This is a genomic window from Shewanella sp. 10N.261.52.F9, assembly GCF_041471165.1.
GTDB lineage: Bacteria > Pseudomonadota > Gammaproteobacteria > Enterobacterales > Shewanellaceae > Shewanella > Shewanella marinintestina.
On record NZ_JBFRNX010000001.1, the window covers coordinates 302,202 to 417,544 of the forward strand.

General features: G+C 43.1%; 97 protein-coding genes (1 of these 97 only partly in view). 50 read left to right on the plus strand and 47 right to left on the minus strand.

Features of this window, described 5'->3' with window-relative positions:
- Positions 1-1,363: the 3' portion of an alpha/beta hydrolase family protein gene (locus AB4298_RS01290; protein WP_371985481.1), read on the plus strand. Its footprint begins 551 nt before the window's first position; only the last 1,363 of its 1,914 coding nucleotides appear in the window; the start codon falls outside the window, past its left edge; its stop codon occupies positions 1,361-1,363.
- Positions 1,364-1,440: 77 nt separating this feature from the next.
- Here the strand turns inward: AB4298_RS01290 and AB4298_RS01295 are convergent, their stop codons facing one another.
- Together AB4298_RS01295 and AB4298_RS01300 are read right to left on the minus strand one after the other, a co-directional pair.
- Entirely contained in the window at positions 1,441-2,739 is a 1,299-nt protein-coding gene (locus tag AB4298_RS01295; protein ID WP_371985482.1) for a hypothetical protein, read from the minus strand.
- Positions 2,740-3,146: 407 nt separating this feature from the next.
- Entirely contained in the window at positions 3,147-4,043 is an 897-nt protein-coding gene (locus AB4298_RS01300) for a LysR family transcriptional regulator (RefSeq protein ID WP_371985483.1), read from the minus strand.
- Positions 4,044-4,461: 418 nt separating this feature from the next.
- On the opposite strand from AB4298_RS01300, the gene AB4298_RS01305 reads away from it, so the two are divergent.
- The 7 genes from AB4298_RS01305 (at position 4,462) to AB4298_RS01335 (ending at position 14,983) form a co-directional block, all read left to right on the plus strand.
- A complete protein-coding gene (locus AB4298_RS01305; protein ID WP_371985484.1) occupies positions 4,462-5,682 on the plus strand; it encodes an adenosylhomocysteinase in 1,221 nt (406 codons plus the stop codon).
- A 393-nt stretch (positions 5,683-6,075) separates the two neighbouring features.
- Positions 6,076-8,679, plus strand: a complete 2,604-nt coding sequence (locus AB4298_RS01310; protein WP_371985485.1) for an acylase — start codon at positions 6,076-6,078, stop codon at positions 8,677-8,679.
- Between the two features lie 260 nt (positions 8,680-8,939).
- Positions 8,940-9,494: a hypothetical protein gene (locus AB4298_RS01315; RefSeq protein WP_371985486.1), complete on the plus strand. Its 555-nt coding sequence runs from the start codon at positions 8,940-8,942 to the stop codon at positions 9,492-9,494.
- A gap of 338 nt (positions 9,495-9,832) precedes the next feature.
- Positions 9,833-10,408, plus strand: a complete 576-nt coding sequence (locus AB4298_RS01320) for an NAD(P)H-dependent oxidoreductase (RefSeq protein ID WP_248998878.1) — start codon at positions 9,833-9,835, stop codon at positions 10,406-10,408.
- A 31-nt stretch (positions 10,409-10,439) separates the two neighbouring features.
- Entirely contained in the window at positions 10,440-11,687 is a 1,248-nt protein-coding gene (locus tag AB4298_RS01325; protein ID WP_371985487.1) for a NupC/NupG family nucleoside CNT transporter, read from the plus strand.
- A 320-nt stretch (positions 11,688-12,007) separates the two neighbouring features.
- Positions 12,008-12,664 carry a DUF2076 domain-containing protein gene (locus AB4298_RS01330; protein ID WP_371985488.1) on the plus strand — a complete coding sequence of 219 codons (657 nt, stop codon included), beginning with the start codon at positions 12,008-12,010 and terminating at the stop codon, positions 12,662-12,664.
- A gap of 276 nt (positions 12,665-12,940) precedes the next feature.
- Complete coding sequence (locus AB4298_RS01335) at positions 12,941-14,983, plus strand: S9 family peptidase (protein WP_371985489.1); 2,043 nt, start codon at positions 12,941-12,943, stop codon at positions 14,981-14,983.
- A gap of 83 nt (positions 14,984-15,066) precedes the next feature.
- On the opposite strand, the gene AB4298_RS01340 is transcribed toward AB4298_RS01335, so the two are convergent.
- Both AB4298_RS01340 and AB4298_RS01345 read right to left on the minus strand, forming a co-directional pair.
- Positions 15,067-16,908, minus strand: coding sequence for a carboxypeptidase-like regulatory domain-containing protein (locus AB4298_RS01340; RefSeq protein WP_371985490.1), 1,842 nt, complete (start codon positions 16,906-16,908; stop codon positions 15,067-15,069).
- 495 nt (positions 16,909-17,403) lie between these two features.
- Complete coding sequence (locus AB4298_RS01345; protein WP_248998873.1) at positions 17,404-17,769, minus strand: DUF805 domain-containing protein; 366 nt, start codon at positions 17,767-17,769, stop codon at positions 17,404-17,406.
- Positions 17,770-18,265: 496 nt separating this feature from the next.
- Between AB4298_RS01345 and AB4298_RS01350 the strand changes: the two genes are divergently transcribed.
- From AB4298_RS01350 to AB4298_RS01360, 3 genes are all read left to right on the plus strand, one after another.
- Positions 18,266-19,171, plus strand: a complete 906-nt coding sequence (locus AB4298_RS01350) for a C-GCAxxG-C-C family (seleno)protein (protein WP_371985491.1) — start codon at positions 18,266-18,268, stop codon at positions 19,169-19,171.
- Positions 19,172-19,180: 9 nt separating this feature from the next.
- Positions 19,181-19,651, plus strand: a complete 471-nt coding sequence (locus AB4298_RS01355; RefSeq protein ID WP_371985492.1) for a hypothetical protein — start codon at positions 19,181-19,183, stop codon at positions 19,649-19,651.
- Positions 19,652-19,950: 299 nt separating this feature from the next.
- Positions 19,951-23,532 (plus strand): hypothetical protein, encoded by a 3,582-nt coding sequence (locus AB4298_RS01360; RefSeq protein ID WP_371985493.1) that lies wholly within the window; start codon positions 19,951-19,953, stop codon positions 23,530-23,532.
- A gap of 45 nt (positions 23,533-23,577) precedes the next feature.
- On the opposite strand, the gene bsh is transcribed toward AB4298_RS01360, so the two are convergent.
- Positions 23,578-24,654 (minus strand): bile salt hydrolase, encoded by a 1,077-nt coding sequence (gene bsh, locus AB4298_RS01365; RefSeq protein ID WP_371985494.1) that lies wholly within the window; start codon positions 24,652-24,654, stop codon positions 23,578-23,580.
- 39 nt (positions 24,655-24,693) lie between these two features.
- Here bsh and AB4298_RS01370 point away from each other — a divergent pair, with 39 nt between their 5' ends.
- Positions 24,694-25,803, plus strand: a complete 1,110-nt coding sequence (locus AB4298_RS01370; protein ID WP_371985495.1) for a GGDEF domain-containing protein — start codon at positions 24,694-24,696, stop codon at positions 25,801-25,803.
- A 413-nt stretch (positions 25,804-26,216) separates the two neighbouring features.
- Here the strand turns inward: AB4298_RS01370 and AB4298_RS01375 are convergent, their stop codons facing one another.
- A complete protein-coding gene (locus AB4298_RS01375; RefSeq protein ID WP_371985496.1) occupies positions 26,217-28,046 on the minus strand; it encodes a leukocidin family pore-forming toxin in 1,830 nt (609 codons plus the stop codon).
- A gap of 610 nt (positions 28,047-28,656) precedes the next feature.
- Here AB4298_RS01375 and AB4298_RS01380 point away from each other — a divergent pair.
- Positions 28,657-28,953 carry a DNA polymerase III subunit epsilon gene (locus AB4298_RS01380; RefSeq protein ID WP_248469702.1) on the plus strand — a complete coding sequence of 99 codons (297 nt, stop codon included), beginning with the start codon at positions 28,657-28,659 and terminating at the stop codon, positions 28,951-28,953.
- 99 nt (positions 28,954-29,052) lie between these two features.
- Here the strand turns inward: AB4298_RS01380 and AB4298_RS01385 are convergent, their stop codons facing one another.
- Positions 29,053-30,354 carry an NAD(P)/FAD-dependent oxidoreductase gene (locus AB4298_RS01385; RefSeq protein ID WP_248998866.1) on the minus strand — a complete coding sequence of 434 codons (1,302 nt, stop codon included), beginning with the start codon at positions 30,352-30,354 and terminating at the stop codon, positions 29,053-29,055.
- Positions 30,355-30,769: 415 nt separating this feature from the next.
- On the opposite strand from AB4298_RS01385, the gene AB4298_RS01390 reads away from it, so the two are divergent.
- Both AB4298_RS01390 and AB4298_RS01395 read left to right on the plus strand, forming a co-directional pair.
- A complete protein-coding gene (locus AB4298_RS01390) occupies positions 30,770-31,156 on the plus strand; it encodes a DUF2541 family protein (RefSeq protein WP_248998865.1) in 387 nt (128 codons plus the stop codon).
- Between the two features lie 165 nt (positions 31,157-31,321).
- A complete protein-coding gene (locus tag AB4298_RS01395) occupies positions 31,322-31,846 on the plus strand; it encodes a hypothetical protein (protein WP_371985497.1) in 525 nt (174 codons plus the stop codon).
- An 83-nt stretch (positions 31,847-31,929) separates the two neighbouring features.
- Here AB4298_RS01395 and AB4298_RS01400 read toward each other — a convergent pair whose 3' ends face one another.
- Complete coding sequence (locus AB4298_RS01400; protein WP_371985498.1) at positions 31,930-32,445, minus strand: hypothetical protein; 516 nt, start codon at positions 32,443-32,445, stop codon at positions 31,930-31,932.
- Between the two features lie 170 nt (positions 32,446-32,615).
- Between AB4298_RS01400 and AB4298_RS01405 the strand changes: the two genes are divergently transcribed.
- On the plus strand, positions 32,616-32,903 hold the full coding sequence (locus AB4298_RS01405; protein ID WP_248998862.1) for a DUF6482 family protein: 288 nt from the start codon (positions 32,616-32,618) through the stop codon (positions 32,901-32,903).
- A gap of 25 nt (positions 32,904-32,928) precedes the next feature.
- On the opposite strand, the gene AB4298_RS01410 is transcribed toward AB4298_RS01405, so the two are convergent.
- Positions 32,929-33,714 (minus strand): AraC family transcriptional regulator, encoded by a 786-nt coding sequence (locus AB4298_RS01410; RefSeq protein WP_371985499.1) that lies wholly within the window; start codon positions 33,712-33,714, stop codon positions 32,929-32,931.
- Positions 33,715-33,816: 102 nt separating this feature from the next.
- Here AB4298_RS01410 and AB4298_RS01415 point away from each other — a divergent pair, with 102 nt between their 5' ends.
- The 3 genes from AB4298_RS01415 to AB4298_RS01425 all read left to right on the plus strand — a co-directional run bounded on the left by AB4298_RS01415 (position 33,817) and on the right by AB4298_RS01425 (position 36,433).
- Complete coding sequence (locus tag AB4298_RS01415; RefSeq protein WP_371985500.1) at positions 33,817-35,067, plus strand: MFS transporter; 1,251 nt, start codon at positions 33,817-33,819, stop codon at positions 35,065-35,067.
- A gap of 83 nt (positions 35,068-35,150) precedes the next feature.
- Positions 35,151-35,777 carry a Crp/Fnr family transcriptional regulator gene (locus AB4298_RS01420; protein ID WP_248998859.1) on the plus strand — a complete coding sequence of 209 codons (627 nt, stop codon included), beginning with the start codon at positions 35,151-35,153 and terminating at the stop codon, positions 35,775-35,777.
- A gap of 128 nt (positions 35,778-35,905) precedes the next feature.
- The gene (locus tag AB4298_RS01425) at positions 35,906-36,433 is read left to right on the plus strand and encodes a YgjV family protein (protein ID WP_371985501.1); all 528 of its coding nucleotides are present in this window, start codon (positions 35,906-35,908) and stop codon (positions 36,431-36,433) included.
- A 43-nt stretch (positions 36,434-36,476) separates the two neighbouring features.
- Here the strand turns inward: AB4298_RS01425 and AB4298_RS01430 are convergent, their stop codons facing one another.
- Entirely contained in the window at positions 36,477-38,540 is a 2,064-nt protein-coding gene (locus tag AB4298_RS01430) for a TonB-dependent receptor (RefSeq protein WP_248998857.1), read from the minus strand.
- A 141-nt stretch (positions 38,541-38,681) separates the two neighbouring features.
- Between AB4298_RS01430 and AB4298_RS01435 the strand changes: the two genes are divergently transcribed.
- The 3 genes from AB4298_RS01435 to AB4298_RS01445 are packed head-to-tail and all read left to right on the plus strand — an operon-like array spanning position 38,682 to position 40,848.
- Positions 38,682-38,948 carry a hypothetical protein gene (locus AB4298_RS01435; protein WP_220780271.1) on the plus strand — a complete coding sequence of 89 codons (267 nt, stop codon included), beginning with the start codon at positions 38,682-38,684 and terminating at the stop codon, positions 38,946-38,948.
- Complete coding sequence (locus AB4298_RS01440; RefSeq protein ID WP_248998856.1) at positions 38,948-39,244, plus strand: hypothetical protein; 297 nt, start codon at positions 38,948-38,950, stop codon at positions 39,242-39,244. The genes AB4298_RS01435 and AB4298_RS01440 overlap by 1 nt, the downstream gene beginning before the upstream one ends.
- A complete protein-coding gene (locus tag AB4298_RS01445; protein WP_371985502.1) occupies positions 39,241-40,848 on the plus strand; it encodes a PepSY-associated TM helix domain-containing protein in 1,608 nt (535 codons plus the stop codon). The genes AB4298_RS01440 and AB4298_RS01445 overlap by 4 nt, the downstream gene beginning before the upstream one ends.
- Positions 40,849-40,869: 21 nt before the next feature.
- On the opposite strand, the gene AB4298_RS01450 is transcribed toward AB4298_RS01445, so the two are convergent.
- Together AB4298_RS01450 and AB4298_RS01455 are read right to left on the minus strand one after the other, a co-directional pair.
- Positions 40,870-41,937, minus strand: a complete 1,068-nt coding sequence (locus tag AB4298_RS01450) for a DUF2955 domain-containing protein (protein WP_371985503.1) — start codon at positions 41,935-41,937, stop codon at positions 40,870-40,872.
- A gap of 47 nt (positions 41,938-41,984) precedes the next feature.
- Entirely contained in the window at positions 41,985-43,052 is a 1,068-nt protein-coding gene (locus AB4298_RS01455) for an HlyD family secretion protein (RefSeq protein WP_371985504.1), read from the minus strand.
- A gap of 100 nt (positions 43,053-43,152) precedes the next feature.
- Between AB4298_RS01455 and AB4298_RS01460 the strand changes: the two genes are divergently transcribed.
- Positions 43,153-44,028, plus strand: a complete 876-nt coding sequence (locus tag AB4298_RS01460) for a LysR family transcriptional regulator (RefSeq protein WP_371985505.1) — start codon at positions 43,153-43,155, stop codon at positions 44,026-44,028.
- Between the two features lie 30 nt (positions 44,029-44,058).
- On the opposite strand, the gene AB4298_RS01465 is transcribed toward AB4298_RS01460, so the two are convergent.
- The 3 genes from AB4298_RS01465 to AB4298_RS01475 all read right to left on the minus strand — a co-directional run bounded on the left by AB4298_RS01465 (position 44,059) and on the right by AB4298_RS01475 (position 47,308).
- On the minus strand, positions 44,059-44,520 hold the full coding sequence (locus AB4298_RS01465; protein WP_371985506.1) for a GNAT family N-acetyltransferase: 462 nt from the start codon (positions 44,518-44,520) through the stop codon (positions 44,059-44,061).
- A gap of 112 nt (positions 44,521-44,632) precedes the next feature.
- On the minus strand, positions 44,633-46,015 hold the full coding sequence (locus tag AB4298_RS01470) for a Na+/H+ antiporter NhaC family protein (RefSeq protein WP_248998851.1): 1,383 nt from the start codon (positions 46,013-46,015) through the stop codon (positions 44,633-44,635).
- Between the two features lie 363 nt (positions 46,016-46,378).
- Positions 46,379-47,308: a hypothetical protein gene (locus AB4298_RS01475; protein ID WP_371985507.1), complete on the minus strand. Its 930-nt coding sequence runs from the start codon at positions 47,306-47,308 to the stop codon at positions 46,379-46,381.
- A 263-nt stretch (positions 47,309-47,571) separates the two neighbouring features.
- On the opposite strand from AB4298_RS01475, the gene AB4298_RS01480 reads away from it, so the two are divergent.
- Entirely contained in the window at positions 47,572-48,666 is a 1,095-nt protein-coding gene (locus AB4298_RS01480; RefSeq protein WP_371985508.1) for a permease, read from the plus strand.
- A gap of 439 nt (positions 48,667-49,105) precedes the next feature.
- Positions 49,106-49,315 carry a ribosome alternative rescue factor ArfA gene (arfA, locus tag AB4298_RS01485; RefSeq protein WP_248998848.1) on the plus strand — a complete coding sequence of 70 codons (210 nt, stop codon included), beginning with the start codon at positions 49,106-49,108 and terminating at the stop codon, positions 49,313-49,315.
- 58 nt (positions 49,316-49,373) lie between these two features.
- On the opposite strand, the gene AB4298_RS01490 is transcribed toward arfA, so the two are convergent.
- The 5 genes from AB4298_RS01490 to AB4298_RS01510 all read right to left on the minus strand — a co-directional run bounded on the left by AB4298_RS01490 (position 49,374) and on the right by AB4298_RS01510 (position 54,167).
- Entirely contained in the window at positions 49,374-50,120 is a 747-nt protein-coding gene (locus AB4298_RS01490) for a DUF3465 domain-containing protein (RefSeq protein WP_346347781.1), read from the minus strand.
- Positions 50,117-51,016 (minus strand): 3'-5' exonuclease, encoded by a 900-nt coding sequence (locus AB4298_RS01495; protein WP_371985509.1) that lies wholly within the window; start codon positions 51,014-51,016, stop codon positions 50,117-50,119. Before AB4298_RS01495 ends, AB4298_RS01490 begins: the two co-directional genes overlap by 4 nt.
- Positions 51,017-51,046: 30 nt before the next feature.
- Positions 51,047-51,634: a hypothetical protein gene (locus tag AB4298_RS01500; RefSeq protein ID WP_248998846.1), complete on the minus strand. Its 588-nt coding sequence runs from the start codon at positions 51,632-51,634 to the stop codon at positions 51,047-51,049.
- Positions 51,635-51,801: 167 nt separating this feature from the next.
- The gene (locus tag AB4298_RS01505; protein ID WP_371985579.1) at positions 51,802-52,701 is read right to left on the minus strand and encodes a pirin family protein; all 900 of its coding nucleotides are present in this window, start codon (positions 52,699-52,701) and stop codon (positions 51,802-51,804) included.
- Between the two features lie 137 nt (positions 52,702-52,838).
- Complete coding sequence (locus AB4298_RS01510) at positions 52,839-54,167, minus strand: BamA/TamA family outer membrane protein (RefSeq protein WP_371985510.1); 1,329 nt, start codon at positions 54,165-54,167, stop codon at positions 52,839-52,841.
- A 146-nt stretch (positions 54,168-54,313) separates the two neighbouring features.
- On the opposite strand from AB4298_RS01510, the gene AB4298_RS01515 reads away from it, so the two are divergent.
- Positions 54,314-54,727 (plus strand): hypothetical protein, encoded by a 414-nt coding sequence (locus AB4298_RS01515; RefSeq protein WP_371985511.1) that lies wholly within the window; start codon positions 54,314-54,316, stop codon positions 54,725-54,727.
- A 176-nt stretch (positions 54,728-54,903) separates the two neighbouring features.
- Positions 54,904-56,181, plus strand: coding sequence for a lipopolysaccharide biosynthesis protein (locus tag AB4298_RS01520; RefSeq protein ID WP_371985512.1), 1,278 nt, complete (start codon positions 54,904-54,906; stop codon positions 56,179-56,181).
- Between the two features lie 141 nt (positions 56,182-56,322).
- Here the strand turns inward: AB4298_RS01520 and AB4298_RS01525 are convergent, their stop codons facing one another.
- Both AB4298_RS01525 and AB4298_RS01530 read right to left on the minus strand, forming a co-directional pair.
- Complete coding sequence (locus AB4298_RS01525) at positions 56,323-56,853, minus strand: hypothetical protein (RefSeq protein ID WP_371985513.1); 531 nt, start codon at positions 56,851-56,853, stop codon at positions 56,323-56,325.
- A gap of 10 nt (positions 56,854-56,863) precedes the next feature.
- On the minus strand, positions 56,864-57,685 hold the full coding sequence (locus AB4298_RS01530) for a cytochrome c3 family protein (protein WP_371985514.1): 822 nt from the start codon (positions 57,683-57,685) through the stop codon (positions 56,864-56,866).
- A gap of 455 nt (positions 57,686-58,140) precedes the next feature.
- Between AB4298_RS01530 and AB4298_RS01535 the strand changes: the two genes are divergently transcribed.
- The 4 genes from AB4298_RS01535 to AB4298_RS01550 all read left to right on the plus strand — a co-directional run bounded on the left by AB4298_RS01535 (position 58,141) and on the right by AB4298_RS01550 (position 62,120).
- Positions 58,141-58,893, plus strand: a complete 753-nt coding sequence (locus AB4298_RS01535) for a winged helix-turn-helix domain-containing protein (protein WP_371985515.1) — start codon at positions 58,141-58,143, stop codon at positions 58,891-58,893.
- 40 nt (positions 58,894-58,933) lie between these two features.
- On the plus strand, positions 58,934-59,452 hold the full coding sequence (locus tag AB4298_RS01540; protein ID WP_248998839.1) for a hypothetical protein: 519 nt from the start codon (positions 58,934-58,936) through the stop codon (positions 59,450-59,452).
- Positions 59,453-59,620: 168 nt separating this feature from the next.
- Positions 59,621-61,003 (plus strand): DUF4397 domain-containing protein, encoded by a 1,383-nt coding sequence (locus AB4298_RS01545; RefSeq protein WP_371985516.1) that lies wholly within the window; start codon positions 59,621-59,623, stop codon positions 61,001-61,003.
- A gap of 460 nt (positions 61,004-61,463) precedes the next feature.
- Positions 61,464-62,120: a thiol:disulfide interchange protein DsbA/DsbL gene (locus tag AB4298_RS01550; protein ID WP_371985517.1), complete on the plus strand. Its 657-nt coding sequence runs from the start codon at positions 61,464-61,466 to the stop codon at positions 62,118-62,120.
- 90 nt (positions 62,121-62,210) lie between these two features.
- Here AB4298_RS01550 and AB4298_RS01555 read toward each other — a convergent pair whose 3' ends face one another.
- From AB4298_RS01555 to AB4298_RS01580, 6 genes are all read right to left on the minus strand, one after another.
- Positions 62,211-63,215 carry a glycosyltransferase gene (locus tag AB4298_RS01555; RefSeq protein ID WP_371985518.1) on the minus strand — a complete coding sequence of 335 codons (1,005 nt, stop codon included), beginning with the start codon at positions 63,213-63,215 and terminating at the stop codon, positions 62,211-62,213.
- Positions 63,216-63,340: 125 nt separating this feature from the next.
- Positions 63,341-63,871, minus strand: a complete 531-nt coding sequence (locus AB4298_RS01560) for a cytochrome b/b6 domain-containing protein (RefSeq protein ID WP_371985519.1) — start codon at positions 63,869-63,871, stop codon at positions 63,341-63,343.
- 20 nt (positions 63,872-63,891) lie between these two features.
- On the minus strand, positions 63,892-64,419 hold the full coding sequence (gene hemG / locus AB4298_RS01565) for a menaquinone-dependent protoporphyrinogen IX dehydrogenase (protein WP_248998834.1): 528 nt from the start codon (positions 64,417-64,419) through the stop codon (positions 63,892-63,894).
- A 219-nt stretch (positions 64,420-64,638) separates the two neighbouring features.
- Positions 64,639-66,225, minus strand: coding sequence for a di-heme oxidoredictase family protein (locus tag AB4298_RS01570; protein WP_248998979.1), 1,587 nt, complete (start codon positions 66,223-66,225; stop codon positions 64,639-64,641).
- Between the two features lie 219 nt (positions 66,226-66,444).
- Positions 66,445-67,593, minus strand: coding sequence for an imelysin family protein (locus AB4298_RS01575; RefSeq protein ID WP_248998833.1), 1,149 nt, complete (start codon positions 67,591-67,593; stop codon positions 66,445-66,447).
- Between the two features lie 32 nt (positions 67,594-67,625).
- Positions 67,626-69,032, minus strand: coding sequence for a putative porin (locus tag AB4298_RS01580; protein WP_371985520.1), 1,407 nt, complete (start codon positions 69,030-69,032; stop codon positions 67,626-67,628).
- A gap of 457 nt (positions 69,033-69,489) precedes the next feature.
- On the opposite strand from AB4298_RS01580, the gene AB4298_RS01585 reads away from it, so the two are divergent.
- Together AB4298_RS01585 and AB4298_RS01590 are read left to right on the plus strand one after the other, a co-directional pair.
- Positions 69,490-70,677, plus strand: coding sequence for an MFS transporter (locus tag AB4298_RS01585; protein WP_371985521.1), 1,188 nt, complete (start codon positions 69,490-69,492; stop codon positions 70,675-70,677).
- A 173-nt stretch (positions 70,678-70,850) separates the two neighbouring features.
- Complete coding sequence (locus AB4298_RS01590) at positions 70,851-71,708, plus strand: TIGR03899 family protein (RefSeq protein WP_371985522.1); 858 nt, start codon at positions 70,851-70,853, stop codon at positions 71,706-71,708.
- A gap of 108 nt (positions 71,709-71,816) precedes the next feature.
- Here AB4298_RS01590 and cysC read toward each other — a convergent pair whose 3' ends face one another.
- The 5 genes from cysC to cobA all read right to left on the minus strand — a co-directional run bounded on the left by cysC (position 71,817) and on the right by cobA (position 77,490).
- Positions 71,817-72,434 carry an adenylyl-sulfate kinase gene (gene cysC / locus AB4298_RS01595; protein ID WP_248998829.1) on the minus strand — a complete coding sequence of 206 codons (618 nt, stop codon included), beginning with the start codon at positions 72,432-72,434 and terminating at the stop codon, positions 71,817-71,819.
- Between the two features lie 92 nt (positions 72,435-72,526).
- Complete coding sequence (locus AB4298_RS01600; protein WP_371985523.1) at positions 72,527-74,251, minus strand: SLC13 family permease; 1,725 nt, start codon at positions 74,249-74,251, stop codon at positions 72,527-72,529.
- Positions 74,252-74,253: 2 nt separating this feature from the next.
- Positions 74,254-75,693, minus strand: coding sequence for a sulfate adenylyltransferase subunit CysN (cysN, locus tag AB4298_RS01605; RefSeq protein WP_371985524.1), 1,440 nt, complete (start codon positions 75,691-75,693; stop codon positions 74,254-74,256).
- Between the two features lie 46 nt (positions 75,694-75,739).
- Positions 75,740-76,648, minus strand: coding sequence for a sulfate adenylyltransferase subunit CysD (gene cysD / locus AB4298_RS01610; protein ID WP_248998826.1), 909 nt, complete (start codon positions 76,646-76,648; stop codon positions 75,740-75,742).
- Positions 76,649-76,674: 26 nt separating this feature from the next.
- Positions 76,675-77,490, minus strand: coding sequence for a uroporphyrinogen-III C-methyltransferase (cobA, locus tag AB4298_RS01615; protein WP_248998825.1), 816 nt, complete (start codon positions 77,488-77,490; stop codon positions 76,675-76,677).
- A 548-nt stretch (positions 77,491-78,038) separates the two neighbouring features.
- Here cobA and AB4298_RS01620 point away from each other — a divergent pair.
- From AB4298_RS01620 to AB4298_RS01630, 3 genes are all read left to right on the plus strand, one after another.
- Complete coding sequence (locus AB4298_RS01620; RefSeq protein ID WP_371985525.1) at positions 78,039-78,971, plus strand: phospholipase A; 933 nt, start codon at positions 78,039-78,041, stop codon at positions 78,969-78,971.
- Between the two features lie 120 nt (positions 78,972-79,091).
- On the plus strand, positions 79,092-80,585 hold the full coding sequence (locus tag AB4298_RS01625) for a S41 family peptidase (RefSeq protein ID WP_371985526.1): 1,494 nt from the start codon (positions 79,092-79,094) through the stop codon (positions 80,583-80,585).
- A gap of 95 nt (positions 80,586-80,680) precedes the next feature.
- On the plus strand, positions 80,681-81,541 hold the full coding sequence (locus tag AB4298_RS01630; RefSeq protein WP_371985527.1) for a PA4780 family RIO1-like protein kinase: 861 nt from the start codon (positions 80,681-80,683) through the stop codon (positions 81,539-81,541).
- A gap of 89 nt (positions 81,542-81,630) precedes the next feature.
- On the opposite strand, the gene AB4298_RS01635 is transcribed toward AB4298_RS01630, so the two are convergent.
- The 6 genes from AB4298_RS01635 to AB4298_RS01660 all read right to left on the minus strand — a co-directional run bounded on the left by AB4298_RS01635 (position 81,631) and on the right by AB4298_RS01660 (position 89,739).
- The gene (locus AB4298_RS01635; RefSeq protein ID WP_248998821.1) at positions 81,631-82,203 is read right to left on the minus strand and encodes a peroxiredoxin family protein; all 573 of its coding nucleotides are present in this window, start codon (positions 82,201-82,203) and stop codon (positions 81,631-81,633) included.
- Positions 82,204-82,373: 170 nt separating this feature from the next.
- Positions 82,374-82,799, minus strand: a complete 426-nt coding sequence (locus tag AB4298_RS01640; protein ID WP_371985528.1) for a DUF3010 family protein — start codon at positions 82,797-82,799, stop codon at positions 82,374-82,376.
- Positions 82,800-82,933: 134 nt separating this feature from the next.
- Positions 82,934-84,658, minus strand: coding sequence for a hypothetical protein (locus AB4298_RS01645; RefSeq protein WP_371985529.1), 1,725 nt, complete (start codon positions 84,656-84,658; stop codon positions 82,934-82,936).
- 748 nt (positions 84,659-85,406) lie between these two features.
- Positions 85,407-86,174: a phosphoadenylyl-sulfate reductase gene (locus AB4298_RS01650; protein WP_248998818.1), complete on the minus strand. Its 768-nt coding sequence runs from the start codon at positions 86,172-86,174 to the stop codon at positions 85,407-85,409.
- Positions 86,167-87,864 (minus strand): assimilatory sulfite reductase (NADPH) hemoprotein subunit, encoded by a 1,698-nt coding sequence (cysI, locus tag AB4298_RS01655; RefSeq protein ID WP_248998817.1) that lies wholly within the window; start codon positions 87,862-87,864, stop codon positions 86,167-86,169. Before cysI ends, AB4298_RS01650 begins: the two co-directional genes overlap by 8 nt.
- Positions 87,865-87,942: 78 nt before the next feature.
- Positions 87,943-89,739 (minus strand): assimilatory sulfite reductase (NADPH) flavoprotein subunit, encoded by a 1,797-nt coding sequence (locus AB4298_RS01660; protein ID WP_371985530.1) that lies wholly within the window; start codon positions 89,737-89,739, stop codon positions 87,943-87,945.
- A gap of 345 nt (positions 89,740-90,084) precedes the next feature.
- Here AB4298_RS01660 and AB4298_RS01665 point away from each other — a divergent pair, with 345 nt between their 5' ends.
- The 4 genes from AB4298_RS01665 (at position 90,085) to AB4298_RS01680 (ending at position 94,474) form a co-directional block, all read left to right on the plus strand.
- The gene (locus tag AB4298_RS01665) at positions 90,085-91,299 is read left to right on the plus strand and encodes a Re/Si-specific NAD(P)(+) transhydrogenase subunit alpha (RefSeq protein ID WP_371985531.1); all 1,215 of its coding nucleotides are present in this window, start codon (positions 90,085-90,087) and stop codon (positions 91,297-91,299) included.
- Positions 91,299-91,574 carry an NAD(P) transhydrogenase subunit alpha part 2 gene (locus AB4298_RS01670; RefSeq protein WP_012153916.1) on the plus strand — a complete coding sequence of 92 codons (276 nt, stop codon included), beginning with the start codon at positions 91,299-91,301 and terminating at the stop codon, positions 91,572-91,574. Before AB4298_RS01665 ends, AB4298_RS01670 begins: the two co-directional genes overlap by 1 nt.
- Before the next feature lie 6 nt (positions 91,575-91,580).
- On the plus strand, positions 91,581-92,963 hold the full coding sequence (locus AB4298_RS01675) for an NAD(P)(+) transhydrogenase (Re/Si-specific) subunit beta (protein ID WP_371985532.1): 1,383 nt from the start codon (positions 91,581-91,583) through the stop codon (positions 92,961-92,963).
- Between the two features lie 149 nt (positions 92,964-93,112).
- Positions 93,113-94,474: a MipA/OmpV family protein gene (locus AB4298_RS01680; protein WP_371985533.1), complete on the plus strand. Its 1,362-nt coding sequence runs from the start codon at positions 93,113-93,115 to the stop codon at positions 94,472-94,474.
- Between the two features lie 78 nt (positions 94,475-94,552).
- Here AB4298_RS01680 and AB4298_RS01685 read toward each other — a convergent pair whose 3' ends face one another.
- The 5 genes from AB4298_RS01685 to hldE all read right to left on the minus strand — a co-directional run bounded on the left by AB4298_RS01685 (position 94,553) and on the right by hldE (position 99,526).
- On the minus strand, positions 94,553-95,638 hold the full coding sequence (locus AB4298_RS01685) for a rhomboid family intramembrane serine protease (RefSeq protein WP_371985534.1): 1,086 nt from the start codon (positions 95,636-95,638) through the stop codon (positions 94,553-94,555).
- A gap of 6 nt (positions 95,639-95,644) precedes the next feature.
- On the minus strand, positions 95,645-96,238 hold the full coding sequence (locus AB4298_RS01690) for a hypothetical protein (protein WP_371985535.1): 594 nt from the start codon (positions 96,236-96,238) through the stop codon (positions 95,645-95,647).
- Positions 96,239-96,499: 261 nt separating this feature from the next.
- The gene (locus AB4298_RS01695) at positions 96,500-96,991 is read right to left on the minus strand and encodes a TetR family transcriptional regulator (RefSeq protein ID WP_248998810.1); all 492 of its coding nucleotides are present in this window, start codon (positions 96,989-96,991) and stop codon (positions 96,500-96,502) included.
- Between the two features lie 173 nt (positions 96,992-97,164).
- A complete protein-coding gene (locus tag AB4298_RS01700; protein WP_371985536.1) occupies positions 97,165-98,082 on the minus strand; it encodes a hypothetical protein in 918 nt (305 codons plus the stop codon).
- A 13-nt stretch (positions 98,083-98,095) separates the two neighbouring features.
- On the minus strand, positions 98,096-99,526 hold the full coding sequence (gene hldE / locus AB4298_RS01705) for a bifunctional D-glycero-beta-D-manno-heptose-7-phosphate kinase/D-glycero-beta-D-manno-heptose 1-phosphate adenylyltransferase HldE (protein ID WP_248998808.1): 1,431 nt from the start codon (positions 99,524-99,526) through the stop codon (positions 98,096-98,098).
- Positions 99,527-99,625: 99 nt separating this feature from the next.
- On the opposite strand from hldE, the gene AB4298_RS01710 reads away from it, so the two are divergent.
- From AB4298_RS01710 to AB4298_RS01735, 6 genes are all read left to right on the plus strand, one after another.
- Positions 99,626-100,552: an LpxL/LpxP family Kdo(2)-lipid IV(A) lauroyl/palmitoleoyl acyltransferase gene (locus tag AB4298_RS01710; RefSeq protein WP_371985537.1), complete on the plus strand. Its 927-nt coding sequence runs from the start codon at positions 99,626-99,628 to the stop codon at positions 100,550-100,552.
- 411 nt (positions 100,553-100,963) lie between these two features.
- On the plus strand, positions 100,964-102,517 hold the full coding sequence (norR, locus tag AB4298_RS01715) for a nitric oxide reductase transcriptional regulator NorR (RefSeq protein ID WP_371985538.1): 1,554 nt from the start codon (positions 100,964-100,966) through the stop codon (positions 102,515-102,517).
- Positions 102,518-102,687: 170 nt separating this feature from the next.
- The gene (locus tag AB4298_RS01720; RefSeq protein ID WP_371985580.1) at positions 102,688-104,088 is read left to right on the plus strand and encodes a M16 family metallopeptidase; all 1,401 of its coding nucleotides are present in this window, start codon (positions 102,688-102,690) and stop codon (positions 104,086-104,088) included.
- Positions 104,088-105,623 (plus strand): insulinase family protein, encoded by a 1,536-nt coding sequence (locus tag AB4298_RS01725; RefSeq protein WP_371985581.1) that lies wholly within the window; start codon positions 104,088-104,090, stop codon positions 105,621-105,623. Before AB4298_RS01720 ends, AB4298_RS01725 begins: the two co-directional genes overlap by 1 nt.
- Positions 105,624-105,765: 142 nt before the next feature.
- Complete coding sequence (gene parM / locus AB4298_RS01730; protein ID WP_248998804.1) at positions 105,766-106,779, plus strand: plasmid segregation protein ParM domain-containing protein; 1,014 nt, start codon at positions 105,766-105,768, stop codon at positions 106,777-106,779.
- 9 nt (positions 106,780-106,788) lie between these two features.
- On the plus strand, positions 106,789-107,544 hold the full coding sequence (locus AB4298_RS01735) for a hypothetical protein (protein WP_371985539.1): 756 nt from the start codon (positions 106,789-106,791) through the stop codon (positions 107,542-107,544).
- Between the two features lie 115 nt (positions 107,545-107,659).
- On the opposite strand, the gene dsdA is transcribed toward AB4298_RS01735, so the two are convergent.
- Positions 107,660-108,985 carry a D-serine ammonia-lyase gene (dsdA, locus tag AB4298_RS01740; protein ID WP_371985540.1) on the minus strand — a complete coding sequence of 442 codons (1,326 nt, stop codon included), beginning with the start codon at positions 108,983-108,985 and terminating at the stop codon, positions 107,660-107,662.
- A 19-nt stretch (positions 108,986-109,004) separates the two neighbouring features.
- Positions 109,005-110,342: a D-serine transporter DsdX gene (dsdX, locus tag AB4298_RS01745; protein WP_371985541.1), complete on the minus strand. Its 1,338-nt coding sequence runs from the start codon at positions 110,340-110,342 to the stop codon at positions 109,005-109,007.
- 220 nt (positions 110,343-110,562) lie between these two features.
- Between dsdX and dsdC the strand changes: the two genes are divergently transcribed.
- From dsdC to AB4298_RS01765, 4 genes are all read left to right on the plus strand, one after another.
- Positions 110,563-111,537: a DNA-binding transcriptional regulator DsdC gene (dsdC, locus tag AB4298_RS01750; protein WP_371985542.1), complete on the plus strand. Its 975-nt coding sequence runs from the start codon at positions 110,563-110,565 to the stop codon at positions 111,535-111,537.
- 98 nt (positions 111,538-111,635) lie between these two features.
- Positions 111,636-112,958 (plus strand): cell division protein ZapE, encoded by a 1,323-nt coding sequence (gene zapE, locus AB4298_RS01755; RefSeq protein ID WP_371985543.1) that lies wholly within the window; start codon positions 111,636-111,638, stop codon positions 112,956-112,958.
- A gap of 312 nt (positions 112,959-113,270) precedes the next feature.
- Entirely contained in the window at positions 113,271-113,540 is a 270-nt protein-coding gene (locus tag AB4298_RS01760) for a hypothetical protein (RefSeq protein ID WP_012156666.1), read from the plus strand.
- 202 nt (positions 113,541-113,742) lie between these two features.
- A complete protein-coding gene (locus AB4298_RS01765) occupies positions 113,743-114,498 on the plus strand; it encodes a leucine-rich repeat domain-containing protein (RefSeq protein ID WP_371985544.1) in 756 nt (251 codons plus the stop codon).
- Between the two features lie 100 nt (positions 114,499-114,598).
- Here AB4298_RS01765 and AB4298_RS01770 read toward each other — a convergent pair whose 3' ends face one another.
- Positions 114,599-115,309: a hypothetical protein gene (locus AB4298_RS01770; protein WP_371985545.1), complete on the minus strand. Its 711-nt coding sequence runs from the start codon at positions 115,307-115,309 to the stop codon at positions 114,599-114,601.
- Positions 115,310-115,343 lie beyond the last annotated feature (34 nt).

A 115,343-nucleotide genomic window follows, 5' to 3' on the forward strand; every position in this document is an offset into this window, starting at 1 on the left:
TAGCGTTAATGTAAATTATGACACTGAAGATGGACAAACCGAAGTTTATGTCAAGTACCCTGACTCAAAAAAGTGGCGACAAGTCTGGGAAAACAGTGATGAAATCGAATTTAAACCTGTCATGTTTATACCAGAAAAGCATGAGTTATTGGTTTTATCACAAAAGGATGAGGGTTACTTAAAACTATATAGCTACAATACTCAAGTTAATGAGTTTACTAATATTGTTTACCAAGTAAACGGTAGAGATATCGCAAACGTTTTAATTAATCCTTTCAAACCTGAACTGATTGGATACAGCTATATTCAAGGCGGCGTTGCTCATCACATCTATAATCAAACGCTATCAGAATTAGTCGATAAACATACTAAAACAACCGATATCCCAAACGGCTATGTTATAAACTTTAGTCAAGATTATAAAAAAGTAATCTATATTAATAGCTCTATTGATAAACCAAGTAAATACTATCTTTATAATCAATCAATTAATGAAAGCATGCTTCTCGGCGAAGAGCGCCCTTGGCTGAATAAATACGAGCTAGGTACCAGTGAAGTGATCACGTCAAAATCTAGCGATGGGGTAGAAATTGAATCTTACCTTACTCTTCCTGCAAGAACTGATAATAAGCAAGTCCCACTGCTAGTTATGCCACATGGAGGCCCATTGGGAGTGAGTGATACACGCCACTTTCCAATTGATGTACATTACTTTGTTCAGCAAGGATACGCAGTTTTAACCCCAAACTATCGTGGTTCATCAGGCTTTGGCGAAAAGTTCTTAAATGCAGGTAAAAAGCAATGGGGGCGTTTAATTGAGGATGACATTGAATCAGCAGTAGCAAAAGTGCTGGATAAAGGTGTTATCGAATCATCTAAAATCTGTATTTTTGGCATAAGCTATGGCGGATATTCTGCTTTAATTAGCGCTATACGCCGTCCAGATTTATATCGCTGTGCAATCTCTTACGCTGGTGTTACCGATATTCCGCTATTATTTTCTGGCGGTGTACAAACCGATAATGAGCGCCATCAAGCACTAAAGGATATTCTTGGTGATCCTGATGAATCTTGGGATACCTTAGTAGAGTTTTCACCAATTTATCGTGCAAATGAACTAAAAATCCCTATCTTCATTGCTCAAGGTGGTAGAGATCGAATAGTTGAAGATGAGCATTACTTTAGAATGAAATATGTTCTCGAAAAATTAGATAAAGATTTCGAACATTTTTATATGGAAAATGAAATTCACGGTTTTAAATTAGTAGGTTCACAAATAGAACTCTACATTAAAATAAATGAATTTATTCAAAATAGCTTCGTTAACCAAGAAACTATAAAAGCGAATACCGCCGACGAATAGCGCTGAGCATTTATTACTTCAAAGCAAAAAGAGCAGGATAACCTGCTCTTTTGATTTCTATAAGCTTAAAAATACCGCTAAAAGTCGAAACTCAATCGCATATAATTCGTTTCAGAATCGAGGGCACTTGTACCTCTTTCACCCAAACGGCTTCTTTCTACTAATAGCTTGCGCCATTCGCTTAGTGGCTTTTCCGAACCGTAGCCTCTTACGCCAATCTGCAATCTAGCGGAATAAAGAGAATCAAACTTTGCGTCTAAAGCTGTTGGCAATTTAAGATCCGGCATACTGCCTGATGCGCCGCCCCAAATAACCCATTCGGCGTCACCATTATCGAGGTCGCCAAATAAAGACATGTGAGTCAGCGCCACATTGCTAACACCGGTAAAGTCATACTGATAAGGTGCTTTACCCGTCGCGATTTCATTAAATAAAGCATATACCGCATCAGAATAACCGTTAGCGGGATCCCACATCATAATCGGCGAAGTTGTTCCATCAGATGCGACTCGGTGCCGTGCTGAACTATAGCTGTCAGCTGTTACATTACCTACGTGCTCTTGACCCATTCTTGCAGGCCAAACATAACTGCTATTAGTTAATGTTGGATAAACAAAAACTAAATCATCTTGGCTATAATTAGTCCAGCCTTCAAATGAGCGGGCATATAAGATCCGTGCGTCATATGGATTAACATAATCAACTGCTACGCCTTCATGAGTGAAGTCAGTCAGGCTCAATGCATATTCGGTTTTATTGGTTAAATCAATACTGCCACCGAGACTACTCTGCCCATCAGCAGCCACTAACTGCACATCTATTGGGCCCGCGCCATCACACCACTCAACTGTAGGTGAACTGCTAAATGGTGTTAACTCATAGCTGCTTCCTCCTAGATAAAGCTTGCTGTCAGGCGCATCAGCAATAAGTGACTGCACTGGAAACTCAACATTCTTACAATCACAACCAGTTCGATCATTATCATCCCAAAAGTGCTTAACCCCCTGATCGCCGGCTTCAACGTCAACATGAGAGATAACAGTAAGAGTGGGCTGGTCTTTATAATAAGATTGATTATTTGCTGTTAGCGTGAGGTGTTTAGCGTTACTCGGCCAATCAGCAGTGAGCGCTCCGTTACTATCAGTAATATACTCAGCAATAAGCTCACCTGCATTATTATGCACAAACACATCAACGCCGGCTTTTGGCGTTTCAATTCCACACCAATTGCTAGTAACAGTATTTAAAGTGATTTGCGGAATATTGCCACCTGCTGAACCACCATTACCTGCTGATCCAGATGAATCGTCACCTCCGCCACAAGCAGTTAAAAGCAATGCGGATAATACGGTTAGGGTCCATTTTGTTGTTGTCATATCTTCTTCCTGAATATCTATGAATAAGCCAAGTAATCATTACCTCGCTTTTTACAGCTAAAAACTGTTTATAACCCCCAGAAACAACCAAACTAATAAAAATTAATTAGCAAATTAATGTTAATTTATTGTAACGACGATTATTCGGGCTACGGTACCGTTTTACGCCTTAGCTGTCTATTATTTAGCTGACAATTTTTTTCAACTAATTAATTAAGTAAACAATGATTTAACCAGTAGAAACGAGCTTTATGAGGTAAAACGAAAATGCTTCAATCAAAGTGATACTAAGATGCTAGTAACACGTATGACAGTATTTGAAAGTGTCATTATTTGGCTAAAGTTAAAGATTAAAGATTAAAGATTAAACATGAGAAATGTTTGTCAGAGATGCTTTAACTGAAAACTTAAATCCTAACGTCTGCGGGCAATATCACTTGAATAAAGGTGCGCGTCTTTAATGGCACCACTGCTGCGTATGGGAAAACTAAAAACAGCTCAGTTTTCCAAGTGAAAGCTTTAAGCAAGCTCACCAATTGCCCAGATGCGATTTGTTTACCGGTAACAAAATCTAACGTGGTAGTAATCCCTAAACCTTTGCATGCATATTGTGCGAGCATGGATTCACTCATTGACGATAATGCCGGCGTTATTGGCACATTGAACTGCGCGCCGTCTTGTTTAAACGACCAGTTCAGCCCGGTAAGACAATGACTATAGTGCAGGCATTTGTGCTGAGTTAGCTCATTAGGATGAATGGGGGTTCCAGCCACTTTTAAATACTCAGGCGATGCCACTACATAGGTGTCAATATCACGGATTTTACGGCACAAATAACTGCTATCTTCGAGCTTACCAATACGAAATGCGATATCAACGCCCTCTTTCACCAAATCCCCAAGATTGTCGTCAAATACAATATCCAGCATTAAATCAGGATAAGTTAAATGCATAAATTCGAGGCTTGTTGCTATACCATCATCGTGCTTTAAGATGCTTGGCATTTTGATGACTAGACGCCCACTGACCACTTGCTTCTTTTCATCAATAAAATCTGTTATTTGAGTCACTTCATTAAAAATAGACTGGCACTTGAGATACAGGAAATCCCCTTCTTCGGTTAAATCCAGTGCCCGAGTAGTGCGGATAATCAACTGACTTTGTAAACTCGATTCAAGCTGCTTTATGTGCTTACTGATTACCGAGTGAGTTAAGCACAGCTCATCGGCCGCCGCCGCAAATGAACCATGGCGAGCCACGGCGTAAAAGCTAGTCAACAAGTTAAGGTTAAAGCTAGGTTTCACCTGATTATCCTATGTATGAGTGTGGATTTAGCCATTCTAACTCAACGACTTAAGTATTATACCAATCAGTATAAGAATTTGATCAACTCAGAGCGATTTTTGGCAAACTAATTCAAGGCGAATAGCTGCAATAATGGTTACTCCCTTTTAAAGCTGTTCAACGCAGAAGTAGGCAGACAAAAACGCTCCAGAATGGCGAGTTTTAGCGGTTCTGATGCTGTTTAACGAGCTTGACCGTAGAACAACTATGCTCTTCTCTCGTTGCCTTGCCTCAGAACAGCTAAACTCTCGCTGAGTGACTAAGTATTTATACTGATTGGTATTAGTTCTTTGTTGGAAAGAGTATTGTTCAATATGTGAAATTGTTAAAACAACGGCCCTAGTCAATGATGAATAAACAATAACAAGGATATTCATCATGACAACAGATACCACTACACCCCATATTGATTGCGAAATCGCCGATATTAACTTAGCACCACTTGGCAGAAAACGGATTGATTGGGCCCGTGCCCATATGCCAATTATGCGCAATATTATCGAGCGCTTTGAAAAAGAGCAGCCATTTAAAGGCTTAACAATTGGTATTTGTTTACACGTAGAAGCAAAAACGGGTGTTTGGCTTGAAGCTTTAACCAAAGGCGGCGCAACCGTGGCGATCACCGGCTCACCAGGGACGACTCAAGATGAAACCGTAGCGGCTATTGTTGCTGATTACGGTGTGCATGTTTATAGCCAGCGCAGCGAGAGCTTTGCTGACCACTTACGTTATTGCCAAAAAGTACTCGACCATCAGCCAGATATTATTTCCGACAATGGCGCCGACCTGCATGAGCTGCTATTTACCTTGCCACAAAACCAACATCTCATCGCCAGTTTGCTTGGCGCAACTGAAGAAACGACCACAGGTGCTAATCGCCTGCGTGAAGACTTTAAATCAGATAAATTTGCTACCTTAATCATTAACGACACTCAGGCAAAACGCATTATTGAAAATCGTTATGGCGTAGGTTCATCGGTTGTCGATGGCATTATGCGCGCCACCAACGTGATGCTCCATGGTAAAAAAGTACTGGTCATAGGTTATGGATATTGCGGCAGCGGCACAGCACAAAGACTTAGAGGTATGGGCGCCCATGTCACTGTGGTTGAACCTAACCCTCTAACAAGATTAGAAGCGCATATGGAAGGCTTCTATACCGCATCCCTTGAAGAAGCCCTACCGAATGCCGACATGGTGATCACTATCACTGGTCGTGACAAGGTGCTCGATAAGCAACATTTTGAGCTAATGGCCGACAACGTGATTATTGCCAATGCAGGCCATTTTCAACGTGAAATCAACCTGCCAGCACTAACTCAACTTGCAGAAAAAGTTGAACAAATTCGCCCGCATGTAAAAGGCTATCACTTTAACGATAAAACCCTGTTTGTGTTATCTGACGCAAACCTCGTCAACCTTGCCGCCGGTGATGGCAATCCGATTGAAATTATGGATCTGGGGCTTGCTCTGCAATCATTAAGCCTTGAGCGCATTGCACTTAATGCTAAATCGTTAACGCCAATGCCGCAGCCAGTACCTCACGATATTGAACTGGATGTCGCCGCACTTGCCTGCCAATACTGGATTAATCATTAACGGGCTTTAAAACCATCTAATCACTCTACAACTCATCAAGGCGGCTATGACTCTATAGCTGTCTTCTCCGTCAACAATTAGCAATTTTGCCAACCAATCTCACCACAATCCCCCTAATCCTAGCCATTTATACCACTAACTAACTCTTTGGCAGCCGCGTGATTGCTTACTAAGTATTAAGTATTAGCAAATGTTACCCACATGTAGACAAACGTTTAAATGACTGGTTAACTAACACGTATGCCCTTGCTGTATTTGATAAAAACATTTTGGGTACTTATTCGTGCATCAGTTCAATAAGTATATGTTTTTCAGTCAAAATTAGGACATCCGACATAATAAAAGTATCCATCAACATTGATTGGTGGAACAACAAATAAAAAGGATCTTTTAATGCGCTTAAATAAGTTAGTGATCGCTTTAGGGATAGCTTCAACATTTACATTAGTAGGTTGTGGCTATGATGAAACAGACAAAAGTGATTCGCTATTTGTGCCAGAACCGACTCCAGAAGTTATTCCGCCACTACAAGCTTTTGCACCTGACGGTAAGCTTGCAGCCCAAATTCGTCGTACCGCTTATGGCGTGCCTCACATTAAAGCCGATAACCTTGAAAGCTTAGGCTTTGGTAGCGGTTATGCTCAAGCTCAAGACAACCTTTGTGTGCTAGCCGATGGCTTTATTAAAGCTAACTCTGAACGCTCTATGTACTTTGGTCCGCACGCCTCGCTAGATTTCACAACAGGTTTACCTACCACTGAAGATAACGGTAACTTAATTTCTGACTTTGCTTACAAAGCCCTTAAAATCCGCGAAAAAGCTGAAACACAATACCCAAGCTTTAGTTATAACTCGCGAGCATTAATGGAGGGATTTAGTGCCGGTTACAACCAGTTCTTAGCCGATGTCGAAGCTGGCACACAAACCGCGGAACCCTTTTGTGCTGGCCAGCCTTGGGTGAAGCCCATTGATGGTGTTGATGTTGCCAACTATTTATTCTCTATTGCACTGCTTCCTGGCGCAGCTAACTTCCTTGATCTGATTTTTTACGCCAATCCAGGCGATGGTCAAGAGTATCTACCACGCATTATTGGTCCTGCTCCGACTAAAGCTCCGAGCCAAGCACAAACCGCGTTTATTGAAGATGTGAATAGCAAATTTGTTGCATTCCAAAACGCGATTACCACGCCAGAAACCAATCCGCGAGATCTAGGTTCAAATGGTTGGGGTCTTGGTAAAGACAAAACCGAAAACGGTAAAGGTATGGTATTGGGGAATCCACACTTCCCACATACGGGTAACCTACGCTTTTGGCAGTCACACTTGACCATTCCGGGGCATATTGATGTGATGGGCGGCTCATTAGTCGGCATGCCAGCAGCCATTAATATTGGCTTTAACAAAGATGTGGCTTGGACACATACTTTCTCTACTGCAGAGCACTTTGTACTTTACAACCTAGAGCTAGTTAGTGGCGATCGCATGCAATACCTGTTTGACGGTGAAGCTATGCCTATCACTAAAGAAACGGTACAGATTTTAGTTAACGGTGGCCCTGCGGGCATGTTAGTCGCAGAAAAAGACATTTACACCACACCAAAAGGTCCAATCGCTGAGGCACCAGCGACCCAAGCACCATTTGGTTGGGATGACGGTCAAGCCTATATGCTACAAGATGCCAATATGGCTAATAAAGATCCTATCGATCACTGGTTAGCCATGAACCGTGCAACCAATAAAGATGAATTCCAGCAAGCCTTTAAAGACTTTGATGGGGTGATTTTCAATAACACCATGTACGCAGACAAAGAAGGTAACGCATTTTATATTGATGACTCGACGGTTCCAGGCCTATCAGGTATCGCCATTAGCTTGTTAAAGTCTAATCCCGATATTATTGCCGCCCGTCAGCAAGCAGGCTTTACCATTTTGCCGGGTAATACCTCTATGTTTGCTTACGACGCACCACTGGCCTACGAATACGCGCCAAAGCTTGAACGTACTGACTTTGTACAAAACTCAAATAACTCATTTTGGTCAACTAACCTTGAAGCGCCGCTTGAGGGCTACTCTGCCATGTATGGGCCAGAGCGTGGTCAGCAATCACTACGTACCCGTATGGCGCTTAAGTTGATGGCAGAAGCTGCTGGTGAAGACGGTAAGTTCAATATCGATGAATTGGAAGCTGCGGCACTGGGTAATGATATCTATCTTAATAGCTTAGTGTTTAGCGATTTAATCGCTCAATGCGAAGCTCAAGGTAATACGCCAGTGATTGTCAGCGCGAGCCAATCAAAAGATATCAGCGCTGCCTGCGCCGCTTTAAAGCAGTGGAATGGCAAGCAAGATAACGACAGCATTGGCGGCGCGCTGGTACGTGAGTTCGCCCACCAGTTTGATCAAGCAAGCATGCTAAGCGTGGCATTTGATTTTGAAAATGCAGCAACAACGCCTAACACCCTAGCGACGGACGGTAGTGCATTAGTTGCCTTAGCAAAAGCAGCGCTAAATGTTGAAGCCGCTGGCTTTGATGTTGATGCGGCTATGGGCACAGTGCAATTTGTTGAAAAATCACTGCCAGACGGCATGCCATCAGGCAATAAACTACCTTGGCCGGGCACTCATAACGCAGAAGGTGGCTTTAACGTGTTCTCAACTAGCTTAAGTGGTGATGACACGCTAGTGCCGCAACATAGTTATGCCGCAGTAATGGACGCAGTAACCGGCAAGCCACTCGCATCAGGATTATCTGAGCAAGGTTACGCTATCCGTTACGGTTCAAGTTGGATGATGGCAGTGAGCTTTACCAATGACGGTCCTGTTGCCAAAGGTATTTTAACTTATTCGCAATCAAGCAATATGATGAGCGCAAACTTCAATGACCAAAGTGAACTTTACTCAAACAGCAAGCAGTTCCGTCCTTTCTTGTTTAATGAAAGTGACATTGCCGCAGCAGTAGAGTCGACCATTGAGCTAAGCGCACAAAAAGTGCAGTAATCTCTTTAAGGTTAATCAAGCGCCATAACAGCGCTGTGGGTTAATCAACATGACGCAAAAAGCAGCCATTTAGGCTGCTTTTTTATTGTCTCGCAATTATCTACTAAAATAACATTCGTAAAAGCTTAAAGTTTAATTGCTTATTTTTCAAAACCTTAATTACTTAACCAAACTTGCTCCAGTTCACATTCCAGTGCATGATTTAATTAAAGTGCCCATAGAGCATCAAGATAATCAAACGAGATGACAAGGAAGGCTACATGCGTATTCTACTTTGGTTCGCCGCTGTGTTTGTTGCGATAAGTTTGCTGCTGTTATCACTAAAAACCCAAGCGACGGTAAAGAGGCTTACGCAAACAGCTGTAGCGACACCAGCAACGAATTCAGCTAACGCAACTTATTCAAATAAGCCAGATAATGAAACCGTAATGGCCACAATTACGCTCAACAAGTACTTAGGTGGCACAGAAGGCAAACTCAATAATAAGTCAGCACTCAATTTTAAGTTCACCGATACCAATGGCAGTGCAACCAATAGCTGCAGCATTATCACCACCGACAATTATCTGCGGCACTCTAAAAACCGCTTAGAGAACATTAACCTTAGTGAGAAAAACTTCTACTTTGACTGCACTTGGAATGGTCGCTATTACTTTTTATCCAATCGGGTAAGAACCTATGCTGAGGTGATCATTAAGCAACCCGATAGCCAGTTTCCGATGTCGATGCATATTGAGGCCAAGCTAGTCAGCTTAACTGGCGAACAAGTCGAAATTATTAGCGGCGATATTTCACTAAGGCGTAATCAAAGATAGAAGTGGGCCAAAAGGCTCCCTACTAAATAAGCAGTAAAACAGCATTAGAGAATTGAGCTGATAATAGTTTAGCGTTAGCAATATTATTACTACTGGCTAAATACGCCGCAAACCGTCTAATAATCACCCGGCAACCAAAGGGGAAGTGTGACTCGCCCACCAATATCCTATCAAGTTAATCCACATTAATAGGCGTCTGTGCAATATTAGCGCGCCGCAGATCTAGACCTGATAAAAGGTCAACTTTATAAAACTAATATTAACCTCAAAAACAATGGTTTTGAGGACGACTGCGCGCACTTATTTATGATTTTTAGACGACTTTAAGTGTACACAAAATGAATGACACCAACAGCAATGTGCTATTGATCTCGGGCCATCCCGACCTCAAACGCTCCGTTGCAAATACCGAAATACTTAAACTGCTAGCAAATACTAGCCAGATTAAGATCCATCAACTTGATGAGGCCTGCCAAGGCTTTCGAATTGATGTTGCCGCTGAACAAGCCTTACTGACTCAAGCCGATACGATTGTTTTCCAGTTTCCACTTTACTGGTCAACCTATCCGGCATTGATGAAGCTGTGGTTTGATGAAGTGTTTACCTACAACTTTGCCTTCGGTCCTAACGGCGACAAGCTAAAAGGCAAAAAAGTGATCTTATCGATTACCTGTGGTGCAACTGAAAACTCCTATCAACCAGGTGAGTTTAACTTCTTGCCTATTGAGCAGTATTTACAAGCCGCTATGCATCCCGTTAAGGCTGCACAAATGGAAATTGTCGATACGGTTATCACCTTCGAGATGAATTCAACACCTGATGAAGGCGGCGATCAAAACACCGTTATGCAATTAGCTCAACAACACGTAGAGCGCTTAATCCATTTACTCAACCAACTGAGTCAATCAGCTTAATTAATCAAATAAACAATAGGTTATAACTATTATGTTTCAATCCATATTAGGTATCGTAGCGTTACTTGTCGTGGGCTACCTTTTTTGTAATGCTAAAAAACAAGTTAACTGGCGTACCGTCGGTGGCGCGCTAATCATCCAATTGACCATTGCAGGCTTTGTGTTGGCCACCAGCTTTGGCGAAAGCGTATTGCTGTCTTTATCTAACGGCGTTGCTAACGTTTTAGGCTTCGCGTCTAAAGGTATTAGCTTTGTATTCGGTAACCTAGTGACTTTCCAAGTTGAAAACCTAGGTTTTATCTTTGCTTTCCAAGTACTACCAGCGATTATCTTTACTGCGTCACTGGTGAGCTTACTGCACTACATGGGCATAATGGGCTTTGTGGTTAAAGTGCTAGGTGGTGGTTTACAAAAGCTTATTGGTTCATCTAAAGCGGAATCAATGAACGCCATTGCCAACACAGTATGCGGTCAAACTGAAGCGCCACTCTTTGTTAAGCCTTGGCACCAACACCTAACTAAGTCTGAAATTTTTGCCATTATGGTTGGCGGTCTAGCCTCTATCGCAGGCTCTGTATTAGCAGGCCTTGCTGGCATGGGCGTTGAAGTTCGCTACTTGGTTATGGCGTGTTTTATGAGTGCCCCAGCCGGTCTACTATTTGCGAAGTTAATGATCCCAGAAACTGAGCAACCTGTTAACGACACGCCAGCACTTCCTGATGATGAAAAGCCATCAAACTTTATCGACGCTATTGCTAAAGGTGCTATCGCCGGTATGCAAATTGCTGCGGTAGTGGGTGCAATTCTTATCGCCTGTATTGGTTTAATGGCGATGCTAAACAGCCTGATTGGCTGGGCTGGCGGCTTGTTTGGTTTTGAGGGTGTGACCCTTGAACTACTAATGGGCATCGCCTTCTCGCCTATCGCTTGGTTAATTGGCGTGCCTTGGGCTGAAGCTAACGTTGCGGGTAACTTTATTGCACAAAAGCTAGTACTTAATGAGTTTGTAGCTTACGCAGGTTTTGCACCTTACATTTCAGGTGAAACCGTTGTTGCTGCTACGGGTGAAGTGATGTCACCAAAATCAGTGGCTATCATCACTGTAGCGTTATGTGGCTTTGCTAACATCGGCTCAGTATCTATGGTGGTTGCAGCGTTAAGTACCATGATCCCTAACAAGTCTAGCTACATCGCATCTGTTGGTATGAAAGTACTGTTAGCAGCGACTTTAGCTAACTTACTATCAGCTACGGTTGTCGGTCTATTTATGTCTTTCTAAGACCATAACCGACCAACTGAAAATGCTTACCCTGTTTTGGGGTAAGCATTTTTTTACCACTTAGCATATCTTAACTTTTCCTAGCTTCCTCGGTTCCTTATTTCCCCTCTCTATACTGATTAAATCCTAAACAATTTTAGATAAAACTCTCTTAATCTTTGTAAGTTTTTAAAGCTGCTTGTTTGTTAATTGTTGTTAACTGATAGTTATTTAAGCTTTTGATTAGCTAATCAATTATTAGTTATACGCACGATGTGAACCTTAGGCTAGGATGCGCGTCAAATACGTAAAGACGTATCCTTACATTTAGGAATTTGACAATGACTCCGCAAGAACAAGAACTAATCCAAAACGTAGCTAACAAACTAAAAGCTAGCCCAAATAAGCCAAAAGATGCTGAAGCAGAAAGTCTAATTGGCCAAGAGATCGCATCTCAAGAAGACATCGTTTATAAGCTAACTCAAGCGGTAATCGTACAAGAGATGGCATTAAAAGATATGAAGTCTAAAAATGACTTCCTAGAGTCTCAAGTTGAGCACTTTAGAAAAGAATCTGAGCGTGGCACATTAAGCCGTATGATGGGCGGTACTAACCCTGCACCAGTGCAACCACAACCAGTTCGCCAACCAAGTGCTTTTGGTAGCTTTATGCAAACTGCTGCAGGTGTTGCCGCAGGTATGGTTGCCGGCAACCTTATCAGTAACGCACTATTTGGTGACGAAACTCCAGCAACAGCAGAAGCCGCACCAGAAGTTGCTCCAGAAGCGCCAGCAGAAGCACCAACTGAGACTGCAGCGGCGGATACCGCAGCACCTGAAGACACAGGTTCAAGCTTCTTAGATGACAACTCTGGTTTTGCTTCTGAGTATGCAAGCGAAGACACTTTTGCTAACACAGGCTTTGGCGGTGATGAAAGCTTCGGCGGCTTTGATGACGGCGGTTTCGGTGATTTCGGTGGCGACGACGAAGATTTTTAATCTCGCTTAATCGCAACGAGTATCATAGCTAAAACCACACAAGCTAATGGCGGCTGAACTCAAGGTTCAGCCGCCATTTTTATTTCAATCTAACTCTCTTCTACTTTTATTCTCAGCAATTAATCTTTATTTAAAGCAGTTGTGTAACCATCTGCAACAGCCTCTTGATATTGATATCCTTTTTGTAATATTCGCGGCTATACTAGCTTCGCCAGTAACAAGCTGGTTAAAACACTAATAAAAAACTCAACAAATTGCTCCTAAGGAGAACCACTCGTGAAGAAAGCCGGGATCCTGTTACTGTCTATGCTAATGCCTATGGCAAGTGCGTATGCAGAATCAACTAAACCCCTTTCGGTTGATGTGCTGTGGCAACTAAACCGTATAGGCAGTCCAATTATTTCACCGGACGGCGACAAAGTCGTTGCGCCTGTAACCCAATATGATGTGCCTAAAGACAAAGGCTCAACCCAGCTTTGGTTGTTTGATAAAGATGGTGATAGCCAGCAAGCACTTACAGCTAAAGGCATGCGTGCAAGCGAAGCCACCTTTTCACCTGATGGGAAAACACTAGCGTTTATCAGTAAGCGTGATGACGATAAAGCCGGCCAAGTATACCTGCTGCCAATGACGGGACCAGGTGAAGCGCAAAAGCTAACAGACGTGCCAGGCGGCGTATATGGCATGAAATGGGTAGGTAAACACATCTACTTTATCAGCCGTATTTTCCCGGGGAAGAACTGGGATGAGATGACAGAACAGCTAAAAGCCGATAAAGACACTAAGGTTTCAGCACACCAATGGACCGAGCTGCCTTATTCAAGCTTTGACCATTGGATTGATGAGGACCGTCAGGCCCACGTGTTCCGTATCCCTGCGACTGGCGGTGAGATTGAAGCCATTACTCAACCACTGAGTCAGCAGTTACCACGCTCATCGCAAAGCGCATCAAGCTATGATATCGCGCCAAACGAGCAGTGGATTGCCTTTACCGCCAACGGCTGGGATCAAGCTAAGCAGACCCGCGAAGTTGATCCTAAGATTGATATTTTCTTAGCGAAAATCGGTAGCGACAAAGCTGAAAACTTAACCCCAGACAACGAAGCGCCAAATAGTAATCCGCAGTTTAGCCCTAACGGCAAAACGTTAGCCTTTACTCAGCAGTTAATTCACGGTTTCTACGCAGATACCTCGCGCCTAGTATTAATGGACATGAAAAAACGTCAACCAAAGGTGATTAACGACACTTGGGATCGCTCAGTATCACGCTTTGGCTGGACCAAAGACAGCAAAGGTTTTTACGCCGCAATTGATGATGCTGGCACTAGCCGCATTTATCATATCAATGCTAAAAACGGCAAAGTAAAAGCGATCACCAAAGACACCAACTTTGGTAAGCCGGTGATGGCTGAAGACGGTACTATCGTTGCAACTAACGACAGCTTCTTGTATCCAGCACGTCTTGTGACCATTAACCCACGTAACGGCAAGACCACACGCCTAGATAGCTTTAATGATGACATTCTTGCTGACGTTGATATGGGCACTTATGAGTCGGTAACCTACAAAGGCTATAACGACCAAGACATACAGATGTGGGTACACTACCCACCAGGGTTTGATCGCAGTAAAAAGTATCCATTAATGATGCTAATTCACGGCGGTCCACACAGCGCAATTACTGATGGTTTCCACTACCGCTGGAACGCGCAAACCTTTGCCTCTTGGGGTTATGTTACCGCATGGCCTAACTTCCACGGTTCAAGTGGCTTCGGCCAAGAGTTTGCTGACAGCATCAACCCAGACTGGAAGAACAAGTCACTAGACGATGTGCTAAAAGCAGCTGACTGGTTTGAACAAAAAGATTGGATCGATAGCGAACGTATGGTTGCTGGTGGTGCGAGCTACGGCGGCTATTTAACCTCGATTATCTTGGGTCAAGAGCATCCGTTTAATGCGTTAATGATCCATGCGGCTGTGTACAACATGTACTCTCAAATGGCAGCTGACTTCTCGGTTCACAGTACTCGCTTCGGCAGCTACTGGGAAAAGCCTGAGATCTACAAGTCTATTTCTCCGCACTACTTTGCAGAGAACTTTAACACGCCGACATTAGTGATCCACGGTCAGCTTGATTACCGTGTACCAGTTGGCCAAGGTTTTGAGTTATTCCGTACGCTACAAACCCGTGGAGTTGAGTCAAAGATGATCTACTTCCCTGATGAGAACCACTGGATCATGAAGCCTAATAACTCTATCTATTGGTACAACCAAGTAGAAGATTGGATGACTCGCTTTGCCGAGCCTGGTGGACGCTAACCTCGTTCAATAAAAGCAGTTGCTTATCTGTTTTATAAAAGCAAAGGCTGCCTATTGGCAGCCTTTTATCTTGTCTAAATCACTTATTTAGTCACGCTAACCTTATACCACTTAAGATCATCGTAACTTTCCCAGACCACGATGCCATCACTATTGCGTACATAGGCATTGAGATTAAACTGAGCGACCGCATCTTCCTCTTTAAAGGTGTATTCCACCTGACAAGAGCCCCAATCGCTAATAATATAATCACCATTACCGCCGACATTATGATTTCCCGCTTTTTCAAAACGGCACTGCACGACATCATCTTGCGGGTCGGTATAGAGCGCCTTTAACTGATAGGTGTGACCCACTCGGACCATCACATCAGTCGCTGTAACGCCATCAATCAGTAAATCATCAACTATTGTAGGCTTTAACTGGGTGTCGAGTGGAATTTTAATCACCACCTCTTCACGCTCAGCAAGAAAATCTGAGTAGGTAAAATATTGAATTTCATAGTTGTAATGAGGATAAGCGATATCGGCTTCAAATAGAAAGTTGTCACCCTTTGGTAGCTCGGTAGTGCTGTCTTTTCTACCAACTACGTGAAATTCGGTAATACGCTCATCAGGGCCTGTCACCTCGATATCAATCTGAACACTGCCATCGATGGCAATTGGCTGCTTTACTTCAACCAGCATATAAGTTGAGTCTGGCGGGTTATCAAATCGCTCATCACCTACAGTGACAGTTTCAACTTCAAACTCTTCAGGTTCAACATAATCTGCCATCATAAACTGCATCGAAGCACGAGCGTCAGTCGTACCATCTAAACCAAAGAAACCGTCATCATTACTTAGTTCTGCAAAAATCGATATCATGTACTCAAAGGTATCAGCTTTGGTAATTGTGTGTTGGTACTGATATACACCGTTCCCAATAACAACCTTTTCAGTCTCTGGGCGGTAATTAACGCTAAATTTAGCCGTTATCGGGCGATTGTTAGGATCTTCAGCTTTCAGCTCGACCCATACGCTATCACCTACTGCATACTCAGTATTAATATCGCTAGAGTACCAATGAAAATCTTGCCAAAAACCTTGATGCTTGGCTTCATGGTTGAGATTCACCTCAGTGATAATCGGGTCTTGGTGCATTCTAAACGCGCCAATCGAGTCATCAAACTCTTCAATCTCAACCAGAGTACGAGTCCAGATATTAGAACCATCAAGGGCAATATCATCGGCCTTTAGCGTATAAGTCCCCGTTGGAATACGATCAAATGAGAATTTACCATTATCATCAGTAACCGTTTCAAACTCACCATACTTACCTTGTAATTGTACTTTCACACCCGCAAGCGATACTCCATCGCTATCGGTATAAGAAAAGTCTGGCTCGCCATCACCATCAATATCGATTAAACGATCTGCAACCATGTCGCCATCAACATCGATGTTAAGATCGCTAATACCATCAAAATCTTTATCGATATTTATATCTGCTTTAGCGTCACAGCTCATATCAACGTTAAGATAAATACCTTCTCTGGCAGTGACGATATTCAACTCACCTAACTTGTCGCCATTAAGGTCGATGTTGTAATAAAGGTTACCCGCATCATCCGTCAGGTTAGTCTCTGCCATACCATCTTGATCGTAATCTTGGTTATATAAACTTGGCTCGATTAAACTGTTATAAACATCGCCACATACATGCCAAGTATCTAACTCAGCTTCACCTTGCTCGCCGTTTTCAGCACTATAACTTGTGCCACGTCGAGAGTTAACTTGAGCTAGTGCTTCATCATCAAAAAGATAGGCGTCTGCAACCACAGAGCCTTGAACTTTGATACCTTGATCTTTATTACTGTCGCTACCACCGCCACAAGCTGAAAGCGTAGACAAAGCAAAAGAAATGAAAAGAAATTTTTTAATCATGATTCTTCTTAAAATAGTCGATAAACGACTGCTTATCCCCAGAGGGTTGGATTAAGCAGTGCCACAATAGATTATTACGGCGAGAGATTATATACAGCTAACAAGGGTTATGGCAGATAATTAAGTAGCAAAATATTGATTAGATATTTATCGTATTTTGAGTCAGCACTAATGAAAAATAGATTAGATGTCATAACCATTAAGTTAGCCTACAAGAACGGAAAAACTAATCATTCAACTACATGCCCAAAGCGGCAGCTTGCTCGTACTTTGGCAGCTAAAGAGTAATCTTAATGTCTTAAATGTTACCTATGAGTATAACTAAGTAGAAGATCGGATTATTCACTTTACTGAACCGGGCAGACGTTAATCTGGCTTGATAATTTAACAAAATAAAAAGCCTGTCAGTTAACACTGACAGGCTTTTTTATCTTCGTTGCTCGCAGCTCTAGACAGTCATACAAGATCAGGTTCGAGGTCAAGCCTGTTTAAGATTCAAGCGAATTTAGGGCTATTTCCCCATTTATTCTCTTCTGTTTTGCTATCAAGCACACAGAAGATCAATACAGTAATCACACCAATAATAGGGATCAATAAAAGCAGTAACCACCAACCACTTTTATCAATGTCATGCAGGCGGCGAACCGATAGTGCGAGTCCTGGAATAAATACCGCTAACGAATATAGACCACTAAGTAGACCCAAGCCGGTTTCAAGATTAAAAGTACCGAACACAGTATCAAGTACGCTAAGTGTTATACCTACAATCAAATTAAATAGCGCAAACATCCAATACTCTTTGCGTCTAGAGCGCCCACTAAAGTCAAAATATTTTTTAAAGGCTAGAAGATACCAATCCATGTAAAATTCCTTTTCTTTCAACAGTAAAACCTTCCGCAGTCAATCTAAATTAGCTGATACTCAGGTTGCTTCCTGAAACATTTAAACAATAGACAGCAAAAATTTCAAGGCTAGTCGAAGTTTACAAGTGTAAATGTTCAGCACTCAGTCCTTTGTAAACTGCAACCATAAAATAACCTAAACTATAAATTAGATATATCACTGTTGGTTATAAATGAGTAAACCTTTTATTAATACTTAATCTATGTAGCGGCAAGATCACATTTAAAGTCAATTATTGAACATAATCATGTTTATATTTAAACGCTATTACAATTACAAATAATAGAAAACAAAAATAAGCCAAACCACTAAAATAATTAAATAAAATAAGTTTTAAACCTCAAAAAAAAACTCAAAAACTAAATTATCGTCTTCGATCACAAACCATTATTAAATTTAACTCTAAATATATGGCGCGAAATATAAATCGCCATAAATATAATAGGGAAAGAAAATGATGAATAGACGTGATGCTTTAAAAAAATTCGCTACATTCTCAGTTGTTAGCACTGGTAGTATCTTTGCTCCAGCAGTTTTAGCAGCCCCTCAGTGCAGCGGTAATGAGCCCATCGATTTCGGTAGCAATGGTAATGATGCCAAGTTACTCACTTACATAAAACTCGATCCGATAGTTGTCGCTAAGTTGGCTTATGCCGGCTATGACCGCGGAGGATGTATGTACGGTGTATTTGATGCGATCATAAAATCTCTTGCTGATGCAGGTCATGAAGATGCCTGCCGTTTTGCCGCAATCCCAACCAATATGGCAACCTTTGGTAAAGGCGGTGTATTTGGTATGGGGTCTATTTGCGGTTGTGTGAACGCTGCAGCTATGGCGATAAATTTACTTGCGGGTATTAATCCATCCGCTGTAAGTCGCGCACTATTTCGCTTCTATGAAAAGTCAGAGATGCCTAGGGGGGATAGCGCTTTCTTAAGCGCTATTGGGGCACCTACCCGCAAAACAGATGATGGCACACTGTTAGAAGCAAATTTAATAGGTAAATCAATTGCTGGCTCAACACTTTGCCATACTTCGGTCACCTTATGGTCCAAAGCAAGTCAATTTGGTTCTAGTCATCAAGCTAAGTTCGAGCGCTGTGCCCAAGTCACAGCTGAAGTCGCTTACATGTTGGTGACTTACTTAAACCAGTCCTTAGAAGGCACTTTAGACGCAGAGCTTGTTGCACCAGCCAACCAAGAGTGTACAGGCTGCCATAGCTCTACTGCTCGCGAACCTGACACATATTTAGGAACTGATGTTAATTCAACACTTGAGTGTCAGTCATGTCATAGCTCACATGATATGGCAGGCGGAGTACCTGTGCATGCAGAGTTAACTTGTGCAGATTGTCACTAGGAGTTTGTCATGAAAAAACTTTTTTCAATGTTAGCGCTGACACTTGCATTAACAGCTTGTGGTAGTGACGACGATGACACCCCATCAGTCGATATAGATTCAGCAACAGTGTTAAAAGTGACTCAAATTGAGTTCGATAACGCTAGTCATACCTTTACTTTCAGTCTAAACGACGGCGCTGGACTACCAGTCACTGGTGCGGAAAACGCTAAATATAAAATGATGTATCTTGGCCATACTCCAGCAACGGTAACTGCATTTTCAGTACCTTGGCATCACGCTGTTTTATGCAGTGCAGGTTTTGAGGTCGAAGGGAGTTGTATGGGAGAATTGAAAGAAAAAAGTCTAGGTAACTATAGTTTTACCCCTGATACAGTACCTACTGAAACTTGGCAAAATAAACGCTTAGCAATAACAATTGCAGGAGCGCTTAGCCAAAACAAAGCTGAGGTTATAATAATAGACAGCAACGCAAGTTAAGAGTTAGTCCATTTTATAATCCCCTTGGTTGTAAAAATGCAAAGTTATGAAAATTAAAGGCTGCCAAAATAGGCAGCCTTTTTTATATCATGAAGGGGGTCGTCGTTGTGGTAGGAGAATCTTAAGTCATTAGGCCTATCATTATAACTTCACCCAAAGCCCCTGACCAAGACAACAAACCAGCAACAACTTTTACACCTAAGCAACTGTCATTGAAAAACTAATAAGTTATCCTCTGAGCAATTTCAATGGTGAATCCATAGAAAATGGAATTCATTCAGCTTTAACAGGACGTTAGTATGGACACATTTGCCCACCTACAAGTAATCGAGTTTAACCGCCACCATCCTTCGAGCATCGAGCGAGCTTTAAAAACCTATAAAGCCAAACTAGAAGCGCATCAAGCTTTTGATAGAAGCGGTCGATTCAACTTAATGTTTATGGATAATAGCAGCGGCACAGTCGAGCCCCTACAACTGGACATGCTGCAAGATAAACAGCTAGTAATGGCAGCGTTAGCGCTAAACCCAGACGGCGGTCTGCTAAGTAGTTATGTGGTAAGTGATGAACGTCAGCTGTATCTGTCTGAAATCCTGTTATTTGCCCTAGCTCTTGAGCATGGATCGCTAATATCTCAGCTACGAAAAACAGCGCAAGCTATGGTGAATTACGCCCGCTTTGAAAATGATACCAATAAGATGTGGCTTGATCATTCTCGGATATTTGGCGCAGAAGCGCTTTACATTATGGCGGCCAAAGACGCTAACGATGCTGTTTATTTAGCGCAGTTTTTTATCCCCTATTGGGATGATGAACATGCAACAGGCTACGGCGATATGCTGTTAAGCCTGCTAGAGCAACATGGTTGGTGTGAGGCGATGATTAACGCCTTTATCTGGTGTGATAATCCACACTTTAGATTTGCCTTTTACGGCAGTGATTGGGAACAGCCAGCTCCAAGATACGAGCCACTAGGGGATTACTTAAAAGCTAATCCGACACAATATTCACGCTTTATAGAGTTAGTTAAGCAGCGCTTTAATGCCTTACCAGTGTTAGTTTATAGCGCAGATGAGCCGCTTTATAAACAGAACCCCGTTTTGGACATCTATATCACCCTATTAGCGGATTGCTGCGGCCAATATGCTGAAGATAGAAATCAGGAACTCGCTAGGCTCTTTATTAATGATACTCTCGAAAATGAAGCGATAAATCTGCAAAACCAGCTAAAACTAGAACTTAGCAAACCACTATGTTGTTATGCTGCCAGCATTGCCCAGCAACAAAAAGTCCGTGCTCAACGCAGCGATCGTGAAGAAGCACGCGACGAATATCTCGGCGGCCTAGAGATGTTCAACGAATTTATTCGTAGCCTTGATAATAGTGACGCCCTGCTCGCTTATATCTCAACAGGTAAAAATTCTGAGGTACTTGATGAAATTCAACCCTTTAACTTTATTAAGCACTGCCAACAGCATGCATTATCACTATTCGAAACTATCGACGAAACCTGCTGGGAGTTAGGTAACTTTAATTCTGTGCGCAACAGTTTCCACGAGCCTCTACATTACCTCGCTAAAGATCTACAGCAAGATTTAGACGATGAGATGGATGCTGAGGCAATGTATGGCTTTATAATTCGAGTTAGTTCAGGTTCTGATAAAGCCTGCGCTGATGTTGAAGCCATGCAGGCTAACACCCAGCCTGAAAGCCAAGTGCGTAGCGCACAAACTATGCTGCGTTTTGTTGATATTTTCTATCGTTTATTCGGCCAGCAACCTTTTGATGACGAGCTATGCGATATGCTTACAGGAGAGTCGGTATATCAGGCAATTATCAGTGTTGAAGACTATTACGCTCGCTTTATGCCTATCGACGCAACACCAAAACTTGACTCAGGTGTAAGTCGAGCAGAGCAAAAAGCGCTTGAAAGTCTGCTCGATGAATATACTGACATAGAATACACCCCTGTCACTACCGAGATGCTTAAGCAAACCGATAAGCTATTTGCTAATCGCGCCTGCCTAAACTGCCAAGACTGGTCCGAGGATGAACTCGGCATCGATGCACTTTGCGCTTACTTGCTGTTGCAAGATACGCTGAACAATATCAATGATGATTACACCCAAGCGTTACATGTAAGGCTAAATGGCGTATTCGAGCGAGCCGTTAACTTGATGCTAGAAAATACCGATATTTTAGGCGACGGTCCCTTTGATGAAAAAGGCTTAAACGACGGTGAACAGGCACAAGTCAAAGCTTACTTTACCGAGGCAACGCCTGAGCTAAATCAACTGCAGATGATTGAGCTATTAAACCAACATCTTTATGGTCAAGATATCTGCCGCCAAGCATTTTTATATTTCCCTAAAATTAGCCCAATGCAAAAAAGCTATAAGTTTTTAGATGACTATAATGATGACTATCAGCGAGTGGTACTCATTTGCTTATGGCTAAAACAACTCGACATTCCAGAAGCCATTAACGCAGAGCGTATTTGGCAACTGCTGATCACCATGGCTCCTATCAGAGTGGTGCACATTATTGCTAAAGCCTATAGCGAACATAGCCGCAAGTTGAGGTTTGACTCAGCAATAGATGAGCAAAACTTTTTCGACATGCTCAACAGCCACGGCATAGATAAAGCTTTCACCTTGGCCTATCAAGTTGAGCAATTTGCTTCTAACTCATCTCGCACAGATGATTACCTAGACTTGGTCGAGTTAATGGGTGAGTTCGATAATGAGCAGCAAGGTATGATGGCGACTGCAAGACGCAATGATGCTAAGGCGTTACTTCGCGGACTCGATTACAGCTATCAACCAACAAAGCTAGAGTTTCATAAACATGTGGCGATGCGCTTCCCAAACATGCCTTTTGCGCTTGATAACCAGCTAAAACAATGTCTAGCCGACTTTATTAAGCTTAATCAAAACTCATGGGAAGAAGTGATTGCGAGAAAGTTTAGCGACAATGTGATCTTCTCAGATTTTGTCACTGACGCTGCTGAGCTGCCTAAAGCGCTAAAATTACCACTGGCATTGCATCCTGATGCTGAGCTCAGTCAAACGCGCAAGAACGATAAAATGGATTGGATATATACTGAGATCTTGCAGCAGGTTGGCGACGAGTTACTGGTACTTGTGGCTGACAAAGACGCTTTTAAAGACGGTAATTGTTACGTTGGCGGCCAAGTTGTGATCCTCAATGACAAGATAGACGCCCAAATCGTGATTGATACGGTTAAAAACCTACCGACTCCAGAAGAGCGCCAAAACCAAGTTAACCAAAATCTATGGGCGTATCTGCAAGGCGAGCTCGATTATGTTGAATTTGCGCCGCAGTTTAACCAGTATGTTAGCTATGAAACCACACCAAACCTAAAAGAATATCGCAGCCACTCACTGAGCCAATATCTATGGCTACTGGATGATGAACGTTGCGGCCGTTTAGTTAAGTTATTGGCAAGTCACAGTTATCGCGCTTATAAAGTGATTACAGATGGGCTGGTCACAGGTTACATGGACATGCTTGCCCTACAAGGCAAGATGGACATAGCGACTCGCTTAGAATGCGATGAAGATGATTATGAAGAAGCCGCTTATCAAGCGCTACTTGATTGGTTGTTTAGTTATAACGTAAAACCTGAACTCCTGTTGCTATATATGATCAAACACTACCAACCATGCATGGGACAGTACATTATCGCCATGGCGCGCCGCGATGAGATTAAACCACTGATGTCATTTTTACATATTGAAACCAAAGCAGCTTTGGTTGATATTCTTGCCAAGCAAAGCGGTGGTACAGAATTTATGCCTCTGTTCGCCAAGGAGAAATCACGCCAAATCCGTGACAGAGTTGAGGTTGCACTAAGTTAAAACTAGCAATAAGGCTGAGTCATTACTCAGCCTTAAAGTTTATATCTACGCCTTAAATGGGTCTTCACAATCAATTAAGTGGTGATTCACTTCTCCCTCAAGTTCAGGGTGGTTGTTCAGTTCACCACTGACATTGTTTACCGTTATCAATTTTACTCTTGCGCTATGGCTAGCATCAGCATTGAGCTTTAACCAAACAGGCATCATATTCAACGGATTTAAAAAATAATAAAGCCCTGCTTTGTGATCGCCAAGATTCGTCCAGCGTGTGCAAGTAGATTGCTCAGCTCGACTAGGGTTAAACGCAAATGGAATTGCCCCATTTTGCATCAGTGCTCGTGTTTGAGCTAAAACCTCCGCTGGACTTTGTACTTTATCTGAAAGGCTCAAGTAAAACGCTGCTCGCTCAAAACTTTGGGTTGCTGATATGCCACCAGGAACGGTAAGTACTGGCGTTGCGATGGCAGGAATCGTTTGCCCCCATAGGTATTGCCAGTACTTTAAAATATCCAGCTGAGTTGGATAAGCTGGCTCATTGGTGACAATTTGATTCTCGTCACCCGCATAAACATGCAGCTCACCATTTTTAATCTCAATCACAGCGGAGTGACCCTGACTGTCAGAGACTGCAAGATGGATCTTATCCCATTGCAGATCTTTCGCTTTGCCACCTTCCGGGATCTTCTCTTTGATTAACTGCAAAGTGTTGCTCTTAGCATAGTTAACAACTTGGATAACATTGGCAAAACTATCGAGTATATATTGCGGCCAACGCAATATACTGATATTGCCGTTTTCCAAGTAATGCTTAGGCTTTCCATAGGTTGCAGGCGTGTCATATAACACATTAACCACTAAACCTTCAGAGTTCATTCCGTCAGTTGTCGCATAGCCCTGAACATCATTCCCCATCATTGAAACAGCACTTGCGTATTTAGATTTCCAGTGAAATATGACACTTGGGGCGAGATCCTTTTTAACGGCAGTCTTTTCCGATACCCCTTGTCTGCTAAGGCCCTGAGGAAATTGGAATAAATTAGCTTCAATAGGCCTAAACCAATTCATATTTCTTCCCGTTACTGGGTAGTCCGAATTAAGGTTATTTAATACTCTTAAGCACATATCAGTTCCTTTAATATCTCTTATTTTTGCTCGGATTACTTGAAATTAAGGCGAAATACAATAACATATAAGCAACAAAATGGAGCTAGACATATATACGGATATAGCATGGATAGCAAAGAGTTAAATAGCACCTACAATTTAAGAAGGGCTGTATTAATTGGCATGTGTACTCTCTTAGGCTGCCTGAGCTTTCTACTCGGTATAATCAATATAGCTATAGAGGCTAAATGGATAACGCTTGGCTTTATCGAACTCCTCTACGCAATATGCTCATTCACACTAGCAATAATAGCAATCAAAAGAAGACACCAATTTTGGCAAGTTCTTTTATATATTTTTGCCTTAACCGCTATTGTTATTTACGCAGTGTCGCTATCTCAAACCATAAACTCAATGATCTGTTGGGTACTGGTTTTACCCACGGTTTACTATCTTCTTTTAGGTAAAAAATTAGCGAATTTTCCGGTCATAATTCTTTTCACAGCCGTTATTGCCGAGATCATAGTTAAATACGGCTCAACCCTTAACCCACTGCTCATTAACTTCATTTTTAGTTACTTACTGATTTGGGTTGTTTCTCATACTTATGAGAAGAACCGTGCCGATTCAGAATCCAAACTACAAAAACTAGCACTACAAGACCCACTAACATTGAGTTTTAATCGACTAGCACTGACAAAATATTACGAGGATATCGTAGCAAATCAATCTCTGCTGACTCTTGCTGATGAGGTGCACTTACTGATTTTAGATATCGACTTTTTCAAACAGGTAAACGATGAGTATGGTCATGAAGCAGGTGATATTGTGCTACAAGAAAGCGCCAAAATTATCAGCAAAATCGCGGGTAATAAGCAAACATTTAGGATTGGCGGTGAAGAGTTTTGTGTAATGATTGAGAATAAAAAACAAGATGATGCTATAGCACTTGCTCAGCAAATCAGAATGACACTTGCACAACATACTTTTAAACTCAAAGAACAAGCGAATATCAATATTACGGTCAGCATTGGGTTAAGCAGTTACCGCAAAGGCATAGCCTTACCTAATTTGTTGCGCCAAGCAGATCAACGGCTATATAGGGCTAAACACAATGGCCGAAATCAAGTGATTTATCACAACGATCCAATTGCAGTCTCCGCCTAATCAGTTTACTTTTTTGCTTAGATTCGCTTTTAGTCTTCGTCTAAATGTTAAAGCACCTTTTTATGGCTAAGCTAAATAAAGTTGTAGACACCAGCTACACAGTCTCTTGCACATAAGCCATTTTAGTCAAGATCACCACTAAGCTACCTGCTACAAAGGAGCGAAATAGACTAACCAAACTACAGTGCAAATTACAGCGGAGTGATTAATGGCTAAATTGGCTTGGTAGAGTTAATAGTCATGTTTGTATAAAGTACAATTACTTACTTGCTTACCAATGAAAACGTACAAGTCTCTGACAAAACCAAATCAACCTTCAAATACCCAAGTCTACAAAAATCTTTTGAAACAATCGCTAAAACAAACTAACTAAGCTACCAATAACTAGAAGTCTATTCGGTAACTTCGCAAAACTACTTAGGAAAACTACTTGTTAAAAAGTGAACACTTAAATCAGTATTTGCTTGCCCCGTTCTAACAGCCTGAATAAGCGCGTCCTTTTTACTATATGCAACACTTAAATTTTTATATGGATTACTCAGTATTCTCGAAGTCCCTTCGCTTGACCACTTCCAGCGTTGACTTAAGCTTTGGTTACACCTCTTTAAGGTAGGAAAACTAGTCGCATCTAAGCAAAACCTATTATGGTTTACACTAATATATCTGCCAAATCTGTCATAGATAAATGCTTGTCTCATGTCCTTGAAATTACACTTTTTAGTTATTAAGTTATTATTTTTATTAATAGTTATGCACTTATTATTAAAATCACCAAGCTGCAAGTTGACTGGCCAAGCCCCTAAAAATACAGGGTGCTCCCAATCAACAGTAAAACTAGCTGACTTAGACAGATTAACTGATTGATCATCACTGTCTTTTGAGTAATAGGTTCTCACACCAAAAAAACCGGTAATACTCGATCTAAACCTAAAGCCAGTAACTTTAACTGAGGAGTTAATCGTAAAATTTGTCGTCCCCTTGCTACTGGGTGAAGCAATATAATTGACCGCTATAGAAGGGGAGAAACCACTAAATGCTATCGGGTGGATTTTACTTAAATCTCCAGGATACTCTTTTCGTACACTTACCCCTTCTAAACTCGCACTTTTTATAGACTCAGCTGTCGGATATTGCTCTCGTTCCCATTGAAAAGTAACGTTACGCGCGCTTCTAGAGTTTTTAATAATCCGATAGTCATGTACATTAAATGAGAGAGCCAAAGATTCTGACCAGCTGTGATTAGCAGTTAACAGATCTTTAGGATTTAGTGAGCTTAAACCATATTCAGTGCTCGATGTCTTAGTCGCGTTAAAATTAGAATTTACATTTGATTTAGGCATAGTATTAATAATACTAGCTTTATTGTTGGAAGCTCTAAAGTTGAATCGGTAACTCTTTGCTATTGCAGAAGAAGCCCACTCCGCTTCAGCCCCTCCAAAAGGCCATGATATACCGTTAGACATAATGATTTGTGGGTATAACCTATTATTTAAATGTATGCCACTTCCTTCTGACTTTTTATCATCCCTACCTATTGAAATATTTACATATTTTGCATCTGGCGTCGAATCACCGTTTTCATTTTGAAATAAAAGTGACCGCCTCAGACTCACATAATAAATAAGTGAAATATTAGCATCCTTACACAAATACGACCTAGACGTACCATTAGTTGTATTCCAATCGACACCACAGTTTTTATCATTTACATTCTTGTTAACATTTAAATAAAAATCAAAACTTGGTATTTTTTTGTCTTTATCTATCTTATAACCATCATTCAAACCTATAATAACTAAGTCATTTACAGCATCTAAAAGCTTAACATTATCATCATACCGGCCTCGCAACTGGGTATACATAAACTCATAATCAAATCGAGTAAGGATTATTAAATCACCAACAAATGATACGCCAAAAGCATGTAAAAACTTTTCCTTTATATTACTTTTCACTTTAACATCTTTAATTGTACTAAAATCAAAGAAGTATCTATAGTTTTCATCTAATACTTTGCCTTTAACTCCATATACTAGATCGAATATTGTAACGTTACTAACAAAGCAGCTTGCATTGATATAAATAACTTTACTTGCATCATTAAGATCACTAATAATATTTGCAGCAACTCCCAAGGGAACATGAATATCGCTTTCATTAGAGCAAGATAGCTCACCATCATTGCTACATATAGCGTAATACGACATACTCATTAAAAAAAGTGCAATTATAAACTTCAACATAACCTTCCTCCTTAAAGATAAAAATCCGTAAACCTGTAAGATCCAAAACAGATCTAAACATACTAATATACTACTTTGAAGCGTAAACACTTAAAACATTTAACCGCTAATATAAATATACAAAGATATTCTATAAAACCAAAAAAAATATATTAACCCACTATAAAAACCAACCAAGGACAATAACAACTCTATAAAACCAAAGAGAAATCGAACGATATAATATTGCGAAAAACCCCACCACACTATGAATTAGTCACTATTAGCTAACTAAATAAACCATCCTTAATAATTACCAATTATTTTCATTTCTTATTCTTTATTCTTTATTCTTTATTCTTTATTCTTTATTTTAATATGCAATATTAATAATACTTGGTTTAATTCAATCTTTATATTTACAATATTCCCAGTCCCTTTTCTGCTTACTATAAAGATCATCTAGCAGTATTAAGCTAAAACCTCTTCCTCAGCAAAAACGCGATACAATGGGGCACACAGCGGATTTTATGTTAAAATCCGCTATCAGCTTTATAAATGTGTAACCGATCTCATTTGTTTGACTGAAGGCAGTCAATAGCTGCCGTAACAACTAATGAGGATGAGAGATATGAAAAAATTAAATGCCGAACAGCGCAAAGCTCGAGATAACGAACGCTTTGCACAACGGGTAGATGAGCGCAGAACCAAGGGCGAAGATGTTGTTGCTTATGCACTTTCTAATGCAAAAGCCTATAAGTTTCTGACTAAACCAGAGAGATACGAGCTTAAGCAAAGACAAGCAGCTCTGCTCAATGAAGTGAAATTATCAGCAGAAGAAAAGCTTAAACTTAGACAAGAGCAAGAGTTGCAGCAAATTGAAGCGACATTTGATACCGACGAAGACGGCTCAGCATCGAACAACTAAAGCTCTGCAAACTTAGCTTGGTAAAAACCGAGCTAAAACAGTAAATAAAAAAGGGAAGTTAAACTAACTTCCCTTTTTATTACTTTAACTTATAACACATTAATGTAATTTCATTCTTGGGCGCACCACACGCATCACCTTTTCTGCGCACCACAGCGCAATAGTCTTAAAAGTGCCATGAATTGCCTGCTGGTGCATACGGTAAAGTGAGATATACACTAAACGTGCAATCTTGCCTTCAACAAACATGCTGCTTTTAGTTAAGTTCCCCATCAAGCTACCAACAGTACTGTAGCGCGATAAGTTAACCAATGAGCCATGATCGACATAAACATAATCTACCAGTGATTCGCCTTTAAGCTCATTAAGAATGTTCTTCTCAACACACTCGGCCATTTGGTGTGCAGACTGTGCACGTGGCGGCACAAAGCTACCATCAGCTTGTTGGCAAGCGCAGCAATCACCTATTACATAAATATCGTCGCTCACCGTACTTAACAGGTTTGGCTTAACCATAATTTGGTTGGCACGGTTTAGCTCAAATAATCCGATATCTTTAATAAAGTCAGGTGCTTTTACCCCTGCGGCCCAAAGCATGATATTTGCCTCAATCAGCTTACCTTCAGAAGTCACAAAGCCTGCGGCAGTCGCCTCGCTAATACGGGTATTCTCCATCACATTAACGCCAAGCTTACTCAGTTCAACTCTAGCTGAAGTGGCAATACGCTCTGGCAATGCCGGTAAAATACGCTCACCCGCTTCAATCAAGTGAATATTAAGCTTGTCGGCTGTCATCTTACTTAAGCCGTAAACTTTAAGCATGTCAGTCACATGATAAAGCTCTGCCGACAATTCAACACCCGTTGCGCCACCACCAACAATGGCGATATTAAGCTCATTGATACTTTCTGATTGATGTACGCGAGTAAAACTATCTAAAAGTGCATTATGAAAACGGTTAGCTTGCTGGTGCGAGTCTAAGAAGAAGCTGTTCTCTTTAACGCCCGGAGTATTAAAGTCATTACTGACACTGCCGATAGCAATCACTAATTTGTCATACTGAATCTGGCGTTCAGGCAACATAACCTTACCCGCTTCATCAACAATCGGCGCGACTGAAATTGACTGAGTAGCCTCATCTAAACCGCAAAAGGTACCGAGCTGAAATTGATAGCCATGTTTAGCAGCATGCGCTGAATACACCACTCCATCAAGTGCAGAATCTAGCGAACCGGTAGCAACCTCATGCAGTAAAGGCTTCCAAATATGAGTACGATTTCTATCAACTAAGATAATTTGAGCTAGGTTCTTTTTACCCAGTTTATGCCCTAATTGAGTCGCTAGTTCTAAACCACCCGCTCCACCGCCTACGATGACTATTTTAGGGTTTGCCGATCTCATCTTTTGTTTCCTCACATAGGTCTACTACTGACTTATCTATACATCAATAGGACTAGACACTAATTTAACAATCACTTACTTTATCTGTGCTTATGTTGACGTAAAACAAGATCTAAGTCACGTTGAATAAATTTGTTTTTTTGACAAAAATCAGTTGATTTAACCACTGTAAATCGCAAAACCAACACAACTGTCGACATAAGGCAACCAAAAGCAGATCATCAAACAGAACTGATAACATAGCCAAGTTCACACAAATGCTCACTATATAACCACGCCACTATCCGCATAGTGCTCTTTAGTACATTGATTGTCTAAATAATTGCTAGCAAGATCTAAATTTACTCAAGATTTAATAGCTAAAAAGCAAACAAACAACTAATTTAGCCGCCCTTTTACATCACTCAATTAAGATATGAAAATCCAATCTCTAATTGCTAGCCTAGTTGTGGCTGCAAGTCTGTTAGTTACTAGTTCAAGCGTTATTGCTGGTGAACAAATCACCCTTGGCCGTACAATTTTATTAAGCGGCGGTGATCATGGCGCTAAGATCCCACTTTTAGTTTGCCGTAAAACAGATGCAATTCGTGTAAAAGCCGAACGTGATCTGCATCTAGAAAGAGTCAAGGTGACTTTTAACAATGGTCAAACTAAAACCATTAATTTCTATCGTGATTTGAAAGAAGATAAGCACACTGACTGGCGCAGTTTTGGCTACCGTCGCTGCGTTAAAAAGCTTGAAGTATTTGGTAACTCTGACGGTTCAAAAGCTGGCCTAAAAGTATTTGGTCGTAAAAAATAATCGCGTAAAACCAGACGATTGTACTATTGACCACAAAGTTAGCGGTTGCTAATTTAGCCTGCAAACTTAAGTGACTGTAACTATTTCAAACATTAACCTCAGTTTTGTTTGGCTATATTTATAGTCACTTAAAAGGATTTTCGCTTTGACTTAATGGATTAAAATATGAAAAAAGTTGTTCTTTGCGCTTTGGCGCTTAGTCTGTGCGCCTGTAAAAGTAATGACATTAGAAATATTACTAACTCTGTTGCTGATATCGCTAGCATCGGCTCATCGACGACAAACTCATCTAGCAACTCTCCAAATCCTGGTTATAGCCATAACCAACCGCAATATTCGAATAAGTCAGAAGATATCTACGCTCCTCTAACGGGAAAAACCAGCAGAGATTATGGCGTGATCCGCTCTATTGAGCTGGAGAAAAATCCGAAGGGTATGACCATGGTGCGCTTTCTTGCATTTCACCAAGATAGCGGCGCAGCATTAAAAGCTGATCAGTACTTATATACCGTTGATGAAAATGGCTGGATGGCCGACAAGCACACTCCCGCATACAACACTCGCACCACAATGATTAATAGCGGCCAGTATTATATGAAAGCTAAGGCTAAAGATGGCAAGTTCTACACGACAGGGATGTTAAAGTTAACACCGGGCATGACTAACGTAGTTACCATCGACCTTGAATAAGCAAAGTCGCTAAACAAAAATGACCACTCATCGGTGGTCATTTTATTATTCAATCGTCACTGTCACTTGATAAAACAAAGCTGTCACTGACACTCGCTTAATAGCTGCTGGAAATGTGCGCCTAGATCTTGGCTAGCAAATTCTTCGCTAGCCGTGGCCATTTTTTGCAAGTGTTCAAGGCCTTTTTCAATGCCTTGATCGGCAATAATCTGCTTGGCGTACGCAGCGGCATCTGCGCCTTTTTGCATTAAGCTCGACATATTCTCTAAGCTAAAATCTTGCTCCATAAGCCCTTCAAGCTCACTCATTAGCTCAGCGACCTTTGCCGACTCAACTAAAGCGCCTTCTACGTTTACTAGCTCACCTAGCGGATCCATCTCAAGTTTTCCCGCTACACAAGCTGCAACGCTGCCAGCATCTGCACCTTTAGCTACGGCTTCAATGCCTTGGCTACGGATCTGTTCAATAACCTGCTGCAGCTGCTCATCTTTTGCTAACCAAGCTTGCTCTAATTGCTGCTTTTCATCGCCACCAAGATAACCACAACCACTTAAGCCAATCGCTAAAGCTACTGGAACCATAACCGTCTTAAACTGCATTTATATTCTCCAACAAATCAATGGCTAACCTGCCATGATGCTGAGTATACCTAGTTCTTCAAACACTGACTTTTAAACTTTATTAATCTTCACTAGAAAAACAATCTGCTGAATTGTTGAACCATTTAATAATCAGAGGCGTAGTGCACAAAAACGACAAGGAGCAAAGTATGAATAGTCCTCAGGTTACGCAATCTTTAGCATCTTTAAACGCCCAACCTAAAATCATTGGTGTAGCAGATGCCACTCACTATTTAGTTGGTAGTGTAGATGGCAATAACAACTTTATCGAACTCAATGAAGAGTCGAGTATTCAGTGTGTATCGTCACTCGCTCAAGCTAAGCAGTTACTTAGAAGTCATCAGTATCAAACCGCAGAACTTGAATATCAAACGGCCTACGATGAAATGTGCGGTCTGCCTCACTGCGGCAGCTATAAAGAAACCATCAAGCTGTAAAACCTGATAACTCATTGGGCTAAAGTTATGGCTCTTTAATCTTCATATATTGTTTTGGTGATTTACCTAAGGTCTTCTTAAAAAACGTAATGAAAGCGCTTACAGACTCATAACCTAGCTCATCGGCAATGCGCTGCACCGAATCGCCAGTGGAAAGCTTTTGCAGCGCAAGGACGATATGCAGCTGTCCTCGCCAACGGCCAAATGTCAGGCCAATTTCTTTCTTAACCAATCGAGATAGAGTCCGCTCACTCATGGCAAACTCACTTGCCCATTGCCCTCCTGTCCGCCTATCTTCTGGCGCTGATAATAAGCGATTCGCAATCGCTTTTAATCTAGGTTCTGCAGGAAGAGGAAAATCGAAATGCTCGGTTGGCATAGAGCGTAATTGCTCAATCAACACATCAACCAACTTATCGGTCGCACTGTGTTTGAGGTAGTTTTGCTCAACCTCAGTTAAATGGGCAATCAACTCTCTCAGCAGTGGTGTGACAGATAAGGTGCAACTCGATGCGGGCATCCCCTCAATAGCTGGATCGACAAACAACATGCACACATTGGCGTTTTTAGAAACTTGATTACTGTGAGGAACCTGACTTGGGATCCACACGGCACAATTAGGCGGTACTATCCAGATTGCATCTGCAATTTTACACTTTACATAACCATTGAGGGCAAGCACCAACTGACACTTATGATGTTGATGAACTGGTGTTTCTGCATATTCTTGTTCAGCAACAAAGCGAGTAGCAACCACAGCTTGCGGATAATCATCGGAGTCAAAATTGATTGATGATGGGGTATCTAGCATGAAAACTTGACCGTTTTTAGCAATATAGAGTCACTATAGCTCAATACAGTAAGCAGTTAGAAGCGTAAGCTAGCGCACTTTATTATAATCATGAGACCTAATATGACTTCAGCGCATCCTGCTCGCTTTGCTAGCACTGGTTTTTTACTATTCGGCATATTGCTCATCGCTATCAGCTTACGTAGCCCTATTACCGGTGTTGGACCACTACTTGATGCCATAAGAGCTGAACTACACCTCTCGGCAACACAGGCCGGCATGTTAACCACTTTACCACTATTAGCTTTTGCTTTTTTCTCACCTGTGGCGTCAAAGTTAGGCGGCAAATTAGGCCTCGAGCAAGCATTAATGCTGTCATTACTATTTGTCGCAAGTGGACTGTGCGTGCGTTCATTTGGTTCTTCTAGCGCATTGTTTCTTGGTACCGTTATTATTGGTGCCGGTATTGCCTTTGCTAATGTGCTGTTACCTAGCCTAATTAAGCGCGACTTCCCAACCCAAATTACCACCATCACCTCAATATATGTGTTAATGATGGGGGCTGGTTCTGCTATCAGCGCCAGCTTAGCTATTCCACTAACAGGATTTGCTGAACGCTTGTCGATTAATGTGATCCCTAGTTGGGCCCTTGCACTGGCGAGCCTAGTCATATTTCCTATTATTGCGATGCTTGTATGGCTACCACAGTTAAAACGTCATACATCACCAAGCAAAGACACTCAGAAACTGGAAAGCCATAGTTACCTTTGGCGAAACAGCAGCGCATGGCAAATAACCCTCTTTTTAGCTCTGAATTCGTTCCTGATGTATATCTTTATTAGCTGGCTGCCAACGATTTTGGTCGACAAAGGCTATAGTCATCATCAGGCAGGCGTTATCCATGGTGTATTACAGCTATTTACTGCCGTTCCCGCTTTAGTGCTTATTCCGTTTATGGGAAGAATTAAAGATAAGCGCTTGCTTACTTTAGCTCTAACTCTTATGGCGTGTGTCGGCATCATCGGGCTGTTGCTGATACCATCTCAGGCAATGATCTGGGGAATGTTGTTTGGCTTTGGGGCTGGCGGCGGTTTTATTGTTGCACTTGCTTTAATTAGTCTACGTACGTCAAGCGCCTATCAGGCTGCAACATTGTCAGGCATGGCGCAGTTCATAGGCTATCTGGTTGCAGCGACTGGCCCAATGATAATGGGTGAGATTCATGAGCAAACGACTAGCTGGCAATTACCTTTAATGATTTGTGCTCTATGCAGTTTATTTTGGGGTGGTTTTGCCTGGCTCGCGGCAAAAGATGAAATTATTGCGGTAACAAAGCCAACGCTTATCTGCCAGCCACAACTCGATAATAATTAACTAATTTCTGTTTCTCCCTTTTAAGCTAGCCTGATAAATGCGACCCTTAATGGGGAGGAATACGGTATAGCGAAGGTGTAATAATGTCTCCGAGTGACAGCAATATAAGTACGGCCCCTCTTGGCGAAACAGAAGCTCAAGAAGTGTGTCACCTCTCAGCGCTAAGCCTGTTTTTAACAGCACAGGGACTCAATCAAGATGCAATTGACGATGCCTTAAGCCAAGCTAAACTTAAAAGTGTATCAGAGGGGCAGGTATTACTGCATCAAGGTGCAACTCAGTCTGATGCCTTTTTTATTGTGTCGGGAATTATCAAAGCTTGTCATTACAATGACAAAGGCAACGATTTATCAAAAGAGTTTTATTTTGACAATGAACTATGCTTTTTATACGACTGTTGGCTGACACAATCTTTACCCCAATATCAACTCGAAGCCATTACCCCTACCCAACTCATACAACTGCCACTTAGCTTACTTGATAAACCTAACTGGCAAACAGCCAAAATAGCGCTATTAAGCCAACAACTTATCTATAAAGAACAGAAAGAAGCGCTTCTATTGCTCAATACCCCAGAGCAACGTTATCTATTTTTACAACAGCATCGCTCGATGTGGGTTGAGAAATTGAATAATATTCAGCTGGCGAGCTATATTGGGATCAATGCTGTGAGCTTATCGCGCTTAAAAGCCCGTCTAGCAAAAGGATAAGCGAGCAGTAGAGATAAAGAATAAATTACACCAAATTAACTTAGGTTAATTTCGACAAGAAACAAAGCGCTTAACCTTAACAGAATAAAGACCTACAAAGTGTAAGTCTGCTCGGCTAAGGTTTTAATATGTCTGATTTCATTCTGTCGCAATGGCTTATTGTCATCGCTATGATTGCTGATTTAGTTTCATTTCAATTTAAACGAAAAAGCAAGATTGTTAGCTGCCTTTGTTTTTCCGGCGTAATCATTAGCTGTCACTTTGCCTTACTCGAACAGTGTACAGCAGCCTTACTCATGCTGTTGGCAGCGTTCCGTTATTTCGTCACTATTTTCAGTCACTCCAAACGCTTATTAGTGTTTTTCCTATTACTCAACACGTTAGCCATGATGTTTACCTTTAGTGGCGGACTTAGCTTGCTTAGTTTTGCAGGCAGTACAGTCCAAACTATTGCGGCATTTTGCCAGCATGACCGCCAATTAAGGCAACTTATGCTCTTTGGCACTAGCATTTGGTTAATAAATAACATATTAGTCGACTCACCGGCTGCTATTGTTATGGAACTACTTTTTATCGGCAGTAACCTAATTGGCTACTATCGGCACTACAACTTTCCATTAACGAGTACAAGTTTAAAGTCGATGGTATTTAAATAAGGGGCCTTGGCTCCCTTATTTATTAGTAACAACAGATTAGTAATTAAAAACTGTACATCACTGACACACCAATATTGCGAGGGTCAACGACCGCTGCGTAACCATGATCATAGCCACGCCCCGGCGGCTCATTAACTGTCAGTGCTTTTTCGTCAAACAGGTTGTTTACAAAGGCACTTATACGCCATTGTTCTGTTTGGTAATCAATATTTAAGCGGCTTACGATGTAATCACCTGCAACTCGCTCAGGCGTATTGGCAATATCCGCAAAATACTCATCAACATAATTGCCTGATACACCAAAGGTTATTTCATCATTAAACCAATATTTTAGTCCTAAGTTAGCGGTAAAATTGGGCGCTGAATTTAGCTCATTGCCAATAATGTCACCATAGCTTGGATCGGCTTGTTTGATCTCAGACTCTAACCAACCCGCACCAGATACTAACTGCCAGTCACTGCCCAACATCGCAATAAACTCTAGCTCTAAACCATAGGTGACGGCTTTATCAATGTTAGTGATCCGGCGAAGGCTGTTTGAAGCTTGGTAACCGTCATAGTCGTTATAGAACAAGTTAGCATTTAAGCTAACGTTACTATTATCGAAACTACTACGTGAACTGAGCTCATAGGTATCAACCGACTCTTCATCGTAATAGTAGTAATCACCACCACCCGGCGTCAGCGCTAGTGCACCACCACCAGCGTTATAGCCTTGGCGACCACTTAAGGCTAACGTTGTGCTCTCACTCAAACCGTATTGCAGCACAAGCTTAGGTAAAGCAACGGTTTTGGCTTTATCTAAGAGCTCATCAACGGCGCTGCCACGAAACTGCATGGCAAAGTTTCGAGTTTGCTCGTCGCGCATCACCCGACCACCCGCGGTTAACCACCACTTGTCAGCCAATGCATAGGTCAGCTCACCATAAACCGATGATGAAGTGCTGCTGTCGTCACCACCATAACTAAAGCCGCCGACACTGCTAAAATCTTGTTCCCGCTTGTAATAAGCAAGGCCAACAAAACCATTGAAATCTCTATCGTTTAAACCAAAGCTGTACTTACCATCAACCGTGTAGCTTTTATCATTCATTGCCACTGTAGCTTCGTCTGTGGCAATGGGCTCGTAAGAGTCAAAGCCCCAATCGTAATCCATATAAGCGACCAGCAGATCTAATGCTTGGCCCTCGCTAAGCTGGTAATCAAAGTTGACTGAATGAGTACTTGATTTGGTTTTAATATAACGTTGAAAAATTGGCTCATAAGCCCAAGGGTCGTCACCTTTAAAGTAGTTACGCCCAGAGTCGCCACGTTCATCGTTATAAGCAAAACTGTATTGAATACTTAAGTCTTCAAGCCCTGCTGGTTGCCACAACAGCTTGCCGCGCCAGCGATTGGTATCTAATTCATTTTGGTCGAAGGTTTTTGGGTTGGTTGAGTAAACTTCACCTTTATTGTAGGTGTTACCCGTTACATTTTGCCCAGTGATACGAAACGCTAATTGGTCGTCCAGAATCGGGCCCGACAACATTACCGCACTGTCTACAAAGCTATCTTGGTCACGATAGCCTATGCGCGCCGCTCCCTGCCAATCAAAGGTTGGATCGGCGGTTTTAATAAATACCGTGCCACCGATGCTATTGCGACCATTAATGGTTGATTGTGGGCCGCGAAATACTTCAATTTGCTCAATATCCCAAAGACCTGTATCACCAGTAAGGTCAGCAACAAAAGGTTCTGCTACGCCATCAACTAAGGTCGAAACACGAGCTTTAGCACCACCAGTAAAAGAGTTAAAACCTGTCGCGCTACCATTACCCGTTACACCACGAACATCAGGAACCGCACCAGTGGTGACCACTATGTTGGGCACTTCTGACAACGCAGCTGAAACAGACTGATATTGACCACTATCTAAGGTCTCCTTATCAATAACCGCAACTGATGAAGTGGTATCTTTTAGGCTACGCTCAACCTTTTCACCATATACAGTAATCACTTCAATCCCTGCATCAGGCACCATATTGTCAGCATAAGCTGGCGTAAAAATAGGACTACATAAGATAGCAGTGACAACAAGATTTCTTCTAAACACCCTTAATTCCATGGGTTACCTCTAGTTACAGTTAGTATCAATTTGTTGCGGCAACAATTTACAGTAAATGATAATGACTCGCAATTGCGAACAGTTCACATTTACATTACCATTTACACAAATCTGAAATATTGATCACAAGAGAGGAAACAAATGGAAGGGTTTCAACTAGCCGCAGTTATTCTGACAATCATTGGTAGTGGGCTGATTTATGCCACTAGCAAACATCAGCGCTTGCTACGAAAACCTCAACCTAAGGTGCTAGCTTGGTTAGGCGCTTGCCTGCTGTTATTTGCACTATTAAGTTGGTGGCAACTACTGACTCCCACAGCCGCAATCTTTACCTGGCTATTTACAGCCATGACCTTGTTAATCGCTCTGCCGCTTTCCACCTTATTTGATAGCCGAGAAGAGTGCTAATGCCAAGTGTTCAGCAACACAAAATTCAGCCTCATTGGTGGCGCAAGAGCTTTATAGCCCTCTTTTTAGGCTTAAGCTTTGCTTACGGAAGCGTTGCCCTGTTTGCATGGTTCGGCCCAGGTGGTATCGATGCACCGGTCAAGGTGCAGTTCAATATGTGGATGATTAGCTTGATCTGGTTGCCAATTTTGGCTGGCGTATTTCTATTTCGCAGTGCTAAAAGCGCTTTTATAACCTTATTAGGTGCGAATGCACTGGTTTATTCAATTTTTGCTTTTTTGTGGTGGTTACAATGAAAATTCGCTCAGATGTATTGCGAACTTATCAATCGATTCATACTTGGACAGGGATCACCACTGGACTGCTATTATTCATCGCCTTTTTCGCCGGTGCACTCACCATGTTCAAGCCGCAAATTGAACAATGGGCAACCCCACCGCACACTCAGCTAAGACCAATCGCACTGCAAGATTACGATCAATTAATTAGCAAAGCCGTTAATCAATACGACAAGGCCGCCGATGGCTTTAAGGTCAATTTTACTGCAGATTTATCGCCACTCACATGGTTTGAGAAAGGCGGCGGACGCGGTTTTAGACTCGATGATAGTTTACGCCATGCAACATTAGATGATGACGGCAATATTACGACTCAACTAAGTACTACCAATGAGTTAGGCGAGCTTATCGATCAGCTACATCGCACCGCGGCGATCCCCGGCAAGCTTGGTCATGAAGACATTGGCGTGTTGATTTTAGGCCTAGCGGCGCTGCTTTACTTTATTGCTTTAGTATCTGGGGTCATTGTATTACTGCCAACATTAGTCAAAAGCTTATTTGCGTTACGACAACATAAAGGTGCCAACCGCTTTTGGTTAGATAGCCACAACCTCGTTGGTGTGGTTAGCTTGCCATTTCACCTCATCATAGCCTGGACTGTAGTGGTGTTTGCTTTTCATGACCCTTTTTATGGTGGGCTGCAGCAGGTTTATGGCGAGCAAGCTATGTTTGAGCCAAGAGCAAAGTCAGATATAGAGTATTCCGTCACTCAGTTACCTTCAATTAATGAGCATATCGAATGGGTTAATCAGCTTGCAAGTGATTACCAAATCAAGAGCATGGAATACGATAAGTTATCTAGCACCACGCCCTCGCTTGCAGTGGAAGTGGTTGCCAATGACCGAGTGATGCGTGGTGGCTATAGCGATTACATTTATCTAAACCCCTATACCTATAAAATTGAATTTAGCACTGTTCATCAAGCAAAAGACGGTCCATATGGCGATATCGTTAATAGCTTTTTTGCATTGCACTTTGGTAATTATGGCGGCGGATTTACCCGTTGGATTTACTTCAGCCTTGGTTTGCTAGGGGCATTTTTATTTTACAGCGGCAACCTACTTTGGCTTGAAAAGCGACGTCAAAAACAGCCCCAGCAAAAACGCTCAGTACGCTTTATGGCATCACTCACCATTGGCATCTGTTTAGGCTCCATGCTTGGAGTGAGTAGCGCAATGCTTGCAACTAAATGGTTGTATTTGTTCAATGAGCAGATTAACCAACACTATTTAAGCTGTTACTACCTAGTTTTCTTTGCCGCGCTTATCTATAGCTTTACACGAGGGGCTGCTGTTGCGGCAATTCACCTACTCAAACTGCTGGCACTGAGCTGCCTGTTAATCCCAATAAGCTCGCTATTAACCCTATGGGTGCCGGGACTAACTTCTTGGGCGCCAGCCGACTTTAGTGCTGGCTTAATTGAGCTTATGGCATTGTTGTTCGCTGGGCTATTTTACTTAGCAGCAACAAAAGCACAGCGCCGCAGTGCACAGGGAGAGCCCAATAGTATTTGGGCTATTGAGCCTAAAACAAGCAGCAAGCTAGTGATTAATGAGGTCTGATTTATCGTAAACCACTGCCGCTTATCGTGTTACCGAGCAAGCGGCTAATGGCTTATGCCTGATCACCCGTACCAAAAAGTGATGCACTAGCCAGATCATCAAAGAGGTAACAATAACTGCCACTACAATAGAACTAAAGCGATAACAGATAGAGAAAAAGGCATCTTGTTGTTCAGGCACAAAACTGCTGGTTAACGGCACAGTGAGTGCTGACATTGCCGAAAAGCCAATTCCCGCTTTTATGCCACCCATCGCCAGCCAACGACAAAAAATAGCCGCAACAATAGCAAAGCCCAACAAAAACAAAATCATATTATTAGCCAAACTGTACAAGGTTAGCTGTAATATCATCCCAGCTAAACAGCCTAGAAAGGTGCCTAGTATTCTAATTTTGGCCACCGCCATAGAGCCGATAAACGTCATTGGCGCTAACACTATCAATATTGACGCTTGCGCTGATAGCGAGTCATTTAGATCGGCTACCTGAAACAAAATAAATGCCGCCATGGCAACTATCCAACCAAGCGCCGCTTGCCTGACCATGCCTAAATGATCTTTACGTTGATTGTCATTATGGGTTTTCGCTTGATTTTGGTTTGCTAAATGCGACAAAGGCTGAGTGTTGCAAGGTTCTGGAAACAGGTAAAATGCCAGTGCGACAACGGGCCCAGTTAACAACGCCGATGCCACCAGCCCCATCACAAAGTCTTCTAAATCAAAGCCCTGATAACTGCCATAGTTGAGCAGGATTGAGCCCATCAGTAACCCAACATAACCAAACAGATAGCTGCTTTTATGGGTCATAGCGATGCACTTACACAGCAGCATAATTGCTACCACTAGCGTCATTAACAAGGGGTACGGCTGAAAGAATCCTATGATGAAGGTCACTTGGATACAAACCCAAATAACAGCAATTACTAACTGCACTATTAAGCCGCTATTCCACCTATCAATTTGAGTTAACACAAACATAGGTAGCAATGCGGCAAACATGCCATTTGACCAACCAAACACTAAAGTGACAGCGAGTCCAAGCACAGTACCAAACCAGATCCGTTGAGTCTTTAATAAGGTTTCTTGCTGCACAACAATCTCCTTCTTCAACTAAAAAGTCATTGGATTAAGCAATGGATTTAATAGATATAGTGCAGCAGGCTAACAAGGTGAATTTGGGCTTTAGCAAGCAAGCCCCATAGCCAGCTTTCACTTGGGTACAGCACTACCGTTGCGCGCGAACCGACAAATAGTGGCTTAGGTAACGCATGCTCGCTAGCAAGATTAATTCTGACTCGCTGAGCATCACGTACCCAACGATTATTGACCTCTACCTGAGTCAATTGTCCATTTGGGCTTTGCTGCGCCGCCGCTACGCCAAAGTCTCGACTTTGCACATTAAAAGCAAATACCTCCCCCGGAAAAGCATCAAATGCCACTAACCCTTTTGACTGTTGGTTGATCTTAGCCACAGCTTTTTCTCGAAAGTCAGCCGCTACCCACAACGAATCGGTAGGAATGAAAGTCAGTAGAGGCATGTTTGCGTTGGCAGTACTGCCGACTTCAAGCTGCAGGTTAGTCACCACCCCATCACTTGGCGCAAACACTTGTGTATGAGCAAGATCCAGCTTGGCCTGCTTGAGTGCATTTTGCGCCGCACGAACGCCGCTACTCTGTCCCGGTGCACGACCAAGCTGTACCTTAAGTGCCAGTAATTCTTGCTTCGCCGCATCGTGGCTTGAACGTGAGGCATTATTATTGGCTAAGGCGTTATCTAACATAGAAACAGACACCAGCTGCTGCTTAGCTAACTGACTAATACGTAAGTACTCGCTATTAGCATTATCAAACGCCGCTTTACTAATTGCCACATTGGCTTTGGCTGCAGCGACTTTTGCGTACATGGCCTGCTCTTGCTCAAAAGCTTGTTCCAGTGTGAGCTGTGCTTTCTCGACAGCTAGCTGGTATTTTTGTTTATCGATGCTAAAGAGCTTATCGCCCTTACTGACCTGTTGATTATTCTCAACCTGCACGGCAACAACCGTACCTGTGACCTCGGAAGCTAATTGAATTACATAGCCCTGCACTCTGCTTTCAGTGGTTAACGGCGCATAACGATCTGCAATTACGATATAGCCGACCAAAATAACAAAAAGAATAATGAGGCTTTGCATCCAACGACGAAAAGCATGTTCTGCGGTTTGCATGAATCAATCCAAGGTCAATCTGAGGGCTGCGTAGTATAGATATTACTAATTAGATTAAATAGAATGATAAATAGGCCACTTACAACCTACAGGTAGGACAATGAATATTAGTATGGATGACTTACAGCTATTTGTACTGACTGTGCAGCATGGCGGGATCAGCGCAGCAGCTAAACAGCAATCCCTACAACGTTCAAAAGTCAGCAGACGCTTACAAGAGCTAGAAAAGTCATTAGGTTGCCAGCTACTAATTCGCACCACTCGTAAGATAGAGCTCACTGAAAATGGCCGTTTGCTATATCAGCAAATCAACCAGCCTTTAACGGGTGTCGCCCAAGCTGCCAAGTTACTCAGTAATCAACAAAAGTCAGTACAAGGCGTGTTAAGAGTGGCGGTACCTGCCGCACTTATTACCTCAAATATGTTCGCTCTCTTATTAGAAAAGTACCTTGAGCAATTTACAGACGTACAGCTAGAGGTTCTGCATTGCCAAGAGAGCATTGATCTTAAGAGACAAAATGTCGATATTCAGATCTTACCCGATGGGGTAAAAGTGCAGAACGAGGACTATGTGCAACAAACACTGCTGCGTTTTCCCAGCAGTTTAGTTGCCTCACAGCAATACCTGCAAAGTCATCCAAGTATCACAGAGCTTAGCGATCTCGCCAATCACTCACTTATGGTTAGTCGTTATAACCAATCATCTTTGCCCGACAACTTAACACTTAGGTTGTGCTCCGATGATCTTCGTCTTATTCAACATATGGCGAGTACCAGTAACGGCATTGCAATATTGCCGACAATTTTAGTCAGAGACGCACTGCAGTCAGGAGAATTAAAGCTGGTTTTAGCTGAAGAAAAGCTCCCAGAAGTCAAGCTCACCTTGATTTATCCATATAAGGAGTTTTTACCAGAAAAAACGCGAGCCTTGATCCAGCTACTTAGAGAAGCATTCGTTGAAACTGTAGCCAGCTAATGTCTTTCAGCTGAAAAAGTTGCACGATTATCACAACGCTTTAGACATAGGTACGCATGCCAGCTCAAACCCGAGTGGATGCTGCCAACTTGTTGGTGCTTCGGCTAGGTAACCTAAGCTTTGATAAAAACATAAGGCATTAAGTGATGACGACAAAGATAAAGACTTAAGCCCTGCTGCAATGGCTTGCAACTCTAGCTCCCTAGCAATCGCTTTGCCTACGCCGCAACCATGACTTTCGGGCGCAACAAACAATGCCTCTAGACAGCCAATCTCCACGTCGATAAAACCAAAGCCTAATAGTTTTCCATCTTGCACGAACACCAGCGCTTTAAGCTTGAGCAGTATCATATCGAAGCCTTGCGGCATAGGCGAGTGAGCCCACTTGCTGGCGATTTCTGCGGTGTAATCCGTTACACATGAGGTTAAGATTGCCTGCGTTCTAACCTGCCATATCGCCAGTGTATCTTTTGCTGTCGCTAGTCTAATCATTGTACGTCTCCCTGTTTTAAAATAAAGCTACAGAAACGGCACATTTTTAGCAATAAAAAGGGCGACACTTTGACGTGTCGCCCTCTCTGCATGGCTAGGTGCTTTACATGACCTATGCCATTAGCAAGAAGCCGACAAATGTCATACCTGCCGCAAGCAATGCGTATGGTAATTGAGTCACCGCATGGCTAACTAAGTTACAGCCAGAGCCTTGAGCGGCCAGTACCGTAGAGTCGGAGTAGAAACATGCCTGACTACCGAATGATGATGCAGACAATAACGCGCCAATCACCAATGGAATATTGGCGTCAACAGATTGCGCCAATGGCATAACAATCGGAATTGATACTGCAAAAATACCCCAGCTTGAACCTGTTGCGAATGCCAAAATCGACATACTCAAGAACACCACTGCAGGTAATAATTGCGGCGTCATAAACGGACTTAAGCTCTCAATCACGTACTGCGGCAGCATTAATTTATCGCATACATCTTTAAAGATGAACGCGGCAATCACAGTGCCGATTGCAGGTAGCATGTTCTTAAAGCCATCAATCATCTGCTCCATCATCTCTGACAATGGCATCAGTTTTTGCAAACCGTAATAAGGCAAAGTTACCGCTAATGTGGCGATCAACCCTTTTAGTACATCGATGTCGAAGTAAACAGTAAAACCAACTAACAACAAAATAGGCACGAAGAAGTTGTGTAATTTGCCGCCGTCATCGGCATGCTTAAACTCATCTTCAATGGCTTTTAGCGCGTACTCATCTGAAGTTTGTACTTCATCTAAATCCACTTGCTTAATTGCAGGTTCACCTTGAGCGGCAGCCAATTGCGCTTTTTTCATAGGGCCAAATGCAGGCACTATACCTAGAATCACCAGTAATACCATGGCAACAGCAAGCCATGCGTAAAGCATATATGGAATAGCCTGCATATAAACAGCAATACCTTGGCCTTCGGCTGCAATGCCGTTATCAACTAGCAAACCACCAAAAAATACCGCCCATGTCGATAAAGGAACTAGCACACAAACTGGCGCCGCCGTTGAGTCCACCACATAAGCTAACATCTCACGTGAGACCTTAAACTTATCAGTTACTCGCTTCATGGTTGAACCAACCGTTAACGCATTGAGGTAGTCATCAATAAAGATAATGGCGCCTAAAATAAAGGTCATAAACAGCGATGATTTTTGCCCATTGGCAAATTTTAGCGCATAACGACCAAACGCCATTGAACCGCCTGTACGCACAAGCAGAGCAATCAAGGCACCAAAGCCACCACAAACTAGAATCAACCAACCGATGGTTTCATCAGCCATCACTGACAAAGAGGTATCTGCGAAATTAGTTAGCAAATTCTTCGGGTCATACATGACCAAGCCAACTAATGCTCCGATAATCAAAGAGAGAATTGGGCGGCGTAGCACAATTGCTAACACCAATACCACCACTGGTGGTATAAGACTTAAGGCTGTCGGTTCTGACATGCGCTAATGTCCTTATAATAAAGTGCCAAAATGGCAATTAATCACCAAACTTACACAATTATTTGCGAAGTTTAATTGCTGCTCTACCGTTGAGATACCTGCCGATACCTTGAATTTTACGGGCAATATTTAGCGCCCTAGTAAAAACATCGCGCAGAAAATAATCCCCATTTGCCCCTGAGTCAATAATAAATATCCCCAATGAGTGAATTTTTATAGCCCTTGGATGAAATAAAAGCCCAAACACATGAAAACATTAACTTAAATATCATTAAACTCAACATCAAATTGTAGAAGGTTTTGACTAAAAAGCATCAAAATCTCAGCAGGAATTAATCAGCTTGGTTGATTTATGATTAACCGCTACTCGCTATCTTCCGACTTAGAAATAAAAATACGATTCAAGTCTTTACCCCACAACTGAATAATTTTGCGGTTTTTGGCTTTATTCCAAAAGCACTTTCCTAGCAGAATTATCCCAGCGCCTTCAAAATCACGCCTATCATCAAGGCCGAAACGTTGTTGTAAATCAGCTTTTATGCCTTCTATCGGAATACCTACATCTTGGCTATCTGCCGGATTGAGCCAGAGCCCTTCTTTATCGGTATGAGAAATGGTGCCCCAGTACATCCGCGGAGAACCATTATCTGTGGGTGTTGCGTCGGCAAAATTGACGAATAGATTTTTAGCGCGCCAACGATATTTTTCATCGGTATATACCCAAAGTTCTGAACTGGCGAGATCACTGCCGCGCATTAAACTATTAAGTATTTTTTCAAGCCCTTCTTTAGCAATACGCTTTTCTGAACTAGCTTGGGTTTGCTCTTCAACCTGCAACGCCGATGCTGGTTTTAAAGCCTCTTGTTGCTCAGGCTTTAAAGCCTTAGCCTCAACGTGCTTATTTGCAGCTGGCTTATTATCAGTAACCTTAGCAACAGCCGTTTTTTTAGACTTATCCGCTTGAGTATTCTCAATACTTGGCCTATGGCTAAAATCAATAATCATCGCGTCACTATCAACTAATAGCTGATTTACCTCGATTGCATGCTGCTCTTCACGCACTTTTGCGGCTGAAGGCTTAAACTCACGACAATCAGATTGATGGTAGCGAGAGCCAAAACAGGCAGCTTTACCGTCTTTTGAGGCTTTACGATAATAGGCTTTTCCTGCACAAACTGGGCACACCAATGCTTGACGATATTTTTCAATATCGAGCTCATCGAGTTTTTGGAATTTAAAAACTGAATACGTAATAGGGTTCGACTCATCGAACAAGCATATTGCGTCAAGCATGGTAACTCTCTCAATTTCATGTTTTTTTAATCATAGAGAAGATCAAAGATAACAACAAGATTGAGCATCGACTTGCTCATTTACTTATCAAGCCCTTAAACAGCCGAACCACACTTGCCAACTCAACAAAACAACATCTTCAAATTATTTCCATATTATTCGAAATAATAGTTGACAGTTTTTTTAATCGGACTATTATCTACCCAACTTCATTATTTCGGTAATTCCGGTAATAACAAAAAGAAAATTTAGAGGTAACTATTATGACTCCTGAAATCATGGCTATGGCCAAAGATACTGCCGGAATGTTTTTATTTCTGGCGGCTGAATTAACCCTTCTATTTCTAGCGATTAGCTATATTGTAGGCATACTGCAAGAGTATATTCCGCCAGAAAAGATTCAGTCGATACTGAGTTCAAAAAAGGGCAAAGGCTATATCATTGCAGCATTACTGGGCTCCATTACGCCATTTTGTTCTTGCTCGACCATTCCCTTCTTAAAAGGTCTATTAAGAGCAAAAGCAGGTTTTGGTCCTATGATGGTGTTCTTGTTCTCAAGCCCACTATTAAACCCAATTATTATCGGTCTATTTATCGTGACCTTTGGCTTTAAAGTCGCGCTATTTTACTTTGTTGTCGCTATGGCTGTATCTGTAACTGCGGGTTACGTGCTTGAAAAACTTGGTTTTGAGCGTTATGTAAAACCTGAAGCTTATGAAGCTGCAGAACCGTCAAGCTGCAACACAAGCTGCGGTGATACACCAAAAGTAGAAACTAAAGCTGAAACCAGTTGTTGTGCTGCACCTAAACAAGACACCAAGCTAGAAGCTGCACCTGTAGCTGCTGCCACAAGTTGTTGTGCCGCACCTACCGCAGCGACAAGCTGCAACGTACCAAAAGTTGAAGCCACTACAAGTTGCTGTGATTCAAGCCCTGTAGTGAAAGAGGATAGCCGCTGGATGCGGGTATGGAGCTCAACCTGGAAAGACTTTAAACAAGTACTGCCTTACTTAATGATTGGTATTTTACTTGGCTCATTCATCTACGGATTTATTCCTACAGATTTGATTGCGAAGTACGCTGGTGAAGGCACTTGGTATGCCATTCCAATTGCTGCTGTGATTGGTATCCCACTCTACATTCGTGCAGAGGCTGTGATCCCTTTAAGTTCAGCATTAGTGGCTAAAGGTATGGCGTTAGGCTCAGTAATGGCATTGATTATTGGTAGTGCGGGTGCAAGTTTAACTGAAGTTATTTTGCTAAAATCTATCTTTAAGAATCAAATGATAGCGGCATTTTTAGCAGTTATTTTAGGTATGGCAATCGCTGCTGGTTACCTATATACGCTAATATTTTAATCTCATCAAAGCATCAACTACAGCAAGAAAACGCTGAAAAATGATGCAACAAATTGCTAGTCGCCCGATAAAAACGGCGTATAATCGCACTACCTTAATAACGTGATAAGCAACGATTATTAATACCAATCAGTATAAACATTTAGTCACTCAGCGAGAGTTTAGCGGTTTTGAGGCAAGGCAACGAGCGAAGAGCATAGTTGTTCTACGTTCAAGTTCGTTAACACAGCATTAGAATCGCTAAAACTCGCCAGTCTGGAACGTTTTTGGCTGCCTACTTCTGCGTTGAATACCTTTATAAGGGAATAACCATTATTGCAGCTATTCGCCTTGAATTAGTTTGCCAAAAATCGTTCTGAGTTGAGCAAATTCTTATACTGATTGGTATAAGGTGGTGCTTTTTTATTTTAATTGAAGCAATTTACACAAGGAGATATTGATGGCTAAACATCAAACTAATACGGCGATTGAGCATGAAAGTGGTCGCGGCGTAATAAAAGATAACGCTTTAAAGGCTATTGTTACCAGTTCACTATTTAGAACCCGAACTGAAAAGCCAAAAAAAGGCAAAGGGTCTTACAACCGCAAACAACAAAAGGGGCAAAAGCTGAAGGGCTTTGCCCCTTTTGACTATCTGGCATTTAACTAATACATCTGCTTTCAACGCCTCGTTATTACCCCAGTAAATCCAGCGTTATCAATTAGCCTTATTGATAGGTAAGTCCATTATGCTTTAACCAACCACCAATATGCTTACCTCTAGGGTCATGGTGGGTCCAGTGCACTACTCCACCACGCTTATTCCATTCATATTCACCGTAAAACTCCACAGCATCGCCATCTTGTAAATTAGGGATCCGCGGCGCTAAATCGATATTATGAGCAATGAGCACCGTCTGCCCATGGGGTAACCGTAAAATGAATCGTTGATGACGGCTGCCTTTGTTATCATCAGGAAGCACTTTGCTGACAACACCTGAGGCTTGTACTTGAATATCGCTCTTCTGCTGCGTAAATGCTAGCTTGAGCTCCTCACTCCCCATGCTGCCGATAGGACCTGATGTAGCAACGATGCTTAAATTAGCACTTGCAGCAACCGCACGATTATAGACAAAACTTGCAACCGTTAACGCCACCAGCATAATCACGATGCGCATTAATACGCCTTTAATGATCTTGTTGTGCTGTACCCCATCCGCTTGTTGCTTAGTGGGCTGCGTATCGAGTATATCTAAGCCTTCAATTTTTGCTTGTACTGCTTTTTGCTTACCCTGCTCTAAACTCTCTATTTGAAAGCTTATATTGTCGCCAACTAATGGGCGACGAGCAGCACCTGCAAGTGCCGATATATGAATGAACACCTCTTTACGCGGGCCATCCATATTGCTTTGCAGTGCAATAAAACCAAAGCCTTTTGTATCGTTCCATCTTACTAATTGGCCTTTGTAATTCATTTAGTGACTTCCTTTTCAACCATGTTTAGCTCAAGTAAACGCTGCAACAGAGACTTAGGCCATAATTCACTATAATCAATAATCTGAGCGAGAGTTCCGTGTAAAATATCCAGAGCAACAAAAGCATCAGCTGCAGCATATTGTAGCTGTAACTCACTTAGCGGCTCCGATAATGGCTTCGCCCAATTTGATAAGGTGACCTTTTTACTTTTAGGCACTTTTAACCGCAAAACTGTTGCCGTCATTTGTTGCGTTCCCAACTGCTTAGGTGCGCCGAGTTGATTCATCAGCCAGTTGAGATCCAAAATTGCCGACATCGCAATGTTAAAATCTCGCTTAATTGCATTAATATCACTTCTAAGCCCGATACCGACTTTCAAAGTCTGTTCATTACTTAAAACCGGCGCCAGCGCTGCGCTAAACGCCGCTATATTTTCTGCCTGCATACGAAACAAGTAACAATGCGTCACCGTAGCAATTTGGATCAATGAAATAGGGTTAGTATTACGACGTCCCTTTTCAAAAGTGGCTGCAGTTTCAGTATCAAAGCCGATCCAAGCTTGCCCATTAATATCAGCGATAGCGCTTGGCAGCGAATCAAGCGTTACCACTGTTATCTGCCGTGGTTGGCCATTAAACTTAGGTGATACATGTTGGATCTGCTCAACATTAAAATCTGCTAGCTTTGATAAATGGCGGTCATCAATACGTGTAATTAAAGCCGTTCGCAATTGCAGCCAATCAAGTTTTTGCTTATTTTCAGCCGTTGTTATTTCGCTAAAAAATGCGGTTTCAGCAGCCTGCATCGCTTTAAAAAATGCCTCGGCATCTTTACCTAGTTCACGATAAATAACCGCCGACTTATCGGCGCTTAGGCCAAAATTAAATAAACTCATGCTGTAACCCTTTTTTCAATCTCATGCCTTTTACTGTGTTACCCACATCAAGCCTAAATCTTTATCTATCGCTTTGGCTAGATTCAGCTTAAATCGCTCAAATCCTTGGCAAAGCTGTTGGTACTCTGGCTCTAGAGGTAAGTAATCAGGGTTATGAATATCCAGCCAAGCATCAAACCTCTTGCGTACCGTTTGCTCATTCAGCACTGACAACAATACTTGTAAAGCGGGTAATTGCTGGCTTTGAAACGCAAAAGACTCGCTCTCGCTATCCATCTTTATAGCGTCATGATTATGAATATCAAGCCAAGTTTGGAACAAACTGCCGGCGCCTTTAACTCGTTCTTCCGTGTCATTTAAAATATAATGATAAAGGTCGACGTTACGATGATCTGCTGTGGGGCCTATCATAACCACAGCTGTGCATGGCCAATCGCTAGGCAAAGTTTGCCCCCCTTTGCTACCAAGCAACTGAAGCACCTTATTTAGCAAAGTTTGCTTTGCAGGCTCCCATTCAGGCAGTTCCCCTTGTAAATATGCATCAAGGGTTTGCGGATGAGCTTTCAAAAAACAAATGTGTTCATTCGGCAATGAAAACATATTTAAGCATAACGCCATTAACTCTCCTCAGAGATTATATCAACTGCCTAGCCTAATGCTGACTGTTATAAACAAGTACAAATACTCGTAAATTCTTACATATTTTATCTGTCGGATAGTAAGGCTTAGCCAATAAAAATGCGAGCTTACTCGCTCGCATTTTTCGTTAGATTAGTATTGAGCTATCACTGTTCAATATTACCAAAGCGTCCCATTTGGTAATCCTCTATAGCCTGACGGATCTCAGCTTGGCTATTCATTACAAACGGTCCCATATGCACAACAGCCTCATTTATCGGTTCGCCTACCAGTAATAGCACTCCAGCCCCCTCGTCTCCAGCTTGTAGCGGCATGATTTCCTGACTATCGAGTACCAATATATGTCCTGCTTGATACGACTCAGAGAAACTGGCAACTTGTAAGCCCTCCCGCAGAGAACCACTATAAATATAGATCCCCACAAATCGTTTTTGCAGCTCACATCCATCATCAGTATTCAGTTGATTAACACTAAGACTGATATCTGTCTTAGCATTGGCTGCAAACGTTAAGTCGGCAATTTTAGCCTTCCCCGCTAGCTCAGATAATGGTGAATTTAAGTACTTACCGGCAAAATTCCAACTGCCTGCTAGCGCCTTAAAATGTATGCCATCTAGATTTGTTTGAGGCAATACAATATCACCGCTATCTTGATAGCGCGCCGGACGCATTTTGTCTTTTGCTGGCATATTTAACCAAATTTGAAAGCCATGCAGTCCGTCTTGACTATCGGCTAACGGCATTTCAGAGTGGACAACCCCGCTCCCGGTACTCATCCACTGCACATCACCGGCCCGTATCGCTTTAACATTTCCTAGTTGATCTCTATGTTCAAAGCCGCCTTTTAGAATATAGGTAAAAGTTTCAATTCCACGGTGCGGATGTGCAGGGAAGCCACCAATAAAGTCTGACTCATCATCTGATTTAATCTCATCAATCATTAAGAATGGATCAAACCCTAGCTTGGTAAAATCCGCAACGCGCCGAATATTGACTCCGTCACCATCCATAGCTTTATGTGCCTGATGTGTTGATAGTAGTTTCATCATGTGTGCCTAATTCGTTATCAATACACCTAGAATAACGACTATTAATTAGAATAAATAACGCATAATTGTACGATTACTATTCTAAAAAATAAGACTATCGGTCATAAGAAGCCAACCACTATTAGATAAGGCGACTAGAAAGGATGATCAACCATAACCCAAGCATTGGTTGACTCTTGTGAGTGAGCAATATCAAATCGAATAACAATCCCCGCGGTCAATGCTCTTAATGACACGCCATAATCAAACTTTAAATCCGACAACAGCTCACTGGCAGTATACTCTGGCGCAACTCGCCCAGCTTCAGCAAACCCGACTAATTGAAACCAATCGAGGCGCAGAAATCGTAGCCAATGAATATCTTCAACAGGGTTATTCTTTAGGGTGTAACGATATTCTGCCGCGGTGTATATTGATGCCTTGTCGTGAAAACGGTTTTGATCAAAACCACGCATCCGATAAAAGCCACCTAAGGTCGCACCTTCATTATACGGTGCGTTGTTAATGACTCGGCGCCCTCCTTGGTCATCAAACTCTAACTCCCAAGATGGTGAATATCCGGTCCAAAAATTTAACGCTAATATACGCTGACTTGCCCAGTCAGAAGGGCCGAATGAAAAATATTTACTCATATCAAGATTAATAAAAGTCCATTGATTATCTGAATCTAACCAAGATATATCCCTTGATACCGAAAGATATTGGCTGCTGCCATAACTTGGGTTCACCGAAAAGTCGGTATTGTCGTATAAGATCCCAAGCTCTATCGCATGAATGCTGCCTTCTAAAGTCTGCGGCTCAAATTCAAAACTTTGATAGCGATTAAACTGACGCAGCACCATGACAGTCGAGCCCGTTGTTAACGGATCCCATTGTTTACCACCACTTGGTTCTGACACTAATAAGCCACCAGCCAATTTATACTCGACTCGACCTTTGTCTTTTGTTGCCCCCATAGGCAGCGCGTACTCAAGTTTGATATCAAGCCAGTTAGAAGAACCATCAGCCTCTAAAAATTGCTGATTACTCGAACTATTACTTCCGGGCAGCGCTACGCCCGCAGGAATAAACTCAGCTGAACCACCCGCATAGGCTCTCTGATCAGGGTAATAGCCTAAAAATCCGACCGCACTTAAAAAGAAGCGCTCCGTCTTTGGTAATTTAAAGTTCCAAACACCAAGTCCTGCACCTTGGCTTACCTCGCCACCAAACACAGTGCCTCCAATGGTCATTTGATCTTGAAAATAGCCACTTAGCATACCGCCAACCCCTAAGTTTAGCCCCATAGAGTCAGTGCTAAACAGGTAAGGCAAAATCAATTTCTCTTTTACATTGTTAGGTGTTTCCGCTCTATCAATTGTAGTTTTAACATTAGCAGCCGGGGCTGCCATGGCAGAATAGGCCGATATTAAATAGAAACAGGCCAAGCTCATTTGGACTTTAATAGCTTTCATTTTTAGCATTTACACTCCTTGACGATGCTACAGGCTTGGTACTGAAATAATTTCGCCTCACGGTGAACATAAACTTACAGTTATAGGGTCTATGCTTAGAGTCACATAGTTACTCGCATCATTAAACCGATAATAAAATAACAGGACTCAAAAATATGACTCGAGCATTAGAACGTTTCCAAATAGGACTTTTCGCCTCACTTGGCTTTGCCTTACTCTTGTTAACTCCACTACAAAATGCATCTGCTCAGGCAAGCGGCGAGCATAATGGCCAAGTCAAAATGCAAGCAGGCCAAGCGATGGCTTGGCAAGAATCAACCCAACAATGGTTAACTCTAGATGACTTTTGGCAAATATGGGCAAACAGTCGCGGTGGAATAACTTGGGGCAAGAGCCAGACCTATCCGCCCTATGACCAAGTACAAGAACAGGATACTTTCTTAGTCGAGATTGGGGACGGCAGCTGCATGATGGAGTTTTGGCATGGCCGCTGGCGTCGCGCAAATGACGTTAGGCGCTGGGATGATGCCTTTAACGACTACTCGGCCTGCCCACGTGTATTTGATTAGCCATTCAACTAGGTTGTAAACCTAGAATAAGTATCGATAGTACCTTCTTTGGCTATCGATACTTTACAATTGTCACTTCACAGCTTTACACATTTGCTATAGCGCATCGTCTATTAATGGTTAATATTTGGGTCCATTAAACGTACTGCCTTCTATACATTGAGTAACGCCATATCATGACAGAGTCTTCTTTTCAGCGGGTTAAAAATGCTTTTGTTAGCGCGATTTGGGCAACCTTCGCCAGCATGTCTTTGGGATTAGCATTTAAAATTTGGTTGGCGCAATGGGTTGATAAAAGCGATCTTGCTCTTTACCACACAGTGGTCGATATTATTTCTATGTCACTGATTTTATTAAGTGGCTTTCGTGCATCTATGGTGGTGAGTTTTTCCCAAACGAAAAATGATGCCGACATTACTAATATCTTTCGCTATTCATTAATCACCATGGTGCTTTTTACGTGGGGATTAGTTCTACCCTACATAAAACATCAGCTTAATATTGATGTTGAATACATTCAATTAGTCGGTGTGATTCTTGGCATGGGCTTTAAAGTCTATTTTACTAACCAGATAGGCATGTACCGGCTCTACGATATCGCCAACAAAGCGATCTGGATAGAACCCTTAGTACAAGTATTATTGTTTTTAGTTTGCTTTTACCTTTTCGGCCAAACTGCGGTTGCATCGCTATTCTTCAGCTTGATGCTATCTAACTTTGCAGTGGCAACTTATATGTTTATCCAACGTAGAAAGCTTATCGCCACTACACCGCTAGCACCGGTACAGCTCGATGAAAAAATGAAGAGCTTTGTCAAAAAGAGCATGATGTCATCGTTGGAAGTCGGCGCGAGTATTTTAATGATTTATGCAGCGGTACTGCTTACCATCGGCTATTTCACTATCGATGAGTTAGGTGATTTTCAGGTGGTTGTACGTCCAGTACTCGCTTATTTCACTATGCTTTTTGTGTTCCCTGTATATCGTTATATATTGCCTGAAATAGCCCAATGCTTACGCCATGAACAGCACCAAGAAATCGCCTTAATTCGCCGCTGGTTCTTTAAATTAAGTTTGGCTATCAGCGCCAGTTTATTATTGGTATTAGTTCTATTTAGTGATGAAATTGTCGGATTTATTTTCCCGCAAACTTACGCTAAAGCGGCGCCAGTGTTACTACACTTCTCGCTGTTTTTCGGCTTTATGATGCTCAATGCATTTCAAGTGGCGTATATCAAGGCCCATGGATTATTTTTACAAAGCTTAATGATCCGCCTGCTTGGTGTCGCGACACTATTAAGTATGTTTTATCTACTCAGACTATTTACAGATAATGTAGTTGCAGTCATTTTAGCGCTAGGGTTTGGTTACTTAGCAATGTTTATAGCTTCAAGTATTATCGAACGTAAGCTGTTAAAACAACACAGTTTCGATGAAGCTAACGCAGCACATTAAAACTAAGTAAAAATAGCCGTAACCTAGAGGAGAGTTACGGCTTTAAACTATCAAGATATAAGCATTGAACTAGGGCGCTTATTGCAGGCATTCAATCAAGGGAATGAAATAAAGGGAAGCGAACTCCCCTTTTAGATGACATTATTCTTCAGCTTCAATAAGCTCAATCTCATTACTCGCCAGCGCGCCATGGATCTGAATTGCCACTTTATACAGCGCCAACGCGCCAGCTGCTGCTTGAGAGTCTAAATCTAAGTCCGTCGCCTCAAACGTGTATTGCCCTTTGATTGCAGTTTCAGTCAACACGCCAACACACTCTTCATCTGCACTGGAATCACACTTATAGCTCTGAGTAACATGCCAACGCTTCCAAGCTTTTGCATTCGTTGACGGTGAGCTTGGATCTGGATAACCAAAGTAATATATATCGTAATCAGTCGCCTTGGAGATAGATTTTTCATCTGCATCTTGCAAACTAAAGGTTAACGCTCCTGTAGCCGCATCAAAACTGGCCAGCTTCATTACAATCGCACTAGCTTCATCGATATCAATGGCATCATCTGCTGGTGGCGGCACAACAACAGGGGGCTCAGTAACATCATCGTTGTCGCTTCCACAGCCAACTAAAAGGATTGAGCTTACCAAGAGGGCGCTCAGTAATTTGACCTTCATAGCTTACTCCTTAGTTAAAGTGACCAGTATGGCAAGTAGTACATTCCATATCTGTTTTCACACTTGCAGCTGGGCCCATAGTCTCCGTGACACCATGGCAAGATTGACACGCTTGTGCGTCTTCAGATGGCTTAGTTTCAGGTAGAAGCGATAAATCTTCACCACTATAGGCACGGTTGAGTAGCTCTACAATGTGATACGCCATGCTGGCTGATAAACGCTTACAGCGCTCACCTTTCTCTTTAAATACTTTGCCCGACGCTGCCGACCAGTTACTAATAGATGAATGACATAGAGGGCTATTCGCGACCGAGGTACTACCAACTTCTATACTCTTCTCCGCAGTTGAACCAATCCCAGCGACAAACTCATCAGATGAAAGCGGCAGATCTTCAGTTTCGTAATAGCGGAATGAGCCACCGATCACCGCATCATTTTGACCATTAATATCATCTAAAATGTTGATCAACATGCCAGCAGCATTCAAGTTACCGCAAATGGTGCCCTGGCCAACAATACCAGCCCAACCATAACCCGCTAAGGCTGTAGGAATAGTGGCAAACTTTTCCGCATCCATACTGCTAGACTGAGCTAGCATAGTAATAATTGAGTGAAATACTTGATGCATACAGCCACCGCCAGTTTCATAAGCTAGCTTTGCGGTCGCCATTGCATCAAGTGGCACGTACTTAAGCTTTTCTCCCATCTCTAAGCGATAATTGCCGTCCGCATCAGTAGCTGCAAAAGCAGAGGTTCCAACTAATGCTGCGCCAGCTGCTGCAGTGCTTAATCCGATAATTTTAGTTAGTGCCTGACGTCTATCAATACTCATAATAATCACCCCATATCCATCATCATTTTATTTTGCTTATAAGCCCTAAGGCTTATTACGGTTAGTAAACGAGTTCAAATTTTGGATAACGACTCGATGGGTTAACTTTAAGAAATGGAAAAATTAAAAGTGTGATTTGAGGCCGATGAAGCTAGAGCAAGAAGATTTCTAAATTTAGGTATTAAAAAACCTGACAACCAGGACACTCTGGCCAACACCAGCTCTACATTCATGATGTAAATCACATTATTATCGGACATTTGCAGCCATATTCATGTTGCAGAAAGTTAATTAATTGTATGAATTTACGTGACTAAGCTCTCATTTAGCTATTTAGGCTTCTGCACAACGCTCAAATTTATCATGCCAGCCAAACTTAAGTATCAGGATCACAGACTTCATTAGTTTAAGTTCATAGACTTTCCAGATAGAGGGGCTTAACTAAGGCGACAAAGATGCAATTAGGACATTGTAGATTTGATATTGATAGAGAAGAACTAATCAATTTAGACAGTGGACACGTCTGGCATCTGCCAAGAGCTGAGCTACAAGTTCTAACATTATTAGTTGATTATCAAGGTAAAGTAGTCGCTAAAGCCTTATTGAAAGTAGGTAATGGCGAACAACAGCCTCTCAGCGACTCATCAGTAACTCGTGCGGTTTTCACTCTTCGCTCATTTCTTGGTCCACAGTATGAGTCACTTATAGAAACCGTAAAAGGGCAGGGCTATTTATTACGCCACCATCGTTGCCGTAAAAATAACGATACTCCATCACAGCGTAAAGTCTCTTCGGCGAAATTATGGGCTGGGATTTCATTAGCTCTAGCTATTGTCCTATGCAGCAGCTGGGCTATTTACGACAACCAGAACCTAGTAAATTCAGCTCCGATACCATTGCAAAGTAATTCTGTTAAGACTCTCTCAGGCCACTCAGTCAATGTGATTTTATATGCTCACTCTAAAACCAATAATGGTTTATTAACCGAGTTGAGCCAAACAATGTTACTGAGCTTTAGCCAATGCAATCTCTCAAGCTGGAAGAACGTTTATCTTTCTCTATCCCATGATAAACAAGTGCTCAACATCACTCTACGTGGTGAGCAATTTGGTCAATCGATGATCCGTAATTTGAAGATTAGTGATCGTCGCCAACCAAAGCAGTTTATTAATCAGCAATGGTTACAAGCTGTTGATATTTGTGGTTAAGCCACCAATTACGAATTACCAAGTAAACAAGGAGCAGATAATGAGCCGAACTTGGCGCTGGGCTATAAACATCGTTATTCTTAGTATTTTGCTCGCTTGTCTAGGAGTCATCTATAAACTTACCGTTAAGCCACCAAGCTTTATGCTTAATTGCAGCTCCGAGCTATTTAATCGACAGCAATCACTAGAAGATAATAAACACTATCTTCTAGTCGATCTTTTTTCTAAAGATGGTCAAGCGCAAATTAATTATCGCTACTTTGACTTAGAAGGTAACTCTGCAGGTTCTGTATCAATGCAAGGACAAGTTAATAGCATCGATTTAGATAATATGCTTTACGATATTTCAGTCAAAACTAAGCAAGAGTTCCCCCACTCAAACCTAGACCTTGCCCCAGAACACTATAAATACCTTTCTTATGTCAGCAGTTTAAACCTCAATAAAAAAGGCATGCATAACCTAAGCGTGCGGGTTTTAGAACGCGATGAAGGCAAAGACTTTGCCGTTGTACTATTTCAACCCAGTAACACCGTTTGTGGTTGTCGACTCGTAAATTAATGCTAATTTCATCAAAAAATCGGGGCATATCAATAGCCTTGCCCCGCTTATTATCCATACCTTCCGGCAGCCATTTCATGGCAAAGTAAAAAAGTTGTTAATTTTTTGATCTTATAAAAATGTCATTGCGTAATACTTCTTCGAAACCAAACATCAAGGATTACGAAAATGAACTTTTCAATGCCAATAACCCGCTATATGTCTGTTGTGGCTATTTCGATTCTAGGCCTAACAGCCTGTAGTGATGACGATGACAACCCAACCCCTAGCAACCCGATAGAAATTGCTGAATCTCAAATCCGCGTCATTCATGCCGGTAGTGATGCACCATTGGTTAATATTATGGCCAACGGTAACAGTTTTATCGATGACGTAGACTACGCAATGTCGAGCGGTCTAGCGACTGTCCCAAGTGGCAACTATGCTGTTGCTGTAGATGCCCAGCTCCCAGACGGCACTACAACCACTGTATTGAGTGCTGACTTGGCTGCTGAAGCGGACACCGAATATACTGCTGTAGCACTAGGTAGTGTGGCCGATGACTCATTAATGCTAAAAGTAATAGCGAACCCAGAGCAAGACATTGCAGCTAACTATGCTCGCGTGCAAGTTCTTCATGCCAGCCCGGCCGTCGGGTTAGTCGATGTTTATGTGACTGAGCCAGGCGCAGATATCAGTATGATGCAGCCAACACTTTCAGCAAACTACATGGATGCCAGCCCGCAGCTTGAAGTCGCGGCAGCAGATTATCAAATCCGCATTACTGCAGCGGGATTAAAACAAGCAGTATATGACTCTGGTACAGTGCCGCTAGAAGCACTTGGTGACTATTTTATTACCGCCATTCCAAATACATGGTCAGGCGATTCCCCTGTCGCTTTACTTGTTGCTTTACCAGAAGGTCAGGTGTTACTCAACGATGCTGCAAGTGGCAGTGATATCCGAGTGGTTCATGCCGTGGCAGACGCTCCCGCTGTTGATGTATTTCTAGATGACAGCGCAACTGCTGCCGTAAGCAATCTTATGTTTAAAGGGATTGCAGGATACGTCAACATTCCAGAAGGTGAGCACACGGCAACGGTTGCAGCCAATGCCGATAACAGCGTGGTAGTTATTGATAAAGCACCGTTTGAATTAGCACTCGGAATGAGCTACTCAATTTTGGCCACAGGCTCATTAACTGACAACATGATTGCACCATGGATTATTATGGAAGACACTCGTATGGTCGCAACTGAAGCCAAGCTAACCGTTTCTCACGCGGCATACTCAGCACCCAACGTAGATGTTTACTTAACCGAGACGGACGATATATCTGAAGCAACACCAGCATTGACTGATGTTCCATTCAAAGCGTCTTCAGGTAGCTTAAGTGTCCCAGCTGGCGATTACATTGTTAGCGTCACTGTGACTGGCACCAAAACCGTTGCTATTGGTCCACTACCAATCAGTTTAGAAAATGGCGGCATTTACGGCGTAGCCGCTGTAGACAGCACGACTAGTGGCGCTTTTGATGTCATTTTACTTGATGACTTTGTCACCATGAAATAACCACATTAGCCTTCCTAACTCTTATTGCGACCGAAACCTTGTTTCGGTCGCGTTTTCGTTTGTTGTTTGGTTTCAAAGCAGCATATATAGTGAACAATAACCTCGCCGAGCACTGCATTGCACTGCTCGGCTCCCCCTCAAAGCTGGACTTTAGCCAATATTAAACCAAGAATAACCACAAACTAGCAATATTGAATAAGTTCCCGCAACAGCAGTTTTTCAACCAAAATTTAATTGATATTGTGAAGCGAGGCAAAGTTTAAAATGAAATCTTCAGCTTCCGCTTAAAATCACTATACGCGTCACACTCTAGAGCCTGTATTAACCGCCAAATTCAGTCATAATTAAGCATCTGGGCTTATTCTTAACAACAATGTAATTTGCTGTAACGGATGAATAATATTTGTATTATTCGTTATCGCTCGACCACTTATATAGACGTCACTTAGAGGACACTAGATTGATTAAACATATTGCTTTAGCGTTAACACTTGCCGTTGCTCCACTGAGCAGCTTTGCCGCACAATTTGTTGAAGGTAAGCACTTCACTGTTGTTTCAAATAAAGCGCCAAGTACCGAACCAAAGCTCACTGAGTTTTACTCGTTCTACTGTGGTAACTGCTTTAATATGGAAAAAATGTACATGGCAGATATCAAAGCAAACCTAAACCAAAAGGTCGCTTTTGATAGTAAGCACGTGGACTTTGCTAACACTGAAATCAATACCGAAGTCATGCGTTCTCTAGCTGTTATCCAAACACTAGATAACCAAAAGCCATTAACTGACGCGATGTTTAAAGTTATCCAAGGCGATAACGGCGAAAAACATGACCATAGCGCACCAGGCCACAAACATGATGAGCCATTAAAAAGCCGTGATGATATCAAAGCTGTATTTGCTAAGTTTGGTGTAACCGCTGAGCAATATGATGCTGCTGCAGACAGCAAAGAAACTGACGCTAAACTTGCACTATGGCGCACTCAGCAACGTGAATTTAAAGTACAAAGCGTACCTTCGTTCATCGTTAACGACAAATACCAAATCAATATGGGTTCAATTCGTACACTAGGCGAACTTATCGACCTAATGAACTACTTAGCACTTGAGCATAAGTAAAACTGAGCTTATAAAATGATTTTAAAAGGCGCTAATTAGCGCCTTTTTTGTTGCCATTTAACTTAACTATAACCACTCAAGAACTGCGACCTAAGGTAATGTCTCATCTAACAGACGTTGCCAGTTGTCTAAAACAGCCTTCCATGCCTGCTCACCTAATAAACGTTGCTGAGTATTAATCTCAAAATGTTTATTCTCTATAACTTGCCAAATAGCCTGCTCAATACCAGCAGCGGTAAGCTCGTTGATCACTTGATAACCATCACCTCGCTGCTGTAAGTCTGCAACTTGGTCCGCTAGACCATCAACATTTGCTACTATCACGCCCCGTCCAGCAGTAATAGCCTCCTGACAGGTCAACCCAAAAGGCTCCCATCGAGAGGGAACAACGACCACATCACCGGAGGCCAAAAAACTGGGGACGTCACTGACCTCTCCCACTAAATGCACGTGCTTTAACGGCTTAGTTAAACTTAATAATGTATCTTGCTGTTCGCCTTCGCCAGCAATCGCTAACTCAACTTTATCACTCGGCAGATTGGTCATGGCTTTAATCAGCATATCAAACCCTTTCTGCTGGCTTAACCGGCCATAAGCCAAGAGTTTCAACGGTTGATGTCTGGTGGCTTTAGGTAGAGAAACAAAGTCCTTTAGCTGCTTACCTTGCCCTACTAAAACCATTTTGCGTGGCGAAAGCACATCGATATCTGCTAACCAATCTACCTGTGCTTTCGATACCAGTAATACCTTGCTCATCAAGGCGTAACCTAGTTTGAGCATTAGCCTAAATCGAGCCGGACGTTGCACACAGTGATGCATAAACTCTCGACTATAATGGTGCTCTTGATAAAAAATGGGGGTACCAATATTGGCAAGTTTTAGAGCGAGGAAAGCCGGCAGTTTTTGCCAACTAATAGAGCCGTGAATAACAATGACATCAGCATGATAACGCTTAAATTGCGGGTAATTAAATTGGCAAAATATCAATTTAAAATAGAAAGAAAGGTTTAACTTTGAGGCAGCGAGACTTTGCAGCGCTAAGTTAACGCCACCGAGTTTAGTATCATCAATTAAGTGGACTATGGTTGGCCGCACACTGACTCCTAACTTAAGTGCCTTTGTACTTAAGTTAAAGAAATAGCGACAGATTTAAAAGCATTGTTTGGACTATATTTAACCACCGACAAACAAGCTAAGTATTTTTAGACTGTGGTTTATGGTTAGTTACGAATAAAGTCGAGCAAGTGCAAGCAAGCAAAAATCGCATGCAATACGATAAAGCCAATAAAACCTTGGGCGCAACTAATATGATAACTACGCCACATCAGCGCATCACTACTGCCTTGCGTCGCAAACCAAAGTATTCCAGTAACACCCACAGCTAAGAAGACCAGCATGCCAAGGCCTTCAATAATACTGAATAACCCTCGCCCACCAGCAATTGGTATTTTGCCTTTAAATAATCCTAAAACATCGGCTTTTAACTGCGAGAAATCAGCGACTAGCCACGGAAAATATTGGCGCCACCTTCCCTTAAGGCTATTGGAAATAATAAAGGTAATAGATAGAAAAGCGCCAACGAGGCCAAGATACACATGGCTAGTATCCCAAATGCTCGCATTCGCTCGCAGGCTGCGCCCTATCAAGATCCAGCTGCTGGTAAATATCAGGTAAGCAGAAGTGAGGATAATTAAAACATGTTGCAAATCAATATATTTTCTCGCTAAGCGTTTAAACATAGACTGCGCCATAAGCTTCTGCCTTTTAATTTCTAAACAACTAATTGGTTAACGGATTCAGCATAAGTATCAACTTTATTCCAGTCCGTGTATTCAATATTAGTATCCGCTGCTGTAGGGCCTTTAGTGATCCACATAATAAAGCGAATAATATTTCTATCCATAGAGCCATAACTTGGGTAGTTAAGGTTACCACCAAACACTTCAGCTAACTGCGGCTTCCAAGGCGATTTTTCAAAGAAAGCACGCATATAAGGATTTGTGTCAGCAGTATTTTTTAACGGCTTACGAGCCACTAAACTTACCGAAAAAAAGCTGCTTGGCTTTTGCTCTAATACCGTTTGATTCGCTTCAATAAAGTCATATACGGCAGCGCTATGCTTGCCATGACGAATACTACCGCCAATGATAATTTTATCGAACTCAGCTAAATCCACTTTATCGGTAATATTCATAGCCGTAACACTGTTACCCGCGGCTATTAGCTTATCTTCTAGATAGGCGCTAATTTTGCGCGTCTGGCCATGTACACTTGAATAAACAATAAGAATTTTGCTCACCAGACATCTCCCCGAAGTATTAATTTTAAAGCGAATGAATTTAATGAATAAATCATAGGTGATTTGGTTAAAAGATTACATGAAACAGATCACGAGGAGCGGGGGAATAAATCAAATTTGCTTTATCTACTTCACAAAATTAACAGTGAGACTCCTCAAAAGAGGTAGTCCCACTGTTTTAATCGCGATAATGTCTGCGGTCAGTTATTCAATTTTTGATTATAACGACATTAGAAAATCAATAACTTGCGAACGTTCTTCATGGCTTAAAGCCATAAAGTCTTGCTGACTTTTTTCCGCCTCACCACCATGCCATAAAATGGCTTCTTCTAATGTAGCCGCACGGCCATCATGTAAAAAACCAGCTTGTGGATTAACAGTTTGAGTTAAACCTATTCCCCATAAAGGTCGAGTACGCCATTCATTACCATCAGCCAAAAAGTCAGGTCTACCATCAGCTAATTCTTCACCCATGTCGTGTAATAGCATATCGGTAAATGGATAAATCGTTTGGCTCTTATGCCCTTCAATCATACTTGTACCGCCAATATCTCCACTCGCCTTGGTAACAAAGCTAGGAGTATGGCAGCCACTACAATTTAATTGCTCAAACAATCTGGCACCTTCACGCACACCAGCATTATCGACATTGCGTCTAGCTGGTACAGCAAGGGTTTCAGCATAAAATACAACTGAATCGCTAAACTCAGCACTCGCTTCGGGCTCGCCATTCACATCCGAGCCAGTATCAACAAAACCGGTACGAGTAAGGTAAGAGTCATGCAATGCCGTGCCAGCCACACTTTCATCAGGGAACAGCGGATTAGTGATACCGATATCGCCTCGCAGCGCACCTAGGGATTGTACTCTCACACTAGGGGTGTTGGCTTTCCAACCAAAGCGACCTAGCGATACAGGATTTGAAGCGCCCGCTTGCGCTTTTACAGCATCAAACACATAGTTAGCTCGACCTGAAATGCCATCCTGGTTGCTATCATTAGCGTCCACATTTGCCAAAATCTCAGCCTCAGGAATAGCTTCAAGTAAACCTAAGCCAAACACCGGCATACCATTACGCCAGCCCATCAGCACATCATCTTGCAGTAAATTAGACGTCACATTGCTACTCAACTTAGTTTCACCCGGCGCGTCATAGGGGTTTTCAACGTCAAATAGCGGTTTTTTCAAGGTCACTGTCGCGCCATCACTGTAGGTCACGACTTTGGTTTCATAGGACAAGTAAACATCAGCTTGACCGATAAACTGATTTTGCTGCCAGTCAGGTCGTGCCTGCAATACACCGCGGTGAAAAAGCTGCCCACCAAAATCAGGGACAGGGATTGGCGCGCAGTAATCATTTGCTGAAGTACCGGTTACACAGGGTTCATTTGGTGCTTTACTGATCCTCAGAAATATCCCGGCTTCTGAGCCCAATTTTACTCGTGAAGCCCCAGCCGGAACAATTGGCGTAGAATTACGCCCATCACGTTGATGGCAAGAGTTACAATCAGCGTTATTGAATACAGGCCCTAAACCATCGAGTTCGGGATGAGCCGAATTTGGTGCCGTGGTAAATGCGGTTTCAAAACCTAAATCGCCCTCAAGATGCAATTCCAATTCGGCCGCGCTAAGGTTTGGCGCGGGGGTTGAAAAACCATGGCCAGATTCAGACGCATCAAATGTGGTAGTGTCCCCCCCAGTTGCTTTTATGTCGGTATAAGCCGGATAGACTTTCTCTTCCGGTTGCGGCGTACTGTCGTCTCCCGAGCCTCCACATGCTGTCAAGCTTGCGATCCCCAGTACCATTAAACCATTAAGCAAACCTGCTTTAAGCTTGAAACACGGTGCTAGATGATTAATCAGACTTGTGGTTGTTATTGTATTCGATTCAATTGCCATATACGTTTCCACACACTGTAATACTTTATCTAATTTGCGAAATAAAATGTTAATTAACCACTTATAAAACAAGGGAATTAACATAATAAAAAGGAGGCCTATTAGGCCTCCTCATATCTTATTTACTTAGACTTTCCAATCTTTAAGTAATGGCAAAACATCAGACTCTAAACTGCTTTGTAACGTTGAAAGTGCATCAACTGCAGATTGAATACGTACACGACCATCAGCGTCGCTAATCGCTTGACGGAATGGCATATTACTATCACCCGAAATCGCTTCAATTTGAGTAATTGCAGTATTAATTTCAGTTTCAACACGGCTTGCAAGCGTTGGGTTTGCAGCATTAACGAAGTCTTTGATCCCTTGCTTGTCGGCTTCACCTTCAAACTCACCTAAATAGACATTACGCACGCCAATAATGTTATCGCTAAAGTCAGTTAAAGAATTCCAAGAATACTGTGACTCAACCTTTGAGGTATCCGCTTTAGCAAGTGAATCCCCAAACGGATCAGCGATTTTACCATTACCCACTTCATCGACGATGCCGATCATGCCATTAACGAGTTCTTCAACGACGCCAACTTCTGAGCTATAGAATGTATTGTCATCGGTACCAGAATTTTTAAGTAGCTCGCCATAAGCTTTACCACTCTGACCGTCATGACTTACTTTCCAAGAATCGTCGAGTGTTTTAGCATAATCACGGAAAACCTCTGCAAGCCCCATAAGATAGTCACGCTCGTTAGCTGTAAGCTCAGATATATCTTTTGCGTTATCAGCAACACCGTCACCGAACAATAGGTATTCCATTGTGTGGAATCCCTGAACATCATCGTTCCAGCCCTTGATTGTATCGGCATCAAAACCAGTGTTATTAGCTAGAACCGTCGTTAAGTCAGTGGTATTTAGCGGCCAGCTATCAAGATGCGGATCGATACCTAGAGAATCAACCGGGCCAAAGATATGTGACTCACCTTGTTCCCAAGGTTCACGTGCAGCTTTCCACGCTTCTTGCGCTGCCAGCAAGTTAGCTTGGCTAGGCGAGTTAACAAGCGTTTGCGTTGCTTGGAACATGGCTTCGCCGTTATCTGCAAGGTTGGTATAACCAGCAACAATAACGTTATCCGTTAGATTAGTAATCATTTCAGTTGCAGCAAAAGTAAAGCTCTTGTCAGGTGCTACGCTTGAGTTGTCGTCCGAGCCTGAGCCGCCACAAGCAGTAAGGGCTGAAATAAGGGCAATTGCTAGCGCTGAATGAGTAAAGTGTTTCATGAAAACTCCATTTATAATGTCATTTGTGCAAATTAAAGTGAGAACTGGTAACCAACACCGAGTGCGAAGAAATTAGTATCTGGAATCGCAGCCACTGCAACCTGATGCACCCCGGCTTCCGCCTTGATAACAACTTCAGGGATAGGGAAATAGTTGATACCGGCGCTAATCCAAGTGTTTTCATAACGTTTGGTCGCAACACCAGTTTCAACTTCTTTCAATGGGTTTGAGTAGTCGATATTGGCAAAAATAGTAATAGGTACAGGTGTGAAATGGCCTAAATCAACCCCAGCCTCAACGAAGAAAGCTTCTGACTTTGAACCCAGTTGAGCGAAGTTACCCGGCTTTAAGCCCGGTGTAGTTTTGTTAGCTTGAGTAATGGCGTCGCTATCACTTAAGGTGCCGTATAGATATTGGCCGCGTAGTGTCCAAGGACCTTCCACAAAAGCACCAGCTACAGACAAGATCTCAACAGTACCATCTGAACTTAGCTTATTGGTTTTATGTCGATTTCCACTGGTGTTGCCATAATAATAAGACGCACCTATCGCAGAACCTGTTTTGAAATTGCCATAGTCTAGGCGTAAGACATATGCCAAATCATCAGCATTAACATGCTCAAAGCGCTTTTGATGGCCTGACGCGACCCAATCATAAGTTCTGAAGTATTCTGAATTTAAGCCACTGACTACCTGAGCTTGATAATGGAAATCGGCCATCTCACCAAAAATACCAATACCATTTTCATTCCATACAGCTGGTAACATAGCCGACTCACTCTTATGGCGTTGCACCGTAAGGTATTGGCTTGGCTTGTGTAGCGTACTACTTAAGCCAACTGGCAGATGGATATTACCGAACTTCACCCCAAATGCTTTACTTGGGCGATAACGGATCTCGGCCTTTTCGATCATGACCTCACCGCCAGCCTCGACTTCGGCTTCAAACTCACCAAACTCATCAAAACCGTCATATTCTAACGATGTACCTGTACCACCATGTTCGTATTCAATCTCAACTTCCATGTCCCATTCATCATTAAACTGATAGCCAAACTCAGTTACAATGCGCTCTAGGTCAAAACGGCTGCGACGCTCAGGCGAAGTGTCTTGCACGTTATCGAAATACTCATCACTGGTGTAAATGGCGCTACCATATGACTTGAATGAAAACTTATCCCACTTACTTGTTGTTGACTTAACTGCTTGCAGCTCTTGCTGATGCTCAGTTTGTTGCTGCTGAACTTCAATTTCCTGCTGCTTTTGCTGCTGGGCCAATTGTTGTAATTGGCTTTTCAGTGCAGTTAATTCTGCTTCTTGTTTTGCAATCGCTGCGGCCAAGGCCTCAGGATCTGTTGCTGACATGGCATTAGCACTAAATACGCTCGCAATCGCAATTGCTAGCACATTTAACTTGGCATGTTTTGAAATAGACTTCATAAACCGCTCTCATTTTGATTCTGCGCTGGAAACCAGCTCCCCCGAAATTCGCAGTCAAAATACACGTAATGAGAACTATTTGCATTAATCTTTACAATATTATTTACAATAAGATTACATAAAACACCAACCAGTGACACTGGTATCGCAAACCAAACACTTAGGCAAAGTTCTAAAGTAAGGAGGTTTGACGATAGTAACCACTTACATGGAATAGCAAGTGTCAAGATTGAAATTTATATTCAGCAAACAGTTTAATGCTGAATTGCTCAGCTAAAAAAAGTAGCTCTCTGAGCAAAAATAGCGACAACAAATGATTAAGCTATCGCTAATAAATAAAAAATCTGAATTAATAACTCAAAGTTAACTAAGGTATACTGCCGCATAATCAGCTGCACTAGCCTATACACTTCAAGATTAATGTTTGCAGCATGCAGGCTCACTACATGGAAAATTTATGAAGAATAATCCGCAAAAATTATTGCTCTGGATGACGTTTATTATGTCGCTAGTGTTTGCTGTCTGGCAGGCACTTTTGAATAACTTTGTCATCGAGCGAGCCCAATTTACGGGGGCAGAAATAGGTATGCTACAAAGCCTACGCGAAGTACCTGGCTTTCTGGCTTTTACTGCTATTTTTGTATTGCTACTGATCCGCGAGCAGGCTTTTGCACTGTTATCTTTAGCGGTGTTATGTATAGGCGTTGCCATTACTGGCTTCTTCCCTCAGGTCTTGGGCTTGTATATCACCACCATATTAATGTCAGTGGGCTTCCATTACTTTGAAACCATTAATCAGTCATTAACTTTACAGTGGGTTGATAAGCAAGATACCGCCGCTTTTATGGGGAAAGCACTAGCATGGCGTAGCGCCGCTGCGCTGGGTGGCTATGCCAGTATTTGGCTTATCATGACTTGGCTAAAATTAGATTACCAATGGATGTACGCTATTATTGGCACCTTAGGTCTCGTTATGGTGCTCACCATAAGTCGCTACTTCCCTACTTTTCCTCAGGGAGAAATGCAGCATAAAAAAATCATATTAAGAAAGCGTTACTGGCTTTACTACATGCTAACTTTCTTCTCTGGTGCTAGACGGCAAATTTTTATGGTATTTGCCGGGTTTATGATGGTCGAAAAGTTTGGCTATAGCATCACTCAAATCACCTCACTGTTTCTAATTAACTATGTAGTGAACCTATTATTCGCACCAGCCATAGGTCGCTTTATTGGTCGCATAGGCGAGCGCAATGCCTTAACCATAGAATACATCGGCTTAATTGCAGTATTTGTGAGTTATGCCTTAGTTGAACATGCGGAATTTGCAGCAGCACTTTATGTTATCGACCATCTACTTTTTGCCATGGCAATTGCAGTAAAAACCTATTTCCAAAAAATTGCTGACCCTAAAGATATTGCAGCCACTATGTCGGTAAGCTTTACCATTAACCATATTGCCGCAGTCATTATTCCGGCATTGCTTGGAGTACTATGGCTGACCTCCCCTGAAATGGTGTTCTATATAGGTGCTGGCTTTGCTGTATGCTCATTAATTTTAGCTATCAATGTTCCTCGCCATCCTGATCAAGGTGCAGAAGTAGCTCATTTTGGTAAAGTCACTAAAACAGTCACATCAACAAGTTAGTCAAGCAATAAGTCGACAAATAAATAGACAAGCCTACAGAACCTTGGCATAACACTTACAGTGTTATGCCAAGGGTGTTGCAGACAATCTAAGGCATATATTAAGTTAACCTAGCGCAGAGCATACTCATCTGCGCGAGATAAATAATTAACAAAAAAGAGTGGCAATACAGCATGGTTGAAACCGCCTCAGATAACAGTGCCCCAATAAAACAAACGGCCCAAGACAGCAATAAAACGGCTGATCCATCAGCCCGTAAAAAAGCCTTGTTACTGGGTAAAATGTTAGGCTTAGCTAGTGAAGACGATTACCGTGCTAGCAATGCTTCAATTGGCGAACGCGCCGCATTTAGGGCGCAAAAACAAGCTTGTCAGTATCAACAAAACCTAGAGACTATTTATAAGATTGCTATCAGTCATACTCCCTCCGATGTGACTGGTGTTGATCTAGATCCTGATTGGGCTCATCAGTTTTTTCAACTAGCAGAACAAATCCACAACCGAAAAATGCAAGAACTATGGGGTCGGATCTTAGCCAATGAAATCACCTCTCCAGGCCACTTTAGCTTACGTACATTAAGCACACTTAAGCAACTGACTCATAAAGAAGCGCAGATTTTAGAAAAAGCTTTAGGCATGTCTGTGTTAGTCAACAATGAAACTCGGCTTAAGCTAATCATTGGTTTTAAGTATGCTGGAGGCTTAAGTCAGTTATTTAAAAAAGCGAACTCCACCAGCATAGGTTTATCCCAGTTTGGCCTGCCTTACTCCAATATTCTGACCTTAGTCGAAGCGGGGATCTTACACCGCAGTGAACTAGAGACTGGGCTACTTAGCAATAAAACCCCGATTCATTTTTCACTGAGTGAAATTAAGTTAAGGCTAACGCCAAAAAGCGGTCAACTTTTCTTCAGCTACTACCGTTTTACGCCCATTGGGGATGAGCTTGCTCAGTTGATTCATTTTAATACCGATAAGAGCTATATCAAAGCGATGAAAGCTTTATTCTCACACGACTTTAAAATTGATTAATGCTGTCAATCGCTGCGATTAACCGTTCCGAAACTAGGCCAATAAAAAATGCGACACCATTACAGTATCGCATTTAGCTCGTCTAGCTATAACCCTAGTCGAATAAAGTTATACAGCCGCTTTTAACTTATCTAAATCAATAACCTGAATAGCAACTAAGTAATCTAGTAGCGCACTAACTTGAGTCGCCAAATCGCCCTTGCTGGTATCGATAGTCAGTTCGGCCGCCGCTGGCACCTCATAGGGAGCAGAGATCCCGGTAAAGTTGGCTATTTCACCTGCTCGTGCTTTGCTATAGAGGCCTTTGGGGTCTCGCGCCTCACACACCTCAAGAGGTGTTGAAACATGTACTTCAATAAATTGGCCGGCATCAAATAATGCTCGCACGCGCTCACGCTCTTCACGTGTCGGCGAGATAAATGCAGACAGAACAACCAGGCCTGCATCTACCATCAGTTTAGCGACTTCACCGACGCGACGCAGGTTTTCGTCACGATCTTCACTACTAAAACCTAAGTCTTTACACAAGCCATGACGTACATTATCGCCATCGAGTAAGTAGGTATGAAAGCCCGCATCAAATAAGGCACGCTCTAGTGCGCCTGCGAGTGTCGATTTACCCGATCCTGAAAGTCCAGTGAACCATAACAAAATAGGATTTTGCCCTTTCTGATCCGCACGCGACTGTTTATCAATACTATGTTGGTGCCAAACAATATCAGACATAAAAACTCCTAAAATCTAATCTTCACAGTGAGGTATTGATAACACCGCACTACTGCTGCCTAGGTAAATACCCGCCATAAAAGCAGGTTTAATTAAAATGGAAATAAGGCTGGAACCATTAACAAGACGATTGCCGAATACAGTAAAGACAACGGCAAGCCCAGCCTAACAAAATCACTAAATCGATAATTACCTGCGTTATAAACCATCAAATTAGTTTGATAACCATAAGGCGAAATAAAGCTCGCACTCGCGCCAAAAACCACTGCTAATATAAATGGCCGAGTATCGACGCCATAATTCATTGCAATGGCGTAAGCGACAGGGAAACATAGCGCTGCGGCCGCATTATTGGTAATGAGTTCAGTCAGTAACAGGGTTAATAGGTAAACAGCCACAAAAGCTGCAAATACTCCGTAGCCATTAATTGCCCCTAAAATAAATGCAGCGATATCATCTGCAAGTCCGGTTGATAACATTAAATTGGCCAAACTTAAGGCACTACCTACAATGACCACTAACTCAAACGGGAAGCGCCGCTTTAACTCTGCCAGGCTAACTGCACCTATGGCAATATAACTCATCAGCAGTAAAACAAGCCCTTTTACCAGAGGTAAAACTCCGGTTAAGCTGGCTAAAATAGTCAGCAGGAACCCTCCTAGCACCCACTGACTGCGCCTGGTGTCTAAACGAACACTTAGATCCAGACCGCTCACCGCAGCAAACTCTGACGCCAATTTAGTATTGCGACTAAAGCTATCACCTGGAGTGATTAGCAATACATCTCCAGCTTGCAGTTCAATATCACCTAATCCGCCCTTCAATGGCTGATGCCCACGACGAATCGCTAATACTGCACCATCAAATTTTTCCCTAAAGGTCGACTCTTTTAATGAGCGACCAACTAAAGTAGAGCTTGGTGCCAGCACTGCTTCAATCAGATTCTGACCTTTAGCTTGTTGCTTACCAAACCACTCTAGACCGTCAAATTGATGCAGTAATTCGACCGACTCGACCGCGCCACTAAAACGCAGCACATCTTCACTTTGCAAGACTAAATGCGGTGGTACTGGGCAGATGCGGATCCCACTCCGTTCAAGCTCAACCAAATACAGCTTCTTAAGAGCACGTAAACGGTTATCTTGTACGCTTTTTCCTATCAATAACGATTCTTTAGCGACCCTAGCCTCAAGTAAATAAGGCAAGGTTTCCTCGGCATTATCTTCACGTCTATCAGGTAACCAATTAGCCAATAAAACCAGTAAACCAACACCTGCGACAACAATCACAATACCGATAAGAGAAAACTCGAAGAAACCTAAAGGCTCAAGTCCGGCATTTTCAACAAATGAGTTAACAATCAAGTTAGTTGACGTACCGATTAACGTCAGCGTACCGCCTAAAATTGCCGCGTAAGACAAAGGCAACAATAATTTAGCTGGCGCATGAGCTTGATTGCGGCGCACCACACCAATGAGTGAGGCTACAACCGCTGTATTGTTAGTAAAAGATGATAGTAGCGCCGTCGATAACCCCAATTTAGCTAAGGTCGATGCCAATGAGCCACGGCCCACCATCTGGCTTAACTTGCCCAGCATTGAGGTCTTTTCGAGTGCCGCCGTAGACATAATTAGCAGCACTAAAGTGACTAAGCTGGCATTGGTAAAACTCGACAGCGCTGTTTCAAGCTCAATCATTCCTAACAAGTAGGTGGTGAGTGACGCTATAAAAAACAGCGCTGCAGGTGTCCATAGTCCAGCCATTAAGGCCACGACTAAAGCAAATAAAATGCACGATAACACCCACAAATCAACCACGGTTAACCTTCTACTTTACTAATATCAATTGCTTGCCAATGAGGATATTGCTTACGAATTAACGCGTTAAGCTCAAGTTCAAAATCGCTATATTGCTGTACTGCTTTAAGCTCTTTAGAACTAGATACAGCCATAACTGCCGCAACGGTTGCATTCGACAAACGATCAATCAAGATCATGCCGCCTGTGTCTCTCACTAAGGTATATGGGTCAATGGCAATTGATTCATTTAGCTCAAGTGTTACGCGTGCCATGTCATTAAGACCAATACTGTCGCCTTCGTTACGATCTAACGTATTAACATCAACAACATACTCTATTTTAACCACGCTGGCTTGTAGCTTTTTACCCGCAACTTTTAAATCATAAAGTTGATTCAATTGCAGTGGTTTCTCATCCATCCAAGCAATGTCTGCACTAACGTGGTTGGCAATCGCTGGCGCATTTTCTACTTGAGATAATAAATCACCTCTTGAGATATCAATTTCATCTTCAAGGGTTAAGGTGACCGCTTGGCCTGCTATAGCTTGCTCAAGATCACCATCAAATGTCACAATACGCGCGACTTTACTGCGCTTACCTGAAGGTAGTGCGACTAGTTCGTCACCTACATTAATCACACCAGATGCCAGCGTGCCTGAAAAGCCCCGAAAATCGAGATCTGGGCGTTGCACATATTGCACCGGAAAACGCACAGGCAGGCTAGTAAGCTCACGGCGGGTATCTATCGTTTCTAAAAGCTGTAGCAGTGTGCCGCCGTTATACCAAGGAGTTTGGCTACTTGCATCAACAACATTGTCGCCTTTAAGTGCTGAAAGCGGCACATAACGAATATCAATATCACCTAACTGCTCTGCAAAAGCAGCAAACTCAGCTTGAATGTTATTAAAGACTTTCTCATCAAAGCCAAGTAAGTCCATTTTATTAATCGCAACCACGAAGTGACGAATACCTAGCTGTGACGCAATAAAAGCATGGCGGCGAGTTTGAGTTTGCACTCCATACCGCGCATCGACTAACAACACGGCTAAATCACACGTTGAAGCACCTGTTGCCATATTTCGAGTGTACTGCTCATGGCCCGGCGTATCGGCAATAATGAACTTGCGCTTGTCACTTGAGAAATAACGGTAAGCCACGTCAATGGTGATCCCCTGCTCACGCTCTGCTTGCAGGCCGTCCACTAACAAGGCTAAATCAACTTCTTCGCCAGTTGTGCCTAGCTTGGCACTGTCATTCTTTAAGCTTGCTAGCTGGTCTTCATATATTTGTGCACTATCGTGAAGTAAACGTCCGATTAAAGTACTTTTACCGTCATCAACACTGCCACAAGTTAAAAAGCGTAATAAGCCTTTATGTTGCTGCAGTGACAGGTATTCTTTTACGCCTAAATCTTCAAGTTCTGCCGCCAGGCGTGTGTTGTTATTTACTGCTTGGTTCATAATGATTCCTTAGAATTCTGTATTCAAACCGTCCCTACGGGCTGGTTTAGAAGTACCCCTGACGTTTTTTCAGTTCCATTGACGCGCTTTGGTCTGAGTCAATAAGTCGGCCTTGTCGTTCACTCGAACGAGTCAGTAGCATCTCTTCGATAATCTTTTCTAACGTGTCCGCTTCTGAATGCATCGCTGCTGTAAGTGGGTAACAACCTAAGGTTCTAAAACGTACCAACTCCTCCTTCGGTGTTTCGCCTTCAGCTAGCGGCATTCTTTCGTCATCAACCATAATCATCATGCCGTCACGTTCAACCACCGGGCGTTTTTGAGCAAAGTACAGTGGCACTAGCTGGATATTTTCCTGATAGATGTACTGCCAAATATCCAGTTCAGTCCAATTTGAAAGCGGGAAGACACGAATACTTTCGCCTTTATTTACTGCGCCGTTGTATGTCCGCCATAACTCTGGACGTTGATTCTTAGGGTCCCAGGTATGGTGTTTATCGCGGAATGAATAGACACGCTCTTTAGCTCGTGATTTTTCTTCATCGCGACGCGCCCCACCAAATGCGGCATCAAAACCATATTGATTAAGCGCCTGCTTTAAGCCTTGGGTTTTCATAATATCTGTGTGCTTGGCACTTCCATGTTCAAATGGATTAATTCCCAACGCTAGGCCTTCAGGGTTTTTGTGGATCAACAGATCAAAACCAAACTCTTTAGCTTGAGCATCGCGAAATGCGATCATCTCTTTAAATTTCCAGTCAGTATCGACATGCAATAATGGAAACGGGATCTTTCCTGGGTAGAATGCTTTGCGAGCCAAATGAAGCATCACAGAAGAGTCCTTACCGATGGAATACATCATGACAGGATTATCAAACTCAGCCGCCACTTCACGAATGATTTGAATGCTCTCAGCTTCCAGTTGTTGCAAATGGCTTAACTCTTTCGTGGCCATGCTAATTCTCCGTATTCTTCAATCAATTATTTAAGTTGTGCAGCTAATTCAGTGGTCTTAATTTGGTTTGATTGGGGTGTAAACCAATTAAGCGTGTCGGCGAGTTCAACAACCTCACCAATGACCATCAGTGCTGGCATCACTAAATCTGGGTGGCTAGCTAATTGTTCTATATTGTCGAGCGTACCAATAAAGGTTTGCTGACTCGATGTAGTGGCTTTAGAGACAATTGCCACAGGTGTTGCTGCGATGCGGCCAGCACCTAACAACCCTTGCTTAATCAAGTTGGCATTCAATATTCCCATATAAACTACTAAGGTATTATTTGGGTTGGCATAACTCTGCCAGTCCATCGGTCTGCTTTCTAACTTGCAATGGCCGGTAATAAACGTCACACCTTGGGCGTAATCACGGTGAGTGAGTGGAATACCCGCATAAGCAGCGGTACCACTTGCAGCCGTAATACCCGGCACGACTTCAAAGTCCACGCCTGCCGCGACAATAGTTTCTAACTCTTCACCACCGCGGCCAAATATAAACGGGTCACCACCTTTAAGTCGCACTACATTTTTGCGGGTATATGCCTTAGTCACCAACAGCTGATTAATTTCGCTCTGAGCGGCACTATGCTTACCAGCACGCTTACCCACTGCAATTTTTTCTGCATGAGGTGGAATGAGCGCGAGAATATCGTCACTTACCAATGCATCGAATAACACAGCATCAGCATTTTGCAGCACTCGGTATGCCTTGACGGTCAGCAAATCGACATCGCCAGGCCCAGCCCCTACCAACCAGACCTTTCCTGTACTGGCTTGGCCAGGTAAAGCTACAATTTCCATTCCGCTACCCCACTGCTAATTTGTTAGAGTGAAATATAGCTGCCTGCTTATTCCATAATAAATAGATAATTATTACTTTTTATAACTTTTTGTTATTTAGAAATGTTCAACTCATTGTTAACGACCAGTCTGACCACCTAAGTAATTGTTTAACAAACGTTAAATATTAAGGCTCTATTTATTCAGTTCGTAATAGTGAGCAACCCAGTGCGGTTTTGCACTAACTTATTGCATTTAGGTATAGTTATTTCTCAATACAGGCCTCTAAGATACCACCGCAACCGCTGCCATCCAATTCAACTTTACCCCGCAACAATGTTACTGAAGTGATAAACCCCTGTTAATGCAAGTGCCAGCTAGGTAGAATATTTTACCCACAATAGAAAACTAAAAACCGCGTTGATACCAATCACAATAAACAAGTCGCTACAGCTTTTTTAGGCAAGGACATAAAACAGCACTTAATAAGTTACAGATTATTTTTTGTTGTTACTACGACTGTAGTTTTACGCTTATAACGCTTGGTATTACTAGATTTAGGGATAGTTATGAACAAACTAGCTTGGCTAATTCTGCCATTGAGCTTTTGCTGCACTTTTGCGTTACAGGCAAATGAAACTGACACCAATAAAGATGATATTGAGGTCAAATCTAAGGCTGAAGAGTCATTAGTTGATAAACGTATTTCGGAAGAAAGCGCCACAGGAGATCTTCCCTACGTCATCACACCTCATAAAGTGAACTATATTCTGCCAGTGACGTACAGCAAATCTCCAAATATGGCTCCTTTTGAACAGCAGCAAGAGGAACAACCCTTTACCTTAGATAATATGGAAGCCAAGTTTCAAATCAGCTTTAAGTTTCCACTTTGGCATAATGTGTTTGGTGATAATGGCCATCTATTTGCCGCCTACACTAACCAATCTTATTGGCAGGTTTACAACAAAGATATCTCTTCGCCGTTTAGAGAAACCAACCATGAACCAGAAGTGTTTATGGTATTTACAAACGATTGGCAACTGGGGCCTCTTACCAACTCTTTTTGGGGAGTTGGCGCAGTACATCAGTCTAATGGGCAGTCAGGTTCGCTCTCACGCAGTTGGAACCGTCTCTACGGTATGATGGTCTTTGATAACGGTCCGTTTGCTCTTGAGGCTAAAGCTTGGTGGCGAATACCTGAAGACGAAAAAGAGACTCCTGAATCGCCGCGCGGTGATGATAACCCTGATATTACCGATTATATGGGCAATATAGAGTTCACAGGAGTGTACGGCTTAGATGAACATCGTTTTACGCTCATGCTACGTAATTATATTCAAAAGCCTAACTATGGCGCCGTGGAGTTTACTTGGAGCTACCCGATCTTAGGTAACTTAAGAGTCTATACCCAATACTTTAATGGCTACGGTGAAAGTTTAATCGACTACAATGTACATAACCAACGAATAGGTATCGGGGTTTCAATTAACGATATTCTGTAGCTTGCCTGTAAACATAACTTTTAACGGGCATCATACAGTAGCCATAAAGCTCGATACCAAAACACATCTAAAGCAAGCTTGAAAAGCCTGTGCGCCAAGCTTGCATAATAAGGATGGTTTATGCTTTTGAGCTTTAGGGGCACGATTTCGGCTTTCACAATACTCATGTTTGTGAGTATTGTGCAGCTGTTATATCTAGCTTTTTATCCAAGCACTTTTGCCACTCAATTAAACCGCCAACAATACCAACAAGACATACAGTTTTTTGTCGACGTGATTAAGCAACGCTCAGCTTTTGCTGTTCTCAGCCCGCAAGATTTACAACGCATTGAAACTGAAAGTCAAAAGCTTACGCGGTCAGCAGGCAAACAAACCTCAGCAACGGCGCTAGAGCAACAGCTCCAGCAACTGATAAGTAAGCTTAATGATCCAGCCGCGTCCGTCTCTCTGATATCAAGCACACAAACAGCTGTAACTTTACCTTTAGCTCTGCGCTTTGATGGAGAGCACTGGCACGCCTTTTCTAACAAGAAAAAGCTATTGGCAGAAGACTTACCTTATCTAACCCATATAGATGGTATTCCTATGAACCGCTGGGTAAAGGCCGCCCAAGTTTACCTTGCCAATCCGTTAAAGCAATCGGCTCAAGCCCAGACTGATTGGCTTCAGCATATTACTAAATTACGCCAAGACATCGGCCTTGCCGCTAACAAAAAGGTTGTACTAACTCTCAGTAATAGTGAAGTGAGTGAGCAACATACACTAACACTCGCTCATGAATCGTCTGATACCGGTGGCTTGCAACCTTTTACAGCATCTACTCCAAGCCACTCAATAGCTAATTCTGAGCATCACCTTCTGCGTTTTGAGGATGAGCTAGACTCTGCAACGATTAAACAGCTATCTCATCTATTGGCTCAAAAAGAGCTATATTCCCAACAGGAGAGTCGCTCACCACTCACACTCGATATCCGCGCTATAAAGTCGCCACAGCCTCAACTAATGGCGTTGCTGCAGAGTCATTTTGGTCAAGCTAACCAATCTACCAGTATCGGCTTACTGCGCTATAAACGTTTTGCTACATCAAGGGCAGAGCATATTGCCAATCAATATTTCTCTATTGCAGAGCTGAGTTTTTTTGAGCAATCTCGACTGCTTAATCACGGATTTAACAATGCTCTCAACCAAAATAGCGCCCTCAGTGACTTTTTAGTGCGCCAACATCAAAGCTCGCCAAACTCTGCTGAAATCAGCCAGCAAAAGCTCACGTTATTAATCGATTCTAGCTGCGAGCTAGAATGTGAGTGGATAGCACTCGCTTCCCTCAATTGGCCTAACGTTGAGCTCATCGGTGAAACCACTCGTGGCAGCTTAAGTCCGCGTTATTATGCCACCTTACCCAATAGCGGAATTCAGCTGCAATTTAGCCAAGGCATTGTCTATTCACCAAGCGGTCAGCTAATCTCGGGCATTGGCTTAGCTCCAGCAATGCAACTTAACCATCTAGCCTTTGAAGACGAGCAGGTTGTTGCACTCATTGCCGCGCAAAAACTAACTCGTTCACTCGCTCCACTTAAAGGTACAGTAGCTATTGCGACTTTGGAAAAACGTTAGTCATTATGGTCAGTTGGAGCTAATAAATGTCATTTTTTTTTATGATAATAAGCGAACCCATTCCATCACCAGGCTAACTAAGGTATAAGAGCCCCATGAAAACCCCAAAACGACTCCAACCTCTGGTTGATGAAGGACTAATTGACGAAGTGATTCGTCCATTAATGAGCGGCAAAGAAGCCGATGTATACATAGTTAGATGTGGTGATGACGTTCGCTGCGCCAAAATTTATAAAGAAGCCGATAAACGTAGTTTTAAAAAAGCTGTCGAATACCGTGAAGGTCGCAAAGGTCGTAACTCTCGCAGAACCCGTGCGATGGAGAAAGGCTCCAACTACGGCCGTCAGGAACAAGAACAAGCTTGGCAAAATGCCGAGGTTGATGCGCTATTTCGCCTAGCGAATGCCGGCGTTCGCGTGCCTACCCCATACGGATGCTTTGACGGCGTATTGCTAATGGAGCTAATAACCGATGAAGCTGGTTACGTTGCGCCACGACTAAACGATGTTAGCCTAACAGCTGAAATGGCTACAGTGCATCACGCTTTAGTTATGAAAGATGTGCAGCGTATGCTTTGCGCAGGCCTTATTCACGGTGATCTTTCTGAATTTAACGTGCTACTTGATCATACAGGCCCGGTAATTATAGATTTACCCCAAGCCGTAGATGCCGCAGCAAATAACAATGCTAAACGTATGCTACTGCGTGATGTGAATAATATGACTCAATATTATGGTCAATTTTCGCCAGCACTATTGACGAGTAAATATGCTCAAGAGATGTGGCTAAAGTTTGAGTCTGGCGATTTATTACCAGACACAGTGCTTACAGGCCAATTTGTTGAAAGCGAGCACAGTGCAGACATTGAATCAGTATTGGCCGAAATCCAAGCTGCATTTGAAGAAGAACAAGAGCGTAAAGCACGTATTCAAGCTGAAACAGAAGATGAATTTTAGACTTAGCTAACGCTTACAAATCGCGGTTACTAACGCCTTGAACTAAAAAGTCCAGCGATTAGCTGGGCTTTTTAATGTCATCAAGCCGTTTACTCAACTTGAGCTGTTTCGCTATTATTTACTTCTTGCTCTTGATTAACTTTTTCAACATTGAGCTCAGCTAACGTAGTTGCAATATCTTCTGCTGCAGTTTTAGCATTGATATCTTCATCAATTTTAAGGATCTTGCCGTCAGTGCCGATATAAAAGGTCACTCGGCTTGCCACACGCACTAAATTTAGAACGTCATAAGCTTTAGCCGTTTCTTTAGTCGGATCGCTAAGCATCGGGAAGTCCGCTTTTTGTTCCCGAGCAAAGGCTTGGTTATCTTCTAAGTCATCAACGCTTGCCATCATATAAACCGCATTGTACTCACGAATAAGATGCCCCTTTTCTACTAACGATTTACATTCTAAAGTACACCCGCGAGTATTCGCCATTGGGTACCAAGCCAAAACGAGGTTTTGCTTACCCTTATAGTCACTAAGCTGATAGAAATGGCCATCGGTTGCCTGTAGTTTAAAATCAGGAGCTACATCACCAACTTTTAAATCGGTTGCAGCAGCTGTAAGTGGCAATAGCAAAAATGCTATAAAACCTAGTTTTGAAAGCTGTTTAATCATTATTTTATCGCCTTATCAAATTATTAGAGCTCATAGAGCCCTATGTTGAATCCTGTAAACCTAGCAAAAGCTTCACGTTAATCAACCATACGCTTCACCGCTGAAAAAGATCATTGTTGCCATTAAATACTAGCTGCTCAATCACTTATAACCTGAATTTTTTATAACACCTATGCGTTTAAGCACTCAAAAGCCAAATCATAAGCTTTACCTAAATCAACCGTTTTAGGTTTCGTAGATTTCAATGCTAAACAACGCTTATCTGTCGCCCGCAGCGTTGCAGGGTGCACAAACTCAAGTTCTTGTTCAATACTTGCCAAGATAGCCCCTTCCATCAAGAAGGTTCCCGCTCCACCAGCACCTTGCCCAGTGGTGGCTCGACGATTTAATACCACTTTATTAACCTTATGCTCGCTAATATAGCCCTGCAATTGCGTGATAAAGTTTTTAACGTCTGCCTGGTTCGGATTTTTAATCAAACTAAACTTGCTTACTTTAGGCGCTATAAGCTGATGAGTTGCTCGATTACCTGCTAAGGTCACCACTCTAACTTCATTCGCTTTTAAAAATATGCCACAAACTACCTGGTCGCCCATCACCACTCCCTACACAAAAATAACTGAGCCTGTTAACCATATTCCTCAACGACACTGCATTTCAAAGAATAAATAGGCCATAATAAAACGCCAGCCTATGGCTGGCGTTGCGCGATGATTATGGCATAGATCGCTTATTGAGTTGAGCGCGAGTCGAGGTGCGAATCGATTTGAAAACCTTTTTGGTCGATATCCAAACCAAACTTAACGCGCATATCATAATGCTTCATCATTTCTAACTCTTCAGGCACTTGCTCACCCGTAAGCTCGATAAAAGTAAGTAGCGGCTTAAACATTTTCATGTAATCAGCAGACATTAGCATCAAGCCATTATTGGCAAGTGCTTCTTGCCCTAGAGAGTTAGCGACAGCTTCACCTTTATCACCTGCAAACAGCACTAAATGATTACCTTTAACAGCCAGTTTTGGCGAAATATTCATTTCAGGTGGCAGCGGTAACATGCTGCTTAGATCAATTGCATCACCATTCGTCGGTAATTGAACGCTAGCAAGCTCTGGAGAAAATGACTTAGCCATATTGAATAGCATTGCTGGGTTTTCAGCAGATAAGCTGATCACAGCGTCTACACTCTCTAACTTAGGATCATCTAAGTCGTCAGCAATTTTATAATCAATAAGCGAAACACCAATACCTTTAACACCATTAGCCATACCTGTAGCCATACCTAACATAGCGGGGTTTTGCTGGCTCATTTGCGCTTGCATTTCCGCCAAAGGCGCACACTGGTACTCAGGTGTCAGCATGTCATCCCAGATAGCAGTAAGTGATGGCACCATTTGATTTACATCAATGCCTACGCCCATGGTAAATACACTATTATCGATATCTTGCACGTATGCAGGAATAAACCCGCGTAGCTTTTGATAGGCATCGATCAGTAGCTTGTTTTCACTCTCTATTACCGTTCTAAAACCAAATGAACTCGCACTATCGGTTACCTTAAGCTCATCATAACCAGCAACGGTACGCGGCCAATTATTCGCAATAGAAGCTAGCTCAACACTACACGCTGGCGTTCTTAATTCTTCAAATGGATCTTCATCAGCCATAGCGAATAATTTTGATAGCTGACCTGCCAATTGATTACCGTCAGTACTGGTTAGCGCCGTCACAATCTCTTTATGATTGATATAGCTAATCCCTTCATTGGTAAAGCCATGCTTAGTAATGATGTCTTGAATGATATTTGCATCAGTAATAGAGTAATCTACGGGCGTCACTCCTAATGCAGTTTCAAGTAAAGTTGCATCGCTAAACGAGGTACTAAAGGTGGTTGTCAACAAACCATCATGCACAGCAAACACTAAATTTATCTGTTCTTCTTCTGTCTCACTAGTGAGCTTATAACTGCGGTAATCAACCCCTTTTAAGTTGGCATTGATATGCATCAAGCCACTCTCTGCTTCAGCTTTATCCAGTAAAGCCCAAACAGCGTCAGCATTTTCAACTTCGATTTTTAATACCGGCATAGCGCCAAGAGTATAAAAATAACTGCGAATATCTGCAGCAAAACCAAAGGTCTTAATGAATGTTTCGCCATCTTTCATGGACGCCATATAAGACTTCATCAAGCTGACAAAAAACTGGGCTCTAGGATCGTCTTCTTGCTCAAGCTCATCTAAGACGTCAACAGGGTACTGCCTGTAAGCTTCAGGTAAAGAGTTAATATAAGATTTAATAGGGAAAGGTGTGAGCTGCGCAGAAAATAAAGGGGTATCAGCAGGTACATAGCTTAGTACTGCATTATCGCTCGTCGACAAGGGCGCCGATTGCTGGCTATACCAATATCCACCCGCACCTACAGCGACAACTGCCGCGGCAATAAGCATCTTATTCATTCAAAACTCCATTTATAATTCAATTTATCCAATAAAAGCGAAACAACCTATTAGCGCAGCAATACTACAACATTGTCCCTACTTATTACCAACTTAAGCAAAAACACATTTAGGCTTTACTAGCCACTTCGAATCAAAATAAGCCAATTATCATCAGTAGTCGCTAGCGCAAGTAATTGACCTACAGCCCAAAAAAACAGTGTAAATGCTATAGAAAGCGACGCTACAAACCATCGAAGATAAGTACAACTAGATAGGGAAAGAACAAGAGGGAGAAGAGGTTACCTCATAAAATGAAAACCCCAGAGACTCCATAATAACTGGGAGACCTGGGGTACAAATTGCTTGATAAGCAGGCGCTAGCAAGCCAATCAAAGCACTCAACTTTTGCCCTTATATGGCTACAAAAGCTAAGCTTGGTTTATCTGGTTACTGACGGCTCTGCCTGTAATGCTTAGCTGGCTAATAAGTTAACCAGTGGAAGACTAAGTATTACTTGACCCAATAGGGTCTGATACAGAACAGTTCCCTAAAACCATCTACGGGAACTTTGGACTATAGCCTAAAAAAACTAACTGTGCATAACCCTGTGAGCAAAAATGTACAAAATAAATTATTTTTAATACTAAAGGATTAAAAAGTTAATATTTACATACTCTTGACAAAAGCTCCTTTGTATACAAAGTTAACACTTAGCAACCATAGATAGCACGATAGTACCACTTATAACCTTATCGCGTTGGCAATGTTAGATATCAAAATGCAACCCGCACTCTCGCTTTAATCCATTAAAACGAGTTTCCTCTTCGCTCATGCCCAGCTCAAGTGGTTTACTCGAATGGGTATCTCCAACGGATACATAACCTTGATCCCATAATGGGTGGTATGGCAGTTCAAACTCGGTTAGGTATTCATGTACCTGTTTATTACTCCAATCAATAATCGGCAATATTTTATAGCGTTGTCCATGAATCGCTAATACAGGCAAGTCTTCACGTGTACTCGACTGTGACCGTCTTAAGCCCGCAAACCAAGTCGACACATCTTGCTCAGCTAAAGCACGTTGCATAGGCTCAACTTTATTGATTTGGTTATACTTATCTAAACCATCAATATCTTGTTCCCACAGTTTACCAAAGCGAGCTTCTTGCCAAGCAGCACTAAATGGCGATGCGTACACTTTTAAGTTAAGCGTTAACCTTTCAGTCAATTCATCAATAAACTGATAAGTTTCATTAAACAGATAACCAGTGTCTGTCAGTAACACCGGAATATCAGCCTTTTCAGTACTCACCATATGCAGCATTACCGCCGCTTGAATACCAAAACTGGACGATAGTGCATGATTGCCTGGTAAGTAAATTAACGCCCAGCGAACACGCTCGACCGGTGTTAATTGCTCCAAAAATGCATTAACACGTTTTAATTCCGTTTGTTGCTCAACTTTCGGTGCATCCAATAAAGCCTTGAGTTCATCCGCCGAAATAACAGAGTCAACAGCTTGGAGATTAGCCATGAAAATCCTTAGCCGCATCATTTACAGCTGCAACCACACCGCTACGCACAGTGTAATTACCAAAAGTTTCACCTGTTTGTCTCTCTGCCACATACTGCGCAAACAAGGTATCTAACTCCGAGAGGATTTCCGCTTCTTGGATATTCTCTCGGTACAGTTTGTTTAAACGTGTCCCTTCAAAGCTGGCGCCAAGATAAAGGTTATAACGTCCCGGTGCTTTACCGACTAAACCAATTTCTGCTGCGAAGGGTCTGGCACAACCATTAGGGCATCCAGTCATACGAATAACGATGCCTTGATCTAGGAAGCCATGCTTTTCTTGCAACGCTTCCACTTTAGTTAAAAAGTCAGGGAAATAACGCTCTGCTTCCGCCATGGCTAACGCACAAGTCGGCAGTGCCACACACGCTATTGAGTGACCACGGGTTTCAGTAATTAGCTTACCCATTAGCCCATGTTGCCTTGCTAATGCTTCAACTTGTTCTTTATCGGCAGCGGGGACGCCTGCAATAATAATGTTTTGATTAGAGGTCATACGGAAATCACCTTTATGGATCTTGGCGATTTCTCTCAAGCCTGTTTGCAGCGGTTGACCCGGTAAATCTTTAACACGGCCGCCTTCAATAAACAGAGTCAAATGCCAGTTATCGTCCACACCTTGTTTCCAGCCATAACGATCACCACGATCACCTATCACCACATCACGCTTTGGCTCAAATTTAATACCAGTACGAGCTTCGACTTCTGCTTTAAACTTATCAAAGCCATGTTTCACTATGGTGTACTTTAAACGTGATAGCTTACGGTTTTCACGATTCCCCCAATCACGCTGAATCGTCATTACCGCTTCAGCAAATTTGAGGGTATCTTCCGCTTTGATATAACCAAAATCATCTGCTAAGCGTGGGAATGTAGCAACTTCACCATGAGTCGAGCCCATGCCACCACCGGCAACCATATTAAAACCAATTAACTCATCGCCGTCAGCAACGGCAACAAAGCCAAGGTCATTAGTGTAAACATCAACGTCATTATCAGGCGGTACAGCAACTGCCATCTTAAACTTGCGCGGCAGATAAGTTTTACCGTATACCGGCTCAACTTCTTCACCTTCTGTGGTCACCAACTTTTCATCATCAAGCCAAATCTCTGCGTAGGCTTTGGTGTGCGGCAGCATGTTGTCAGATAGCTTTTTAGCGTAAGCGTAAGCCTGCTGATGCAACTTCGACTCAACCGGGTTTGGATTACACATCACGTTACGGTTAACGTCACCACATGCGGCGATAGAATCTAGAGCTTCACGGTCAAGATCTTGAATAATCGTTTTAAGGTTACGCTTTGGTATACCGTGGTACTGAAACGTTTGGCGCGTCGTTAAACGAATACTGTTTGAGCTTGTAAGGTTTGAAGCAATTTTATCTACCGCCAACCACTGCTCAGGAGAACACACACCACCGGCGACTCGGGCGCGTAACATAAAGCTATACAAAGGCTCTAGCTTTTGCTCTTTACGCTCGTTACGTAAGTCACGGTCATCTTGCTGATAAAAACCGTGGAATTTGATCAACTGCTGATCGCCTTCACTAAAGGCACCAGTAACCGCCGTATCTAAGCCTTCTTGGATGGTACCGCGCAAATAATCGCTGTCGGTCTTCAGGTATTCATTTACTGCTAACTTTTGCTCACTCATAGCAAGGTACTCTCTTAAAATTCTTTTGGTTTTGCGCCTGCTTTAGCATGGCGTCGCTCATCATTGACAAAATGGAGCCTAATAGACGTCTTTTTGATAACGCTTAGCGGCTCTTAATTCTTCTAAGTATTGCTCAGCCTGCTCTGGCTTTTTATTGCCGTACTTCATCACTAAGTCCAACAACGCTTGATGGACATCTTTAGCCATACGCTCTGCATCACCACAAATATAAAAATGCGCACCAGATTCAAGCCACTGCCACAGTGCTTCACCTTGCTCAGCCAATTTGTGCTGGACATAAACTTTTTGCTCTTGATCGCGAGAGAAAGCGAGATCAATGCGTGATAATTCGCCACTTTGCAGATACTGCTGCCACTCTGTTTGATATAGGAAATCTTGCTCAAAATGCGGATTACCAAAGAACAACCAAGCCTTCCCTTCTGCACCTTGTGCTGCACGCTCCTGCATAAAGGCTCTAAATGGAGCGACGCCAGTTCCAGGACCAACCATAATCACCGGGGTGTCAGGGTTTTCAGGCAAACGGAAGTGATTGTTAGGCTCAACATAAACTTGTACCGTTTGCCCTTCTTCGGCGCTGGCAAGGAATTGCGATGCACCACCAAAGCGGGCCACACCATCACGCTCATCTTCAACCAAGGCTACGGTTAAGTGCACTTCTGATTCAACTTCAGCTTGGCTTGACGCAATAGAGTAAAGTCTTGGAGTAATACCGCGCAGAAGGCTAACAAATTGCTCTGCGGTAACGCTAGCGGGGAACAAACGCACTAAATCAGCAACTTGATGGTTATTAACAAACTCACGGGTCAGCGACTTATCAGCACTAATAGCCAATAGCTTTGGATCTTGGCTTAGATCAGCCCAGCCAGTCACTAAACCTGGATATAACTGTGTTAACTCTTTCTTATGAGTCAACGCCTCAAGCAAGCTAAGCTTTTCTTTACCGACTGTAACTGCTTCGTTCGCATCAAGCTTTAAACTCCTCAGCAGCTCAGCAATCAAATCTTGTGAATTGGTAAACCACACACCTAGTGCATCACCAGCTTGGTAGTTGAGTCCAGATTCACCGAGCTCAATCTCAACATGGCGCACATCGCGGTCAGAATCACGCCCCGTGAGTTTTTGGCTAACCAAGAGCTCTGCGCTATAGGGCTTTTGTTTGGTGTAGCTGCTAGTTGTTACGTGGCTAGAAGCTATCGATACCACGCTCGCACCGGCTGTTTGAATAAGTGGCTTAACCGCTTCTAATACATCCGCTTGCCACTGTTCAGCCTGCTCTTGGTAATCAACGTCACACTCAACTAACGGCGCAATCGCAGTTGCCCCTAAAGCGTTGAGGCGAGACTCAAAGTCTTTACCTGTTTGGCAGAAAAACTCATAACTTGAATCCCCCAATGCAAGCACCGAATAATTTAAATTATCCAATTTAGGTGCACGCTTTGAGCTTAAGAATTTGTGCAGTTCAATCGCATCATCCGGCGCATCGCCTTCACCATGAGTACTCACCACTAACAGCAATAAGCTCTCTTGCTTTAATTGGCGAGTTTTATAATCGCCCATCGAAACCAAGTTAACCGCATAACCCTGAGCCTGTGCTTTTTCTGCAAGCTCTGAAGCAATGCCGCGACCGTTTCCAGTTTGGCTACCATAAACAATCGATATGGTTTGTTCAGCACCAGCATCACTGCTGCCAGCCGCTTTTGGTAGTTCAGCCGTTCCTTGCTCAGATGTTGCAGCAAGATAGCCACTAACCCAAGCAAGTTGAACGGCACTCAGCTCTGCAGTGAGCTGCTTTAACTTATCAACTTGGCCAGCAGAAAGCGGCGAAGCGAGTGAGGAAAGCTCTTTTAACAACATGGAAACGGCCCTGTATCAGTATATTGTTGGCAAGCTTAGCCCCTCCCAACAAAAGAAAAAAAGAATAAAAGATAATTTTTAATTCGATTTAGGAATATACAAAGCTCAAAAATTAAGCTACAAAAGTAACTAGCGAATCAATAAACTGGTTTGCAATAGGGTTTGCTAGCGCAAACTTCTATTCAAAAGTGTGGCTTAGCGCAAATTTTTCAGTCTGACCAGTCCATAAAGTGGGATATTGAAAAATATGCGCTTGTGTCTAGATTAAGAGTCGCCACAATATGCATCCTGACAAATAAATGACATCTGTCCCGACGAATGTCCTCAACAGAGAGGTTTACCTTTGTGAAGCTAGGTCTACCCAAAGAAAGTCATGCAGCTGAAAGTCGCGTTGCGCTTATTCCTGCCAATGTGACTCGACTGCTTAAAAATAACCTACAAGTTCTTGTTGAAAGTGGCGCTGGCAGCAATGCAGGCTTTACCGATGAAGAATACATTCAAGCAGGCGCATCGATTGTGTCTCGCCAACAAGTGCTAACTGAAGCAGATATCATCACAGTGGTAAACGCTAAAGATGAGCAACTTGCAGAGCTATCGGCAGCGATTAAACCTCAGCAAATTGTTATTGGTATGATGGATCCACTTGCGCAGCCACAAAATGCACAAACTATTGCCGCAACAGGTGCAACCGCGATTGCGCTAGAGCTTGTACCGCGCATCACTCGTGCACAAAGCATGGATATTCTGTCATCTATGGCAACCATTGCTGGCTATAAAGCAGTGCTACTTGCAGCCCATAAAGCGCCGCGACTATTCCCAATGATGATGACCGCAGCGGGTACCTTAAAACCAGCACGCGCCTTTATCATGGGTGTGGGTGTTGCGGGTCTACAGGCTTGTGCTACAGCAAAGCGTTTAGGTGCTGTCGTTGAGGCATATGATATTCGCCCTGCCGCGCGTGAACAGATCATCTCTGTTGGCGCTAAACCAGTTGAGCTTGACCTCGAAGCTGAAAATACTGAAACCAAAGGTGGCTATGCAGCAGAACAGTCTGATGACTTCTTAAAACGTCAGCAACAAGCGATGGCGAACGTACTTGCACAGCAAGATATTGTTATCACAACAGCAGCAATTCCAGGGCGTAAAGCACCGATCCTTATCACCAAGGAAATGGTTGATGGCATGAAGAGTGGCACCATTATTGTCGATCTTGCTGCTGAAACCGGTGGTAACTGTGAACTAACCGAGCTTGATAAAGAAGTCGTTTACAAAGGTGTCACCATTCTTGGGCCATCAAATGTACCGGGCACAGCTGCAAACCATGCTAGTCAGATGTACGGCACTAACATTGAAAACCTGCTTAAGCTACTCGTTAGTAAAGAAGGCGAGCTAAACCTCGACTTTGAAGATGAAATCATCAAAGACACTGTTGTTGCTCATCAAGGTGAAGTAGCGAGTGCACGTCTGCGCGACCTTTTAGGCTTACCCGCTATAGAAGTTGCTAGCCCTAACGAAGACTCAATTGAAAGCGCTAACTCAACCACTTCGGAGGCTAAATAATGGAAATTTTACTGCTGTTAACTCTATTTGTGGTGGCGGTATTCTTAGGTGTCGAGATGATCACCAAAGTACCACCAACGCTGCACACACCATTAATGTCAGGCTCAAATGCGATTTCAGGGATCTCTCTGGTTGGCGCACTGCTTTCAGCAGGTTCTGGTGCAGGCATCTGGGTCAACGTATTAGGCTTTATTGCCGTAGTACTTGCCACGATTAATGTTGTCGGTGGTTACATGGTAACTAACCGCATGCTAGCCATGTTCAAAAGGAAATAAGCCACTATGAGTACGACGATTATTTACCTCGCCTACCTTGTAGCGGCAAGCCTATTTATTTTAGGTATTAAAGGGCTAACTAAGCCACGTACTGCGGTTCGTGGTAACCAGCTTTCAGCACTCGGTATGTTTATCGCGGTAGTGGTTACACTATTTGATCAAAGCATTCTAAGCTACGAGTGGATTATTGCTGGTGTGCTACTTGGAGGTGCTATTGGTGCTGTAATGGCAACGAAAATCCAAGTAACCTCAATGCCACAAATGGTAGCTATGCTTAACGGTTTTGGTGGCGGCGCCTCGCTATTTATTGCCCTAGCAAACTTCCTTGACCCTAGCTCAGCCACCCACACTGTTGCGCTTGTCTCTATTACTGCAACAGTGATTATTGGTGCCGTAACGCTATCGGGTTCATTTGTCGCTTTTGCTAAGTTACAAGAGTTGATCTCAGGTAACCCAATTAAGGTACCGGGTAATAAAATCCTTAACGCGATTTTACTTATCAGTGCCATTGGTCTTGCCATTGCTATCGTAATGGACCCAAGCAATATCAACCTGATCTACGCATTAGTTGCGGTTTCACTAGTACTTGGCTTGTTATTGGTTGTGCCAATTGGCGGCGCCGATATGCCAGTTGTAATTGCTTTGCTTAACTCATATTCAGGTATTGCTGCAGCAACTACCGGCTTTATTACTGGCAACACAGTATTGATTGTATCGGGCTCCCTGGTTGGTGCATCGGGTATCATCCTGACACAAATCATGTGTAAAGCGATGAACCGTTCACTGTTTAACGTACTATTTGGCGTAATGGCTGAAGGTGGTGAAACAGTTGATGCTGATGAGGTTTACGCTGGTAAAGTAACCTCATCATCGCCAGAAGAAGTGGCGATGCTACTTGAGACTGCTGAGCGCGTTGTTATTGTTCCGGGTTACGGCTTAGCGATGGCGCAAGCCCAGCATGCTGTGCGCGAGCTCGCCTCAGTAATGGAAGCGCGTGGTACCCAAGTACTTTACGCTATACACCCTGTTGCGGGCCGTATGCCAGGCCATATGAACGTACTACTAGCTGAAGCCGAAGTGCCTTACGAGCAGTTGATTGAGATGGATGAGATCAACCCTCAGTTTGAGCAAACTGACGTAGCAATTGTGATTGGTGCAAACGATGTAACCAACCCAATGGCTCGTGAAGATAAAGGCAGCCCTATTTACGGCATGCCGATCCTGAACGTCGATAAAGCTAAAACAGTAGTTGTCGTTAAGCGCTCATTGAGCCCAGGCTTTGCGGGTTTACCTAACCCACTATTTGCTATGGATAACTCATTGATGCTGTTTGGCGACGGTAAAAAAGCTATTGTTGAACTGACCCAGAGTCTAAAAGAAGCCGATTAATGGCCTACTAACTATTAATCATCTAAAAGGTCGCTATATGCGGCCTTTTTTATTAAGCACTATTTAACCCTACATTGTTAAAATAATGTGATTCATGATTCAAAACGCAGTACTCTTACTCACAGTACCCGCGCTAACAAGAATAAAATATGACACTGAAAATACAGAGCTTGTTACCTTTTAGTTTACTCATCGCCAGCGCTACATTGCAGGCAGCAGAACAGCAATCACCCATGCCGCCACCGCCAGTTGAGCTTGCAGCAGAGCCTGAAGTCCAATGGCCTAATAACTGGGGCATAGGTATCGGAGTGCGCCGCGGTGATATCCCCTACGCTACCGAGCAAGACGAAGTCTACGACACTTTGCCATTAATCTACTTTGAAAATGATTATTTCTATATCAATGGCATGGAAGCGGCAGGCCATATCTGGAAAAACGATAATCACCAGATAAACCTCTATACCCGCTTTCGCTTTGTTGATATTCCGAAAGAGCTGCAAAACGAATCGCAGTCGCAAGCTTTTGACTTTGGTCTGCAATACCGCTTTGTTAAAGATCAGTGGGACTTCGATTTAGCCTTTCTCTCGGACTCAAATAAACGTAGCTACGGTTACAGTCGCACCCAATACACTTGGGAGTCTGGCGACTGGAAAGTTAAACCTTACGCCGAGTTTCAATGGAAAAGTGCTGACTTTAATGACTATTACTATGGCCTAGATAGGTATGACGTTGGTGGCGGCATTGGCTTTAATGCGGGCGTCAAAGCGCGCTACCATGTGTTCAGTAACTTATATCTGCTTGGTCAATTCGGTGTTGGTCGTCTTGAAGATGACGTCTACCACCTACCGACCATTAATAACCGCTTTCAATATGAATCTTTCTTCGGTTTTGGCTTCTATCCTGAACCAAACAAGAAAAAATACTCTGCGCAACCTGTACAAAAAAAGCGTAAAGAGGGCAGCGAATACATACGCGTCGCCCATGGTTGGGCTACGCCATCAAACCTCAATGCCATCTTAAAGTGGCAAACTAAGACTGACCCATATAATAACCAGATGAGTTCAATATTTTACGGTACTCAGCTAACGGATAGCCTATTCAACCTGCCTATTGACCTCTACTTAACTCCGGGTGTTGCTTGGCATTACAGCTCAGAAGTACAAGACGATATTGCTGAAGCCGTAATTGCTGTAAAGGCCTACTATACCTTTGAACTAGGACCTCGATTTAGACTCGGTGTTGCTGAAGGTTTATCTTATGTCAGCAACGTAACTCATATTGAAGGCTCGGAGCTTGATATCAAAGGCTATAAGCCTTCAAAGCTGCTTAATTACTTAGATTTCTCTCTCGATGTCAACGTCGGCGATATTTTTAATTCTGCTAAGTTAGACAATATGTGGTTGGGTTATAGCATTCACCACCGTTCAGGGATCTTCGAGTCCAGCTCAGCTTTTGGACGTATTAGCGGCGGCAGTAACTACCAAAGCGTATATCTGCAGTGGCACTTCTAAGCTATTAATATACCAGTAAAAAAGGCCGCATCAGCGGCCTTTTCTATTTATACGGCTAATATAAGCAGCCTGAATGTATTAACGGGCAACTTTTAATTCATCCGAATTAAGCATACTTAAGATTGGATTATCACGCATCACCTGCTTTTTCAGCACTAAGCCAATACTAAGCCCTGCAACAAAACCACCAATGTGCGCCCAATAAGCTACACCACCACCGCCAAAATAAGCACCAGCAAGATTCATCAGTAACCAAATAGCAAAAAATGCCATTGGCGACAGTTTCTTTTGATAAATGATGAACATAAAGGTCAAACTTGCATGCCTAAACCAAAGTAAATACATACCAAATAGTCCGGCAATCGCACCGCTTGCACCAACCATGTAAATCGACGAGCTTGGGTCTGAAATAATATGCCCTGCAGCAGCGGCAAAACCACATATCAAATACATAGTTAAAAATCGACTGTGCCCCAAAGCATCTTCTAAATTATCACCAACTACGTACAGAAAATACATATTACCAATCAGGTGCATCCAGCCACCATGCATAAACATATGGCTCACCAAGCCAGTAACATGTTGCCCCTGCACTAAATCAACCGGCTTTAAAGCAAACGTATCGTAAATCCACTCAGTTGCGTTTGGTTGCAGTACTGTGGCAATAAAAATAAAGGTGTTAATCGCAATTAAGGTATAGGTTACCCAAGGTGTACTTTTAGGCTTAAGGTTATACTCCATCGGCATTTGCATTAAAAATTGAAATAGCCAGGTCTTAAGGTTTACCTTTTTATTTAACTCTTCTAATGCGGCGTGAATTTGCGGTGACTGCACCACTTTTTCACGCTCATGTTCATCAATCCAAACACCGGTACAAGAGTGGCATATATCAATTTCAACATGGAAATCATCCATTAAATGGTAATGGTGTAAAACCTCATCACAATGAACGCAGCTTTTTTGAGACGGCCCTTTATAACAACCCAATGAGTTCTCAATACCAACACTATCATTACCATTATCGGCTGCAGAAAGCGCAGCATTAAGCTCACCACTGTCAAACCAAATACCACCGCAAGCAGTACAGCTATCGACTTCTTGACCATGAAAAAAAGACACTCGCATTTCGTCGCTAGCGCAGCCTGGACACTTCAAATTCATCATATTTCCTTATTCGACGGTAATGCCATGTTCTTCGAGGTAAATACCTAAGGCAGTATAGTTTTTCTTAAGCTTAGGTAAGGTGTTTTGGCTCACTTCTGCGGTTAACTCTCTAAGTTTTTTGGCGCCGAAGTTAGCGCCATAAAATCGCGCCTCAATTTTAGCCACAATGTCGTCTGAGAGCATGTAAAAGCGACGGGTTTCTGTGAGAATTTCAGTCGGGGTTTCTAAGGTATTTGCTGAGTAACGCATATTTTCCCAAACAAAAGTCGAAATCGTTGGGTGAATATTTTTCAAATCGTAAGGGTTACTGCTGCCTTTTGTCAGCGTATCGGCATAAACATTTATCGTATCGATATTGTCTTTTACTTCATCGTATAAAGCATAACGCAGATAATAGTTATTTTGTTTGTTGCTTAAATCATCAAATTTTATCGCTTGGCTCAAACCTTCTTGAGCAGCCAAGTAGACTCCAGCGACAGTAGCAATAATCATAAAAAACTGGCTGACCCAAAAACTGGTTTTCACTAATTCTTGGTTATCTAACTTTGGAAAACGTTTAACAGACTCTGCCGTAGGTGGCGCTTTTGGTTTGACTTCCATATCGTGCACGACTCCTTTTTTGCTGCACATACTCCCCCGAGCATGACTAACAGGCTGTATCCGCCTTAGACTCATAACGGCTTAAATTTTAAACGAGGGACGATTTAAAGCGGGCAGTGTACATGGATGAACACACAGGATCTAGATAGATAATTAAACTTAATACTAAAAAATAAACAGCCTTTAATAGACAAAAACGCAAAGCAGCAGCGTCATCATGACTACCTATAGCTTATTGTGCTAGCAAAGGAATACAGCAGATTAACTAACCAGTAAATTGCACTCACTATCATTTGGTGTAGCCAGTAATCTTATCGCGCTCTGCCCAACTAAAGCACTCACTAATAAACGTCCTGGTTCACCGAGAGTTTCAGCTGCATGGTCACTAGCAAGCGAAATGGCTTTGTAGTTTTCAAGATTTAGTTGGTTAGAACCACACAACGAAAAGTACAAACGTATGATAGCCCTGAAACGGGTATTATTTAACGAGGTCTTCCATGAGGCTTGTAGCGATTGAGCATTGGAAAAGTCTAAGCAATCAATAAACAATTCGCCTATGCGGGGATCCAGCTGCTGCAGAAAATCGATTTTATGAGGAAAATGGTGACTAATCCCAGTGCGGCTAATGCCCGTTGCTGCAGACAGTGTCGAGTATGACATTGCATCATAACCCAGCTCTAAGATCTGTTTCATCGCTTCGTCCAAGATCTGCTGTACCGTTTGCTTAGTTGCCACTTTTGAACGCTTTGCCATAACCATACTTTTATTAAAATCGACATACAACGACTCTAACAAATGCACTTTAGGAAAACCTTAGTTGTGCCATACAATCGACGCCTCATTCAGCTAAGGTTCAGCAAGTCGGTCAAAAACTCCCGACAAAAAACCTAACCTTCACAAGGTAGAGTGCTAAAAATGACCACAAACTAATAATGTTCCACTTCAGTTTCACCCGCCATCAGCTGCTCCGCTAACCATGATTGCGCCGCACTTCGCCCCATAATACGCACTAGAGTCGGTTTTAGGTATTGCCCCAGTTTAGGTTTGCGCCAATACATATATCCCGGTAACGGCTGCACAGTACCTGCGCCAAACGTGCGCTGCATTAAGCTAGAAAACTCATCAAGAGTGTCGTTGTCATGCAACACTAACTTGCCTGAAAAATCCTGCCAAAACCCATTGAAATCGCTAAATTGCTGCAACTGAGCTACCGAGTAAGTTGCCAATATCTGCGCTAAAACAGGCACCGACCAATGCGACATAAACTCGCAATCCGCCATCGCAGCTAAATTACGCCTATGGTACTGCTGCCAAGCTAAATCTAAGCTATTGGTTTCATGAGCAATGCGCCACACTAAATAGACATCTGCCAACCACTCATGCTGATATGGATTTGTAATTGTTTTGTCTTGGCGACTTAATGCATCAATAGCGTATAAGTGACCCAGCTCATGCCAATAAGTCAGCTCCGCTTGTTTATCGAGTGCTAAAGAGAAATGTCCCACGCCCCAATTAATGGTTTGATATTTTGGAATATTGGCAAAATTAGTGATCACTAAGCCAGCAATGCTCGCATCGTGTAAAGGCAGCACCATAGCACCGCGCTGCGCTAACAAGGCGTGAAATTGATAACTGGCGGACGGTAACTGGCTACGCACCGAAGCAGGGAGATTATTCAAACAAGGTTCAAGCTGTTGTAGCTTACAAACTAAGGCTTTTTTAGGGCCGATCTCGGCCCATAAAAACTCACTTGGCGTTGCTAAAGGTGTTGTGGCAACAGCCACAACACTGGCGGTAGCATTGACGATTACACTAACCGCCGCAACAGCCAACGAAATTATCACTTATGCTAAACCTTTACTGATTAGCCATAATGTTTTGAATGATTGCAGTCGTTGAAATGCCATCTTCAAAACATAAGACTTTGACTTGGCCACCAGCAGCAATAACTTCTTCACCACCAGCAATATCTTCCACTTTGTAATCGCCACCTTTTACCAGTAAGTCTGGCAGTAGGCGTGAAATAATGCGTTGAGGTGTGTCTTCGCTAAACGGTACAACCCAATCAACAGACGCCAGTGCAGCCAGTACCGTCATACGACGATCTTCAGAGTTAACTGGGCGACCTTCACCTTTTAAACGCTTAACGGAAGCGTCCGTATTCACTGCCACAATTAAACGATCGCCAAGAGCACGAGCTTGTTGTAGGTAACTTACATGGCCTGCATGCAAAATATCAAAGCAACCATTAGTCATGACTACACGCTCACCGCGCAGTTTTGCCTGCTCAAGCGCATACGCCAATTGGTCTTCACTTACTGCACCAAAACCTGACTCGCCATGATTAAGCGACAGTGCTTCAATCAACTCAAGGCGCGTCACTGTTGATGTACCAAGCTTAGCTACCACTATACCAGCGGCAGTGTTAGCGATCGCACAAGCTTGCGGTAAATCGCTACCTGCAGCAATTGCAGTCGCTAAGGCTGAAATCACCGTATCACCAGCACCCGTCACATCATAAACTTCACGAGCAACGGTTGGGATATGCAGCTCAGGTTGATCGCGAGTGATTAAGGTCATGCCTTTTTCAGAGCGAGTCACTAGCATAGCCGTTAGGTCAAAAGCCTCCAACAGGCCTTGGGCTTTGGTCACTAAGTCAGCTTCTGATTCAACCTTACCCACAACTACTTCAAATTCGCTCATGTTTGGCGTTAATAAATACGCACCGCGATACTTTGAAAAATCACTGCCTTTAGGATCTACTAGCACTTTAACGCCTTTAGCGTTAGCGGCTTCAATAAAGCTTTGCGGAGAGATAAGCGCGCCTTTAGCGTAATCAGACAATACCGCGACATCGACTTTATCGAGTTCAGGTAACGTCTTTTCTAGTAATGCATCACTTTCAGCTTGGGTGTAACTTTCTTCAAAATCGAGTCGAAGTAACTGCTGGTTACGCGACATAACTCTGAGCTTAGTGATGGTTGGTTTGCCTGCCACTTTATGCCAATTAGGCTCAACACCAAGAGTTTGAATACCTAAAGTCAGTGCATCAGCGGTCTCGTCAGAGCCAACAATGCCAGCAAGACTCGCTGCACCACCTAATGTAGCGATGTTAATTGCTACGTTAGCTGCACCACCGGGTCTATCTTCAAGCTGTTCAACTTTCACAACTGGAACAGGTGCTTCAGGAGAGATCCGCGCTGTAGGCCCCGCCCAATAGCGATCTAACATCACGTCACCTACAACGAGAACCTTGGCTTTTTCAAATGCTGGCAGAGAAATCTTCATAACGTCTTATCTTTCACAAAATTTAATAGTGATTGTACCTAATTTTAATCGATTTTGAGTTAGAATAATGAGTAATTTTTCAATGGATTCGAGAATTACGTGGTAGAAAAAGCTCAATTTTCAACTCATCTTTATCATCCAAAGTACTGGCTCTTATGGTTAGGCGTTGGTTTTATGCGACTCACTCAGCTATTACCGCTACGAGTACAAATGAAACTCGGCACGGGTCTGGGTCGTTTAGGGATGAAACTTGTCAGTGGCCGAGCTAAGACAGCCAGACGTAATCTAGAACTGTGTTTCCCCGATATGCCCAAGGATGAAATAGAAAAGTTACTCAAGCTGAATTTTGAAGAAACCGGTAAAGCCATCTTCGATACGGTCAATGCCTGGTGGTGGTCAGATGAAAAGATCCAGCAGCACATGACCATAACAGGCCAAGAGCATGTGCAGCAGACGTTAGACAACGGCCAAGGTGTGATTCTATTTGCCGTCCATTGTCTGCCCCTAGAAATGGGCGCCCGAATTTTTGGTCAGTTTCAACCCGGAGTCGGTGTTTACCGCCCGCACAACAACCCTTTAATGGAATATCTGCAAGTTAAAGGCCGCCTGCGTTCAAACAAGGCCTTAGTCCCCAAACGCGACCTACGTCAGATGGTTCGCAGCCTTAGAGCCCCCAATGTTATCTGGTACACCGCCGACCAAGATTTCGGCCGTTCAAGCGCTATTTTCATCCCTTTCTTTAATGTTCCCGACGCCGCAACCATTACCGGTGCGACAACTCTTGCTAAGCTAGGCAAAGCCAAAGTATTACCTTTCTTTGTTGAACGTAATAGTGATGACACCGGCTACAATATTGAGATCCAACCGGCGTTAGATAACTTCCCCGGTGAAAATGAAGTCGAAGATGCTAAACGCGGTAATAGGATTATTGAAGAAACGATTAGCCGTAACAAACCACAATACATGTGGTTGCATAGACGGTTTAAGACCCGGCCGAATAAAGGCGATGCTTCGCTGTATAAGTAGTTTAGGTTTGCATTAACGCATTCAGGCTGGGCTTTGGCAGTTAGACTTCGTCTAACAAACTATGTTTTAAGCAATCAAGCTTCGCTTGACCTTTTAATGCATCAGGCTGCGCCTGACTAAGGTCGTGAGCTTCCAGCTCACGACCCTTTATCAAACGAAGTTTGATTTAGTTACAGGTCAAACTTCGTTTGATGCCTTAAAAGTCTTATGTGGCAAAGCCACCATACCAGCCATAGATGTAATCTAACTCCCCAACTTGAGTCAAACTGTAAAATTGACATTAATCCCCGCGAGCTAAATACTGTTAAAAAGACACCCTATTAACCTAAGCTGATACTCTAATCCGCAATAAGAGATAGCAGCTAAAATACTCGTCCGAGGTTAACGAACTAACCTAAAGTTGGAGCCCCTATGTCACTGAGCCAAAGCGACCTTACCCGTATTGCGCTGGATATCACCTCTGGATTGTCGGATCACGACAGGTTCTCAAGGCTACTGGATACAGTCAGACAAACTCTACATTGTGATGCGGCGGCGCTGCTGCAATTTACTGGGCAACAGTTTACTCCACTGGCGATTGATGGCCTCAGCCCTGATGTACTGGGTAGACGCTTTATTCTATCTGAGCATCCTCGCCTTGAAGCCATTGCTCGCGCTGGTGATGTAGTACGATTTCCTGCCAACAGCGAATTGCCAGATCCTTATGATGGTTTAATCCCTCATCAACATGAACACTTAATGGTGCATGCCTGCATCGGCTTGCCCCTGCTAGCCGAGGGCACATTGATTGGCGCCGTCACCATTGATGGCTTTGATCCAAACCAATTTAATGCCTTTAGCAATAATGAATTGCGCACCTTAAGCGCTATCGCCTCAGCTTCACTCAACAACGCCTTATTGATTGATAAACTTGAAAAACAAGCAGCGCAATCACAAGTACCCTCTGCATTTGGCCAAACTAGTTTAGACGCGCAGGTAGAGCTTATTGGCCAATCTCATGCGATGCAGAACTTGCAAACTGAGCTTAGCGTTGTCGCCAATACTGATTTAAATGTGTTGATTTTAGGCGATACCGGGACAGGTAAAGAGCTAGTTGCGAAGTCGATTCATCAGGGGTCGCTGCGCGCGAATAAACCACTGGTGTATTTAAACTGCGCCGCATTACCGGAATCCGTAGCAGAGAGCGAGCTTTTTGGTCATGTAAAAGGCGCGTTTACCGGTGCGATTAGCCACCGTAGTGGTAAGTTTGAAATTGCCGATAACGGCACGCTGTTTTTAGATGAAATTGGCGAGTTACCTTTGTCGCTACAATCCAAATTACTGCGGGTACTACAATATGGCGACTTACAGAAAGTCGGTTCTGATAAAAGCTTAAAAGTCGATGTGCGTATTATTGCCGCCACCAATAAAGACCTCAAACAAGAAGTATTAGCTGGACGCTTTAGAGCCGACTTGTACCACCGCTTAAGCGTGTTCCCCATCATAGTGCCACCACTGAATGAGCGCGAAGGCGATGTGATCTTATTAAGCGGTTTCTTTATTGAGCGTAGTAGGCAAAAACTGGGCTTAAAGAGCTTAAGACTCAGCCCAGACAGCATTACTCAGCTTAATCATTATGACTGGCCGGGTAATGTGCGCGAACTTGAACATGTGATCCACCGCGCCGCAGTATTAGCTCGCGCCGAAGCTCAATCAAATATTGCCTTGATAAGACCGCAGCACTTTGATTTTTATAATCAGCAAAGCAAAACCATTGCCGCTGTACCGACGAGCACAGGCTCAAAATCGACCTTGTCGCAGACCAATATTAAGCAAACGCTTAAACAAGCTACTGAAAACTTTCAGGCACAATATATTCGCCAAGCGTTAGCCGCTAATGGCAATAACTGGGCAGCCACCGCAAGGGCGCTAGATTTAGACTCAGGCAATTTACATCGCCTTGCCAAACGTATTGGCCTGAAATAAGCCAAGCGTTATCGACTGTGGCAGAGCGTAAATTAAGCTGATATAACTTAAGGAGTTTATTGGCGCTCAAAGCCGTTAAAAGGAATTAATACTCAGTGAAGCAACTAATCACCTACGTCATTGCTCACAGTAAGATCTATCCCCTATTAGGTCTTGCTGTACTCTCCTCCTTGGCTCTTGCTTTGCCCTCCTATGCGCAAACAATAAATGAGGCTAATCACTGCGACCTTGGCACGCTTGCCAAGCCGATTTATGCAGCTGAGCAGCGATTGCAATATCGACGGTTAGATAATGGTTTACAGGTTCGTACTTTAGCGCTTGAAAACACGCAAGTAGTATCAATTGCTAGCCAGTTTGATGTCGGGTCTCGCAATGAGATTAAGGGGCAAACTGGTTACGCGCACCTATTCGAGCACATGCTGTTTAAAGGTAGTGAACATGCCCCGGGCGATAGCTACACCCAAACCATGAGCGCTTTTAGCGGCCAGTTTAATGCCAGCACCTTTTTTGATTTCACCAACTATTATCTGACCATTCCATCACAAGCACTTGAGCTAAGCCTATGGCTTGAAGCCGATCGTTTTCGCTATCCAACGCTCAATGACACCACGGTGAAAAATCAGCAAGGTGCGGTACTCGAAGAGATGGCTACCAGCATAGATAACCAGCCCTATGTGCGCAGTGCGATGGAGTTTTTATTAGACCAAGTTGAAGGTACGCCCTATGGCCATGCGGTAATTGGCAGTATTGCTGATGTCAAAGCGGCCACACCTATGAGCCTAAATGCATTCCACCAGCGCTATTATCGCCCTGATGCCATGCAACTAAGTTTAGTTGGTGATATACCTCCTCAAACCCAATCTTGGATAGATAACCAGTTTGGCGACTGGCAAGTTCCTGAGTTTGAGCAGTCCAAGCTCAGTGACTTAGTGGTCACTCCCAAAGCAGTACATGGCGAAATTATTGATGAACGTGGGCCTTGGCCTGCGGTGTTACTAGCTTGGCATACCGCTGGGCGTAACTCACCAGATGCTGCGGCGCTAACCTTACTTGAAAGCTATCTATTTCAAAATAGTGGTAGTCTTATTCAAAAAAACAGCCTTACTGATCCAGACCAACTTCTCAGTTACTCCATCCCTTTGCAAATGACTCATCACGGCATGACCAATTTGGTCTTGGTACCTCGCGCTCGCACCTCCCTTGACCAACTGACGGACAATGTAGAAGGCTTAATTGACTCGCTTGCCGCTGAGCCAATAACTGACGCTAAGCTATGCCAGTTAAAACAGGTATGGCTCAATAAAGCGTTAGCCCAATTAGATTCACCAGTGCACCTCGCTAAAGCCTTGTCTGCCACTCAGCCACAAGATAAACAACATCCATTAACCGGTCCTTGGCAACGGATCAATGCGGTTAGCGCCAAGCAACTACAAGCTACGGTGCAAACCTACTTTACTGGTGGTTACGTTAGATTAGACTTACTGCCACCTTGGTATATTCGCGCCACTAAATCGATTTTAGAAGTCTTACCACAAGACCTGACTGACAGCCTTGAAGAGAGCGTAATGTGATGAGATTGATAGCAATAAAAGTGGCGGCATTAGCGCTATGTAGCAGCCTAGTTTTAACTGCTGTTGGCTGCCAGCAAACCCAAGTAGAATTTACCGCCACTGCCGAGCCGCAATTACCTGTTTTTGATGTATTAGCAGGCGCACCTGAAGTTACAGCATTACAATATCGCCCTCTACCAGCGGCCACTCAAGTCACATTAGCTAACGAGCAAACATCGCCATTGGCAATCTATCTATTTAACGATACGCCATCAAAACTGCACCACTTATCACTCGTGGCCTATAGCGTCGAACCAATGACCAACCTCGATGTGTTAGTTAATGCTTTTAGCGAGAAAATACACTGGTTAGTGCAACAAACACCTCTCTCTTGCGCCGAGAGTTTACGTATTCGGCCGACCATGCACAGCCTAACATTGAGTATTGATTGCCCTGACTCGCCGCTAATAGCAACCGAGTTACTCATGCAGTTTTGGCAAAATGATGGCCTAGCAGAAATAGACATAGCTAAGGTGCGACGCCAGCTAAAACTGGGCAAACATATTAACGCCTATAGCGGCGCAGAGATAGACGATGTATGGGCGCAAAAAATCCTTGGCGAGCAGCATATTTATAATCAAGCGCTCGATGATAAAACCTTGGCTGATGAGTTAGATTTAGCCAAACTCAATAAGGTTAGAGACAGCATTTTCGCGCAATCCCAATGGGCTTTTTTTGCCGATAAACGCCTAGAACAAGATGTTGATTTAAGCGCTAATGTTATTAAACAATTTAGCAGTATAACAAACGTACCTAGGTTATCTTCAACCGCCAATTCATCATCAAAAAACGCATTATCGACGCAGAGTAGCGACCGTAAAACAGCTTTTGTCGAGCCAAGTAATACTAATAAAACCTTATATCTAATTGATGCTCCCGGTAGCGTACAAACTCAGGTTCGGATTGGCTACCCACTCAGTCAACCTACAGACCATAATGGCGATAACGACAGCAAGCTTGATGCGATTCAAAATTGTAAACTACTGGCTAGCTGGCTTGGCCGTAGTTTCTCAGGCCGTTTGTATTACGATTTGCGCGAAGTGCGTGGCTTAACCTACGGTATTTACGGTCGCTGTTTTGACAACCCGTTATCGCTCACCCTCAAGTTTTATGGCAGCACTAAACTTGAACACACTGGTGCATTTATTGATGGCGTGTTAGACCATTTAGCCTTAGCCACCGAAACACCAATCTCAACCACTGAACTTGGTGCGTTAACCACCTATCTTACTAGCCAGAAAATACTGCGCCAAAGCAACTATCGCGCGCTTGAGCTCGACACTATTAAGCTATTAATTCGCGGTGATAGCTCACAACAAGAGCAACGCGAAGCCAGCAGGTTGGCCAATTTAACGCCAAAGCAGTTACAACGCATTGCCAGCTCAGTTTTTAACAATGTGCCCTATATCGTGATCCGCGGGGACGCTGATAAAATAAGTGCCGATATTAACAATAAACTCCCCGATTGGAACATAGTCGAAGCATTAGCGAACTAAGCATACAACCTAACTTTTTTGTAAATAGCGGCCTTTTTGTTAAGTTGCTAACATCCTAGAAAATAAACCCAATAAAGATTTCAGTTATTGCTAAATCCAGTCGCATTAACATGCAAAATTGGGTTTATTTATAGGAACACTCATGCATTCAAGTATCATGAAATTCGCCATCGACGATGGTTCAACCAACGTTAAGATCAGCTGGCTTGAGGACGGTCAAGTGCGCAGCGTAACCTCGCCCAACTCATTTCGTAAAGACTGGAAAAGCGCGGCTTTACTAAATGACCGCAAGGTATTTAACTACCAAGTAGCATCGACTAAATATACCTACGACGCCACATCTGACAAGGCATTATCGACGACTCATGTTGCCTTTCAATATGACGATTTGAACTTACTTTCAGTACATCATGCGCTGTTGCAAACGGGCGTTAAACCTTGCCCGGTGAGTATTCTGGTTACCCTGCCAATCACTGAGTACTACCAAGCCGACGACTGCCAGAAAAACGAAGAAAATATCGCACGTAAGAAAGCCAACCTAATGCGTGAAATCAGCCTTAACAAAGGCGAGTTGTTCACTATTGTCGATGTAGAAGTATTGCCTGAAAGCTTACCCGCCGTACTGACCACATTGATGGATTCAGGCGTGAATGAGTTTACCAAGTCTCTTGTTATCGACTGCGGCGGCACCACACTCGATATGGGAGTGATTGTCGGTGAATTTGACGATGTGTCAGCTGTTTATGGCAATGCTGAAATTGGCGTATCTATGGTGACTAACGCGGCAAGAAAAGCCCTATCGGCAGCCGATAGCGATGCCAGCTACCTTGTTGCCAACGAGCTGATTAAGCGTCGTCATAATCGCGAGTTCGTCGAAGAAGTGATTAACGATATAAGCAAGGTTGACTGGGTACTTGAACGTATCGAAAACAAGATCAGTGAACTTGGCGCCGCAGTTGCTTACGAAGCTAAAACCTTTACCCGCAACCCTAATCGCATCTATTTAGTAGGCGGCGGCGCCATGTTAATTGAAACAGCCATTCGTGAAGCTTACCCATCATTGGGTGAAAAAATCGTCATGATAAAAGAGCCTCAAGAGGCACTTTCACGCGAGATCTGTTGCTACCACGCAGCAGAAGCTAGCGACGCGGCTTAAGAGGTAGTTATGCGCATTCGATTCAATGTGGGCCTAGAGCCTGAGCTCTTCGACTCCCACAGCTACGCCATTCAATGTCTAAGGCTATGGCAGCAAGAGGAAAAAGCGCGCAATGATGAAACCGATATCGTGCTACAGCGCCGTATTCAGTTTCATCGTGACCTGTATTTGTCGGGCTTATTCCTGCACGAATTAGCGCCGCAGTTGCCGTCCATGCTCACCCAAACCTTGCTGCAAGATAAAGTGAATAGCCAGACTTTGGCTTGCCAACTTAAATCTGCGGGCCTGGTTTTGGAGCCTGCGGCTGAGAATGGTCTATCAGAGCTACAGTGGCAAAAACTCAGCACTATGCTTGAAGCTGCCAGTTTGCCTAAGCAGCAAAGCGAGCCGCTTAACTTAACTGCCATTGAACAGCAATTAGCCCAGTTACAACAGCTAATGCTTGAGGGGCAGGAGCAGCTAAGCTCAGCGCTTACGCATTCAGCCGCCAGCCAAGCAGAGGCTCGTAATAATGAGACTAGTCAAACAGAAGTCAGCGATGATACTAAGCTGCATCAGCCAGACTTTAGTGCCCAGCTGAGTCAACTTAAACAGGGCCAAGAAAAGCTAATGGCGCAGATGAAAAGCTTATCTAGCCAGCTAGCTCAAGTCTCTGTTAGCACTGTTGCTAACAGCTCTGCCAATGATGCTTCTAACCTAGAAACTCCCAGCTTAGAGACGCAACTTGAGCGAGCCAGACGAGTGAAATCCAAAGGGCTGTGGTAGCCACTTTGGGGCACTAGAACAGTTCTAAAAACAGAAAATCCACCGTATTAGGGTGGATTTTTTTTAGCTTACTCGATACGGGTTTTCAAAGTAAAAAGTTTGACGAGTAAAATGTTTAGCTAGCCGATTGCGCCAGGTATTTCGCCATCTCAACTGCTGGCACCATTCCACCACCAGTCGCCCACACTACATGAGTCGCATTGCTCATCATCTCAGGTGTTAATCCCATACGGGCTTGGTATTGTGTATCAGCGCTTACTCGTAGAGCACCTGGCATACCCGCAAGTGCTGATGGCTCAAGCTCAATACCTTCACTCTGAGCTAATAAACCAAGTAGATCATACATGTGCTGATCGCTTAGCGTGTAGTAACCATCAAGCATACGCTCCATCGCACGGCCAACAAAGCCAGAAGCACGGCCTACCGCTAAACCATCGGCCGCAGTGACGTTGTCGATCCCTAAGTCTTGTACGGCGATTTCGTCATGCAGACCGGTATGCACGCCAAGTAACATACAAGGCGAATGTGTTGGCTCAGCAAAGAAACAGTGAACGTTATCGCCAAACGCAAGCTTAAGGCCAAATGCCACACCACCAGGGCCACCGCCCACACCGCAAGGGAGATACACAAACAGCGGGTGCTCGCTATCAACCTTGATATCGGCTGCGTCAAACTGTGCTTTTAAGCGTTCACCGGCAACCGAGTAACCTAAAAATAGCGTGCGAGAGTTTTCATCGTCGATAAAGAAACAGTTAGCATCCGACTCTGCCGCCTTACGCCCTTGCTCAACTGCAACGCCGTAATCTTGCTCATATTCATGTACCGATACGCCATGGCTGCGCAGCTTGTCTTTCTTCCATTGGCGAGCATCTGCCGACATATGCACACTCACTTTAAAGCCGAGTTTAGCGCTCATAATGCCGATAGACATGCCTAAGTTACCGGTAGAGCCTACCGCGATACTGTAACCAGCAAAGAAATCACGCATCTGTTCAGTAAACAGCATTTGGTAATCGTCAGACTCTTTAAGCTTACCCGCAGCGATTGCCAGTTTTTCAGCGTGGGTCAGCACTTCATAAATACCGCCGCGCGCCTTGATAGAGCCTGAAATCGGAAGATGACTGTCTTTTTTCAGCATCAAATTACCAGCAATCTTTTGGCCGTATTTCGCTTCTAGCGCCTGCTGCATTTGTGGAATAGCCACCACTTCAGACTCAATAATACCGTTAGATGCAGCTGTCTCTGGAAAGGCTAGCGCTAGGTAAGGAGCAAAGCGCTGCAAACGTGCACTGGCATCGGCCACATCTGTACTATCTAGACCTACATAAGGCAGCGCTTCAGCTAGGTTAGTGGCTTTAGTTTCAAACCAGCTCACTTCTTCAAGCTTGATAAGTTGAGTCAGCAAAGGGAAGTTGTTTAGCAGTTGTTCAGTGTTCATCATTTCAATTTTCCCTTTAGGATTAAATAACATAAGAAAGTGCAAAAGTTGCTGCTAGTGCCACAAGTGAGGCGATAAAGGTGGCTGTGGTGTAATACATAAATGTTTGTTTCATGGTCGCGCCAGTGTACTGCTTAACCAGCCAGAACAATGAGTCGGTAACGATAGTGCAACCAATTGCGCCAGAGCCGATTGCTAAGGTCACGATCACTGGATTCAAATCTGGGTAAAGCACTAATAACGGCGACACAATCGCTGTAGCACCCATCATTGCTACCGTTGCCGAGCCTACCGCTGCGTGTAAGATAATGGCGACTAACCATGCCAGTAGCACTGGATGCATATCAAGGTTTGCTAAGATCTGCGCTAGACTATCGCCCATGCCGCTGCCACTTAATACGCCGTTAAACGCCCCGCCCGCACCAATAATCAGCAAGATATTAGCGATAGAGGCAAAACAGTCTTCGGTTTTGTTAAGCAAGGTGCCCATGGTCATCTTGTTACGCAAACCTAGCAGGTAATAAGCCACAAACGCTGCAATAAACATCGCCGTGATTGGGTTACCAATAAATTTAAGGGTGGTGTAAAACGCACTGCCCGGCTCCATATAAAGCTCAGCAACAGTTTTCACCAACATTAAAATGATGGGTAAAAGAATGGTGAACAAGGTGGTGCCAAGTGATGGCAACTCGCTCTCTTCACGGGTAGAAACTTCATTAAACTCTGTAGGTACGCTTAAGTGCGGCAGCTTATCACCAAATATTTTAAGGAATAGCGGGCCGCCAATTAGTGAGGCTAGTAAACCGATTAACAGACCCCAGATGATGACTGATCCAACATCAGCGCCTAGTGCATTGGTCACAAACAGTGCAGCGGGGTGCGGCGGTACAATACAGTGCACTGCCATCAAGGCTGTACACAGTGGAATCGCAAGTTTTAGCAGTGAAGTATTGGTTTTACGAGCGATAGAAAATGCCAGCGGAATAAGCAATACCACGCCCACTTCAACGAACAAGGTAATACCGCAGATCAAGCCCACCAGCACCATGATTACATCAGGGCTTAGGTAGCGAGATTTTAGCAGGGTGATGCCGATACGCTCAGCAGCGCCTGAGATCTCCATCATCTTGCCTAAGATGGTGCCAAGACCGATAACAATAGCCAAGAAGCCTAAGGTTCCACCGATCCCAGACTCCATCGCCTTGATCATTTCCAATGGTGCCATGCCCATCATGCCGCCCACAAAGAAGCTGGCTAGCAGTAGCGCAAGGAAAGGGTGCAACTTGAACTTTACGATGCTGACAACAATCAACAAAATGCTGCTAAGTAAAGTTCCGATAATCCACAGTTGTGATTCCATTGTATTTCTCTTATTGGTTAACAGGAGTTAAAGGAATGAAAAGGAGTAAAAAGTTGCGCTATTAAAGCCAATCGCAGAAATGCTGACAAAAGATATAAATTGCAGTTCAGTTGAGCCAGATTGTGGCAACCGGTGTTCAATTGTCACAAAAGCGTTTTTTACATGACACAAGCTTCAACTGTGTTGATGTGAACAGCGCTAAAAAGCGCCTTAAGGTAAAATGCTCACATCACAAATTGAGAACTCAATCATGTATTCCCAGCAAGATGTATTCAGCCGCAACCGTTTACTCAGTAGCTACCAACTGGCAAAACTGCATACCTTTGAAGTGGTTGCCCGTCACCAATCCTTTTCACTAGCTGCAGAGGAGCTTTGCGTCAGCCCCTCGGCGGTGAGCCATAGAATTACCGCACTAGAGAGTGAGTTAGGCTTTAAGCTGTTTGCTCGTTTTCATCGCAGAATCGAGCTAACGGAAGATGGCAAGCGTCTGTTTTCCAAGCTGAAAGACAGCTTAAAAAGTCTCAACCAAGAAGTATTCGAAATTAAAAACCAAGAGGTGTCGGGTAAACTGACCATCTACTCGCGCCCTTCTATCGCCCAGTGTTGGTTAGTGCCCAAAATTGCCGATTTCAGCCGCCAGTATCCAGCGATAGCCATTAATATTTTGACCGGCAATGAAAACGTTAACTTCAATAGCTTTCATATCGATCTCGCGATCTACTACGACAATCATGCGCGCAGCAAACTGTTTTGCCAGCACTTGATGGATGAAACCATCATGCCAGTCTGCAGCCCCGAGTATGCAGCCGAGCACGATCTTATCGGCAAGCCTGAGCATCTGACTCGCTGCACCTTACTACACGATAATCAGGCCTGGGAATATGACTCAGACTGTGATGAATGGAAGTATTGGGCCGAAACTCAAGGGCTCAATATTGAAGACAAGCGGTCAATCGGTTTTGACCGCTCAGACTTAGCCGTTATCGCCGCCATGAACCATGCTGGTATCGCTATGGGACGTGGCCAACTGGTAAGTAAACGTATCGTTCGAGGTGAACTCATCGCCCCCTTTGCTGGCCAGCAAGTTAACTGCGAGCAAACCTATTATGTGGCTTCTCATGATAAGGAGCTAAACCCTAAGGCTAAGCTGTTTGTGGCTTGGTTAAAACAACAAGCCAAACACAACAATCACTAACAGCTGAAGACAATTAAATTTACTCACATTGGATGATCCCCAATAGATGAGCTTGAGCTGATATAATCGCGCCATCTCAACAGATGTAATGGAATGCTATGAGCCATCAAGCTGCGAAGCTATTGAGCCAACACCCGCAATTAACTGCCAGCGACGCTGATTTCAGTGCTGGAGCTAGTGTTGGAGTTAGTGCCGGACACAGCGGGCCCCTCGCGCGCTATCAAGAGCAGATCGAGCGGCGACAGATTATCGACGATGGTGCGCAGCACCAAGCCATAGCAGCGCTGGAGCGATTGCACCAACAGCTAACCCAAGAGCCCAAAGCGTCTCAAGTCAGTGACGATGCAAATCTAGTGTGTCAGGGCCTCTATATGTGGGGCGATGTCGGCCGTGGTAAAACCTACTTGATGGATCTGTTTTATCAAAGCCTAGAAAGTGAATCTAGCGTGCTCACGCTTAGGCTGCATTTTCATCGGTTTATGGCGCGCATTCATAAAGAGCTTATCGGTGAGTCGGGTAACCGCGATCCTCTCAAGCGCATTGCCAAGCGGGTGGCTCAGGAATGCCGCGTACTGTGTTTCGATGAGTTTTTTGTCAGCGATATCGGCGATGCGATGATCTTAGCTAAGCTATTTGAAGCGCTATTTGAGCAGGGCATTACCTTAGTCGCCACCTCAAACATTCCTATCGATGAGCTATATAGAAATGGCCTGCAGCGCCAGCGTTTTTTGCCGACTATCGACCTGCTCAATCGTTATACTCAAGAGCTGCATTTAAGCGGTGAGCAAGACCATCGCTTGCACCAATCCACACATTCAAATACAGCGACAAAGCCGCGCTACTTTGTTGACTTATCTAATGACAGCGCTAACGACTCAAATGACAAGCTAGTGCTAGCGCAGTTTGAGCAGGTTTTTAATCGATGCCCACAAGCCGAAGCCGCTGCATCAATTGACGCGCCGCTATTAATCCATGGCCGCATAATCGATACCATTAAATACAATCAGCATGTGGCCTGGTTTGAGTTCGACGCCCTGTGTGACGGCCCACGTTCGCAGCTCGATTATATCGAAATAGCCAGTCGCTTTAGCACGGTTATACTTACCCAAGTTCCGGTTTTAGGTGGTGAGCCCCGCAGCTGGATTAGGGCCCGCGGCACAGAAGACGGCGCGCACTCTCTTGAGAGCACCATCTCAGAAACAGCGGCTTTTGAAACAGGAAATAGACAACTGTCTTACGCGGTGAGTGATGATCCCGCGAGGCGCTTTATCAGCTTAGTGGATGAGTTATATGACCAAGGAGTGGAGCTGTATATTCAAGCAGATGTACCGATGGATGAGCTTTACAGCGGCGGCGCATTAAGCTTTGAGTTCAGACGCACATTGAGCCGTTTGACTCAGATGCAGAGTTTAGAATATTGATGACTCAATAATGGAGGCAACGGGTATGCGATGCCATTCTTCTCCCCAGAGGATCCCGCCATCAATGGTTCAAATGACCTGCGGTCAGCGCATGCGCAGACACTGCCGAGGCTTGCTTTTCGTCGTCCATGACCGCTCCAGGGTGGCGTCCTTACTACCAAAGGCCTCAGCTGTATCTACACTAAGTTAGAAAAGCCTACTCCCCCAAATTATACCGCTAAAGTCAGAATGCTCGAGAAATTTGAGATCAAATCTATTGCTTGCAATAAGCTTGCGGCATAATGGCGCCAATTACATTACAGAGTCGTAAAAATGGATAACCAGCAAGACAGCTACATGACTGAAGAAACCCTGATTGAAACAGTCGAAAATCAAATCGCCGATGGCGAGCCGAAAAAAGTCAAAGAAACGCTAATGCGTTTAGTCATGACAGGTACGCCGCGTGAAGAAGCGATTCAATGGATGGCATGCGCGCTAGCTATTGAAGTTAGCGATGTAATGCTAAATGGCGCGTCATTTAACGAAAAGCGCTACAACCAGCATTTAGATGCCATGCCAAATCTAGATTGGATGGAAGACTGATATAAGCAGCTTAATATCAGCCTCTTATTATCAACCTGTTTAGCACCAACTTATCTCGCATGTTAACTGGTGCTATCCTTGCCACTCTGCTTGGGCTTGCTATAGCACAAAGCTCAGCGCATCAAACCGAGTTCCCCCACACCCTGCGACTAAAGCTTCAACTACAACTCACACTACAACTACAACAAAAAGAGAATTAGCCGTGAGCCAGCCACATACCCTGACATTAGATGACGTCTCATTTGATAAAAAACAAGGCAGAATTGATGTTTACAAGGGCAAGCATAAACATATCATCATCCCTGATAATTTTGACGGTATCCCCGTCACCGAGATCTGGGATTATGCGTTTTCAGAGGTTGAGGGGTTAAGCGAGGAATTCGAAGAGGTCCCACAGAACCCAAAAGCCAGCGTGGTTATCCCTAATACTGTCATAGAAATTGGCGATAGCGCATTTCAGCGTAACGCCCTTACCGAGATAGTGATCCCAAGCTCTGTCACTCGTATTGGTTACAAGGCCTTTGCTGAAAACGCACTTACCAGCGTTGATATCCCAGATTCAGTGACTGAAATTGCAGAAAGAGCATTTGCAAACAATGCATTAACTCACCTGAGCCTGCCAAATTCATTGGCTAAAATTAATGACCGAGTGTTTCAATTTAATGCATTAACCAGCATCACCATTCCAGACTCAGTGACTGAAATCGGCTTAGGCGCATTTAGGGGAAATGCACTTCAAAGCATCACAATTCCAGACTCGGTAACTGACATAGACTCTGAAGCGTTTGCAGATAATGCTATAACCAGTGTATTCATTCCGACTTCGGTCACTTACATGGGTAATGGCGCTTTTACCGATAACCCATTAAGGGGCAGGATCATTAAAGGCTTTGGCGAGAAAAAGCCGCCCAGAGAACTCACTGACGAAGAGTGGCTAGAAGTCTTTGGAGATTTGTAAGCTAAAACATCGCAGTGTGCATAACGTTGTGAGCTTGCTGCTCACAACGTTTACAAGAGAAAATAACTCCCCCAGTTACATCAACCGCAATAACTTCAAATTAATCGTATTCAGCAACGAGCATGACTTTCTTTAACTGTGGCTGGTAAAACACCATAAACTCACCGGCAAAGCCCAAGTACTCGCTATCTCTAACCAAGTAAGCTTCATCTTTAAAGCTGCCTATGAAGGTATATTCTTTATTGTCTTTCTCATCCACATAAACGATATCGCGAGTGCTCATATGTTCAAATTCAGGATGATTAAGGCTGCAGGTCACTTCATAGTAATGATCTAACTCTGGGTTCTTTGCCAGTTCATTATATAAACATGAAGCCCAGTTCTGGCCGAATCTAGGTTGGCCACCCAAAGTGATTAATGGCAGCTTTTTGCCACGACGCATCAAACACTGATTGGCAGCAAATTCGTCCTGCGCTTGCTGGTAGTTGTCTAAGTACTCGTCTTGTTCCTCAAGCGCATCATCATTAGCGTACTCGTCATCTAAGCACCAGCCTTGTTGCTCATCAATATACGAATAGGTGATAGGGCCATAATCGCCATCGGGAATGCCTTGCAGATTAGGTAGTGCAATGAGTATTTTATCGTCAACGCCTGCATCAAACATATTGAATGACAACAACCCAATTGGAATTAATTTCTCACGGTCAAAAGTCACCGACTCAGCAGTTGGAAATGCAGCATAACCAGCTTCATCATTGAAAATATCGGTTTCAGCCACATTCAACTTAGTATCTTTAATTACAAATGCCATATCTAACAATACTTTCCTGTTTATTATTAATGCT

Bases quoted from the DNA above. Each gene is read 5' to 3' on its own strand.
- AB4298_RS01585 (WP_371985521.1), top strand. From the start codon at position 69,490: ATGAAGAATAATCCGCAAAAATTATTGCTCTGGATGACGTTTATTATG.
- AB4298_RS01480 (WP_371985508.1), top strand. From the start codon at position 47,572: ATGACTCCTGAAATCATGGCTATGGCCAAAGATACTGCCGGAATGTTT.
- AB4298_RS01435 (WP_220780271.1), top strand. From the start codon at position 38,682: ATGGAAGGGTTTCAACTAGCCGCAGTTATTCTGACAATCATTGGTAGT.
- AB4298_RS01635 (WP_248998821.1), bottom strand. From the start codon at position 82,203: ATGATTAAACAGCTTTCAAAACTAGGTTTTATAGCATTTTTGCTATTG.
- AB4298_RS01455 (WP_371985504.1), bottom strand. From the start codon at position 43,052: ATGCAAACCGCAGAACATGCTTTTCGTCGTTGGATGCAAAGCCTCATT.
- norR (WP_371985538.1), top strand. From the start codon at position 100,964: ATGTCACTGAGCCAAAGCGACCTTACCCGTATTGCGCTGGATATCACC.
- AB4298_RS01345 (WP_248998873.1), bottom strand. From the start codon at position 17,769: ATGGATTGGTATCTTCTAGCCTTTAAAAAATATTTTGACTTTAGTGGG.
- AB4298_RS01395 (WP_371985497.1), top strand. From the start codon at position 31,322: ATGAAAAAAGTTGTTCTTTGCGCTTTGGCGCTTAGTCTGTGCGCCTGT.
- AB4298_RS01770 (WP_371985545.1), bottom strand. From the start codon at position 115,309: ATGGCATTTGTAATTAAAGATACTAAGTTGAATGTGGCTGAAACCGAT.
- AB4298_RS01520 (WP_371985512.1), top strand. From the start codon at position 54,904: ATGACAGAGTCTTCTTTTCAGCGGGTTAAAAATGCTTTTGTTAGCGCG.
- AB4298_RS01380 (WP_248469702.1), top strand. From the start codon at position 28,657: ATGAAAAAATTAAATGCCGAACAGCGCAAAGCTCGAGATAACGAACGC.
- AB4298_RS01420 (WP_248998859.1), top strand. From the start codon at position 35,151: ATGTCTCCGAGTGACAGCAATATAAGTACGGCCCCTCTTGGCGAAACA.
- AB4298_RS01405 (WP_248998862.1), top strand. From the start codon at position 32,616: ATGAATAGTCCTCAGGTTACGCAATCTTTAGCATCTTTAAACGCCCAA.
- AB4298_RS01330 (WP_371985488.1), top strand. From the start codon at position 12,008: ATGACTCCGCAAGAACAAGAACTAATCCAAAACGTAGCTAACAAACTA.
- AB4298_RS01760 (WP_012156666.1), top strand. From the start codon at position 113,271: ATGGATAACCAGCAAGACAGCTACATGACTGAAGAAACCCTGATTGAA.
- AB4298_RS01590 (WP_371985522.1), top strand. From the start codon at position 70,851: ATGGTTGAAACCGCCTCAGATAACAGTGCCCCAATAAAACAAACGGCC.
- AB4298_RS01530 (WP_371985514.1), bottom strand. From the start codon at position 57,685: ATGAGTATTGATAGACGTCAGGCACTAACTAAAATTATCGGATTAAGC.
- AB4298_RS01680 (WP_371985533.1), top strand. From the start codon at position 93,113: ATGACACTGAAAATACAGAGCTTGTTACCTTTTAGTTTACTCATCGCC.
- AB4298_RS01570 (WP_248998979.1), bottom strand. From the start codon at position 66,225: ATGGTACTGGGGATCGCAAGCTTGACAGCATGTGGAGGCTCGGGAGAC.
- AB4298_RS01325 (WP_371985487.1), top strand. From the start codon at position 10,440: ATGTTTCAATCCATATTAGGTATCGTAGCGTTACTTGTCGTGGGCTAC.
- AB4298_RS01295 (WP_371985482.1), bottom strand. From the start codon at position 2,739: ATGACAACAACAAAATGGACCCTAACCGTATTATCCGCATTGCTTTTA.
- AB4298_RS01470 (WP_248998851.1), bottom strand. From the start codon at position 46,015: ATGTCAGAACCGACAGCCTTAAGTCTTATACCACCAGTGGTGGTATTG.
- AB4298_RS01385 (WP_248998866.1), bottom strand. From the start codon at position 30,354: ATGAGATCGGCAAACCCTAAAATAGTCATCGTAGGCGGTGGAGCGGGT.
- AB4298_RS01350 (WP_371985491.1), top strand. From the start codon at position 18,266: ATGATGAATAGACGTGATGCTTTAAAAAAATTCGCTACATTCTCAGTT.
- AB4298_RS01575 (WP_248998833.1), bottom strand. From the start codon at position 67,593: ATGAAACACTTTACTCATTCAGCGCTAGCAATTGCCCTTATTTCAGCC.
- AB4298_RS01630 (WP_371985527.1), top strand. From the start codon at position 80,681: ATGAAAACCCCAAAACGACTCCAACCTCTGGTTGATGAAGGACTAATT.
- AB4298_RS01670 (WP_012153916.1), top strand. From the start codon at position 91,299: ATGGAAATTTTACTGCTGTTAACTCTATTTGTGGTGGCGGTATTCTTA.
- AB4298_RS01620 (WP_371985525.1), top strand. From the start codon at position 78,039: ATGAACAAACTAGCTTGGCTAATTCTGCCATTGAGCTTTTGCTGCACT.
- AB4298_RS01535 (WP_371985515.1), top strand. From the start codon at position 58,141: ATGCAATTAGGACATTGTAGATTTGATATTGATAGAGAAGAACTAATC.
- zapE (WP_371985543.1), top strand. From the start codon at position 111,636: ATGAGCCATCAAGCTGCGAAGCTATTGAGCCAACACCCGCAATTAACT.
- cysI (WP_248998817.1), bottom strand. From the start codon at position 87,864: ATGAGTGAGCAAAAGTTAGCAGTAAATGAATACCTGAAGACCGACAGC.
- AB4298_RS01375 (WP_371985496.1), bottom strand. From the start codon at position 28,046: ATGTTGAAGTTTATAATTGCACTTTTTTTAATGAGTATGTCGTATTAC.
- AB4298_RS01560 (WP_371985519.1), bottom strand. From the start codon at position 63,871: ATGGCGCAGTCTATGTTTAAACGCTTAGCGAGAAAATATATTGATTTG.
- hldE (WP_248998808.1), bottom strand. From the start codon at position 99,526: ATGAAGATTTCTCTGCCAGCATTTGAAAAAGCCAAGGTTCTCGTTGTA.
- AB4298_RS01355 (WP_371985492.1), top strand. From the start codon at position 19,181: ATGAAAAAACTTTTTTCAATGTTAGCGCTGACACTTGCATTAACAGCT.
- AB4298_RS01390 (WP_248998865.1), top strand. From the start codon at position 30,770: ATGAAAATCCAATCTCTAATTGCTAGCCTAGTTGTGGCTGCAAGTCTG.
- AB4298_RS01440 (WP_248998856.1), top strand. From the start codon at position 38,948: ATGCCAAGTGTTCAGCAACACAAAATTCAGCCTCATTGGTGGCGCAAG.
- AB4298_RS01510 (WP_371985510.1), bottom strand. From the start codon at position 54,167: ATGCTAAAAATGAAAGCTATTAAAGTCCAAATGAGCTTGGCCTGTTTC.
- AB4298_RS01675 (WP_371985532.1), top strand. From the start codon at position 91,581: ATGAGTACGACGATTATTTACCTCGCCTACCTTGTAGCGGCAAGCCTA.
- AB4298_RS01500 (WP_248998846.1), bottom strand. From the start codon at position 51,634: ATGGCGTTATGCTTAAATATGTTTTCATTGCCGAATGAACACATTTGT.
- cobA (WP_248998825.1), bottom strand. From the start codon at position 77,490: ATGGAAATTGTAGCTTTACCTGGCCAAGCCAGTACAGGAAAGGTCTGG.
- AB4298_RS01400 (WP_371985498.1), bottom strand. From the start codon at position 32,445: ATGCAGTTTAAGACGGTTATGGTTCCAGTAGCTTTAGCGATTGGCTTA.
- AB4298_RS01650 (WP_248998818.1), bottom strand. From the start codon at position 86,174: ATGGCTAATCTCCAAGCTGTTGACTCTGTTATTTCGGCGGATGAACTC.
- AB4298_RS01410 (WP_371985499.1), bottom strand. From the start codon at position 33,714: ATGCTAGATACCCCATCATCAATCAATTTTGACTCCGATGATTATCCG.
- AB4298_RS01625 (WP_371985526.1), top strand. From the start codon at position 79,092: ATGCTTTTGAGCTTTAGGGGCACGATTTCGGCTTTCACAATACTCATG.
- dsdC (WP_371985542.1), top strand. From the start codon at position 110,563: ATGCTCACATCACAAATTGAGAACTCAATCATGTATTCCCAGCAAGAT.
- AB4298_RS01545 (WP_371985516.1), top strand. From the start codon at position 59,621: ATGAACTTTTCAATGCCAATAACCCGCTATATGTCTGTTGTGGCTATT.
- AB4298_RS01645 (WP_371985529.1), bottom strand. From the start codon at position 84,658: ATGAATAAGATGCTTATTGCCGCGGCAGTTGTCGCTGTAGGTGCGGGT.
- AB4298_RS01725 (WP_371985581.1), top strand. From the start codon at position 104,088: ATGAGATTGATAGCAATAAAAGTGGCGGCATTAGCGCTATGTAGCAGC.
- AB4298_RS01660 (WP_371985530.1), bottom strand. From the start codon at position 89,739: ATGTTGTTAAAAGAGCTTTCCTCACTCGCTTCGCCGCTTTCTGCTGGC.
- dsdX (WP_371985541.1), bottom strand. From the start codon at position 110,342: ATGGAATCACAACTGTGGATTATCGGAACTTTACTTAGCAGCATTTTG.
- bsh (WP_371985494.1), bottom strand. From the start codon at position 24,654: ATGTGCTTAAGAGTATTAAATAACCTTAATTCGGACTACCCAGTAACG.
- AB4298_RS01415 (WP_371985500.1), top strand. From the start codon at position 33,817: ATGACTTCAGCGCATCCTGCTCGCTTTGCTAGCACTGGTTTTTTACTA.
- AB4298_RS01445 (WP_371985502.1), top strand. From the start codon at position 39,241: ATGAAAATTCGCTCAGATGTATTGCGAACTTATCAATCGATTCATACT.
- parM (WP_248998804.1), top strand. From the start codon at position 105,766: ATGCATTCAAGTATCATGAAATTCGCCATCGACGATGGTTCAACCAAC.
- AB4298_RS01460 (WP_371985505.1), top strand. From the start codon at position 43,153: ATGAATATTAGTATGGATGACTTACAGCTATTTGTACTGACTGTGCAG.
- AB4298_RS01425 (WP_371985501.1), top strand. From the start codon at position 35,906: ATGTCTGATTTCATTCTGTCGCAATGGCTTATTGTCATCGCTATGATT.
- arfA (WP_248998848.1), top strand. From the start codon at position 49,106: ATGGCTAAACATCAAACTAATACGGCGATTGAGCATGAAAGTGGTCGC.
- AB4298_RS01505 (WP_371985579.1), bottom strand. From the start codon at position 52,701: ATGAAACTACTATCAACACATCAGGCACATAAAGCTATGGATGGTGAC.
- AB4298_RS01580 (WP_371985520.1), bottom strand. From the start codon at position 69,032: ATGAAGTCTATTTCAAAACATGCCAAGTTAAATGTGCTAGCAATTGCG.
- AB4298_RS01695 (WP_248998810.1), bottom strand. From the start codon at position 96,991: ATGGCAAAGCGTTCAAAAGTGGCAACTAAGCAAACGGTACAGCAGATC.
- AB4298_RS01735 (WP_371985539.1), top strand. From the start codon at position 106,789: ATGCGCATTCGATTCAATGTGGGCCTAGAGCCTGAGCTCTTCGACTCC.
- AB4298_RS01525 (WP_371985513.1), bottom strand. From the start codon at position 56,853: ATGAAGGTCAAATTACTGAGCGCCCTCTTGGTAAGCTCAATCCTTTTA.
- AB4298_RS01430 (WP_248998857.1), bottom strand. From the start codon at position 38,540: ATGGAATTAAGGGTGTTTAGAAGAAATCTTGTTGTCACTGCTATCTTA.
- AB4298_RS01540 (WP_248998839.1), top strand. From the start codon at position 58,934: ATGAGCCGAACTTGGCGCTGGGCTATAAACATCGTTATTCTTAGTATT.
- AB4298_RS01310 (WP_371985485.1), top strand. From the start codon at position 6,076: ATGCGCTTAAATAAGTTAGTGATCGCTTTAGGGATAGCTTCAACATTT.
- AB4298_RS01685 (WP_371985534.1), bottom strand. From the start codon at position 95,638: ATGATGAATTTGAAGTGTCCAGGCTGCGCTAGCGACGAAATGCGAGTG.
- AB4298_RS01320 (WP_248998878.1), top strand. From the start codon at position 9,833: ATGAATGACACCAACAGCAATGTGCTATTGATCTCGGGCCATCCCGAC.
- AB4298_RS01465 (WP_371985506.1), bottom strand. From the start codon at position 44,520: ATGATTAGACTAGCGACAGCAAAAGATACACTGGCGATATGGCAGGTT.
- AB4298_RS01360 (WP_371985493.1), top strand. From the start codon at position 19,951: ATGGACACATTTGCCCACCTACAAGTAATCGAGTTTAACCGCCACCAT.
- cysC (WP_248998829.1), bottom strand. From the start codon at position 72,434: ATGTCTGATATTGTTTGGCACCAACATAGTATTGATAAACAGTCGCGT.
- AB4298_RS01495 (WP_371985509.1), bottom strand. From the start codon at position 51,016: ATGAGTTTATTTAATTTTGGCCTAAGCGCCGATAAGTCGGCGGTTATT.
- AB4298_RS01340 (WP_371985490.1), bottom strand. From the start codon at position 16,908: ATGATTAAAAAATTTCTTTTCATTTCTTTTGCTTTGTCTACGCTTTCA.
- AB4298_RS01515 (WP_371985511.1), top strand. From the start codon at position 54,314: ATGACTCGAGCATTAGAACGTTTCCAAATAGGACTTTTCGCCTCACTT.
- cysN (WP_371985524.1), bottom strand. From the start codon at position 75,693: ATGAACCAAGCAGTAAATAACAACACACGCCTGGCGGCAGAACTTGAA.
- AB4298_RS01640 (WP_371985528.1), bottom strand. From the start codon at position 82,799: ATGGGCGACCAGGTAGTTTGTGGCATATTTTTAAAAGCGAATGAAGTT.
- AB4298_RS01690 (WP_371985535.1), bottom strand. From the start codon at position 96,238: ATGGAAGTCAAACCAAAAGCGCCACCTACGGCAGAGTCTGTTAAACGT.
- cysD (WP_248998826.1), bottom strand. From the start codon at position 76,648: ATGGCCACGAAAGAGTTAAGCCATTTGCAACAACTGGAAGCTGAGAGC.
- AB4298_RS01490 (WP_346347781.1), bottom strand. From the start codon at position 50,120: ATGAATTACAAAGGCCAATTAGTAAGATGGAACGATACAAAAGGCTTT.
- dsdA (WP_371985540.1), bottom strand. From the start codon at position 108,985: ATGATGAACACTGAACAACTGCTAAACAACTTCCCTTTGCTGACTCAA.
- AB4298_RS01475 (WP_371985507.1), bottom strand. From the start codon at position 47,308: ATGCTTGACGCAATATGCTTGTTCGATGAGTCGAACCCTATTACGTAT.
- AB4298_RS01305 (WP_371985484.1), top strand. From the start codon at position 4,462: ATGACAACAGATACCACTACACCCCATATTGATTGCGAAATCGCCGAT.
- AB4298_RS01315 (WP_371985486.1), top strand. From the start codon at position 8,940: ATGCGTATTCTACTTTGGTTCGCCGCTGTGTTTGTTGCGATAAGTTTG.